The organism is Chitinimonas taiwanensis DSM 18899 (assembly GCF_900119825.1).
GTDB lineage: Bacteria > Pseudomonadota > Gammaproteobacteria > Burkholderiales > Chitinimonadaceae > Chitinimonas > Chitinimonas taiwanensis.
This window is the reverse complement of record NZ_FPKR01000004.1, coordinates 1-113,750: the sequence shown is the minus strand read 5'-3', so window position 1 is coordinate 113,750 and position 113,750 is coordinate 1. Positions and strand designations below refer to the sequence as shown.

The window sequence follows — 113,750 nt, the reverse complement described above, 5'->3', positions numbered from 1 at the left end:
GTGGGAAAGCCAACCCTTCTATGCCCGCCCGCATGCCGAGATCGTGGCCGGCTTCGCCTCAGTGTATGTGTCGCTGTACAAGGGCATAGGCGGCCTGGCTGGCGCCGTACTGGCGGGCGATGCCGACTTCATTGCCCAGGCGCGGCTCTGGCAGCGCCGCTTTGGCGGTACCCTGGTGCAGCAAAGCCCTTATATCGTGTCGGCCGCGTTGCGCTTCGATACGCGCCTCGCGCAAATGGATGCCTGCTATCGGCGCGCAATTACGCTGGCCGAGGGCCTGCAAGGTATGGCCGGCCTGCGCATCAACCCGGCCACGCCACAGACCAATATGTGCCATCTGTATTTTGATGCCCCCGCCGCTAGGGTGCTGGCCGCGCGCGACCAGATTGCTGGCAGCGACGGCCACTGGCTGCTGGGCGCGGTGCAGGATGCCGAGGTGCCGGGCTGGAGTTATAGCGAGCTGGTGGTGGGCGACCAGTTGCTGGCCCTGCCCAATGAGGTCGTGCTGCCACGCTTTGCGCGCCTGCTGGCGTTGGCCCAGCAAGGAGAAAACGTATGACGCATACCGCCCTGATTGCCGGCGCGAGCGGCCTCATCGGGCGCAGCCTGTGCCAACAGCTGCAGGCCGAGCCCGCCTTCAGCCAACTGACCGCGCTGGTGCGCCGCCCGGCCGGTTTGGCTGCGGGCAAATTGGCCGAGATGCAGATCGACTATGCGCAGCTCGCGCGCACCACGTTGCCCCAGGTCGATATCGTGTTCTGCTGTCTGGGCAGCACCATCAAGCAGGCGGGCTCGCAGGCGGCCTTTCGCCAGGTCGACTGCGACTATGTGCTGGCACTGGCGCAGGCGGCACGCGCGGCCGGTGCCCGCCATTTTCTGGTGGTCAGTGCGCTGGGCGCAGATGCCAACTCCCCTGTGTTCTACAACCGGGTCAAGGGCGAGATGGAAGCGGCGCTGCAGGCGCTCGACTACCCGCGCCTCACCATCGCACGGCCATCCCTGCTCTTGGGCGAGCGGGCCGAATTCCGCCTGGGCGAGCGCGTGGCTGCCAAGCTGGGTTGGCTGGCGCCAGCGCGCTGGCGGCCTATTGCCGCCGAGCAGGTGGCGCGTGCGCTGCTGCGTCTGGCGCTGGCGCCCGGCCAGGGCGTACAGGTGCTTGAATCGGCCCAGCTGCGCACATTGGCGGCAAGCTGAGCGCACGCGCGACCAGCTGGCTGCAGGCCGAGGCCGTTTCCGGCGTACAATCGCGCCCTGAAAAATCAGGACATTATCGTGAGCAAGATCCCGGACATCCGCCCCGACCAGTCGGTCGAGCTACTCAAAGCACTGCATATCCTCACCCGCGACGGCAAGCTCAACCAGGACAGCCGGCGCAAGCTCAAGCAGGTCTACCACCTGGTCCAGTTCATCCAGCCGCTGCTGGAGGAAGTGCTGGCCGCCAAGGGCGATGTGAGCCTGGCCGACCACGGCGCGGGCAAGTCCTACCTCGGTTTCATCCTCTACGACCTGGTACTGAAGGCCCACCAAGCCGGTCAGGTCTACGGCATCGAATGGCGTGAAGACCTAGTCAGCAAGTCGCGTGAACTGGCCGAGCGGCTCGGTTTCGCGCGTATGGCTTTCCTCAACCAGTCGGTGGCCGAATCGACCATCAATCAGGCCCTGCCCGCGCAGATCGATGTGGTAACCGCGCTGCATGCCTGCAATACCGCCACCGACGACGCGATCCGTTTCGGTCTGGAAAAGCAGGCGCAGTTCATGGTGCTAGTGCCCTGTTGCCAGGCCGAGGTGGCCACGGTGCTGCGCAAACACAAGAACGAATCCTTCGGCAAAACCCCGCTGTCGGAAATCTGGCGCCACCCTATACACACGCGCGAATTCGGCAGCCAGATCACCAATGTGCTGCGCTGCCTGCAGCTGGAAAGCCGCGGCTACCAGGTGACGGTAACCGAGCTGGTGGGCTGGGAGCATTCGATGAAGAACGAACTGATCGTGGCGCGCTACACCAATGCGCCACGCAAGAATGCACTAAGCCGCCTGGAAGCGATTCTGGACGAGCTGAACCTAGGCGAGATGCGTACGCGCTTCGTGTACTGAGCGCTGGTAGACGATAAAAAGCCGACCCTTGGGTCGGCTTTTTCATTGCACAGGCAAGACTTAGAAGGCGCCCAGGTAGTCGCGCTTGCCAATCTGCACGCCGTTGTGACGTAGGATGTCGTAGGCGGTGGTGATGTGGAAGAAGAAGTTGGGATAGACATAGGTCAGCAGATAGGGCTGGCCGAGGAAGCGGGTTTCCTTGTCACGCCGCTTGAGCACGATCTCGCGCGCCTCGCTGCCGTCGATCTGCTCGGCCGACACGCCCTGGATGAAGTCCACAGTCTTGGCGATGCGCGCCTGCAGCTCGGCGAAGCTAGTCTCGTCATCCGGGTAGCTGGGCACCGGCAGGCCGGCCAGATTGGCCGCGCAGGACTTGGCCGCATCGGCGGCAATCTGCACCTGGCGCACTAGCGGGAACATATCGGGCGCCAGGCGCGCATTGAGGAAAACGCTCGCATCGATCTTGCGCGCGTCGGCATCCGCCTCGGCCTTGCGCAGAATCTCGGCCAGATTGCCGAGCAGGCGCACGAAGACGGGGACGGAGGCTTGGTACATGGACAGGGACATGGTTTTTTCCTTGGCTTGGGTGGGCAGTGATCGCGCTGGAGGCTAGGCCCGCCATGCGGCGAAGGCCGGGCAGGCAGCAACTTGCTTATCGAGGTCGTCCGTGCGATGCGCAGCAGATGCGGGCGTTCAGGCCGACCACAAGGGCGGCTCGTCCATCTGGGCAATCTGCTCGCGTAACAGTAGCAGCTGCTGCTCCCAGTAATGTGGCGTGCCGAACCAGCTGAAGGCCTGCGGGAAAGCCGGGTCGTGCCAGCGCCGCGCCAGCCAGGCGCTGTAGTGGATCAGGCGCAGCGTGCGCAAGGCTTCGATCAGATGCAGCTCGCGGTGATTGAACTCACAGAAATCCTCGTAGCCGGCCAGGATATCGGCCAGCTGGCGCACCTGTTCGCTGCGCTCGCCCGACAGCAGCATCCACAAGTCCTGAATGGCCGGGCCCATGCGGCTATCGTCAAAGTCGACGAAATGCGGGCCGGCATCGGTCCACAGCATATTGCTGGCGTGGCAGTCGCCATGCAGGCGCAGCGTTTCGAGCTGGCCGGCGCGGATAAAGCAGGCGCGCACGCCATCCAATGCCTGCGCGCTCAGCGTGCGGTAGGCGTCGCGCAGATTGGCCGGGATGATCTCGCCGCCCAAGAGAAAGGCCACCGGCTCCTCGCCAAAGCTGGCGATATCGAGTGCCGGCCGCACACGATACGGCTGCGCCCGCCCCGCGGCGTGAATGCGACCAAGGAAGCGCCCCAGCCATTCGAGCACCTGCGGGTCGCCCAGCTCGGGCGTGCGCCCACCGCGGCGCGGGAACAGGGCAAAGGCGAAGCCGGCGTGATGGTGCAGGGTCTGCCCGCCAATCTCCAGCGCGCCGACCACCGGGATCTCCAGTGCGGTCAGCTCGGCCACGAAAGCGTGCTCCTCAAGAATCTGTGCATCGCTCCAGCGCTCGGGCCGGTAGAACTTGGCGATCAGCGGCGCGGCATCGTCAATGCCGACCTGGTAGACACGGTTTTCATAGCTATTGAGGGCAAGCAGGCTACCGCTGCTGCGCAGGCCCAGACTGTCCACGGCGTCGAGCAGGCAGTCGGGAGTCAGATTCGCATAGGGGGGTGTGGGATTCATGGCGCCATTGTACGGAGGCCAGCCGCTGCGACCGACCTTTTCGGCTGGAGGGAGACGGGATCGCGGCCAGATCAGGCTAACATCGCGTCATGCCATGTCTTCTACCCATCCCCTTCCCTGGCCGCAGCCTACTGCTGGCGGTACTGATCACCAGCCTGGTTGGCTGCGCCAGCAGTAGTCAGCCGCAGCCGGCCGCGCCGATTGACTACCCGAATGGCAGCCCCGCAGCCGAGCCTACGCCGGCGACACCGCCTGCCGGGCCGCTGGCGGAAGCGCCCCCCAGCCTGCCGCCGCCCGAAGCGATCAAGCCAGCACCCAGCACCAGCAGACCGGCCAGCCAGGACCCGCGTGCGGCACGCCAGCTGCTGAACCGCCTCCTGCCAGCCAAGATTCCCGAGCGGGCCGGCTGGGCGCAGGACATTTTCCATGCCTTCGAAGGCCTGCAGATTCCCTACACGGCCGAGTACTTCTGTGCGGCCATCGCGACCATCGAGCAGGAGTCGAGCTGGCAGGCCGACCCGGTGGTGCCGGGCCTGAATCGCATGGTCTGGCAGCAGATCGGCGAACGGGCGGATAAATACGGCATCCCGATATCGGTGGTGAAGGCGGCACTGGGCAAGACCTCGCCGAACGGGCGCAGCTACCGCGAGCGCATCGATGGCCTGCGTACCGAGAAGCAGATGAATCTGCTGTTCGAGGATATGTCGGCCGAGGCCAAGCGCCTGGGCCTGCCGCTGAATATGCAGAACCCGATACGCACGGGCGGGCCGATGCAGGTCAGCGTGGCCTTTGCCAGCGGGCATGCGGCGGTGTGGCCTTATCCGTACAGCTATCAGGGCAGCTTGCGCCACGAGGTGTTTACCCGGCGCGGCGGCACCTACTTCGGCATTGCCAATCTGCTCCACTACCGCGCGCCCTATCGGGACATGCACTTCCGCTTCGCCGACTACAACGCCGGTCGCTATTCCAGCCGCAATGCCGCCTTCCAGGCCGCCGTGGCCAGCCTGGTCAAGCCCAAACTCGATCTGGATGGCGATCTGCTGCGCTATGAAGCCGGCCGGGTCAGCCGCCAGGCCAGCAGCACGCGGCAGGCCCTGCAGGGGCTCGCCGCTAGGCTCAAGCTCAGCCGGGCCGAGATCGAGCGTGATCTCTTGCTGGAGAAGGAAGCGCGCTTCGAACAAAGCCCGCTGTATCAACGCGTGTTCGCGCTGGCCGATGGCGTGGCCGGCAAAAGCCTGCCGCGCGCGGTTTTCCCGCAAATCCGCCTACACAGCCCGAAGATCAGCCGCAAGCTGACCACCGAGTGGTTCGCCAAACGGGTGGACTGGCGCTATCGCAACTGCCTGAGCCGGGTCAGCAGCTAGCGCTCGTTCTGATCGCGCCAGCGCTGGATGTACTGGACCAGCAGCGCGTCCATGCGGCCAGTCTCGGTCAGCTTATGCATGGCGCGCGCCAGGCGGCCACGGACTTCGCCGGTATTGCACGGCGATTTATGTGAGATGGTCAGCAGTAGGTCCTCATTGCTGATCGCGGTTTGCGAGGGATGGATGCCCTTCAGTCCGAGCTTGGCCGCATAGGCCTGGCCGGGTGCCTCTTCGTAAATCACATAGTCGCCGCGCGCCAGCGTCAGCATGCGCAGCGCGCTTTCCACGCTGGGCACGGCATGGATGCTCAGATTGCGCTTGGCGTAGCGGTCGAAGGCCTCACCAAAGCTGTTGTTGATCACGGTAATGCCGCGCAGCGGACGCAGGTCCGACCATTTACGGTAGGTGAACTTACTGTTGTCGCGCGTCCAGATCACCGTGCGGGTATTGCGAATGGCCGGATACACATAGTCCATATACTCGAGACGCGGCAGGGTGAAGAAGGCACCGGCGATCAGATCGATGCGCCCGAGGCGCGCCTCCTCCTGCACGCGCCCCCAGGGGCCGACATAGTTGACCCGGATGGGAATGCCGATCTCCTGGGCCAACTCCTGCATCAGTTCGGCATTTGCGCCGATCAGCCGGCCTTCGTCATGCGGATCGCGCCACAGAAAAGGCGGATATTCCGAGTTGCCCGAGGCGACCAGCTCCTTGCAATAGGCAAGCACCGGCTGCTGGGCATGCACGCCGCCATGCCAGAGCCCGGCGAGGCAAGCGATAAGCAGCAGAGGCTGGCGCAGCAGCATGGCGGGTGGCTTTCCGTATCGAGCGGTTTCTGACAGTCTAGTCTGCCTGCACATCCGCCGCGCCCGCAAAGGCAGGCCCAGCGCCTGTTGCGCAACTTTGACAAGTGCGGCCAACATGGCCACTTTATGCCGATGTAATGCTCATTTCCAGGACCCTGACTATGCTCGAACCCCTGCTGATTGCCAAACATGGCGCCCAAGACCTGACCCTGCTGCCCGCCCTGGCCAACCGTCATGGCCTGATCACCGGCGCCACCGGCACCGGCAAGACCGTGACCCTGCAACGCATGGCCGAGGCCTTCTCGCGTATCGGCGTGCCGGTCTTCATGGCCGATGTGAAGGGCGATCTGTCCGGCATCGGCGCGGCTGGGGCGGAATCACCCAAGTTGAAGGCGCGCCTGGAGCAGCTCGGGCTGACACTGAACTATGCGGCCTGCCCGGTCGCCTTCTGGGATGTGTTCGGCCAGGCAGGCCACCCGGTGCGCGCCACCATCTCGGACATGGGCCCGCTGCTGCTGGGGCGGCTATTGAACCTGAACGAGGTGCAGGCCGGCGTGCTGCAGCTGGTGTTCAAGATTGCCGATGACAACAATCTGCTCCTGCTCGATCTGAAGGACCTGCGTGCCATGGTCCAGTACGTGGGCGACAACGCCAAGAGCTTCACCACCGAGTACGGCAATATCTCCGCCGCCAGCATAGGCGCGATCCAGCGAGGCCTCTTGGGCCTGGAAAGCCAGGGTGGTGACAAGTTCTTCGGCGAGCCCATGCTGGACATCAATGACCTGATGCAGACCGATGGCAACGGCCAGGGCGTGGTCAATGTGCTAGCCGCCGACAAGCTCTACAACACGCCCAAGCTGTACGCGACCTTCCTGCTCTGGCTGCTGGCCGAGCTGTTCGAACAGCTGCCCGAGGCGGGTGACCTCGACAAGCCCAAGCTGGTGTTCTTCTTCGACGAGGCGCATCTGCTGTTCAACGATGCGCCGGCCGCATTGGTGGAGAAGGTCGAGCAGGTGGTGCGGCTGATCCGCTCCAAGGGTGTGGGCGTCTACTTCGTGACCCAGAACCCGCTCGATATCCCGGAAACCATCCTCGGTCAGCTCGGCAACCGCGTTCAGCATGCGCTGCGCGCGTTTACCCCGCGCGACCAGAAGGCGGTGAAAGTGGCGGCGGAAACCCTGCGCGCCAACCCGGCCTTCAATGCCGAAAGCGCCATCATGGAACTGGCGGTGGGCGAGGCACTGATTTCCTTCCTAGACGCCAAGGGTAGCCCGAGCATGGTCGAGCGCGCCTTTGTCAGCCCGCCCGGCTGCCGGCTCGGGCCGGTCACCCAGGCCGAACGCAGTGTGCTGATCCAGCAATCGGTACTGTATGGCCACTATGAACAGGCCGAGGACCGCGAATCAGCCTATGAAAAACTGCGTGGCGGCGCAGCAGCGAGCCCGGCCGCTGGCGCGCCAGCCCCGGCAGGCAGCGCACCGACCGCGGCAGCGGAAGAAGGGGGCGGCTTCTTCGGTGGTGCGCTAGGGCAGATCCTGTTTGGTAGCACCGGGCCGCGCGGCGGCCAGCGCGATGGCGTGGTGCAGACGGCCGCCAAGAGCATGGCGCGCACGGTGGCCAATGAGGTGGGCCGGCAGATTCTGCGCGGCGTGCTCGGTTCCATCATGGGTGGGCGCAAGCGCTAAGGCCATCCGTGCGCCAGGCCGTCACAGCGGCCAGCTGCATCGACAACGGGACGCTTTGCGTCCCGTTTTTCATGCCATGCCATCAGCATGGGCGATTCAGGTCGGGTTCAGGCCCACTGCGCATAATGGCGTCCATCAACTGCTGCTGTGTGCGAGCACATGGCCCAACCAGGAGAAGAACATGAATAAGTCGATGCTGACCGGCGTGGTGATTGGTGGCGGCCTGGCGCTGTCGCTGGGTGCGGTGGCCAGCTACCAGGCCTTCAAGGGCCCCGAGTATGCCGAGGTGCTGCAGGTGGCCGCGGTCAAGGAAACCATCAAGACGCCGGAAAAGGTCTGCCGCGATGTGCAGGTCACCCATAAGCGCGAGGTCAAGGATGAGAACCGCATCGCCGGTACGGTGATCGGCGGCCTGATCGGCGGCGCATTGGGCAACCAGGTAGGTGGCGGCAATGGCAAGAAGCTGGCCACCGTGGCCGGCGTGGCTGGCGGTGCCTACGCCGGCAACCAGGTACAGAAGAATATGCAGGACAAGGACACCTATACCACCAGCGAGCAACGCTGCAAGACGGTGACCAAGTCACGCGAGGAAACCGTCGGCTACGACGTGCAGTACCGGCTGGATGGCAAGGTGGCCACCGTGCGCATGGACGCCCCGCCCAGCAGCGACCGCATCCCGGTCAAGGATGGTCAGCTGCAGCTGAGTGAAGTCACCGTGGCGCCGCGCCCGAGCAAGTAAGGCGCGCGTCCGATTACCCTATCTCCCTGTCTGGGGCACCTTCGGGTGCCCTTTTTTTATTCGCTCGGACTGGCGTGGCAGCGGGCAAATGCGCTACAACAGGGCAAACCCGTTCGGAGCCCGCAATGAATAAACGCCAATTCCTGACCGGCAGCGCGCTAAGCCTGGCCGCCGCCGCCCTGCCCAGCCATGCCGCCAAAGTCGGCAAAGCCCCCAAGGGCCCGGTACTGCTCACGCTGACCGGCGCACTGGGCAAGCAGAACCGCCCTGGCTTCGACCCGGCTTTCGACCAGATGCTGGGCAAGCACAAGGCCCAGTTCAGCAGTGCCTATGGTTTTGATTACGCGATGCTGGCCGCCCTGCCTGCCGTAACCATCCAGCCCACGCTCGAGTACGACGGCAAGCCGCATACGCTGCGCGGCCCGCGCCTGAGCGAGATCCTGAAGGCAGCCGGGGTCAGCGGCAGCCAGCTGCGCATCCTGATCCAGGCCATCGATGGCTATGCGGTGGCCGTGCCGCTCGAACAGGTACGCCAGTACGACTTCATCATTGCACTGGAACGTGATGGCACGCCGCTGCCGCTGGGCGGCCTCGGCCCGCTGTGGGCCGTGTACGACGCGGACCGGATTCCCGAGCTGGCCGGCAAGCCGCTCAAGGAACGCTTCGCGCTTTGCCCCTGGGGGGTGTACCACATCGGCGTGCAGGCCATCTAAGCACCGCCAGCAGCCGCAAAAAAGCCCGCGTAGGCGGGCTTTTCTCGTGGGGCCTTGCGGTGCGCTAGAGTGGGTCGCCGGCCAGCAAGGCCATCAGCTCGGCGGCCGGTGGCAGCCAGAAGGCGAAGCAAGCGCCCTCGCCCGGCTGGCTCTCGGCACGGATGCCGCCGTGATGACGCAAGGCAATGCGCTGGGCGATGGCGAGGCCGGTGCCGCTGCCGGTAAAGCCGCCCTGGCTGTCCAGGTTCTGGAACGGTGCAAACAGCCGGTCTATCGCCTGCGGGTCGAAACCGCAGCCATTGTCGCGCAACAGGATTTCACGCCGCTCGCCCACCTGCTGCGCCGCCAGGCTGATATGCGGCGATTCAACCTGCGCGATGAACTGCCAGGCATTGCGCAGCAGGCAATCGAGCAGGATACGCATCAGGCCAGGGTCGGCATGCACGATCAGGTGTGGAGCAGCCTCGAACACCAGGCCGGCACGCGGCTGGCGCGCCTGCAGATCAGCAACGATCTCTTCGGCCAACTCGGTCAGGTTCACCTTGCCGATGCCCAAGGGGCGCAGCGATATCTTGGACAGGCTAACCAGATCGTCGATCAGCCGCCCCATGCGCTCAGCCGCGCCCAGCGTGCGGTCCAGATAGTCGCCGCCGGCAGCATCCAGATGCGGCCGGTAGTCCTCGCGCAGAATCTGCCCAAAGCCGAGGATGGCACGCAATGGCGGGTTCAGGTCGTGCGAAACCGAATAAGTGAAGGCCTCCAGCTCGCGCATGGTGCGACGCAGATCATCGGTGCGTGCCGCCACGCGTGCCTCGAGCTCGGCGTTCAGGCGCTGGATTTCGGCCTCGCGCTGCAGACGCTCAAGCTCGGCACTGGCGCGGCCGGCAAATAGCTCGAGCAACTTGCGGGTTTCCTCGCAGGCTTCAGCTGGCTTGTTGTCCAATACCTCGAGCAGGCCGAGCACCGTGCCATCGGCGGCGCGCAGCGGCACGCCCAGATAGCACTCGGCACGCATATCGACCAGCAGCTGGTCGTCGGGGAACTGCGCCTGCACGGCCTGGGGGTAGATGCAGAAACCGCCCGACACCACATTTGCACACGGCGTGCCGGCCAGCGCATACACGAGCGGCTCGCCCATCTTGCCGTCCACACATAGCGCAATTGCCCGCGCATGCGTCGGTTGCTCACGCGGGTAAACCTCGGCCACGAAGGCGTAGCGCACGCCGAGCGCCTCGGCCAGGCTGCGCACCAGCGATTCAAAATAACCATGGCTGACCTGATCGGCCGTGCCCGCGCGCACTGCATCCACCGCGGCATTGAAGCGCTCGGTGGTCGTCACATCCTGATTGATGCCGGCCATGCGCACGGCCTGGCCGCTGGCATCGCGTTCGACAAAGGCGGTGCCCTTCAGATAACGCCAGCCACCCAGCGGCGCCTGCACGCGGAATACCGTGTCGTAAGGGCGTTCGCCGCTTAGCGCGGCCCCAACATCTGCCGCCACGCGCGGCAGGTCTTCCGCGTGCAGCAGCGCCAACCAGTCGCTGGCCTTGCCGCTGAAGCTGGCCGGATCGAGGCCGTACAGCTCATACATCGCCTCGTTCCACAGCAGGCGCCCGGCCGGGATATCCCAGACGAAGACGCCCAGACCGGCCGAATGGGTGGCACTGAGCAAGGCGTCGGCAATCTCGCCGGTATTGGGCAGGTCGGCGGTGGCGGTGATCTGCAACTGGGAAAAATCGAGGGCGGGCATATTCATGGGCAGCGGGTTCACAATCCAGTCTAGGGCATGCGCTGCGCCATTTCATTATGTGTAAATGACAGCGGCCAGCCAGGGGGCCGGTTGGTGCATCGCGCACGCCGGCCCTGGAACGATATCGGCCCGCCGGCCCTCAGCTTGAATATTAGTTTTTGGTGAAATTCACTTTGCCGTGCTTGGCAGCTGTGACAGGCGCATCGATGCCTGGTGCGTCTCGCCCGCGGCCAGAGTGATGGCGGCAGCGCCGATATTGCCGCGCTCCACGCACACATACTCGGGCCAATGCACGCCGATATCGGCCACTGCTTCGGCGGCCGGACCGGGGTTCCACACCACGGCGCTACGCATCGACTCCGCCTCGATCAGCACCTGATGCGCGCCATCCTGCAGCTGCAACGCTGCCGGCGCTAGCTCGAACACCGCATCAATCGGATCGGCCAGGCGCACCGCCCCCTGTTGCGGCATGGTCACATGGGCCAGCTCGCGGCGCAGGCAGCCGTCCAGCCCCTGCACCAGACTGCCGTGCAGGTCAGTCGCGGCAAAATAGCTGTGCAAGGCATAGCTGAACTGGATAGGCAGCGCATCGCGGTTCTCGACCCGGAAGGTGAAGTCCAGCGCCTGATCTAGCTGCACGGTCAGCTCGAGGCGGAAGGCGTGCGGCCACAGCGCGCGGGTCTCGGCGTTGTCTTCGAGCGCCAACCGCACCTGGCTGGCCGACTGCTCGAGCACTGTCCAGCGCTGGTTGCGCGCGAAGCCATGCGCAGGCAGGCCCTGCGGATGCTTGCCGAACCAGGGAAAACACAGCGGCACACCACCGCGCACCGCCTTGCCCGGGGTGAAATCGGCCAGGGGCGACAGCCACAGCAAGGGACGGCCATCCAGCTCGGCATCCAGCACCTGGGCGCCCTGCGGGCTGATGCGCGCACGGCCGTGCGCGGAGACAAGTTCGATCAAGGACATGGGCAATGCTCTCTAAGCCGGAAATGCTGCGACTGTAGCCGCAGCCATGGTGTACGCCTAGCGGCTATTGGTCAGCCATACGCCGCCGACCACCGCAGCACCGCCCAATAGGGCCGGCAGGCTGAGTGCCTCGCCCAGCAAGACAATGCTGGACAGCACAGCAAACACCGGCACCAGATTAGTGAATACGATGGTCTTGGCCGCGCCCACGGCCTTGATGCCATCGCTATACCAGACGAAGGCGGCGGCCGTGCCCAGACCGCCCAGGTAGAACACGCCCGCCCATTGGCTGGCATCCAGCGCCAGCGGCGAGTTCAGCTCGCCGCGCCAGGCGGCAGCCAGGCCAAGCAGTGCGCAGCCAATCATCGCGGCCCAGGCGGTGGCGGCCAGGCTGCTGAAGTGGTGCATGGCCGAGCGGCCGAACAGGGTGTAGATGACCCAGCTCACGCAGCAGCCGAGGATCAGCAACTCGCCCTGACCGATTCCCTCGCGCAGGATGCTGGCGTAATCGCCATGCGAGATCACCGTCACCGCGCCGAACAAGGAGCACAGCACGCCCAGCCAGCGGCGCCGGCCCAGTGCCTGGCCGAGCAGCAGGCTGCTGACCACCGCCACCATGATGGGATTGAGCGCCACCAAGAGGGCGGCGCGACTGGCTGGAATCTGCGCGAGGCCAAAGAAAAAGAACAGGTTGTAGGCAAACACGCCGGACAGGCCGAGCGCTGTAGCCCACAGCCACTGGCTACGCGTGGGCCAGCGCAGGCCCTCGGGCGAGCGCCATAGCAGCAGGAACAGGCACAGCGTGGCGGCCACGAAGCGCCAGAAGGCAATCGACATGGCCGGCAGCGCCTGCGCTAGCACGCGGCCGACGATAAAGGTGCCGCCCCAGATGGCCATGGTCAGCACCAGCTTCAGATAGAGCGGCGCAATGGGCTTGGAATCAGACATAGGCAGTTTTCAGTTTGGACGATACAGGGCGCTGGCGCGCTATCTGGCAGCGGTGATTCAGGATGGCAGCGCAGAGGCTGGAGAGGTGAGGCGCGCCAGTGCCGTCAAACACATCGGCACGACGGTATAAGCGGCAAAGCAGGCGCGATTATGACAGTGCCCCTGCCCTCTGCTATCTTCGCCGCACAGATATAAAAACCGCCCACCACCGAAAACGCCATGTCCGACGAACGCACTTATACGATTACCGAGCTGGCGCGCGAATTCGATCTGACCCCGCGCGCGATTCGTCACTACGAGCATGAAGGTCTGCTCGCCCCGGGCCGCCAGGGCCGCAACCGTGTGTTTACCCGCGCCGACCGCACCCGCCTCAAGCTGGTCTTGCGCGGCAAACGGCTGGGCTTTTCCCTGCAGGAAACCTTCGAGCTGTTCTCGCTCTACGACGCCGCACGTGACGAGCGCCCGCAGCTGGTCAAACTGCTGGAGTTCCTGCGCCCCAAGCGCGAAGCCCTGTTGCAGCAACGCGCCGACATCGATGCGATCCTGAAGGAAATGGATGGTCTGGAGCAGGAAGCCGAGGCCCTGTTGCGCGAGTAGCCGGGCTTTTTTTGCGCGCAGATTGACGTTAACGTCAACGTTACATAAAGTATCGAGCAATTGCTCGGCGCACAGCTATTGCACGATTCAACCGCCGCGACCGCTGCCAAGCGCTACAAATCAAAGCATTCCGGAGACACCATCATGCATATTCCCGCCCTTAATTTCGGCCTCGGCGAAGACATCGACATGCTGCGCACGGCCGTGCAGGACTTCGTGGCCGCCGAGCTGGCCCCGATTGCCGCCCAGGTGGACGAGGACAATCTGTTCCCCGCCGCCATGTGGCGCAAATTCGGTGATATGGGCCTGTTGGGCCTGACGGTCGAAGAGGAATACGGTGGCAGCAATATGGGCTATCTCGCCCACATCGTAGCCATGGAAGAGATTTCGCGCGGCTCGGCCTCGGTGGGCCTCAGCTACGGCGCGCACTCGAATCTGTGCGTGAACCAGATCCGCAAGAATGGTACCGAAGACCAGAAGCGCCGCTTCCTGCCCAAGCTGATCTCGGGCGAATACGTGGGTGCGCTGGCCATGAGCGAGCCGAATGCCGGCTCGGACGTAGTGAGCATGAAGCTGCGCGCCGAGAAACGCGGCGACAAATACATCCTCAACGGCAGCAAGATGTGGATCACCAATGGCGGCGATGCCGACGTGTTGGTCGTGTATGCGAAGACCGATGTGAACGCGGGCAGCAAGGGCATGACCGCCTTCATCATCGAGCCGAAACGTTCTAAGGGTTTCAGCGCCGGCAGCAAGCTCGACAAGCTCGGCATGCGTGGCTCGAACACCTTCCCGCTGTTCTTCGACGATGTGGAAGTGCCGGAAGAGAATGTGTTGGGCGCCGTGGGCAAGGGCGTGAATGTGCTGATGAGCGGGCTCGATTACGAGCGCGCCGTGCTGGCTGGCGGCCCGCTCGGCATCATGGCTGCGGCCATGGATGCGGTGGTGCCCTATGTGCATGAGCGCAAGCAGTTCGGCCAGGCGATCGGTGAGTTCCAGCTGATGCAGGGCAAGCTGGCCGATATGTATGCAACCTGGAGTGCCACGCGTGCCTATGTGTACACGGTAGGCCGTGCACTGGACCGTGGTGAGACCACGCGCAAGGACGCGGCCGGCGCCATCCTGTACGCGGCTGAAAAAGCGACCTGGATGGCTGGCGAGGCGATCCAGACCCTGGGCGGCAATGGCTATATTCGCGAATACCCGGTCGAACGCCTGTGGCGTGACGCCAAGCTGTACGAGATCGGCGCCGGCACCAGCGAAATCCGCCGCATGCTGATCGGCCGCGAGCTGTTCGGCGAAACCCGCTGAGCAAGCCAGGCTGGGTGCGTTCTACACTGAAATCCGCCGCGCACCCGGAGCACCACGATCATGCTGAACCGCCGCCAGTTCCTGCAATGCAGTGCCGCCCTGAGTCTGAGCAGCCTGGCCTGGGCGGTGCCGCCCTTGCGGCTGGCCTATTTCGAAACCTATAGCCCGCTCAGCTTCCGGGGCGAGGCCGGCATGCAGGGCATCTTGGTCGAGCTGTTCGACGAGCTGCTTGGCAAACGGCTGGGGCAGACGCTGGTGCACCAGGGCTACCCCTGGGTGCGTGCACAAAGCCTGGTCCAGCATGGCGAACAGGATGCGATGTGCACGGTGGCTACGCCAGAGCGGCTCAGCTATGCGCGTGCCGCGCAGGAAAGCGTGCTGGACATGCCAATCCGGGTGTTCGTGCGCGCTGACAGCCCGCGCCTGGCCGATCTGCAGGCCGTGCAGAACCTGGCCCAGCTGCGCGCACTCGACCCCGAGGTGCTGTCCTATGTGGGCAATGGCTGGGCGAAGGAAAAACTCGCTGGCATGCGCGTGGACTGGGGTGGCACCTTTGCCGACTCGCTACGCAAGCTGAAGGCCGGTCGCGGCGAAGTGATGGTGGAGAACGCCCTGACCATGCAGTACACGCTCAAGCAGCTCGACCCAGAACGACGGGTGCTGATGTTGAACAATGATCTCGAGCGCAGCCGCTTCCAGCTGCTGATCAGTCTGCGCTCCACGCATCTGGGCCTGCTACCGGCCTTCGATGAGGCACTGCGCCGCTACAAGCGCGAGCCCGGCTACGCCCAATTATTCGAGCGTTACGGCATACGGCTGTAACCCTAATCTGCACGAGGAAAACATGTCCGAATCCATCGTTATCGTTTCCGCCGCCCGTACCCCCATGGCCGGCCTGATGGGCGACTTCGCCAGCCTGAGCGCCAGCCAGCTGGGCGCGGTGGCAATCAAGGCCGCCATCGAGCGCGCCGGCATCCCGGCCGACGCGGTCGAGGAAGTGATCATGGGCAATGTGCTGCCGGCCGGCCAAGGCCAGGCCCCGGCACGCCAGGCTGCGCTGGGTGCTGGTCTGGCCCTGGGCGCCAATTGCACCACCATCAACAAGATGTGCGGCAGCGGCATGAAGGCCATCATGCTGGCCCACGATATGTTGCGCGCCGGCAATAACAGCGTGATGGTGGCAGGCGGCATGGAAAGCATGAGCAATGCGCCCTATCTGATGACCAAGGCGCGCGCCGGCTACCGGCTCGGCCATGGCGAGCTGAAGGACCATATGTTCCTCGACGGTCTGGAGGACGCTTACGACAAGGGCAAGCTGATGGGCGTATTCGCCGAAGCCTGCGCCGACAAGTACGCGTTCACGCGCGAAGCCCAGGATGAGTTCGCGCTGCGCTCGCTGTCGCGCGCCCAGGCGGCGATTGCCGACGGTAAGTTCAAGGCCGAGATCGCCGCAGTGACCGTGGCCGGCCGCAAGGGCGATGTGCTGATCGATACCGACGAGCAGCCGGGCAAGGCGCTGCCGGAGAAGATCCCCGGCCTCAAGCCGGCCTTCCGCAAGGACGGCACGGTAACCGCCGCCAATGCCAGCTCGATTTCCGATGGCGCCGCCGCACTGGTGCTGATGCGCGAGGCCGATGCCAAGGCGCGCGGCCTACAGCCGCTGGCGCGCATCGTCGGCCACGCCAGCCATGCGCAGGAGCCGGGCTGGTTCACCACCGCTCCGGTCGGCGCCATGCAGAAGCTGTTCGCCAAGACCGGCTGGAGCGCCGACTCGGTCGATCTGTATGAGATCAATGAAGCATTTGCCGTGGTGACCATGGCCGCCATGACGGAGCTCAAGCTGCCGGCCGAGAAGGTGAATGTGCATGGCGGCGCCACCGCGCTCGGCCACCCGATCGGCGCCAGCGGCGCGCGCATCGTCGCCACGCTGATCTATGCGCTGAAAACCCACGGCAAGACGCGTGGCGTGGCCAGCCTGTGCATAGGCGGCGGCGAAGCCACCGCGCTGGCCATCGAACTGATCTGAAACCCACAACGGTAGGCGCTAGCCGGGCGGGGCTTGCCCCCTCCACTACGCGGCACGGCTGGCGCCCGCCTCAGCACACGCAGCATGGACCTTATGGCGCTCTATTTCGAAGACCTCAAACCCGGCCGGGTATTCAAGGCCGGCCCGATCACGGTGGACCCAACGCAAGCCAGCGAGTTTGCGCGCCAATACGATCCGCAACCTTTCCACCTTAAGGAAGCCGCCGGTGCCGCCAGCGTGTTTGGCAGCCTGGTGATCAGCGGTTGGCAAACCGCCGCCTACAGCATGCGCATGCTGGCCGACAGCGAGCTGGCCGGCATCGCCAATGGCCTGGTTGGCCTGCAGATCGACAAGCTGATGTGGCACCAGCCCGTGCAGCCCGGTGATGTGCTCAGCACCGAATTCGATGTGATGAGCCGCAAGCAATCGCGCTCCAAGCCTGGCTTCGGCGTAGTACAGCTGGCCTGGCGTACCTTCAATCAGCGCGGCGAGCTGGTGATGAGCCTGGAGAACGCCATCTGGGTAGCTGTTCGCGGCGAGGGCCAAGGCCCGAGTCATGGATAGCCGCAGCGCTATTGCGACGACCTGACCGCGCCACGCACGGCTTACGCCCCATACCTGACAAGAGAACAGCCATGATCCTCAGCGAAGAACACCAGATGATCCGCGACAGCGTGCGCGAGTTTGCGCGCGAAAAGCTGTGGCCCACCGCCGGCCTGCGCGACGAGACCCATGCCTTCCCGCTCGATGAGCTGAGCCTGGCGGCCGAGCTTGGCCTGTTGGGCATGACCGTACCCACCGAGTGGGACGGTGCCGGGCTTGACTACCTGGCCTCGGCGATTGCCATCGAGGAGCTGGCGGCCGGCGATGGCGCGTTCTCCACCGTGATCTCGGTACATAACTCGGTAGGCTGCGGTCCCATCCTGGCCTTCGGCAGCGAGGCGCAGAAAGCCGCCTATCTGCGCAAGCTGGCCAGTGGTGAATGGCTGGCCAGCTTCTGCCTGACTGAGCCACAGGTCGGCTCGGAAGCGGCGGCCATCAAGACCCGCGCCACGCGCGATGGCGACTTTTTCGTGCTGAACGGCGCCAAGCAGTTCATTACCAATGGCAAGAATAGCCGGCTGGCCATCGTGATCGCCGTCACCGACCCAGCGGCCGGTAAAAAGGGACTGAGCGCCTTTATCGTGCCAACCGATACCCCGGGCTACCAGGTCAGCCGGGTGGAAAGAAAGCTCGGCCAGGCCGCCTCAGATACCTGCGCCATCGTGCTGGAAAACTGCCGCGTGCCGGCGGCCAATCTGCTGGGGCGCGAGGGCGAGGGCTATAAGGTCGCGCTGGCTTCGCTCGAATCGGGCCGCATCGGCATCGCGGCCCAGGCGCTGGGTATGGCGCGCTCGGCCTATGAGTGCGCGCTGCGCTACAGCAAGGAGCGGATCACCTTCGGCAAGCCGATCTTCGAACACCAGGCGGTGAACTTTCGTCTGGCCGATATGGCCACACAGCTGGAGGCCGCCCGTCAGCTGATCTGGCACGCGGCCGCGCTCAAGGATGCCGGCCTGCCTTGCCTGAAGGAGGCCAGCATGGCCAAGCTGTTCGCCAGCGAGATGGCCGAACGCGTGTGCTCCGATGCGATCCAGATTCATGGCGGCTATGGTTACTTGAACGACTTCCCGGTAGAACGCATCTACCGCGATGTCAGGGTCTGCCAGATTTACGAAGGCACCAGCGATATCCAGCGCCTGGTGATCGGCCGCGCCATCGGTGACGAGGTCTGAGGCCAGCTTCGCCGGCTAAGGTGCCAGGCCCCCTCATCGCCACCTAGCCAAGTTGAAGAGTGATCGATGCAAGAACAAATCCAACGCATACAGCCCGACCAAGCCGATGTACTGCGCACCTTGCGCCTGCAGGGCCTGGAGGACGCCCCCGAGGCGTTCGGGCGCCGCTATGAGGAAATTGCCGCCCGCCCGAACCGCTACTGGGCCGAGCATGTGCAGCACTATGCGACTAGCCAGGATTCCGCCACCTTTGTGCTCTACCGCAATAGCAAGCCGGTGGGCATGGCCGGCGCCTATCTGGAAGGCGGCCGGCGCGACCATGCTTATATCTGCAATATGTGGGTCGACCCGGCTTTCCGGCGCGGTGGTGCCGGCGCACGCCTGGTCGACACCGCCAACCGCTGGCTGGCCGAACAGGGCGTCGAGCGCATCAATGCCTGGGTGGTGGAAAGCAATGCCCCAGCCCTATCCTTCTATGAGAACCTGGGCTTCGTGCGCGAGGAACACAAGCGCCTGATGCCCGGCAACCCCGAGGTGGAAGAGGTGTTGATGGTATTCGACACCGCCCTGCTGTAACCCCTGACCTGAGCCGATGGATCCGATCATGTTTGCCAACACGCCCAAGCCCCCCTACTACGCCGTGATCTTCACTTCCCAGCGCACGCCCTATGAGGTCGGTTATGCCGATGCGGCCGTGCGCATGATGGAGCTGGCCGCCGAGCAGGCCGGCTTTCTCGGGGTCGAATCGGTGCGCGGCCAGGATGGTCTCGGCATTACCGTGTCCTACTGGGAAAGCGAGGCTGCCATTGCGGCCTGGCGCAACCATGCCGAACACACGTTAACTCGCGAACAGGGCCGCGCCGACTGGTATATGGCCTACGAGACCCGCGTGGCCAAGGTCGAGCGCGCCTATGGCTTCCGCGTGCCACAGCTGCAGTTCATTCCGGCCCAGGAAGCCGACCAGGACTATGTCTACGCGCAGACCCAGCTGAACCTGAAGCTGCCCCCCAGCTGGGACCGCGCCACGCTGGCACGCGAATGGCCACAGTTCCAGAACCACCTGCTCTACCACGCCGGCCAGCGCGTCGGCCTGTTGCGCTGGCGCGAGCGCGATGGCGCGCTGCATGTCTCGGATGTGCAGATCGAAGCCGCGCACCGACGCAAAGGCCTGGGCAAGCAAGCACTGCGACAATTCGAAAACATGGCGCGCGCCCAAGGCTATGCGCGCGTCTCGCTGCGCGTATTCCACGACAATATCGATGCGCGCCGGCTTTACCTGCGCGAAGGCTATGTCGAGACCGAACACAACGACAGCAACGCCATCCTGACCAAACAACTGTAAAGAGCACCGCATGCAAACCTTCCACCTCGACACCCTGCTGCAAGACGGCCAAACCCATAGCGCGCCCTATTACGAATTCCTGCGTAGCCGCGATATGAGCGTGGGCGTCTACCACCTGGCAGCCGGCCGTACCGATACCCAGGGCGTGCACGCCGAAGACGTGCTGTTCTATGTGGTGCGCGGCGCGGCCAGCATGCGCGTGGGCGACGACCAGATCGAAGTGAGCGCCGGCAGCATCGTGCATGTACCCAAGGGCGTGGCACCGCGCTTCAGTGCCGTGCACAGCGATATCGATGTGCTGGTGGTCTTCGCGCCAGCCGAGTCGGCCCCCACCATCGAGATTCGCCAGTCGGTCTAAGCGCCGCGCCAAATCCTGAATGGCTCGTAACACCGCCGCGCCGCCTGCTTACCGGCAGACGGCGCCCCGCCCCTCCAGCCGCGCCCTACCCGGCGCACCGTGTAGCCCGAGACGATGAATACGCTCCCCAACACCATCAATCCCAAGTCCGAGCAATTCCTGGCCAACCAGCGCGCCATGCAGGCGTTAGTGGATGATCTGCGCAGCAAGGCCGCTGCGGTTGAACAGGGCGGCGGCGAGGTGGCGCGCCAGCGCCATACCGCGCGCGGCAAGCTACTGCCGCGCGACCGGGTGGCCCAACTGCTCGATGTCGGCTCACCCTTTCTGGAGATCGGCCAGCTGGCCGCACATGGTCAGTACGATGACCAGGTGCCCAGCGCGGGCCTGATTGCCGGCATCGGCCGGGTGTCGGGCGTGGAATGCATGATCATCGCCAACGATGCCACGGTGAAGGGCGGCACCTACTATCCAACCACGGTGAAGAAGCATCTGCGCGCGCAGGAAATCGCGCTGCAGAACCGCCTGCCCTGCATCGCCCTGGTCGATTCGGGCGGCGCCAACCTACCCAATCAGGACGAGGTGTTTCCCGACCGCGACCACTTCGGGCGCATCTTCTACAACCAGGCCAATCTGAGCGCCCAGGGTGTGCCGCAGATCGCCGCAGTGATGGGCAGTTGCACGGCCGGCGGCGCCTATGTGCCCGCCATGTCCGACTACAGCATCATGGTGAAGAACCAGGCCACCATCTTCCTGGCCGGCCCGCCGCTGGTGAAGGCCGCCACCGGCGAGGTGGTAACGGCCGAGGAGCTCGGCGGCGCCGATGTGCATGCCAAGATCAGCGGCGTGGCCGACTACTACGCACACAATGATGCGCATGCGCTCGATCAGGTGCGCCGCATCGTGGCGAATATCAACTGGCAAAAGCCGCAGCAGCTGGCCGTCAAGCCGGTGGCCGCGCCGCTCTACCCGGCCGAGGAGCTGTACGGCATCGTCGGCGCCGACCTGAAAAAACCCTTCGATATCCGCCAGGTCATCGCGCGCATCGTAGACGGCTCGCAATTCGACGAATTCAAGGAAAGCTATGGCAGCACGCTGGTCACCGGCTTTGCGCATATTTATGGCTACCCGGTCGGCATCGTGGCCAATAACGGCGTGCTGTTCAGCGAAAGCGCCCAGAAAGGCGCCCACTTCATCGAGCTGTGCAGCCAGCGTGGCATTCCGCTGGTCTTCCTGCAGAACATCACCGGCTTCATGGTCGGCAAGAAGTACGAGGCCGAGGGCATTGCCAAGCACGGCGCCAAGATGGTGACCGCCGTGGCCACCAGCAAGGTGCCCAAGTTCACCCTGATCGTCGGCGGCAGCTTCGGCGCCGGTAACTACGGCATGTGCGGGCGCGCCTACAGCCCGAACTTCCTGTTCATGTGGCCGAATGCGCGCATCGGCGTGATGGGCGGCGAGCAGGCGGCCGGTGTGCTGGCCCAGGTGCGCGAGGAAGCACTGGCCAAGAAGGGCCAGGTGCTCAGCGAGCAGGAGCGCGAGGCGATCAAGCAGCCGCTGCGCGAACAGTTCGAGGCACAGAGCCACCCCTATTACGCCACCAGCCGGCTGTGGGACGACGGCATCATCGACCCGCGCGACAGCCGCCGCGTGCTGGGTCTGGCCATCTCGGCCAGCCTGAACAAACCGATTGAGGAAACACGCTTCGGCGTGTTCCGGATGTAAGCCATGCACAGCGAACCGCAGCGCCTGTATCGCCCCTTGGCTGCCGTACCACGCCTGCGCTGGCTACGCACTGCGCTGGTGTTCGGCATTGCCGGCTGGTCGGGCTTTTATGTGATGGCGGTGGAATTGCTGAGCGGTCGGCTGATGGCGCCCAGTTTTGGCAGCAGCATCTATGTGTGGGGTGGCATCATCACCGTGTTCATGCTGGCCCTGTCGCTCGGCTATCTGCTCGGTGGTCAGCTCAGCCTGCGCGCGCCCAGTCTGCGTAAGCTGGGCCTGATCCTGGCTGCTGCCGGCTTGAGCACGCTGCCGGTACTGCTGTTCGGCGATGCAATGCTCGACTTCCTGTTCGAGCGGGTCAGCGATCCGCGCTATGGCACGCTACTCGCATCCACCGCGCTGTTCTTCGTGCCCACCGTCATCTCGGGCATGGTGTCGCCGTATGCGATCCGCCTCCTGGTACGCCAGCTGTCGGCTAGCGGCAAATCGGCCGGTTCGCTCTACTTCGTGTCCACCTTCGGCAGTGCGGCCGGCACGCTGATGACTTCCTTTTACCTAGTGCTGTGGTTCGAAGTGAACCAGATCTATGCCGGGCTGATCGCCACCTCGCTGCTCCTAGGTGCGCTGGCCCTGCCCTTCGACGAGGTCGTCGATGCTTAGAACCGCCACCGCCTCGCTGCTGGCACTGCTCGGTCTGAGCGCTGAAGCGCGCGTGCTGCATACCGAGAAATCGCTGTACCGCAATATCACGGTGCTGGAGGAAAACGGCGAGCGCTGCATGCGCTTCGGCCGTGTCGCCAGCAGCCGGCAGACCTGCCTGCGCCTGACCCAGCCCGATCAGCTGGTGTTCGACTACACGCGCATGATGCTGGGTGCGCTGTATCTGCAGCCCCAGCCGCGCGACATCCTGGTGGTAGGCCTCGGTGGCGGCACGCTACCGATGACCTTGCGCAAGCTCTACCCGCAAGCGCGCATCGACACGGTGGAAATCGACCCGGCCGTTACCCGCATCGCCAGCCGCTTCTTCGGCTTCCAGCCCGATGCTGCCATGACGGTGGCCGAGGAAGACGGACGGGTCTTCGTCAAACGCCAGCTCAAGCAGGGGCGCAAATACGAGCTGGTGATGCTGGACGCCTTCGACCACGACTACATTCCCGAGCATCTGCTCACGCGTGAATTCCTGCTCGAGGTACGCGGCATCCTCGCGCCGCGTGGCGTGCTGGCCGCCAATACCTTCTCGTCCAGCAAGCTCTACCAGCACGAGTCGGCCACCTATGCGGCGGTGTTCGGCGATTTCTACAATCTGCAGACGCGCAGCCGGGTAATTCTGCTGCGCCAGGGCGGCCTGCCCGCGCGCGGCGAGCTGGAAGCCAATGCCGCGCGGCTGGAAAAAGCCCTGCCCTATTACGGCGTCAGCCAGGATTGGCTGCTGCCGCTGTTCAAGCTCAGCGCGCGCGATTGGCCGGCCAGCACCCGGGTGCTGACCGACCAGTACGCGCCATCCAATCTCCTGAATGCGATGTAGGCGATGAAAGTCTGGGTCGATGCCGACGCCTGTCCAGGCGTGATCAAGGAAATCCTGTTCCGCGCTGCCGAGCGCTGGCAGGTGCTGACCACCCTGGTCGCCAATCAGCTGATCCGCGTGCCGCCCTCGGCCCATATCCGCAGCCTGCAGGTGCCCAGCGGTTTCGATGTGGCGGATAAAGAGATTGTTTTGCGCGTCGAAGCAGGAGACCTGGTGATTACCGCCGACCTGCCGCTGGCCGCCGAGGTGGTGGCCAAGGGTGCACGGGCGCTGAATCCGCGCGGCGAGTTCTACAGCCCGGAAAACATCGCCGAGCGCCTGCAGCTGCGCGATTTCATGACCCAGTTGCGCGATAGCGGCGTGGACACCGGCGGGCCACCTGCCTTCAGCCAGGCCGACCGGCAGGCCTTCGCCCGCCAGCTGGACAAATTTCTGCAGGCGCAGCCGCGCGCCAGCAGCTAGTTCTTCAATCAGGCGCGCACAGAACGCGCAGGTATGCGGCCCACCCCATCAGCAGGAGACAGATCATGAGCAAATCGCTAGACATCAAGATCAGCAATACCGGCATCGCCACCCTGACCCTGAATCGCCCCGAGCGCCACAATGCCTTCGACGACGAGCTGATCGTGGAGATGACCGAGGTGCTTGAGCAACTGGCCGCCAACCCGCAAGCGCGCGTGCTGCTGCTGACCGGCGCGGGCAAGAGTTTCTCGGCCGGTGCCGACCTCGGTTGGATGAAGCGCATGGCCAGCTATGGCGAGGCTGAAAACCTGGCCGACGCGCAGAAGCTGGCCAAGCTCATGCATACGCTCGATACGCTGAATATGCCCACCGTGGCCGCCGTGCAAGGCCCTGCCTATGGCGGCGGCGTGGGCCTGGTGGCCTGCTGCGATATGGTGTTCGCCGCGCCCGAGGCGCAGTTTTCACTCACCGAGGTCAAGCTCGGCCTGATCCCGGCCGTCATCTCGCCCTATGTGATCCGCAAGATCGGCGCCGGCCAGGCACGCCGCTACTTCCTGTCAGGCGAGCGCTTCAGCTCGGCCATCGCGCAGAAGATCGGCCTCGTGCATGAGCTGGCCCCGCAGGACGAGGTGGCGGTACTGGCCACCAGCTGGGCCACCCAGCTCCTGAACAACGGCCCGCTCTCGATGGCCGCTGCCAAGCGCCTGGTGGCCGAGGTGGCCGATAAGCCGATCTGCAGCGAGCTGACCGGCTTGTGCGCACAACGCATCGCCGCCCAGCGCGTGAGCGCCGAAGGCCAGGAAGGGCTGACCGCCTTCCTGGAAAAGCGCCCGCCCAACTGGGTCAAGCATTAGTCGCTGACCGCGCCCCTCCTGCCGTGCGGCAGCCACAAGCCACCGCACGGCTCACCCTGTTTTTGCAGAACCCAACGCTGAAAACGACCTTCGTATGTTCAAGACTATCCTCATCGCCAAGCGCGGTGACCAGCTGCCGCCAGGCAGCGCAGCGGCGCAGCCGAATCGCCTGTTGGCGGCACGCCAAGGTGGCGATATCACCGCGGAGTGCGCACATGTTTAAGAAGATATTGATCGCCAACCGCGGTGAGATCGCCTGCCGTGTCATTGCCACCGCCCGCAAGCTGGGCATCAAGACCGTGGCCGTGTATTCGGATGCCGATGCCCAGGCGCGCCATGTGAAGCTGGCCGACGAGGCCTTCCGTCTCGGGCCGCCCGCGCCGCGCGAATCCTATCTGCGCAGCGAGGCGATCCTGGCCATTGCCCGCCAGACCGGCGCCGAGGCCATCCACCCCGGCTATGGCTTTCTGAGCGAGAACGAGGAGTTTGCCGAGGCCTGCGCCGCGGCCGGCGTGGTGTTCATCGGCCCACCAGCCAGCGCAATTGCCGCCATGGGCTCCAAATCGGCGGCCAAGACCCTGATGGAGGGCGCCGCCGTGCCCTTGGTGCCCGGCTATCACGGCGACAATCAGGATGCGGCCTTCCTGCAGCAGGAGGCCGACCGCATGGGCTACCCGGTGCTGATCAAGGCCAGCGCGGGTGGCGGCGGCAAGGGCATGAAGATCGTCGAGCACAGCGCCGACTTCGCCGCCCAGCTCGCCTCGGCCCAGCGCGAAGCGCGCGCCAGCTTTGGCGATGACAAGGTGCTGATCGAGAAATACCTGACCAAGCCGCGCCATATCGAGATCCAGGTCTTTGCCGACACCCAGGGCGAGGCGGTCTATCTGTTCGAGCGCGACTGCTCGGTGCAGCGCCGCCACCAGAAGGTGTTGGAAGAGGCACCCGCCCCCGGCATGACGGACGCGCTGCGTGCCGAGATGGGCAATGCGGCGGTCAATGCCGCCAAGGCCATCGGCTATGTGGGGGCTGGCACGGTGGAGTTCATCTTCGACACGCTGACGGGCGCGTTCTATTTCATGGAAATGAATACCCGCCTGCAGGTCGAGCATCCGGTCACCGAGATGATCACCGGCCAGGATCTGGTCGAATGGCAGCTGCGCGTAGCCTCGGGCGAGCCGCTGCCGCTTAGGCAGCACGAGTTGCGCATCCACGGTCACGCCTTCGAAGCGCGCGTGTATGCGGAAGACCCGGCACGCGACTTCCTGCCGCAGATCGGCCGGCTGGCCCATCTGAGCCAGCCCACCGCGTCCAACCATGTGCGTGTGGATACCGGCGTGGAAAGCGGCGACGAGATCTCACCCTTCTACGACCCGATGATCGCCAAGCTCATCGTCTGGGACGAGAGCCGTGAGCGCGCGCTGGACCGGCTCAACCATGCCCTGGCCGATTACGAAGTGGTCGGCCTGCCCACCAATCTGGCCTTTCTGAGCCAGCTGGCCAGCCACCCAGCCTTCGCCGCCTGTGAGCTGGACACCGGCTTTATCGCCCGTCACCACGCCCAGCTGATCCCGCCCACGCCGGCCGTGGACAGCGACACCCTGGCCTTGGCCGCCTTGGCCGAACTGGCCCAGGTGGAAGCCGCCAATCTGGCGCGCCGCCAGCACAGCAGCGATGCAGCCTCGCCCTGGTGGGAAGCCGATGGCTGGCGCCTGAACCAGGACAACCGCCATGCGCTGCACTTCCGCCACGGCGAACAGGAATACGCGGTGATCGCCCACTACCGCGATGCCGGCTATCTGCTGGAAATCGGCGCCGACAAGCTCGAAGCCAGCGGCCAGCTGCACGGCCAGCGTCTGCAAGCCAATCTGGACGGCCGCCGCCTGCAGGCCACCGTAGTACGCCAGGCCGGCAAGCTCACCGTGGTACGCGCAGGCAGCAATACCGAACTCGAACCCTTCAACCCGCTGCTGGTAGGCCTGCAAGCGGCCGAAAGCGGTGGCGGCCTAAGCGCCCCCATGCCCGGCACCGTGGTCGTCGTGCATGTGCAGGCCGGCGAGCAGGTGGAAAAAGGCACGCCGCTGATGATTCTGGAAGCGATGAAGATGGAGCACACCATCCTCGCCCCGCACGCAGGCGTGGTGCAGGCGGTGTTCTTCCAAAAAGGTGAGCAGGTCAAGGAAGGTGCAGCCCTACTGGAGATCGCAGCCGAATAGCTTGCAGCAGGGCAAAGCACTGGGCGCACACAGCAAAAGGCCGCGGGGCAGTCAGCGCCGCGGCCTTTTGTTTGTGTTGACCCGAATACTTAGGGCTTGCTCAGCAGCGGCTTGAGCAGCGCATCCAGCCTGGCCTGGTCAAGCCTGCCGGCGTGAGCGGCGACCTTATTGCCCTGTGCGTCGTAAACGAGGGTGAAGGGCAGCGCGCCGACGCGATTTCCTTCGGCGCGCATCAACTCCATGGCCGACTGCTCGCCAACCAGAATCGGGTAGGCGATGCCGAGTTCCTGCACGTATTTCTGCACATCGGCCGGGTTGTCGATGGCCAGGCCGACGAAGCGCACCTGTTTACCCAGGGCTTGCTGGGTGGCCATGAATTCGGGCATTTCCTCGCGGCAGGGCGCGCACCAGGTGGCCCAGAAGTTCAGCACCAGTGGCTTGCCACGCCACTGCGCGAGCGCCTGCGACTTGCCTTGCAGATCATTGAAGCTGGCCTGCCATAGCGCGGGCTGCGGGGCTTGCGCCTGCACGGGTGGTAGCGGCTCGACCATCTGGCTATAGCGCCACCAGGCGGCACCAGCGCCGGCGGCCAGGGCCAGCACGGCAACAGTCAGGTAGAGAACAGGTTTCTTCATGCGGGCTTGGTCACCGGTAGGGATTGAATGCGTTGAACGAAGGCACGCGCGTCTTCAAAGCCGATCAGGCGCTGGCCGACTTCCTGGCCCTGGGCACCGAAGAAGATCGTGCCGGGCGGGCCGAACAGGCCAAAGCGCTTGAGCAGGGCTTGATGGTCGGCAGTGTTATCGGTCACATCGGCTTTCAGCAGCAGCATGCCTTGCAACGCGGCCTGCACGACCGGGTCGGTGAAGGTGTAGCGCTCCATCTCGTGGCAGCTCACACACCAGTCGGCATAGAAATCGAGCAACACCGGCTTGCCGGCGGCAGCGGCGATGGCGGCATCCAACTCGGCCACGCTGTTAACCGGCTGGAAGGCCAGCTGGCGCTCGGCCGCCTGTGCAACACCACCGGCAAACGGCTTGAGCGGCTGCAGCGGATCGCGCGCGCCGGCCAGCAGGCCGGCCAACTGGGCCACGCCGATCAGCGCCAGCAGAACGCCCAGCGCCTTGGCCAAACGCTTGGCGGGCTTGGCATGCGGGGAAAGTGAATCGAAAGCCGACAGACCGACACCAGCGCCCAGCGCCAAGGCCGCCCAGCCGAACATATACGCCCACTCTGGCAGGACCGGACGGGCAATCCAGAGCGCCACCGCCAGCAGCACGGTGCCGAACACGTTCTTCACCGCCGTCATCCACGGCCCGGCCTTGGGCAGCACATGGCCACCGAGCACACCGACCAGCAACAGCGGCGTACCAACGCCCAGCGCCATCAGATAGAAGGCCAGTACGCCAAAGGCCAGATCGGCGCGCGCGCCGACCACACCGAGACCAGCAGCCAGCGGCGGGCCCATGCAGGCACCAACGATCAGCGAGGAAAGCGCGCCCATCAGGAAGACTGACACCAGCTTGCCGCCACCCAACCGATTGGAGGCCTCATTGACCTTGGTCTGCAAGGCACTGGGCAGCTGCAGGCTGAACAGGCCGAACATGGACAGCGCCAACAGCACGAAGACCAAGGCCATCGCGCCGATCACCCACAGATTCTGCAAGGCGGCCACCAGGAAGGAACCAGTCAGCGCGGCCACGCCGCCCACGACGGCATAGACGACGGCAATACCCTGTACATAGGCCATGGCCAGCACGAAACCACGCGCCTTGCCCACCTGCTGCCCCTGGCCGACGATCAGCGAGGAGATGATGGGAATCAGCGGATACATGCATACCGTGGCCGCCATGCCGAGGCCAACCAGGTAGAAGGTCAGCAGTAGCGCCCAGCCGCTCAGGCCGGCAAACGGCCCTTGGGCAGTCGCATTACTGGGCAGGGCCGGCGCATTTGCCACCGGGCTGGCGCCGCTGGCATCGCCCGCGAACAGGCTGGCAACCGCCGAGCTGCTGGCGCTCGGGCTAGCATTCAGCGGCAGCTCCACTGTCTGCGGTGGGTAGCACACACCGGCATCGGCACAGCCTTGCGACACCAGTTTGAGCTTGGCATTCGGCGCCCAGGGCTGGCTGCTGCTCAGCGGCACCGCCAGCTGAGTGCGATAGGTTTCCACCTCACCGAAATACTCGTCATGCTTCTTCTTGCCGGCCGGCAAGGTGGCTTGCACATCGCCATTCGGCAGCAGGCTGAATTTGAGTTGCTCGCGGTACAGGTAGTAGCCATCGGCAATCTCAAACCTCAGTTCGGCGGTTTTTTCGCCGGTTTTGCTGAGCGAGGGCTTGAAAGCCTGCTCGGGTGGCAGCAATTCATCCTGGTTGGCCGCAAAAACCGGCAGGGCCAGGAACCCTGCCAGCGCAAACGAGACGAAACGATTCATGCCGCGGCGCTCCCGGTTTCCGCCGCCACCCAGTCCAGATAGGCCGGTAACCCCGCCACCACGGGCAGGGCGATGATCTCGGGTACGGCATAGGGGTGCAGCCCCTGGATGGCGGCTTGCAGTGCCGCATACTGCGCGGCGGTAGTCTTGATCAGCATCGGGATCTCGTCAGCGGTTTCGATCTGGCCCTGCCACTGGTAGAGCGAGCGGGCCACAGGTAATAGATTGACACAGGCCGCCAGGCGTCGTTCCAGCAGCGTGCGCGCCAGGCTTTCGGCAAACGCCGTATCGGGCGCGTTGCACAGTACAAGCAATACGGAATCAGGTTCAAGCATGTTCATACGACTTCTGCCCTTTCTGGGCCTCTCCTTGCTGGCCTTGCCACTGCTCGAGTTGTTTGCCTCGATCTGGCTAGCCGGCCAGATCGGCTGGTGGCTGGCTTTCTGGCTGTTCGCCAGCGCATTTATCGGCATCGGCATCCTGAAAAGCTGGCGCTTTGCCACGGCCTGGGCACTGGTGGACAGCCTGCGCGCCGGCGAAGTGCCGATGGGGCGCCTGTTCTGGGTGGCGCGCAGCCTGTTGGCCGCGCTGCTATTCATCTTCCCCGGCCCGATCAGCGATGTCATCGGCCTGGTGCTGATCCTGCCCTGGCCGGGCGGCAAGACGGTACGCTTCGAGCAGCGCAGTGCCAGTGCGCCGCAGGATGGCGTGTACGAAGGTGAGTACAGCCGGGTGGAAGAGCCGGTCGCGCCTTTACCGCACGAGCCGCGCCGCGGCGCCTAGCTGCTGGCCAGCAGGATGTAGTGAAGCAGGCGCTGCTCGATGGGTGCCAGCACGAACATCAGCAGCATCTGCAGTAGTAGCAGCAGCACCAGCGGGCTCAGATCAAAGCCGCCCACCGGCGGCAGCAGACGGCGGATCGGCTTCAGGAAAGGCCGGCTCAACGCATCCAGGATCGGTGCCAAGGGATTGTAGGGATTGACCCAGCTGAGGATGGCCTGCACCAGCACCGCGCCGAACACCAGGTAAAGCGATAGACGCAGCAGTTCCAGCACGGCCAGCATAAAGAGGCCAAACGCGGTATCGGGCGCCAGCCAGTTGATCGGCAGCGGCAGCAGCAGCAAGAGCAGCAGATGCATCAATAGCGCGCAGAACCAAGCCAACAGCACGGTGGCGGTGTCGTAACCGCCCAGGCTGCCGACCATGCGACGCAGGGGCAGCACGGCAAAATTGGTCAGCTTGACGGTGAACTGCGCGAGGGGATGACCGAACGGTGCGCGGGCCAGCTGCAGGTAGAAGCGCAGCAGCACCATCAGGATAAAGAAGCTGGCGATATTGCGGACCAGGAAACTGAGTGCTTCAGAGAACATGGCGTATCCAGCGTAGTTGGCGAATGGCCGCCAGATTAAATTAGGAAGGCGGGGCAACCCGCAGTTTTCGCCCCGCGCCTAGGACCCAGCACACGGGGCTTAGGTTCAGCCTATTTCACTGCCGGCCCAGCTCATCGGCCAGCTCGGCCGCGCGGCTCTCCGCTGCCTGCGCGGCCAGCACCATGGCAGCCTGCACGCCCTGCTCGCCCAGCACGCGCAAGGCGGCCTCGGTGGTGCCGCCCTTGGACGTCACCTTTTCGCGCAGCGTGGCGGCCGAATCGCTGCTGGCCAGGGCCAGCTTGATGGCGCCGTCGAAGGTCGCATAGGCAAGCTGGCGCGCCGTGGCGGCGTCGAAACCGAGCTGGCTGGCCGCTTCGGTCAGCGATTCCATGAAATAGAACACATAGGCGGGGCCGGAGCCCGAGATGGCGGTGATCGCATCGAGCTTGGCCTCGTCCTCCACCCAGACCAGCGCACCGGTCGAGGACAGAATGCGCTCGGCGCTGACGCGATCGGCCGCCGTGGCATGCGGGCCGAGCCAGGCGCCGCTGATGCCGGCGCGCACCAGGGCCGGCGTGTTTGGCATCACGCGCACCAAGCGGGCGGCATGCCCAAGCCAGCGGTCGAGGTCGGCCATGCGGATACCTGCCGCGATGCTGATCACCAGGCGGCCGGCCAGCTCGGCGGCGCGCGCCTGCGCCACCGCGGGCAGCTGCTGCGGCTTGACTGCCAGCACCACCACCTCGGTGGGCGGCAGGGCGGCATCCTCAGCCAGTACCTGCACACCGAACTCAGCCTGCAGCTGCTGGCGCTTGTCGGCACTCGGCTCCACCACATACAGATCGCTACCGGCAAAGCCCTGTTGCAACAGGCCGCCCAGCATGGCGGTGGCCATATTGCCGCCGCCGATAAAGAGGATTTTCATGTTGTCTCGCTTGCTGCCGCGAAGCTGATCTCCGGGCGCCGTTTTTGTAGAAGATGAAGCAGGATATTGCAGTACAGCTTGTCCAGCTCGCGCTGGCCACTGAAGGGAATCGGCAGCTCGCCGCCGCGATGGCGCAGGCTGAGCACCGCGAGGCGACCCTGCTCCATCCGGTAGGCCAGCGCCTCGATATCGGCAATCGGCAGTTCAACCGGACGGGGTACACCCCAGCCCAGCATGGCCAGGCGCACACGTACCGCATCCACATCCACCTCGGTACGCCAGAACCAGCCACGGAAATGCCAGCAGAAGAACAGCGCCGCACTCAGGGCCAGCAAGGCCAGCACCAGGGTGGGCATGGTGCGTGCCATGGCGGCCTGCAATAGCAGCAGCATGATCAGCAGGCCGGACAGTCCGGCAGCAATCAGCCCCACCGTACGCCCGGACGCATCTTGCGGCTGGCGGGCCCAGGCAGAAGCCAGTTCCAGTCGATCCTGCTGCTCGCCTTCCTGCACGCGCACGCAGCGGGCAAGTTCAGCAAGACTGGCTTTGGCTTGGGGAGGATTCACAGCAGACTTTCAAATAGGGGAGTTGATTCAGTGTCGCGCGCCAAACAGGGCGGTACCGACGCGTACCAGCGTGGCGCCCTCGGCAATGGCGGTTTCCAGATCGGCCGACATGCCCATCGAGAGCGTATCCAGCACCAGGCCGCGCTGCGCGAGTTCAGCCTGCAGGCTACGCAGCTTGGCAAACTGGCTGGCCAGCTGGGCCTGGTCCTCGGTCGGTTCGGGAATGCACATCAGGCCGCGCAGGCGCAGCCTGGGCAGGGCGGCGACCGCCTCGGCCAGCGCGATCGCGTCTTCGGGTGCGCAGCCGGACTTGCTGGCCTCGCCCGAGACATTGACCTGCACACAGACCTGCAGCGGCGGCAGATTGGCCGGACGTTGTTCCGACAGACGCTCGGCAATCTTCAGGCGCTCAATGCTGTGCATCCAGTGCGCATGCTCAGCCACCAAGCGGGTCTTATTGCTTTGCAGGGGGCCGATGAAGTGCCATTCGATATCAGCCAGATCGCGCAGGGCGGCCACCTTCTCGACCAGCTCCTGCACATAGTTCTCGCCAAACGCGCGCTGGCCGCCGGCATAGCAGCGGCGTACCGCATCGGCGGGAAAGGTCTTGCTGACAGCCAGCAGCTGGCAGGCATCCGCCGCACGGCCAGCCGCCAGCGAGGCCGCCGCAATGCGGGCCAGGACGGCCTGTCTAGCTTTCTCGATTTCAGACATCCATAATGCTCACGGAATAACGCGGCAAACCCAATCTGGCTGCGGCTTTGAACAGGGAATTATAAATGGAAATCTCCGAACTCCTCGCCTTCTCGGTCAAGAACAAGGCCTCAGACTTGCACCTGTCGGCCGGTCTGCCGCCCATGATCCGGGTGCATGGCGATGTGCGCCGCATCAATCTGCCGCCCATGGAGCACAAAGACGTACACGATATGGTGTACGACATCATGAACGACGGCCAGCGCAAGACCTATGAAGAAACGCTGGAGTGCGACTTCTCGTTCGAGATTCCCAATCTGGCCCGTTTCCGGGTCAATGCCTTCGTGCAGAACCGTGGCGCCGGTGCAGTGTTCCGGACCATTCCGTCCAAGGTGCTGACCCTAGAAGAGCTGAATGCACCGAAGGTGTTCAAGGAAATCGCCGAGACCCCGCGCGGCATTGTGCTGGTGACCGGCCCGACCGGCTCGGGCAAGTCGACCACGCTGGCGGCGATGATCAACTACATCAACGAAAACGATTACGGCCATATCCTGACCGTCGAGGACCCGATCGAATTCGTGCACGAATCAAAGAAATGCCTGGTCAACCAGCGTGAAGTGGGCCCGCACACACTGAGCTTCGCCAACTCGCTACGCGCCGCGCTGCGGGAAGACCCAGACGTGATCCTGGTAGGCGAAATGCGTGACCTGGAAACCATTCGCCTCGCACTGTCCGCCGCGGAAACCGGTCACTTGGTATTCGGCACGCTGCACACCTCGTCCGCCGCCAAGACCATCGACCGTATCGTCGACGTGTTCCCGGCCGCCGAAAAGGAAATGGTGCGTTCGATGCTGTCCGAATCGCTGCGCGCGGTGATCTCACAAACCCTCTTGAAGACCAAGGACGGTGGTGGCCGCGTGGCCGCGCACGAGATCATGCTGGGTATCCCGGCCATCCGTAACCTGATCCGCGAAAACAAGATTGCCCAGATGTATTCGACCATTCAGACCGGTCAGCAGTACGGCATGCAAACGCTGGATCAGTGCCTAACCGATCTGGTCCGCCGCAATCTGATCACCAATCAGGAAGCGCGCGGCAAGGCGATGAACCCGGACAACTTCAAGTAAGCGTGTTCAGCGGGCGTGATAGCGCCAGGCGGCTTTGGCCCGGTAAACATCACCGCATTGAAATAGCGCCCGCAGCCAGCGGGCGATGAGCTGGAGGCCGCGGCACCGATGCCGCGGCAAGCTTCATCAGGAGCAAGACCATGGAAAAAGAACAAGCCACCAAGTTCATGCACGACTTGCTGCGCCTGATGCGCGCCAAGAATGCCTCGGACTTGTTTATCACCGCCGACTTCCCACCCGCCATGAAGATCGACGGCAAGCTCACGCCGGTATCGAGCCAGGCGCTGAGCACCCAGCACACCAAGGAACTGGCGCGTGCGGTGATGAATGACCGCCAGACCGAGGAATTCGAAGCAACCAAGGAGTGCAACTTCGCCATCAGTCCAGGTGGCATTGGTCGTTTCCGCTGCAATGCCTTCCAGCAGCAAGGCCGTATCGGCCTGGTGCTGCGTACCATCACTACCGAGATCCCCAAGTTCGACGAACTGGGCCTGCCGCCAGTGCTGAAGGATGTGGCGCTGGCCAAGCGTGGTCTGGTGATCTTCGTGGGCGGCACCGGCTCGGGTAAGTCGACCTCGCTGGCGGCGATGATTGGCTTTCGCAACGAGAACAGCTACGGCCACATCATCACCATTGAAGACCCGGTCGAGTATGTGCACGAGCACAAGAACTGCATCGTGACCCAGCGCGAAATCGGCGTGGATACCGATAGCTGGCATAACGCGCTGAAGAACACACTGCGCCAGGCGCCCGATGTGATCCTGATCGGGGAAATCCGCGACCGCGAAACCATGGATTACGCGGTGGCCTTCGCCGAAACCGGCCACCTGTGCATGGCCACCCTGCACGCCAACTCGGCCAACCAGGCACTCGACCGCATCATCAACTTCTTCCCCGAAGAGCGCCGCGCCCAGCTGCTGATGGACTTGTCGCTGAACCTGAAGGCATTCATCTCGCAGCGCTTGGTACCGATGCGCACCGGCAAGGGCCGCGCCGCCGCCGTGGAAGTGATGCTGAACAGCCCGCTGATCTCCGATCTGATCTTCAAGGGCGATGTACACGAGATCAAGGAAATCATGGCCAAGAGCCGTGAGCTGGGCATGCAGACCTTCGACCAGGCGCTGTTCGACCTGTATGAAGACGGCAAGATCAGCTACGAGGACGCGCTGCGCAATGCCGATTCGGTCAATGACCTGCGCCTGAAGATCAAGCTGCAGTCGAAGGAATCCAAGGGCCGCGATGCGCTGGCCGGGCTCGACCACCTCGACATCGTCTGAGGTGCGACACCATAAGAAACAGGCCACCGCGAGGTGGCCTGTTTCTTATTGGGGCTTGGGCAGGCCAACCAGTTTGATCGCGAGCTTGCTTGCCACAGGCGCCAGGACCAGCACCAGCGGAAAGGCAATCGGCCAAGCCACCAGGAAGCCGCGCAGCCAGCGCCAGGGAAAGCCGATATCCAGGCCGGTATTTACCAGGGTCAGCACCCCGGCCATCAGAAAAGCCATCATGGCCGACATCAGCAGGGCGAACACCAGCTGGAAGCGATCAAGTTTCATACGGAGCCTCGGGCGGTGGGGGATGCGCAATCTAGCAGACCGATGCCCGCGGCCCGGTGGCGCGCGGACAATATAAACGCCTCACAGGCCAAAGAAGCGCCGGATACGCTCGAGCAGCTCCGCCTCGCGCGGCGGGCTCGGGGTATCGGGCAGCACCTGCGCATGCAGATGGTTGTCGTGCAGGCGCTCGGCCAGGATGTGCGACAGCGCATCGGCCAGGGCCGGGCGCGCGGTCAGGATCGCCTCGAAGCCGGCCCGGTCGAGCCGATAACATTCGACATAGCTGGCCGCCACCACGGTGGCCGAACGCGGCGCGCCAGTCATCAGACCCATCTCGCCGAAAAAACCACCCGCCTTCAGACGGCTAAGCCGCTGTGCCTGGGGTGTGGCGTAATCGCGCCAGATATCTACCTCGCCAGTGGTCAGGATATACAGCCAGTGCGCCACCGCCCCCTGGCGGCTGATGATGTCGCCCTGCTCGAAGGGGGCGAAGCTCAGCTGCTCGGCCAGATGACGACGCTCCTCGGCAGTGAAATCGGCAAACAGGGCCACGCCCTCCAGCGCAGCCAGACGGCGCTGCACATCGCTGAACTGGCGCTGCGCGGCGGTCTTGTCATTGTCCTTGGTCATCAGCACATTGTGGCTGGGGCTGGCCAGTGCGATGCCATAACGCACCAGGGCGGTGATCACATGCGCGCGCACCTGGGAATCGGTCGGATCATCGGCGGCAAAATCACTGAGCCAGTAGCGCAGCGCATAGCGCGCCAAGCCGTCATGCGCCTCCATCAGCACCGCCTGCGGCGGCGGCTCACTCGCAACGCCATCGATATGCCCGTCGCGCACCGCATCCTGCAGGATGGCGATCACCTTGGCCGGTGGCAGCTCCCAGCCCAGATCGAACCAGACCCAGCGCCGCCACAACAGACCATGACCATTGAAGCGCTTGCCCAGCACGCGAAAGCTGTTCTTCATCAGCCAGGCATTCGGCACCACCACGGTTTCACCATTGCGCGTCTCCAGTAAGGTGGAGCGCCAGCCCACCTGCAGCACCTTGCCGGACACATCGGGCAGCACCACCCACTGGCCAAGTTCGAGCGAATCATCGAGCTGCAGCGCCACACCGGACAGGATATTGCCCAGCGTGTCCTGCATCGAAAAGGCGATCACCGCGGTGATCACGGCCGAGGTAGTAACCAGCTGGCTCAGGTCCAGACCCGCATAACGCAGGCGCACCAGGCCCCAGGCCAGATAGGCGAGGATGACCAGCACGTCTTCCAAGATACGCGGTGGCTCCACCCGCAGGCTGACCAGCAGCAAACGGAACAGAGCGAGGCCGAACAGGCGGATCACCACCAGGCCCAGCAGGATGGTGAAAAGCTCCTTGAGCACGCTCGCCCCCTGCGTCATGCCCAAGCTGGCTGCCAGGCTGGCTACGCCAAGCCCAGCAAGACCAAGTAGCAGGAAGAGCAAGGTGAGCAGCACGGTGCGCCGCTCGCTGGGGCGAAAGCGATACAGGGCCGCCAGCAGCATGGCGCACACGCCGAGCAGATAAGGCCATTCGTGGCGGGCAAGCTGTTCGAGTAAGGGCATAAGGCAATCGGTCTCCGCTTGCAGCATAAGCCATGCGCCAGGCCGGCAGCCAGCTTGGCATGGGCTAGGATAAGAGCACCGCCCATCCTCGATGCCGCTATGAGCACGCCGCAATTCTTCCTCGGTCGCCAAGCCATCGTCGGCCGCCAGCGTGAGCTGTTTGCCTACGAGCTGCTGTTCCGCACCAGCCAGCACAATGCTGCCGCCGTCACCGACGATGTGGCAGCCAGCGCGGCGGTCATGCAGCACGCTTTCACCGGTCTGGGTCTGCAGGCGGTGCTGGAGGACAAGCTCGGTTTCATCAATCTGTCCGAACCGTTATTGATGAGCGAGGTGATCGAGGTGCTGCCGCGCGAGCGCGTGGTGCTGGAAATCCTCGAGACGGTGGCGCTCACCCCGGCCGTCATCGAACGCTGCCGCGCGCTGAAGGCGACCGGTTACCGGCTGGCCCTCGACGACGTGATCGGTTTCACGCCGGCCCAGCAGGCCATCCTGCCGCTATTGGAAGTGGTGAAACTCGATGTGCTGGCCATGCCGCCCGAGCAGACCGCTGCGCTGGTGAAGGCACTCAAGCCCTGCGGGGTGAAGATCCTGGCCGAGAAGGTCGACTCACCGGCCCAGCACGACTTTTGTCATCAGCTCGGCTGCGATCTGTTCCAGGGCTATTACTTTGCCCGCCCGACCATCCTGAGCGGCAAGCCGGTGCAACCCTCAGCCATGCTACTGCTCAAGCTGCTCGGCCAGGTGGCGGCCGATGCCGAGATCGACGAGCTGGAGGACACGCTCAAGCATGCGCCCGATCTGACCGTGCAGCTGCTGCGCCTGGTGAACTCGGTCGCCTTTGGCCTGCCGCGCAAGATTGCCAGCGTGCGCACCGGCATCAATTTGCTCGGCCGCGCCCAGCTGCACCGCTGGTTGCAGATCATGGTGTTTGCCCAGCAATCGGGCGGGCGCATGGCCAGTGACCCGCTGGTGCAGACCGCGGCGGTGCGCGGCCACCTGATGGAACTGCTGGCGGAAGCACTGCGCCCCGGCCAGCTGCAACTGGCCGATCAGGCTTTCATGGTGGGCATGCTCAGCCTGGTCGACGCGCTGTTCGGACACCCCATGCCTACCGTGCTGCAGGCGCTGAACCTGGAAGCGCCGCTGCAACAGGCGCTGCTCGAGCGTAGCGGCTGGCTGGGGCGGTTGCTCAGCGTGGTGGAAGCGCTGGAAACCGGCAGTGCGGCCGATATCGATGCCCACCTGGCCGCGCTGGGCGGGCTGAGCGCCGATGCCCTCAACCATATGCAGGTGCAGGCGCTGCACTGGGCCAGTCAGCTTGGGCGCGAGTCCGCAGGCGATGCGGAGATCACATAAAAAAACGGCGCCCAAGGCGCCGTTTCTTCTGTTCCGCACCCAGGCGCTTACTTGCCGCCCACGGTTTCCAGTACGGTCCACTTGCCATCCACCACCTTGTAGATAGTGATGCCACCATCCTTGAGGTCACCCTTCTCATCGAAGGCGATGGCCGAGGAGGTCACGCCGGCATAGCTTTCCTTGGCCAGCACCGGCAGATACACCTTGGGATCGACCGAGTTGGCCTTCTTCATGGCATTGATCAGCTGACGGGTGGAGTCATAACCGTAAGGGGTGTAGATCTCCATCTCCTGGTATTTGGCCTTGTAGCGGGTTTCGAAGTCCTTGCCACCCGGCATCTGTTCCATCGGCACACCGGCCAGCGAGGCAATGCTGCCCTCGGCATCCTTGCCGGCCAGCTGCACGAAGTTGTCGGTACGGGTCATCTCACCCGATACCAGCGGGGCCTTCAGCCCAAGGCGCTTGAGCTGGATGGCCATCGGGCCGGACTGCGCATCGGCGCCGCCGTAGAAGATGATGTCCGGGTTGCTGCCCTTGATGGCGGTCAGGATGCTGGCGAAGTCGGTCGCCTTGTCATTGGTGAACTCGCGCTTGACGATCTCGCCACCGGCGGCCTTGGCGGCCTTCTCGAACTCATCGGCCAGGCCTTGGCCGTAGGCGGTGCGGTCATCAATGATGGCGATCTTCTTGGCGCCGAGCTTTTCCACCGCGTACTTGCCCACCACGCCACCTTGCTGGGTGTCATTGGTCAGCGAGCGGAAAGTGGTCTTGAAGCCTTGCTGGGTGTAGGCCGGCGCGGTAGCCATGGCGATCTGCGGGATGCCGGCATCCGAATACACCTTGGAGGCCGGGATCGAGGTGCCCGAGTTGAAGTGGCCGATCACACCGGCCACGCCGCTGTCGACCAGCTTCTGTGCAACCTGGGCGCCGGCCTTGGGGTCAGCCTGGTCATCTTCGGCCAGCAGCTCGAACTTCACCTTCTTGCCGCCGATTTCCGGATTGAGGGCGTTCTCGTCTTCAATCGCCATCAGTACGCCATTCTGGTAGCCCTTACCATAGTGGGCCTGCGGGCCGGTCAGCGGCGCAGCGAAGCCAAGCTTCACCACCTGCAGCTCGGCACCTGCCGGGGCGGCGGCTTCAGCGGCCGGGGCGTCTTCCTTCTTGCCGCAGGCGGCCAGAACCAGGGCGGCAGCTGCCGTCAGGGCAAATACATGGGTCTTTTTCACGGTCATCCTCATCTTTTGGGTGGGTACCGGTTGCCGCGCCCACGCCAACGGGTAAGTCGCGCAGCCAACCGGCAGGGCGGCCCTGTACACGGCCGCACTCGGCGAGATTGTAGTCGCGCGCTCCGCGGCTCAGACTGGGGAATTCCCTTAACTGCGCTGACCGCTCATCGCCCCACCATGCAGCTATTCGGTATTGATTTCACCAGCCGGCCCAGCCCACGCAAGCCGATAACGGTCGCGCTGGGCTGGCGCCACGGCGACACGATCGTGCTTGAACAGGTGCTGCGCCTGGACAGCTTTGCAGCATTCGAGCAACAGCTGCGGCAGCCCGGCCCCTGGCTGGCCGCCTGCGATTTTCCCTTCGGTCTGCCGCGCGAGCTGGTCGAGAGCCTTGGCTGGCCGCAAGCTTGGCCGGCGCTTATCCAGCGGCTGCACAGCCAGACGCGCGCGCAACTGGTCGCGCAGTTCAAGGCCTTTTGCGCGCCGCGCCCGGCGGGCAACAAATTCGCCCACCGCCGCTGCGACCTGATCGCGCGCTCCAGCCCCTCGATGAAATGGGTGAATCCGCCCGTGGCCTTTATGTTGCTGGAAGGGGCGCCGCGCCTGCTCGCCGCCGGCATCAGTCTGCCCGGCCTGAGCACAGGTGACCCCCAGCGCGTCGCGCTGGAAGGCTACCCCGCCCTGCTGGCACGCAGCGTGGTGGGCAACGCCAGCTATAAGAGCGATGAAAAAGCCAAGCAGACCGCCGAGCGCGAGGCCCGCCGTGCACAGATCGTCGCGGCCCTGCAGGCCGGCGCGCATCCGCTAGGCCTGCGTCTGGTACTGGACGAGGCCTGGGCGAGCCGACTGATTGCGGAAGGCAGCGCCGACCAGCTCGATGCCGTGCTCTGCTTGATGCAGGCCGGCTGGGCCGCTACACAAGCCAATTACGGCCTGCCCGCACAGATCGATCCGCTCGAGGGTTGGATCGTCAGCACGCCGTGGGCGGACTAAGACCGCGCCAATAAAAAAGCCGCATCACACGATGCGGCTTGGTCTGGGACTAAAGGTCTGCTCAGGCCAGCTTGGCCTGCGGCGTGGCAGCCAGCGCCAGCTTGGCCCGGTACACCTCGCCGATCAGGAGAATGGCTGGGCCCTGCAACTGCCAGCTGGCGGCCTGCGGCAACTCGGCCAGTGTCAGCGGCCACTCGCGCTTGCTGGGCAGTGAGGCATTTTCCACGATCAGCAAGGGCGTGTCGGCACGCATGCCGCCGGCCAGCAGAGCCGCCGCCACTTCGGCCGCCTGCTTGACGCCCATATACAGCACGCTGGTATCGGCAGCCAGCACAGGGCGTACCCAGTCACTCGGGTCTTCGCCATGGCCCACCCGCGCAGTGGCAAACAGCACATTGCGCGCCAGGCCGCGGCTGGTCAGCGATACACCAGCATCGGCGCTGGCCGCCAGCGCTGCGGTGATGCCGGGCACGATTTCATAGGCGATGCCGGCCACATCCAGCGCGCGCAGTTCTTCCTGGGCACGACCGAACAGCAGCGGGTCGCCGCCCTTCAGGCGTACCACACGGCTGTGCTTGCGCGCCGCATCCACCAGCATCTTGTTGATAAAGGCCTGCTGGGTGGAGGCGAGATCGCAGCGCTTGCCCACATCGATCAGCTCGGCCTGCGGGCAGTAGGTCAGCATCTCGGGCTGCACCAAGGCGTCGTACAGCACGCAGTCAGCCTCTTGCAGCAGGCGCATGCCGCGCACGGTGATCAGATCCGCCGCACCGGGGCCGGCGCCGATCAGCCAGACCTTGGCCGACATGCTCAGGCGCTCCGCCGCCGGAACAAGGGCAGCGGCTGGTCGACCGCGCCCTGATAGGCATCGCTGAAGTCGTTCAGACCCTTGGCGGCCTCATGCACATCCTTGTCGGCGCGCACTTCAAAGGCGTCGAAGCCGCAGCGCTTCAGGTAGTACATGGTGTCCTTGAACACATCACCGACCGCGCGCAGCTCGCCTTCAAAGCCGTAACGTTCACGCAACAGGCGGCCAATGCTGAAGCCACGCCCATCGGTAAAGGCCGGGAAGTCGACCGCGATCATGCTCAGGCGGGCGGCATCGGCGCCCAGCGCCTCCGGTTCGTCATCCGGGGCAAACCAGATACCGACATCGGCGCGATCCAGCAATTCATCACGCCGCTCCAGCCATTCCTTCAGCGGCAACAGGGTATGGGCAGGAATCGCGTCATCGCAGCCCTCGGCCACGCGCAGCCAGTGATTGGCGATCACTTCATACTGACCGCTGCTGCGGTCCAATTTCACGATATGCGGCGTCTTAACCATGTGCGCGCTCCTTTTGATAGATACGCGCCTTAAAGGGCTCGATGCCCACACGGTCGAATACGTCCAGAAAGCGCTCGTCACCCTGGCGGTGTTCCACGAACACGTCGATGATCTGCTTGACCACGCCCGGCACATCGTCCTGGGCGAAGCTTGGGCCGATCACCTTACCGAGGCTTGCATCATGGCCCTGGCGGCCGCCCAGCGAGACCTGGTACCACTCGGAACCGCTCTTATCCACGCCGAGGATGCCGATATGGCCGACATGGTGGTGGCCGCAGCTATTCATGCAGCCGGAGATATTGAGGTCGATCTCACCGAGGTCGAACAAATAATCCTGATCGTCGAATACGCGCTGGATGCCTTCGGCAATCGGAATCGACTTGGCATTCGCCAGATCGCAGAAATCGCCGCCTGGGCAGGCGATGATGTCGGTCAACAGGCCGATATTCGGGGTGGCGAAGCCAAGCGCCTTGGCCGCTTCCCAGACCTTGAAGAGATCAGACTGCTTCACATCGGCCAGGATCAGGTTCTGCTCGTGGCTGACGCGGACTTCGCCAAATGAATAACGGTCGGCCAGATCGGCCACACCATCGAGCTGCTTGTCGGTCGCATCGCCCGGCGCAATGCCGGTGGCCTTCAGCGACAGGGTGACCGCCGCATAGCCGGGCTGCTTGTGCTTGAACACATTGCGCTCCACCCAGCGCGCAAACGCCTTGTTCTCAGTCCGCAGACGCAGGAATTCCGCATCTTCAGCCGGCAGGGCCTCGTAGGCTGGCATGGTGAAGAAGCCAGCCATACGTTCGATTTCAGCACCGGTCAGCGTCATCGGGCCATCCTTCAAATGCGCCCATTCCGCTTCGACCTTGGCGGCAAACGCCGCCGGGGTCATGGCCTTGACCAAGATCTTGATGCGCGCCTTGTACTTATTGTCGCGCCGGCCATAGCGGTTGTAGACGCGCAGGATGGCATCCAGATAGCTGAGCAGGTGCACAGTGGGCAGGAATTCACGGATCACCGCACCGACGATGGGCGTACGACCCAGACCACCGCCGACGATGACCTTGAAGCCGACTTCGCCCGCCGCATTGCGCACCACATGCAGGCCGATATCGTGCACCCAGGTGGCGGCGCGGTCTTCCACCGAGCCGCACACGGCGATCTTGAATTTGCGCGGCAAGTGGGCGAATTCGGGGTGGAAGGTCGACCACTGGCGGATGATTTCGCACCAGGGGCGCGGATCGATGATCTCGTCGTGCGCCACGCCGGCGAACTGGTCGGTGGTGGTATTGCGCACGCAGTTGCCGCTGGTCTGCACCGCGTGCATCTGCACCTTGGCCAAGTCAGCCAGGATGTCGGGCACCGATTCCAGCGTGGGCCAGTTGTACTGGATGTTCTGACGCGTGGTGAAATGGCCATAGCCGCGGTCGTACTTGCGGGCGATCTCGGCCAGCGCGCGTACCTGGTCGCTGCGTAGATGGCCGTAGGGAATGGCCACGCGCAGCATGGGTGCGTAACGCTGGATATACAGACCGTTCTGCAGGCGCAGCGGGCGGAACTCCTCGCCACTCAGCTCGCCAGACAGGAAACGCTGGGTCTGGTCGCGGAACTGCGCCACGCGCTGGTCAACGATCTGTTGATCGTAATCGTCGTAGATATACATATTGGGGCCAATCGGGAAGCTGGCTAGTCGAGGCTGGCAGAATAGCAGCCGGCTTATATGCGAATAACGAATCTTTACGTCTATTAATATCGTCACTACCGCATAAGTCAGCTGGCTGGGCTGTGCCGATTCTGCACAATTTACGCCCGCACCGGGCCACGCGGCGCCGCGCGGGCAAGCTGCACCCGCCCCTGCGGTTTATAATCGCGCCCACGCCAGCCCCTATCGACCTGCCCCGTGGCCCAGAAAGCCCCAGCAGCGCAGCCTGCCAGGCCGACAGAGACTAAGACTTTTAACTGCAAGGCCCAGCGATCCTGCCGCCTTGCTGCTGCCAGAGAAGAGACATGGCCAAACTCGACGCCAACACCCCGCAAGCAATCCAACTGCGCGACTACACGCCGCCCGCCTTCCTGATCGACAAGGTCGACCTGACTTTCGAGCTGGACGAGACGCAGACCCGGGTGATTTCGCGCCTGGTCCTGCATCGCAACCCCGCCCACCCCGATGCGCGTGCCGCGCTGTGCCTGGATGGCCGTGAGCTGGAGCTGGAATCGGTCAAGCTGGATGGCGAGGTGCTGGATGGCAGCCGCTACGCGCTGGATGCCGAGTCGCTGACCATTGCCGCCATGCCGGATAACGCGATCCTGGAAATCGTCACCCTGATCCACCCGGAAACCAATACCAGCCTGAACGGCCTGTATCGCTCCGGCGCGAATTTTTACAGCCAGTGCGAGGCCGAGGGCTTCCGCAAGATCACCTACTACCTCGATCGCCCCGATGTGATGGCGCGCTTCACCACCACCGTGGTGGCCGACAAGCAGAAGTGGCCGGTACTGCTGTCCAATGGCAATAAGGTCGGCGAAGGCCAGCTCGACAAGAGCCGCCACTGGGTGAAATGGGTCGACCCCTTCAAGAAGCCGGCCTATCTGTTTGCGCTGGTAGCCGGCAAGCTGAGCAAGCTGGCCGACAAGTACACGACCGGCTCAGGCCGCGAAGTGGCGCTGGAAATCTTTGTCGAACCAGCCGACCTCGACAAATGCGACCACGCCATGGAATCGGTGAAGAAATCCATGCGCTGGGACGAGCAGCGCTATGGCCTCGAGTACGACCTCGACACCTATATGATCGTCGCGGTGGGCGACTTCAATATGGGCGCGATGGAGAACAAGGGCCTCAATATCTTCAACACCAAGTACGTGCTGGCCCGCCCCGATACCGCCACCGATGTGGATTTCGACGGCATCGAAGCCGTGATCGCGCATGAGTACTTCCATAACTGGACCGGTAACCGCGTGACCTGCCGCGACTGGTTCCAGCTCTCGCTCAAGGAAGGCCTGACCGTGTTCCGCGATCAGGAATTCTCAGCCGATATGGGCAGCGCATCGGTACAGCGCATCGAGGCGGTACGCACGCTGCGTACCCACCAATTCGCCGAGGATGCCGGCCCGATGGCCCACCCGGTGCGCCCCGAGTCCTATATCGAGATCAATAACTTCTACACGGTGACGATCTACGAAAAGGGTGCTGAAGTGGTACGCATGTACCAGACCCTGCTCGGCCGCGAGGGCTTCCGCCGCGGCATGGACCTGTACTTCAAGCGCCACGATGGCCAAGCCGTGACCTGCGATGATTTCCGCGCCGCCATGGCCGACGCGAACGGATATGACTTCAGCCAGTTTGCGCGCTGGTATTCGCAAGCCGGCACGCCGGTGCTAAGCGTGCGCGCACGCTACGACGCCAGCGCCCAGACCTACACGCTCGAGGTGGCGCAAAGCTGCCCGGCCACGCCGGGCCAGAGCGAGAAGCTGCCCTTTCATATCCCCCTGGCCCTGGGCCTGGTCGGCCCCGATGGCGCCGACCTGCCACTGCAACTGGCGGGCGAAAACGAGGCACAAGGCACGCAGCGCGTGCTGTCGGTCAAGGAAGCCAGCCAGACCTTCACCTTCGTCAATGTGCCGGTGGAGCCGGTCCCCTCGCTGCTGCGCAATTTCTCGGCCCCGGTGAAGCTCGACTTCCCCTACAGCCGCGCCCAGCTCGTGCACCTGCTCGCTCACGACAGCGATGCATTCTGCCGCTGGGAAGCCAGCCAGACCCTGATGCTGGAAGACCTGCAGGACCTGATCGATGCCGCCCGCCAAGGCCAGCCGCTGGCCCTGAAGGACGACTTCGTAGCCGCCATGCGCCAGGTGCTGGCCAACGAGGCGCTCGATCCGGCCCTGGTGGCCTTGATGCTGACCCTGCCGGCCGAGACCTATCTGGCCGACCAGCAGGCGGAGATCGACCCCGACGCGATCCGCGCCGGACGTGATGCGATGCGCCTGGGCCTGGCACGCGCGCTACGCAGCGAGCTGAAGGCTAGCTATCTGCGCCTGCAGGACGACAGCGCCTACCGCTTCGAAGCCGAGGCCGTGGCACGCCGCTCGCTGAAGAATGTCTGCCTGGGCTATCTGACCGAGCTGGACGAGCCCGCCCTGCTGGAACTGGCCGAGCAGCAATATGCCAAGGCCAATAATATGACCGACGCCCAGGCTGCGCTGGCTGGCCTCGTCAACTGGGCCGAGGGCGATGCGGTGCTGGATGCCTTCGCCAAGAAATGGGCGCACGAGGCCCTGGTCATGGACAAGTGGTTCACCCTGCAGGCCCTGAGCCGCCGCCTGGGCAATGTGCAGCAGATCAAGGCGCTGATGCAGCACCCAGCCTTCGCAATCACCAATCCGAACAAGGTGCGTTCGCTGATTGGCGCCTTCGTGCACAACAATCTGGCCGGCTTTCATGCCGCCGATGGCTCGGGCTATTCGTTTATCGCCGACACCATCCTGACCATCGACAAGCTGAACCCGCAGGTGGCCGCACGCCTGGCTGGCAGCTTCAACCGCTGGAAGAAGATGGAAGCAGGCCGCCGCGCCGCCATGCAGGCCCAGCTGGAACGCCTGGCAGCCCAGGTCGGTCTGTCGCGCGATGTGTACGAAATCGTGTCCAAAAATCTTCAATAAGTTGCCGCCCAGCAGACCACGCCCTGCCATGCCGCTTGCCGGCTATGCCAGGCGTGGTCTAATGTTTGGGGGATTCGAATAGATAGGACGGTGCAGCATGCACGCCCCCATATTGCTGGTGGAAGATAATCCGGATGACGAGGCGCTGACGCTGCGCGCCTTCAATAAGAATGGCATCCAGAACCCCATCGTCGTGACGCGCGACGGCCAGGAAGCCATCGACTACCTGTTTGGCCGCGACAGCCATGCCGGCCGCGATACCAGCCAGCAACCGGTCCTGATCCTGCTCGATATCAAGCTGCCCAAGCTCAATGGCATCGAGGTGCTGCGCCAAATTCGCGCGCACGAGCAAACCAAGTTGATCCCAGTGGTGGTGCTGACCACCTCGAAGGAAGAGGACGATCTGCTCCGGAGCTACACGCTCGGCGCGAACAGCTATATCCGCAAGCCGGTCGACTTCATGCAATTCATGGAAGTCGTCAAGCAGGTGGGCATTTACTGGCTGATGCTCAACGAACCGGTTCAGTCCTAAAGCCAAGGCGCGCCCGACATCATGCTCGATACGCCGCCACTGAATAAATCCCTGCGTGTACTGGTCGTCGACGATTCGGAAGACGATGCGCTGCTGAATGTACTGGCCCTGCGTCGGCAAGGCTTTGAAGTTTATTACCGGCGCGTGGAAACCGCTGACGCGATGCGCACCGCGCTCGAGCATGAGCGCTGGGACGTGGTGCTGTCGGATTACTCGATGCCGCAGTTCTCCGCCCAGCAGGCGCTGAGCGTATTCCGCGAGCGCCTGCACCTGGTGCCCTTCATCGTGGTGACCGGCACGATAGGTGAAGAATCGGCAGTGGCGATGATGAAGGCCGGGGTCAATGATTTCGTCCTGAAGACCCATCTGAAGCGGCTGGCCAGCGTGGTCGAACGCGAACTGCGCGAAATCGGCAACCGACGCGCCAAATTCGAGGCCGAGCAGGCGCTGCGCGAAAGCCAGGAACGTTACGAGCTGGCCATTCGCGGTGCCAACGATGGCTTGTGGGACTGGAATATCCGCGAACACAGCCTGTATTTTTCCGCGCGCTGGAAAGCCCTGCTCGGTTATACCGAGGCCGACGAGCTCGAACCCAGCCCGCAGACCTGGCGCATGCTGATGCACCCGGACGAGGTGGATAGCATACGTCGCCAGCTAGTGCGTCATCTGAAGGGCGAGACCCCGCATTTCGAGGCCGAGCAGCGCATGCGCCACCGCGATGGCTCCTGGCGCTGGATGCTGACGCGCGGCATGGCCCTGATCGACCCGGCTACCGGCCTTGCGCATCGCATGGCCGGCTCGCTGACCGATATCACCGAACGCAAGCGCGCCGAAGAGCAGATGCTGTACGACGCGCTGCATGACAATCTGACCGGCCTCGCCAACCGGGCCATGTTCACCGACTTCCTCGGCTTCGCACTGGGTCATGCGGGGCGCGCACCCGACTATCTCTGTGCGGTGCTATGCCTGAATCTGGAGCGCTTCCGCTATATCAACGACAGCTTTGGCCATGCCACCGGCGATCGCATCCTGCGCATCACGGCCGAGCGGCTGAGCCAGGTGCAGCGCCCGGGCGATGTGGTGGCGCGCTTTGGCGGCGACGAGTTCGCCATCCTGCTCGATGCGATCAGCGACCCGAATGAGGCCATCCACTTCACCGAGCAGATGCTGGCCGAGCTGGCCAAGCCGGTGGATATCGAAGGCCACGAGGTCTATCCGGGCGCACGGGTAGGCATTGCCCTGTCGTCTGGCGGCTATGCGCACCCGGAAGAAATGATCCGTGACGCCGACACCGCCATGCACCGCGCCAAACAACATGACCGCGGCAAGTTCGAGGTCTTCGATCGTGCCATGCAGGGCAGCATGCTGCGCGCGCTGAAACTCGAGCAGGAAATGCGCCACGCGCTGGCGGCACATGAATTCCTGCCCTATTTCCAACCCATCGTCGACTTGCAGAGCGGGCAGATCGCGGCCTTCGAGGCCTTGGTACGTTGGCAGCGTGCCGAGGGCAAGCTGGTCAGTCCGGCCGAGTTCATCCCGCTGGCCGAGGAAATCGGCCTGATTAACGATATCGGCCGCCAGATGCTGGAGAGCGCCGCTCAGCAGATCGCAAGCTGGCAGACCCTCTTTCCCGATCTCCTGCTGCGGGTCAGCGTCAATCTGTCCGGCAAGCAGTTCAACCAGGCCAATCTGGTCGAGCAGATCGATCAAGCCATCGCCCAGGCCGGCATCACCCCGGATCGGCTCGAACTGGAGATCACCGAAAGCATCCTGATGGACAATACCGAAGCCATCATCGAGATGCTGGAAGCGATCCGCAGCCGCGGTATCCAGATCCTGATGGATGACTTTGGCACCGGCTATTCCTCGCTGTCCTATCTGCACCGCTTCCCGTCCAATGTGCTGAAGATAGACGGCTCCTTCGTGCGCCAGATCACCGAGGACCACTTCAGCCGTGAGATCGTGCGCGCCATTGTGCTTTTGGCACGCAATCTGGGTATGAGCGTGATCGCCGAAGGCGTGGAGACCGCCGAGCAGCTGGCGGCTCTGCGCGAGATGGCCTGCGACTATGCGCAGGGCTATTTCTTCGCCAAACCCCTGCCCGCTGCGGCCGCCACCGAGCTGATTGGCGCGCAACGGCGCTGGTGAATCCCAAGCGGCAGACGTAAAAAAGCCACACAAACCCGCGTGGCCTTTTTATCGAGACAGCGTGCAGGCTCAGTCTGCGAAGATCACCCGATCGCGCCCCTCATGCTTGGCGCGATACATGGCCTCATCAGCGCGTATCAGCATCGCATGACCATTCTCGTCTATCTTCAGCTCAGCCACGCCCGCCGAGAAGCGGATATCCACATGCTGGCTCTGGTGGAAGAACGGCGTCTTCACATTGACTTGGCGCAGGCGGTCGATCAGGAAGCGCGCGCCATTCAGGTCGGTCTCGGGCAGGAGCAACAAGAATTCCTCGCCACCATAGCGGACCAGCACATCGCTCTCACGCAGCACGGCCTTGGTTACGCTGGCAAAGTGCACGAGCACCTTGTCGCCGACCAGGTGACCAAAACGGTCGTTGACCTGCTTGAAGTCATCCAGGTCGATGATGGCCACCGAGAGAGCAAGCTGACCACGTCTGGCCCGCTTCACCTCACGCGCCAGCATATGTTCAAGGCCCTGACGATTCAGCGCGCCGGTCAGCGGATCCTGTTCGAGCGTCTTGCGGTTGATGGCAAGGTCGGACTGGATCTTGTCGACGGCCGACTTCAACTCCTGCAGATCGCGGTGCGAGTTACTGACGGTCTGGCAAACCGAATCGGTCGATTCGATCAGGGTGCTCAATACTTCCTTAACCGCGGTCGGGTCAGAGCGGGAACGCAAGGCATCCAGCGACTGGCTCATCACCTCGCCGCCGCGCACCAGGTCTTCCAACAGCGTTTCCGAGGTATCGCTCATGCCATCCAGTACATCGGATACACGGAACAGCACCTGATACGCACTCTTCAGTTCGGCATCGCTCTTGTCCGTCGGTGACTTGATGGCGGCAATAGCGTTGTAGAATTTGGTGTAATTCTCAGGCGTTGGCGGCAAGCCAAGCTCGGCAAGGCGCTTCAAGGCCACGCGGGCGATATCGGCCGGCGTCAGCGTTGGCGAGTGCGGAGACGTCATCGGGCGCTCGTTCATTGTCATTAACCTCTGATTTTACCAGAGCTTCACTAGCCTTAGCCCGCCAGACAGCGGATGAAACCGGAATCCAAGCACCCCATGCATATTCATATCCTAGGCATTTGCGGCACCTTCATGGGCGGCATTGCCCAGCTGGCGCGCAGCGCAGGTCATACGGTAACCGGCTGCGATGCCAATGTATACCCGCCGATGAGTACACAGCTGGAAGCGGCCGGCATACAGCTCATTGAAGGCTACGCGCCGGAACAGATCAATCTCGGTGCCGATATTTATGTCATCGGCAATGTGGTGACGCGTGGCAACCCACTGATGGAAGCCATTCTGAATGCCGGTCTGCCGTACATCTCCGGCCCACAATGGCTGGCCGAGCATGTGCTGCGCGACCGCCAAGCACCCAAATGGGTGCTGGCGGTGGCAGGCACCCATGGCAAGACCACCACCACCTCGATGCTGGCCTGGATACTCGAGTACGCCGGCCTCGCACCGGGCTTTCTGGTAGGCGGTGTGCCGGAAAACTTTGGTGTCTCGGCCCGTGCGCCGGGCGAACCGCGTCAGGAGCCAGGTGGACGTTCACCCTTCTTCGTCATTGAAGCAGACGAATATGACACCGCCTTTTTTGATAAGCGCTCCAAATTCGTCCACTACCAGCCACGCACGGCCATTCTGAACAATCTGGAATTTGACCACGCAGACATCTTCGCCGATCTGCCCGCCATCGAAACCCAGTTTCATCACCTGGTACGTACCGTACCCGGCCAGGGGCGCCTAGTGGTCAATGGCGGCGAGGACAGCTTGCAGCGTGTACTGGCGCGTGGCTGCTGGTCGGATGTCGAGTACTTCGCTGCCCCGGCCGACGAGGCCAAGGGCTGGCAAGCCGGTACGCGTTACGACGACGGCTTCGAGGTGCTGCTGGATGGGCGTGCGCAGGGCCGGCTGCGCTGGGATCTGATGGGCGAGCACAATACCCAGAACGCCCTGGCCGCGCTGGCCGCCGCCCGCCATGTCGGCGTCACCCCCGAAGTTGGCATTGCCGCACTGGCCGAGTTCCGCAATGTGAAACGACGCATGGAGGTGCGCGGTGTAGCCGATGGCGTGACGGTATACGACGACTTCGCCCACCATCCAACCGCGATTGCCACCACGGTAGCGGGCTTACGCAGCAAGGTGGGGGCCGCACGCATCCTGGCCGTGCTGGAGCCACGCTCCAACACCATGAAACTGGGCGTGATGAAGGCCGCGCTGGCCGATAGCCTGCGCGAGGCCGACAAAGTGTTCTGCTATGCAGCCAAGTTGGGTTGGAGCCCGGCCGAGGCGCTGACGCCGCTTGGCGCACTGGCACAGACGCTGGACGATATGGACCTGCTGATCGAAGCCATCCTGGCCGAAGCACGCCCAGGCGACCAGATCCTGGTGATGAGTAATGGCGGTTTTGGCGGCATCCATCAGCGCCTGCTCGATCGCCTGCAAGCGCGCAGCGCACACTGAGGCCGCCATGCTGCACAACGAAGCCCTGGTCCAGAAACTGATCGCCTCGGTCCGCCTGTTCGAGGGCTTCACAGCCGACGAGGCACGCGACTTCATGGCGCATTGCCGGGTCGAAAGCCATCCGCCTGGTCAGCGCCTGGTCATGGAAGGTCAGCCAGGTCGCGCGCTGTATGTGTTGCTATCGGGCAGCGTAGTGGTCAAGCGCTTCTCGGGTGTGTGCGAACACGAGTTGGCGCGACTTGGGCCAGGGGAAACCTTTGGCGAGCTGGCCCTGCTCGATCACGGCGAACGCTCGGCCAGTGTGGAGTGCGCCGAGACGGTGCGCGTACTCGTCTATGACCGCGATGGCATGCTGTGGACCCACGCCCAGGCGGCCAAGCTGTATCGCAATCTGGCCATCATGCTGGCCAGCCGCTTGCGCGATGCAGACCGCAAGCTGGCTGACCTAGCTGAGCAGCAGGCCGGCAATATCGCACTGGCGCGGGTGGCTGACCAGCAATAGATCCGCAGCAGCGCTGTCCGCCAGGTACCGGTGGCTTAGAAATGCCCGCTGAACTGATAGCGCCCCGCCGGATGGTAGAGGCGCACCATGCTGGCCACCTGCCCAGCCGAGAAGGTACGCCGGTGCAGCACCAGGCAAGGTTCATCGCGCTCCATGGCCAGCTTGGCACGTGCGGTGCGATCGGGCCGGCTGGCCTCGATCCGGTACTCGACGCGCGCCAGCGGTGCGGCCCGCATCAGGTATTCATTCGGTGTGCTGCGCGTGTAGTCCTGCCCCAGATAATCCGGCGCCAAGGTCGGGTTGACCCAGCGATCTTCGAGCTGAATCGGCACGCCATTCTCGTAATGCAGGATCAGCGAGTGGAATAGCTTGCTGCCCAGCGCCACGGCCATTTCCGCCGCCAGCGCCGCATCCGCTTTCACCGCCTGCAGCTTGAGCACCTCGGCGCTGTGGATATGCCCGCGCGCGCGGATCTCGTCCGCGATGCTCTTGATTTCAATCAGCGTGCTCTGGTACTTGGTGGCGGCCACGAAGGTGCCCGCGCCCTGGCTGCGCGTGAGCACGCCCTCGGCAGCCAGTTCGCGGATCGCCCGGTTCACCGTCATGCGCGCCACACCAAAGCGCCTGACCAGCTCGTTTTCGGATGGAATCTGGTCACCCTCGCGCCACTCTCCGGCGTGAATGGCGGCCAGGACGTAATCCTTGATCTGCTGGTAGGCGGGTGTGCTCATCGCTGTGATTCGAAGCTCAGGGGAGAGAGCGCCGCAAAGGCGCCTTGTTTGACCAGATCCGCCATGATGGCGATATCCGGGGCGAAGTAGTGGTCGATATCGTAATGCTGCACATGCTGACGGATCAGCTGCATGGCCGGCAAGAGCTGGGGCGAAGTCTGGTGCGGGGCGCGCAGATCCACGCCCTGCGCCGCGGCCAGCAGCTCGATTGCCAGGATGTAGCCGACATTCTCGGCGATTTCGCCCAGCTTGCGCGCGGCAAAGGTGGCCATGGACACATGGTCTTCCTGATTGGCCGAGGTCGGCAGGCTATCCACCGAGGCCGGATGGGCAAGCGTCTTGTTCTCGCTGGCCAGCGCCGCGGCAGTCACATGAGCAATCATGAAGCCGGAATTCACCCCGCCATCACGCACCAGGAAGGGCGGCAGGCCGGACAGCGTGGCGTCGATCAGCAAGGCGATGCGCCGCTCGGCCAGGGCGCCGATCTCGGACAGGGCAATCGCCAGATTATCGGCGGCGAAGGCAACCGGTTCGGCGTGGAAGTTGCCACCCGAGATCACCTCGCCAGTATCCGGGAAGACCAGCGGGTTGTCGGATACCGCGTCGGCCTCGGTCAGCAGCACGCTGGCCGCATGGTGGATCTGGTCGAGCACCGCGCCCATGACCTGGGGCTGGCAGCGCAGGCTGTACGGGTCCTGCACCTTATCGCAGTTCTGGTGGCTCTGATTGATGCCGGAACCGGCCAGCAGGGTGCGGTAGGCGGCAGCCGCCGCGATCTGGCCGGCATGGCCGCGCAGCTGGTGAATACGTGCGTCGAAAGGGGAGACCGAGCCGGCGGCCGCATCCACGCTCAACGCACCAGCCACCAGGGCAGTGCGGTACAGGTTTTCGATGCTGAACAGATTGACGATGGCAATTGCGGTGGATGCCTGGGTGCCATTCAGGAGCGCCAGGCCTTCCTTGGCGGCCAGGGTCAGCGGTTGCAGGCCGACACGGGCCAAGCCCTCAGCGGCAGGCAGACGTTGCGCACCAACCATCACCTCGCCCACACCCAGCAGTACGGCCGCCATATGGGCCAGCGGGGCCAGATCGCCCGAAGCGCCGACCGAGCCCTTGGCGGGGATGATGGGCAGCACATCGGCATTCAGCAGCTTGAGCAGGGCTGCGATCACCTCGAGGCGGATGCCGGAGAAACCGCGCCCCATACTGGAAATCTTCAGCGTCATCAGCACGCGCACGATGGGCGCCGACAGCGGCTCGCCCACGCCCACCGCATGCGAGAGCACCAGATTCTTCTGCAGCAGCTCGAGCTGATCGGCCGGAATATGGGTGGAGGCCAGGCGGCCGAAACCGGTGTTGATGCCATAGGCCGGCGCTCCCTTGGCCACGATGGCGGCCACGGCGCGCGCACCGGCCTCGATGCCCGTCACCGCGGCCGGGTCCAGGGTGATCTGTACGCCACCGGCCATGATCTGGCGCAGCTGGGCCAGGGAGAGTTTGCCGGGGGTCAGGGTAAGAGTCTGCATGGCCATTCCATCATCGATTGCGGGATGGCGCAAAGACTACACCGGTCGATTTGTATAGACAAGCTTAGTCCCCAAACCCAGCGAAGGCGGCCACCGGGAAAACGCCAGCCGGCGCCTTAACGCCCCTTGGCTGGTGCGGCCTTGCTATTAAGGGCTGGCGCTGCCGCCTTACCTGGCGCAGTCGGTGCGCTGGCCGGTGCCGTGGGCTTGACCAGTTTCTCGCGCAGCGCGCTGGTGTCCACACGGTAGGTGGGCGAGGCGAGTGAGCCGGCCAGTTGGATGGGGATCACCACGCCGCGCAGGGCGTCCAGCTCGGGAATGCCGCTGCCACCGCCCACCTCGGCCTGCAAGAGGTAATCGACCTGGCCACGGCCAAGGTCGAAGCGCCCACTGCCGCCCAGCTTGAAGAAAGGTGCGCGTACCTGCAGGTCACGGTTCTCCGCCACGCCGTCTTTCAGCACAAAGCGCGCGGATAGATCGGAGAAGCGCGTACGGCGCGCGGTATCGGCCGGGATGATGTCGCCGGTCAGCTTAGCCAGATTGCTGCGCAGGCCGCGCAGCATATCGCCCACGTCCATACCGGCGATGGTGCCGCGGGTCAGCATCAGGTCCACCCGGCCCGATAGCCCGCTGCGCAGGCTGTGCAGGCTGCGTGCCGAGGTATTCACATCCAGATTCACATTGCCACGCCCAGACAGGCGTTCAAGCCCCACGGTGTCGGACAGCAGCGCGGCGATCTCCATGCCCGACAAGGTCTGGGTCAGGCGCAGGCGCGGGGCGCGGCTGGTATCGAGCTGCAGCCGCCCCTTGAGCTGGCCACCGTAGATATCGGCTGCCAGCGGCTCCAGTACCAGCTGCTTCTTGGCGGCCTCGACATGGGCTTGCAGATTGAACAGACGCACCTTGCCGATATTGAGCTCGCCCAGGCGCACGTCGCCACGTGCATTCAGCTGCGCAAGCCAGCGCCAGTCAAGGGCTTGCTCGGCATCCAGCAAGGGCGCGCCCTCGGCGGCAGGCAGATAGGGGGTCAGGTCGAGCTTGGCCAGATCAAAGCCAAACGCATACTTGGGGCTGACGAAGTCCTCTAGGGAAATCTGCGCCGCTACCGGCGCCGCATCCAGCAGGCCGCGGCTATCCCAGTCGAAACGCTCGCGCGCCAGATCAAGCGCCGCCCGGCCACCGAGTTCGAGCTTGATCGCCCCGCGCGGCAGCGCCTTGTTGCGGTAGGCACCGGTCAGATTGAAGCCCTCCAATGCCACCTTGCGCCAGCCTTCGATGCGCAGCGGACTCTCGAAATCCAGCTGAGCATTCTGTTGCTCGTCCAAGAGCTGCAGGCGCAGGCGCGCGGCGTTGGCGACTAGGCTGCCGGCGGCATCGGCCGCCAGCTGCTCGACGCGCAACTGGCCGGCCACCTCCTGACCACTGCTCTTGATGCCGAAATCGGCTTCCAGACGGCCGGTGGATAGCCCGGCCTCATCCAGGCGCAGCGCCGGGGTCTTGAAGGCAGCCTGCCAGCGCCGCTCGCCATGCTGCATACTGGCCTGCGCCGCCGCGTTGCTCAACACGCCACGCCAGGGCGCCACAGCGGCATTCAGATCACCGCTGAGCACGAAGCGGCCATCGTGCCACTCCTGGGTTTCTACGTTGATGGCCAGCTTGAAGCCTTTCAGGCTGGCCGCCAGCTGGTCGCGCTGTACACGCAGCTGGCTGTCGATACGCAGGCTGCCGCCCCATTCGGGCGCCGCCAGCTTGCCCTGCACGGTAATCGCACCATCCTCGCCTTCCGGATTCAGCGCATGCAGATCGAGCTGGCTGTAACGGGTAATGCGCCCATCCTGACTACGCCAATCGAGCGCGGCATCGACCAGGTCCAACCGGCTCAGCTGCCAGCTGATGCGCTTGTCCTTTGGGCGCCGGGTGAGCAAGTCATCAAAATTTAGCCGACCATCATCCAGCGGGAAAGCCACCATGCGCAGCCCACTGACCCGTGCATCGGCAAGCTCGGCACGGCGCTTGAGCAAGCTGCCCCAGCCGAGCGAAAAGCGCGCGCTGTCGAAACGGGCAAACAGCGCATGCCCATCCGGCTCGCTCATCGCCACGTTTTCCAGGGTCACATTCGGGCGCGGCAATAGGGCTAGGCGTACCGCGCCGATCTCGACGCGCCGGCCTAGCGAGGCGCTGGCATCGGCCGCCATCTGCTCGCGCAAGGGGGCGAGGTCGATCAGCGGCAGAGCGGCCACCAGGGCCAGCATGCCCGCCAGGGTATACAGAGTGCGGCGCAGGCCGCGCGGAAGTTGGTGCAAAGGCATGGGCGCGATTATCCCTGTCTGGGCCGGGATTGGGGAACGGATGTGCGTGCGGCGGGCGGTCCAGCACCATCGGCAGCCTGCGGGAGGAGAGCGGGTTTTACGCCCATCAGTTCTAGCAAGCGCTTGAATATAATCATCAAAAGCGTGGCGGCGCTGCTAAGATCCCGACTCTTATAAAGAGGAGTCCGTCATGAGCAGCCCCTTTCAGCCGCACCGCACCGAGATCAAGGTACGCGGCTACCATCTGGACCTGTACGGTCATGTGAACAATGCGCGCTATCTGGAGTTCCTCGAAGAGGCGCGCTGGGGCTTCACTGAAGAATACGGTTCGATCGAGGCATTCAGTCAGGCTGGTCTCGCCTTCGTGATCGTGAACATCAATATCAATTACCGACGCGCCGCCCTGATGGGTGAGCAGCTGGTGATTGAAACCGCCATGCAGAAGATTGGCAGCCGCTCGGCCGTCATCCACCAACTGGTTAAGCTCAAGGATAGCGATACCGTGGTGGCCGAAGCGGACGTGACCTTCGTCATCTACAGCCAGCAGGCGGGTGGCGCGGTGGCCATGGAAGGCGAGGTACGCGCTCTGTTCGAGGCGCTGCCGGCCTGGCCCGCCAAGGCCTGATACCCGCGCCATGGGCGTAAAAAAGGCGTGCTCACGGCACGCCTTTTTCTTGCCGGTGCAGCTTAGACCGTCTGCTGTTGCAGCTTTTCGACCAGGCCTTGCAGATTGACCAGCGAGAACAGGTGGGCATAGATCAGCGCCATGCGGCCATCCTTGACCCAGGCCGCAGTCACATCAGCCGGCAGCGCGCGCAGCTTTTCCTCATCCACCACCCACATGCCGTCCATGCTGACCTTCTCGCCATTTGGCAGATCGGCACTGGCCGACACCTGACGCAGCAGGCCTTGCTTGGACAGCTCGTTGATGAAGGCGGTGGTGCGGTTGGCATCGTCACGCGACTGGAACATCAGCTGAGCGAATTCCTGCATGGGCTGCGTGGCTTGGCCGTTCTCGAACGCATTCGCATCGCCCTCGCGACGCACTTCGGCCAGGGCGCCCTGCTCCACACACAGCACGGCATCGTTGTTTTCCACTTCCACGGTCACGAAGGGGAAACGGCGCACGAAGAAGGGGATGTATTGGGCGGACCACTTGCCATCGGCACCCACAAACAGGTTCTGCTCGGGCTTCATGCCCAGCATCACGGTCGCGGCAAACACGTTTTCGCCAGTCTGGGCGAACACGATGGCGTATTCACGCATGGCATTGGAAAACTCGCCGCCCACCACGGGTACGGCATGGGCCGTCTTGGCGAAGCTGAAGTTCTCAGCCAGGCTCAGCTTGAGGTCGGCATGTTTTTTGGCATCGACCGGAGCAACATCTTTGTAGAACATGGTTTTCCCTCAAAGGCGGATCACGCCTAGTGTTATTCCGGCGGCGTGCCGGGCGCTGGCGATTTCGCCAATAGCAGAACGGCGCCGATAATAACCGCCCCGCCCATCCACTGCGAGGCCGACAAGCGCTCGCCCAGCAACAGGGCGGCCAGGAGCACAGTCACCACCGGCTCAAAGGTAGACAGCATCGCGGCTTCATATGCCCCAAGACGAGCCAGGCCGGCAAAGAAGGCCAGTGCAGCCAAAACGCTACACAGCAGGCCAATCGCCGCCACCGCCAGCCAACCCAGCCCGGTCTGCGGCAGGGCGGGCGCCTGAAACAGCGCGCTCAGCGCAAAAGTCAGCGCACCGCCCGCCATCACCACCGCGGAACTGGCCAGCGCCCCGGCCTGCGGGGTCAGACGCGTGCCTACCGCGATATAAATCGAATAGATGAGCGCCGCCCCCAGACCGAACGCAATACCAATGGGCGAGCCGGACAAGGCATCGCCCACCGTCAGCGCCAAGCCCAGGCAGGCCAGCAGCAGCGCCCCCACCTTGCGCCGGGTCAGCGGCTCCTTCAGCCAGATGGCGGCGATCAGGGTGACGATGACCGGAAAGGTATACAGCAGCAGCGCCGTCAGCGAGGCGCTCGCGTACTTGAGCGCGGAAAAATAGCTGAAAGCCTGCCCGGCATAGCCCACCGCACCCATCGCCAGTAGCCCCAGCAGGAGCCGCCCGCGCGGCCAGGCCTCGCCGCGCAGCAACATGATGGTAGCCAGGCAAGCGGCGGCAATCAGGAAACGTAGCAGCAGCACCGCCTGGGTATCGGCGCCCGAGGCATAGGCGAGACGGCCAAACAAAGGCATGACCCCGAAGGCGGCGGCGGAGAGCAGGATCAGCAGGGCACCAGTCAGGCGGCGCGAGGAGGTGGTAGACATAGCGGGCTTTGCAGATGGTAAAACGCCCCGGACTAGCCGGGGCGCTAAGGGGTGCCGAAGGGTATCAAGCCAGCTTGAGCAACTGGGCCTTCATCTTCTCCACCGTGGCGCCGAAGTCGGCCAGGCGCTTGCGCTCCTGTTCGACCACCGCGGCCGGGGCCTTGTCGGCGAAGGCCGGGTTGGCCAGCTTGGCGGTGGCCTTGGCGATCTCGCCTTCCAGACGCGCCACCTCCTTGCTCAGACGGGCGGTCTCGGCGGCCTTGTCGATTTCGACCTTGAGCATCAGGCGCGTGGTACCGACGACCTGCACCGGCGCATCGTCCTCGGGCAGCTGGGCCACAACCTGCACTTCGGACACGCGGCCCAGCAATTGCAAATATGGGCCGAACTCGGCCAATTCCTCGGCCTTGCCTTCCAGGAACAGTGGCACCTTCTGAGCAGGGCCAAGGTTCATTTCCGAACGCAGGGTGCGGATCGCCATGGTCAGCTCGCGGAACACGCCCATGCGCGCCTCGGCCTCGGGCTTGACCTTGTCCATCTGGGCCAGTGGCCATTGCGCCAGGCTGATGCTCTCGGTCTTCTTGGCATTGGCCAGCGGAGCCACGGTCTGCCACAGCTCTTCGGTAATGAAGGGGATGATGGGGTGGGCCAGACGCAGCGCCACTTCCAGCACGCGCACCAGGGTACGGCGCGTGGCGCGCTGCTGGGCCTCATTACCGTTCTGGATCTGCACCTTGGCCAGTTCCAGATACCAGTCGCAGTACTCGTTCCAGACGAATTCATAAATCGCCTGGGCGGCGAGGTCGAAGCGGTAGGTGTCGAGCCCTTCCTTGACCGCGGCCTCGGTCTTTTGCAGCGCACCAATGATCCACTGATCAATGAACGAGTACTCGAGCGGCAGGCCTTCATCCTGACCGCAGTCCTTGCCGTCCACATTCATCAGCACAAAGCGGGTGGCATTCCACAGCTTGTTGCAGAAGTTGCGGTAGCCCTCGGCGCGCTTGAAGTCGAAGTTCACATTGCGGCCCAGCGTGGCATAGCTGGCCATGGTGAAGCGCAGCGCATCGGTGCCGTAGGCGGGCATGCCCTCCGGGAACAGCTTTTCGGTCACCTTGGCAATCTGCGGTGCTTTTTCCGGACGGCGCAGGCCGGTGGTGCGCTTGGCAATCAGCTCGGGCAGGGCGATGCCGTCGATCAGGTCGACCGGGTCGAGCACATTGCCTTCCGACTTCGACATCTTCTTGCCCTCGTGGTCGCGCACGATGCCGTGGATGTAGACATCCTTGAACGGTACGCGGCCCATGAAGTGGGTACTCATCATGATCATCCGGGCAACCCAGAAGAAGATGATCTCGTAGCCGGTTACCAGGGTGGTCGAGGGCAGGAAGGCATTCAGGCTCGGGTTGGCGGCGTCTTTTTCCGCATCACCGGTCCAGCCCAGCGTGCTGAAGGGCACCAGGGCCGACGAGAACCAGGTATCGAGCACGTCGTCATCGCGGCGCAGCGTCTTGCCACCGGCCTGGGCTTGCGCCTCGGCCTCGTTGCGGCCCACATAGACATTGCCGGCCTCGTCATACCAGGCCGGGATCTGATGGCCCCACCACAGCTGACGGCTGATGCACCAGTCCTGGATATTGTGCATCCACTGGTTGTAGGTATTGACCCAGTTCTCTGGAATGAAACGCACCTGGCCGCTTTCCACCGCCTCGATCGACTTCTGCGCGATGGTCTTGCCAGTCGCGTCACCGTGGCCGACCCGATCCATGGCCATGAACCATTGGTCGGTCAGCATCGGCTCCAACACCGAGCCGGTGCGGTCGCCGCGCGGCGTCATCAAGGTGTGCTTCTTCACCTCGACCAGGAAACCCTGCGCATCGAGGTCGGCCACGATGGCTTTACGCGCATCCTTGACGCTGAGATTGGCGTAAGCGGCCGGAATCGGCAGGCTGCCCTGCACGCTGCCGTCTAGGCCAAACACCTGCGCCTCGGCCAGGATCGTGGCCTTCAAGCTCATCACATTGATCAGCACCGTGTTGTGGCGCTTGCCGACCTGGTAGTCGTTGAAGTCATGCGCCGGCGTTACCTTGACCACGCCGGTGCCGAAATCCTTGTCCACATAGCTGTCGGCAATGATGGGAATCTCGCGCCCAGCCAACGGCAAGATCACCGTCTTGCCGATCAGGCCGCTATAGCGCTCGTCTTCCGGATGCACCATCAGCGCCACGTCGCCGAGCATGGTCTCGGGCCGCGTGGTGGCCACGGTCAGATGGCCGCTGCCATCGCTGAGCGGGTAACGGATATGCCAGAGGCTGCCCTCTTCCTCGACGTTCTCCACTTCCAGATCGGAGATCGAGGTGCCCAGCACCGGGTCCCAGTTCACCAGGCGCTTGCCGCGGTAGATCAGGCCCTGCTCGAACAGTTTGACGAAGACCTCGGTCACCACGGTGGAGCGGGTCTCGTCCATGGTGAAGTATTCCTGCGACCAATCCACCGAGCAGCCCATGCGGCGCATCTGCTGGGTGATGGTGCCGCCCGACTTGCCCTTCCATTCCCACACCTTGCCGAGGAAAGCCTCGCGCCCCAGGTCATGGCGGCTGGTCTTCTGCTCGGCCAGCTGGCGTTCGACAACGATCTGGGTGGCGATGCCGGCATGGTCGGTACCCGGCACCCACAGGGTGTTATGGCCCTGCATGCGGTAGTAGCGGCTCAGACCATCCATGATGGTCTGATTGAAAGCATGGCCCATATGCAGCGTGCCGGTGATATTCGGCGGCGGCAGCTGGATGCTGAAGCTGGGCGCGGCGGCGTCCATGCTGGGCTTGAAATAGCCAGCCTGTTCCCAGGTCTGGTACCAGCGGCGCTCGATGTCACCGGGTTCGAAGCTCTTGGCGAGTTCCATGATGTTCTGTCAGTGCAAAGGTTCGGAAAGCGCCGATTATACGGGCAAACCGCCGCCTGCCGGCCGCGCCGGCAACGTGCACGGACAGGGCTCAGGCAAAGCTCAGGCAGTAGATGGGTGGCAGCTCGGCACTCAGGCGCTGCCAGCGTTCGCCGCCCGCCTCGCCCAGCCAGAGCGAACCGGTGGTGGACGCCATGGCCAGCCGCTGCCCCGCCGCATCCACCACCAGGCCGTGACGGTAGACCAGATGGAAGGCCGGCGCGGCCGGCAGGCCAAGCTGCAGCTTGTCGAAAGTGCGCCCGCCATCGCGCGTACGCAGCACATAGAAGTCGCCATCGCGCGGAATGCGGCGCTGGTCGACTTCCGCCGGCGCGAACCAGGCGCTCAAGGGGTCGTGCGGATGGGCTGCCACCGCAAAGCCAAAGCTCGACAGCGGCGCAGGCGGTGCCAGCTCCTGCCAGCTGGCCAGATCGTCGCAGCTACGGAACTGGCCATTGTGATGCTGGCACCAGAACACCTCGGGCTTGGACTGGCATTGCGCAAGCCGGTGCGGGTCCTGCACCGCCTCGGTGTTCTTCTCTTCCTCCGGCATATAAGCGGCCCACAGGCCCTGGCAATGCAGGGCCCAGCTCGCTCCGCCATCGCGCGTGCGCCATACCCCACCACAGGAAATGCCCAGCACCAGCTGCGCGGGGTCGCGCGGGTCGATCAGGATGGAATGAATGCCCGCGTCGTCAAAGCCGCCGCCAAACCACTGCGCGCGCTCAGGGCGCTGCCACAGCGCCTCGACCAGCTGCCAGCTGCGTCCGGCATCGCCAGAGCGAAACAGCCCGGCCGGAATGCAACCCGCCCACAGCACGCCATCGCGCCCGACGGCCAGGGTCCAGATCTGATCGAGTATCGGCCGCTTCTCCCCATCGGCTGGCAGGGCCGGCACCGCCACTTCCTGCCAGCAGGCGCCCGCATCCTCACTCAGATGCAGCTTGGGCCCGAAATGCCCATCGCGCAGTGCCACCCACCAACGCGCACCATCGGCCAGCAGCGCGCTGACCTGGGCGCCGGAGAAATGGTGCTGCGCCAACTGCCACTGACCCGCGCGCTCGCCATAGACAAGCAGCCCCTTGCGGCTGCCCAACAAGATCGTGTTCTGCATCTCATCCTCCCGACAGGGCCTGCATGAAGTCGATTTTTGTCGTCGCCGCCACAGGCTGGTCCATGCCATCTCGGCGCAGTTCGCCGTCGATGAATAGCGCCACATGCTTGCGTAGCCCGCCATGCTCATCGAGCAGATAGCTGCGCAGCAGCGGGTAGTCACGCAGCACCTGCTCGAGCGCCGCCCGCGGCGTGTCGCCCGGCACCGTCAGCGGGCCACTGGGCAGCAGGTGTTGCAGATGGCGGGTGAAGGTCAGGGTCGGCATGCGCCTTTATAAGCCATTCGCGCGCGCAAAGTAGCCAGCGCGCGCCGGCCGGCAGATCGGCGATAATGCCGGCCTTCCCCTCGCCCGCGAGACTTGGCTATGCCCCCTACCCTTCACCTCCGCCTGGCCCTGGCCGGCCTGTGCGCACTGGGCGCGCAGGCCCAGGAGCAGGTCCGCTGCGCAGTCGATTACGGCGGCGAAGTCCGCAATCTGAGCGCCGGCCCGAGCGCCGATCCCTACCAGGTTGGCAGCACGGCCATCGGCTCCTACTTCCTGTTCCGCATCGTGTTCGAGACCGTGCCGCGCGAAACCGCCGCCATCAAGCTCTATACCTATGCCGACCGCGACGAGGGCCCGACCTTGATCCACCAGGCCAGCTACCCCTACCCGCTGCGCAGCCAGTCCGGCCGATACGGCTTCACCGGCCTGCAGACCGTGTATGAACCGATGCGCGATGGCGAACTGCAGTACTGGTGCCACCTGGAGGGCAAATAAATGAAGCTGCTGCGTTGCTATACCCTGGGCCTCGCCGCCGCACTGCTCAGCCAACTGGCGCTGGCCGATACCGTCAAACTGGCCTTCGTGGGCGACCTGATGCTGGATGACGGCCCAGGCAAGACGATTGCCGCTGACGGCGACCCGCTGGCGCCCTTCGATGCGCTGCTGCGCGCGGCCGACTACCGGATCGGCAATCTGGAAGTGCCGATCGCCACCGTGGGCAAGCCCATGGACAACAAGATCTACACCTTCCGCGCCCACCCGCGCGTGCTGGACAAGCTCAAGGGCCGCTTTGATGCACTGGCCCTGGCCAATAACCATTCGGGCGACTATGGGCGCGAAGCGTTTCTGCAGACCATCGCCCACGTCAACGCCGCCGGCATCGCCAGCTTTGGCGGCGGGCGTAATCTGCGCGAAGCCCATGCGCCGCTATGGATCAAGCAGAAAGGCCTGCGCATCGCCGTGCTCAGCTACAACGAGTTCAAGCCGCGCAGCTTCGAAGCAGGTGCCAGCCACGCCGGCATTGCTTGGAGCGAAGACAGTCACGTGCTGCGTGATATCCGCGCCGCACGCGCGGCCGGTGCCGATGTGGTGATCCCCTTCATGCACTGGGGCTGGGAAGGGGAACCCGAGCCCAGCGCACGCCAGCAGCAACTGGCGCGACTGATGATAGACGCCGGCGCGGATGCGGTGGTGGGCGGCCACCCGCACCTCACCCAGGGCGCGGCCAGCTACCGCGGCAAGCCCATCATCTGGAGCCTGGGCAATTTCGTCTTCGATGGTTTCGGTGAAGGCCCCGGCCGCATTGGCTGGCTGCTGCGCATGGAGATCGACAAACAGGGCGTAGCCCGCTGGGATACCGTGGTCGCGCACATGGACGAGGCCGGCACACCGCACCCGCAGCCAGGCGCGCGCAGCCCTTGCGGGCAGCGTGGGCAGGCCAGTATCCAGCAGTGCCAGGCGCTGCCTTGATCGTATCCGACTGAATCACAGGGGGCGGCGGGCGTGACAAAGTCCGCCAGGTGGCAATACCATTGTCATCAAGCCGCAAGCAGACAGGCGTATCAGACCATGTCGCTGCCGGTGGCCCGCGTCGCCATGCCGTCGCGTGCGACGTTCCCATGTGTATTCAGGAGGAAATCCATGTCTTACCGCAACACCCTGCTGGGCGGCCTGCTGCTGGCTGCCAGTACCCTGGCCCAGGCCAATGATCCGCTCTACTACGAAGATGCCAGCGCGCGCTGGGATGTCAGCCAGTTTCTGCTTGCCGCCACCGTCGGCAACACCCAGCCCGCCGCCGGCCATGCCAAGGTCGATTTCGAAGCCGGCAAGGCCGGCGAGCAATGGCTGAATGGCTGGTTGAAAGTCGAACAAAACTGGGTGCGCATCAGCCTGGGCAACCACGCACGCCAAGGCTGGGGCTTTGCCCCGCAACCGGCCGAGGTGAGCTGGCCCGCCGGCACGGAAGATCAGCCCGATCTGCGCGACAGCCTGTTCGGCCGCCGCTACCTGCAGCAAGGTTTTGGCAGCGCACGCTACCTGACCCTGTACAGCCCCAAACCACTGGTCGGCCTGGGCCTGACCACCTATGAGCGCAACAGCCAGGACTGCGGCAGCAGCCTGCCGGTCGCACTCTACCGTGGTCATTTCCTCAGCCACGCGCAAGCGGTGGAAAATGGCATGAACGCATCCGAAGCGGAACCGGGCTGCGCCAACCAAAGCGGCAAGGTCGACATCGCCCTGGCCATCGGCAAGCAAGACCCCAGCACCCGCCGCTTCAGCCCCTTCCACTACGCGGTGATCGATCTGGGTGCACAACAGCGCAAGCTGGCCATTGATAATCTGGTGTTCTACTTCGCACCTCAGCCTTAAGCACATTACCTAGCGGCCAGCACAACTAGCTGGCCGCTGGTAGCTTTCTACTGGGGCCGGCGCCTATCCTGCTAGCGCTGAATATACGATGCCAGCGGCAGCCGCAGCAGCGTGGCCGGCAAGGTCTACCAATACGACAGTCGCGGTCGTCTGGTGGAAGTGGCCGGTGCGCAGTTCACCGTGAATATGCTGGGTGAGCGGGTCGCCAAGACCTATCAGGGCACCACCACGCTATTCCACTATGACCAGTGGGGACGCCTGATCGCCGAAACCGACGCAAACGGTGCGGTGAAGCGCGAGTACCTGTATCTGGGTAATCTGCCGGTGGCACTGGTCGATCTGGGCAGCGATATCCGCTATATCCACACCGACCATCTGGGCACACCCCGCCTGGTGAGCGATGCACTCAAGCACCCGGTCTGGGCCTGGCAGGGCGAGCCATTTGGCGCCACACCGGCCAATGAAGATCCCGAGGACAGCGGCGCCGCCTACACCTTCAACCTGCGCTTTCCAGGGCAGTACTTCGACAAGGAAACTGGCCACCACTACAACTACTTCCGCGACTACGATCCGCAGAACGGCCGCTATGTGCAGTCTGATCCGATTGGCTTGGCCGGGGGAATTAATACATACACATATGTTGAGGGCAATCCACTCAGTTACATAGACCCATTTGGTTTAGCAGGCACTAGTGGTGGGGTTTGGGCACAAGGGTCAGTACCTCGTGCTGTCCGATCTCACAATGAGTGGGTAGCGGGTGACCGACAAATGCGCCAAGAGTTTGGGCGCGTTCTGGGTGACCCTGATGCGGGGATTCCAATAATTCCTAACACCTCAGGTAACGGACAGTGTCGAATGACTTGTCCAAGTGATAATTCAGCTTCTGGAACCTGTACGAAAGGTGCGGCAACAAGTTATGGAACAAGCTTCCCTACAGTAAATCCTGTAACGGGTGAGAATTGCTGGATGGTATGTAGTGGAGGAGCAGAAGCCAGAGCCCCGGACGCCTATAGCCCCAATGGAACAGGGGGGGGGGATCATTCAGGTCAACGCAATGCATCAAATGGTGACTGGCGAAGAATTTTTGACTTATTACGTAAAAGGTTCTGACGATGTCGTTAGGTTTTTGGAACAAAGTTAAAGCATTCTCCGGCTTTATCTTTCTAATTGGTTTATGTATTTTGTTTGGTCTCCCTTCTGTTTATGGGATGAAAGATATTTCTACCCTTATTTGCGTAATAGCCGGTGGCGCTTATGCACTAAGCAGATTTATGGTGCATAAGATTGGGTATCGTGAAGATATTCAAGCGGTAAGGAATGAAGTGCAAGCCAAGGAAAGCCTACCTGATGATCTTCATACAGACTCTGCATATCATGATGATTAATTAGTCTTAGCGCTCACTCCACTTACAAACTATTGCCGGTTCGGAATCATCCGACCCGGCTTTGTTTATTCACGAGCAACCAAACTAGCCAATAACTTCAAACGGCCGTACCCCGCACTTGTAGGGCGCCATGAAGCCAAAGGCTGAATCGCGCCGCATGTCTTGGTCCGGGCGCCGTGGTATGAACCCAGTGGGGTCGCCTGATCGCCGAAACCGACGCAAACGGTGCGGTGAAGCGCGAGTACCTGCATCTGGGTAATCTGCCGGTGGCACTGGTCGATCTGGGCAGCGATATCCGCTATATCCACACCGACCATCTCGGCACACCCCGCCTGGTGAGCGATGCGCTCAAGCACCCGGTCTGGGCTTGGCAGGGCGAGCCATTTGGCGCCACCCAGGCCAATGAAGACCCCGAAGACAGCGGCGCCGCCTACACCTTCAACCTGCGCTTCCCAGGGCAGTACTTCGACAAGGAAACTGGCCACCACTACAACTACTTCCGCGACTATGATCCAGCAGTGGGGCGGTATGTGCAGTCCGATCCGATTGGCTTGGCGGGGGGGGATTAATACCTATGCGTATGTGGGTGGCAACCCGTTAAGTTACTCTGACCCCCTTGGCTTGGCCCCTAATAATGCGTGCGTGACTGCCTGGACGGTTGGTGGCGCAGCATGTGGTGGTGCGGCTGGATATGGCGCAGGCGGTGTAGCTGGTGGAGTTGGTGCCGGTGCAGCTTGTACCTTCGTTGCACCTGGCGTGGGAACTGTTGGCTGCGGTGCAGCTGGTGCTTCCAGCGGTAGCACGGCAGGTGGTGCATTGGGTGCAGCGGCTGGCAGCTACTTGGGTAACAAGCTAGGCAATCTGGTATGTAGCAGCGATACGCCCCGTGAAGAGTGCAAGAAGTCTTGTGTTTCTCAATATGAGCGTGACGCGGTGGAGTGCGGTGTTGCAAAGGCGTTCTGGGGCAATAAGGGTTATCAAGCATGCATGACCCGCGCTGGCGAATTCCTTGGTCAGTGTATGAGACAGTGCGATGGAAAGTAGACAACGATGAATGTGCCGCGATTAGAGATTCATTTGAATCAAGAGCTTGAGCTTTGCATTGCCAAGGTTGAGAGGCCAGGGGATGAGTCGAGATTAATTATTGACATGCCGTTAGATGAGCTGAAGGCGCTTGATCCAGAGAGTGCAGCGCACCGGATTGGTGGCACTGTTCTGAACATCTTGGGGCGTTGGCACAAACAAGCATTTAGGGATTGGCAGGTCCCCTCGGACGGTGAACACTCTCAAGGCAATGACAGTTACAACGCCGCATTAGGGTTGATTACTCAGGCGCTCGCTGCCAAAACCACAGCCCATAACGCGTCTATCGAATGGTTGTTACAGCAGGCATCGGCAGATAACGCAGATGCCCGTAAATATCTTGAAGATGCATGGCCGTTACTCCGGGAGAGGCTAGGCAACACATAGCCGGACAGGCCGGGGCACTGACTCGGCCTTTTTACAACCTTCCTACACGGCCGTACCCCGCACTTGTAGGGCGCCATGAAGCCAAAGGCTGAATCGCGCCACATGTCTGGGTCCGGGCGCCGTGGTATGAACCCAGTGGGGTCGCCTGATCGCCGAAACCGACGCAAACGGTGCGGTGAAGCGCGAGTACCTGTATCTGGGTAATCTGCCGGTGGCACTGGTCGATCTGGGCAGCGATATCCGCTATATCCACACCGACCATCTGGGCACACCCCGCCTGGTGAGCGATGCACTCAAGCACCCGGTTTGGGCCTGGCAGGGCGAGCCATTTGGCGCCACACCGGCCAATGAAGACCCCGAAGACAGCGGCGCCGCCTACACCTTCAACCTGCGCTTCCCAGGGCAGTACTTCGACAAGGAAACTGGCCACCACTACAACTACTTCCGCGACTATGATCCGGCGGTGGGGCGGTATATGCAGTCCGATCCGATTGGCTTGGCAGGGGGGGGATTAACACCTACGCATATGTCGGCGGGAATCCGCTAAGTTATACGGACCCCGATGGTCGCATCCCGCTTCCCGTCATAACGGGTCTGATTGGCGCAGGCGCTATTGGTAACATTATCGGCCAGATGGCAGTCAGCAAGTGCAAGCCATTCAGTTGGACTGATCTAGCAGTTGCCACTGGTGGGGGATTTTTTGCTGGGGCAGCGGCGCCATTTGTGCCGGGTGGCGCACTCGGCGCTACTGCATGGGGCGGCTTGTCCAATGTCGGTCAGTACGCAGCGGGTTCCGCGATCAAAGGTGAGGGAATGACCTGGTCCGGTGCTGCTATCAACTTTGGTACCGGGGTTGTCGGTGGCGCCCTGGGCGGTGCAGTAGGTCGCGCTTCGCCGTGGCCATACAGTGGAACTAAGGCCTCGGGTGAAATGGTCGACGCAAGCAACAATGCTGCAAACGTCAGGCTTAACACCGGCGTAAGTAGTTTGCTCCGCAACCTTGGTGGTGCCGCAGGTAACGCACCAGTGACAGACATATGCGAGTGCATGGCTAAATGAACGCCCCCCCTCCCAATCACGATGATTCCGCTCACCTGTACGTAAGCCCATGGATCAGAATCACCATGTATACGGTGTGCTTGCTGCCGATTGCAGTGACGATCTGGGCTCTGTTGAGGCAAGCCCAGTTGCCGGACGGAAGCCTGTTCGTTGCTTTAGTGATTTGCACCGCTGTAACGGTTTCCTTTGTGTGGCTCTTCACTCGCCTTTACTCCCTTTGCTCTATCGACATGAACAGCAAAGGCGTTGGGCAGTCCTTCGTGTCGCTTCGCGGTGGGCTTGTAAAGCGTAGGCACCTTCGCTGGAAGCAGGTCCAACGCGTTTCGTTCGCACGCCACTCCTACTACTTCGTTGGTGAGGACGGTTTGAAGATTGAGCTCAACACCACACTGTTTGGGGACGCCAATGCAACGATCCGTGCTGTGCGACAGATGCTTCCCCAAAGACTTCTCTCGCAACTTGACTAAGTCGGCAGTTGACGCAAGTCGATCGAGCGAACCTGCTCCCCACCTGCTGCGCGGGTAGCTGTTGAAGTGAGAAGGGCCGCTTGCCGCGGCCCTTCGTTCATCTGGCGATCTGACGGTACGCCGAAACTGACCCGACGGGGGCCGTGAAGCGCGAATACCTGTATCTGGGTAATCTGCTGGTGGCACTGGTCGATCTGGGCAGCGATATCCGCTATATCCACACCGACCATCTGGGCACACCCCGCCTGGTGAGCGATGCACTCAAGCACCCGGTCTGGGCCTGGCAGGGCGAGCCATTTGGCGCCACCCCGGCCAATGAAGACCCCGAAGACAGCGGCGCCGCCTACACCTTCAACCTGCGCTTCCCAGGGCAGTACTTCGACAAGGAAACAGGTCACCACTACAACTACTTCCGCGACTATGATCCGACAATGGGGCGGTATGTGCAGTCCGACCCGATTGGGTTGGCGGGAGGGATTAATACATTTCATACCAAACGGACTTTGAAGGTTATGCAAGAGGTACTAGGTGGGAATCTAAGTAGCTGTGGATGTGGGCAATGAAGCGCTGTCTATGGGTATTGATAGTGGCTCTATTGATGACCTATGTCACAGAAGTGCTTGGTTTTGGGATTGTGCATTCATCAGCATCGCTTGTGCTAGTTGCTCTGGTTGCGCCGGGGTTCTATGCAGAATTTTTTAATTTAGTACCAAGTGATGTAGGCTCATTTCTCCTATCCACATTGGTTAATGCAACTTACTACTACCTAGCGCTTATTTTTTTCCTAAAAATAAGCACCCACAAGTAAGTGGTCAATTGCATCCTGGTGGTACGCTGAAGTAGGCAAACCAAAGCCGGTGTAGGAGCAATCCACACCGGCCTCCTTCTATCTGTGGCTCCAGATCTATTTTACGAATCTAGTGACCTATCCACGCCAGTCAAGAGCTTCCGCACGCTGGCCATTCAACTCGCCCAAGACACATCAGCTGATTGCGGGCCGCCTTCCGGAGCAGGCACCACACCCGCTCTACAAGCCGCCCCCATCCACGCAAGCGGGCTATCATGCAGCCTTTCCGGCAGCCCTCCTCTTTTCCCGCCATGGCCTATCAGACCGAACCTGCTTTTCGTCACGACCAGCCGCGCCGTGTTGGTATCTTGCTGATCAACCTGGGCACGCCCGAGGCACCGACGGCGGCGGCCTTGCGGCCGTATCTGAAGCAGTTCCTGTCCGACCCGCGCGTGGTGGAGATTCCGCGCGCGATATGGTGGCTGATTCTGAATGGCATCATCCTGAATACCCGGCCGAAAAAGTCGGCGGCCAAGTACGCGACCGTGTGGACGCGCGATGGCTCGCCGCTGGCCATCTACACGCGCCAGCAGGCCAAGCTGCTGCAGGGCTATCTGGGCGATCAGGGCCAGCCCGTGATGGTGGAATGGGCGATGCGCTACGGCCAGCCCAATGTGGCCGACAAGCTGATGGCACTGAAGGCGGCCGGTTGTGACCGCGTGCTGGTCATGCCGCTCTACCCGCAGTACGCGGCCAGCAGCAGTGGCAGCGCCATGGATGCGGTGGCCGATGCAATCAAGTCACTGCGCAATCCACCAGAGATCCGCTTTATCAAGCATTTCCATGATGCGCCGGCCTATATCGAGACCCTGGCTCAGCGGGTGGAGCGCCATTGGGCCAATCAGGGGCGCGGCGATCACCTGCTGATGAGTTTCCACGGCGTGCCGCGTTTCTCGCTCGACAAGGGTGACCCCTATCACTGCGAATGCCACAAGACAGGCCGCCTGCTGGCCGAGCGTCTGGGCCTGCAGCCCGGTCAGTACTCGGTCGGCTTCCAGTCCCGCTTTGGCAAAGCAGAATGGCTGAAACCCTATACCAGCGACCTCCTGCATGCGCTGGGCAAGAAGCAGACCGCGCGGCTGGATGTGATCTGCCCAGGCTTTGTGGCCGACTGCCTGGAAACGCTGGAGGAAATTGCCATGGAGGGCAAGGCCGACTTCCTGGCCGCGGGTGGCAAGGATTATCGCTATATCCCGGCCCTGAATGCCGAGCCGGACTGGATTCGTGCGCTAGCGCAGATTGTGGCCCCCCATCTGAGCGGCTGGACGCTGACGCCAGAGGACAGCGCCAGTGGCCGTGCCCGCCTGGCACGCGCCGAAGTGCTGGGCGCCAAGCAGTAGTACCCCATTCCCTGCTTGCCCAAGGCCGCCCAAAAGGCGGCCATTTTTATGGGCGCTGCGGTAATCCCATACCACCCCGCCCGCCCGCGCAGCGCGAACAATGGACCTCGCACCGGCCATCGCCGGCATGCACCACGAGGAGACCCATGATGAGCAAGCAGCTATTACTGTTGGCCGGTGATTTCGTTGAGGACTACGAGATCATGGTGCCCTTCCAGGCCCTGCAGGCCTTCGGCTATACCGTGCACGCGGTCTGTCCGGGCAAGCAGAAGGGCCAGACCGTGGCCACGGCGATCCATGATTTCGAAGGCGATCAGACGTATTCGGAAAAGCGCGGCCACAACTTTGCCCTGAATGCGAGCTTCGATCAGGTTCGCGCCGAGGACTATGCCGGCCTGATCATTCCCGGCGGCCGGGCACCCGAGTATCTGCGCCTGGATGCGCAGGTGATCGCCATCGTGCAGCACTTCTTCCAGGCCGATAAGCCGGTGGCCGCCATTTGCCACGGTGCGCAGCTGCTGGCCGCCGCCAAGGTGCTGGAAGGCCGCACCTGCTCGGCCTACCCGGCCTGCCGGCCCGAGGTGGAACTGGCCCATGGCCGCTATGCGGAGATTGCCATCGATGCCGCCTACACCGATGGCAAGCTGGTTACCGCGCCCGCCTGGCCGGCCCACCCGGCCTGGATTGCCCAGTTCGTAGCCGTGCTGGGTGCGCGCGTCTCGCTTTAGACGGATGGGCTTCTAAGATAAAGGCGGGCCATGTGCCCGCCTTTTGCCATTGCTGGGAGCCCGCCATGTGCCAGATCTTCATCCACGCCGACCCGCAGCTCTACCAGTGCCGGGCGCGCTCCTTGCGCCTGCACGGCCTGTCCACCTCGCTGCGGCTGGAAAATGTGTTCTGGCAGGCACTGGAGGAGATCGGCCGGCGTGACGGATTGAGCGTGGGCCAGCTGATCACCCGCCTGTATGACGAGCTGCTGGCGGAAGGCGGGGATGTCAGCAATTTCACCTCCTTCCTGCGCGTCAGCTGCATGCGCTACCTCGCCCTGCAGCTGCAGGGCGCGATTCCCAGCGATACGCGCATCCCGATTCGCAGCCTGAATGCGGCCCAGGTGCTGCAGCAGGAGCGCAGCCAAACCTGGGCGGCCGCCTAGGTAGTCGGCTCAGCAAGGCAGTGAAGTGACATTGAGCAGTGCTGACCAGAAACGGCGAGCGCAGATAGCGCGCGGCTAGCGCAGCCCCTCGCGACCAGATCGGGGGATTTGCTTAGCCGTTCTTACTACCGAGGCCGGCAAGCAGATTGGCCAGCTTGGCCTTGCCCTCTTCCTTGCTGACCACCACATTCTTCTTGCCGGCCAGCCGACCACTGATGCGGATTTCCTCTGGCGGCAGTTCGAGCAGAAAGCGCGAAGGCTCGGTGATCTGCCATTCACCCGCGCGCTTGCGTTTTCCGCAGTAGCTGATGGTCAGGCTGCGCTGGGCGCGGGTAATACCCACATACATGAGGCGGCGCTCTTCCTCGACCATGCCACCATCAATCGACTGCTGGTGCGGCAGAATGCCCTCCTCGCAGCCGATCAGGAACACATGCGGGTATTCGAGGCCCTTGGACGCATGCAGCGTGGTCAGGCGCACCGCATCGGGTGCCTCCTCCTCACGCCCCTCCAACAAGGTGATCAGCGCGATCTTCTGAGTCATATCGATCAGGCTGTCGCCGTTTTCCTCAGCGCGCTTGTCGAACCAGGCCACCAGTTCGAGCACATTCTTCCACTTGGCCTCGGCCGGGCGCGGCTCGTCGCTGTCGTATAGCCAGGTTTCGTAATCGATGGCGAGCAGCAGTTCCTTCAGCAAGGCGCCGGCCGGCTCGCGTGTGGCGCGACCCTGGATGCGATTGATAAAGGCACAGAAGGTCTGCAGCGCTTCGTACTGGGCAGGTTGGACCAGGGTCTCGAAGCTGGGCAGATGCACGGCCTCGAACAGGCTGATCTTGCGCTCGGCCGCGAGGCCACCGAGCTTTTCCAACGTGACATTGCCCACGCCACGCTTGGGCGTGGTGACAGCACGGATAAAGGCCGGATCGTCGTTCTCGTTGGCGATCAGGCGCAGATAGCCGAGCACATCCTTGATCTCGGCCTTATCGAAGAAGCTCTGCCCGCCCGATATCTGGTAGGGAATCTTGTGGTTACGCAGCTGGCTTTCGATGATGCGCGCCTGGTGGTTGCCACGGTAAAGAATCGCGTAATCACTGAACTTGGTGCGCATCTCGAACTTGTGCGCAAGGATGCGCATCGCCACCGTCTCGGCCTCGTGCTCCTCGTCCTTCATCTCCACCACCGCAATCGGGTCGCCAATGCCCAGCTCACTCCATAGCTGCTTCTCGAACAGCTTGGGGTTATTGCTGATCACCGCATTGGCGGCCTTCAGGATGCGCGAGGTGGAGCGATAGTTCTGTTCGAGCTTGATCACCTCAAGGCGCGGAAAGTCCTCTTTCAGCAGCGCCAGATTCTCCACATTCGCGCCGCGCCAGGCGTAGATGCTCTGATCATCGTCACCCACGGCGGTGAACTTGCCGTGAAAGCCAGTCAGCTGCTTAACGAGCTTGTACTGGCAGACATTGGTGTCCTGGTATTCATCAATCAGTAGATAGCGCAGGCGCAGCTGCCACTTGGTCAGGATGTCCTTATCACGCTCGAACAGCTCGACCGGCAGGCGGATCAGGTCATCGAAATCCACCGCCTGGTAGGCAAACAGCGTGTCCTGATAGGCGCGATAGGCGCGCGCGATACGCAGCTCGCCATCGCTTTGCGCATTCAACATTGCCGCATCCGGGCTCATGAAGTCATTCTTCAGGCGCGAGATGGTGCCGACCGTACCGCGCACCTCGTCCTTATCGGTGCTGCCAATGATGTCGGAGATGATCTTCATCGCATCGGCCGCATCCAGAATCGAGAAGCGCGGCTTGTAACCAAGCGCGGCATGCTCGGTGCGGATGATCTGCAGGCCCAGCGAGTGGAAGGTCGAGACGATCAGCCCCTTAAGGCGCGCCGGGTCCATGATGCCGTGCACGCGCTCCTGCATTTCGCGCGCGGCCTTATTGGTAAAGGTGATGGCGGCGATATGACGCGCGTCGTAGCCGGCCTGGTCGACCATATAGGCAATCTTCTGCGTGATCACCCGCGTCTTGCCGGATCCTGCGCCGGCCAGCACCAGCAAAGGGCCGTCCAGATGACGTACAGCGGCTTGTTGCGGGGCATTCAGGGTGTGCAGCATGGTCAGCAATTCTTCAGGACAGCTCGCGACTTTAGCACGATAGCCCAGGGCTTTCCCGCCGCCCGCCGCGCTAAACGCTTGGCGGCAAACCAAAATTCCTCGCGCACAGTATTTGACAGCCCGGATTCAAGTCGCTAACATGCGCCCTCTTTGCGTTTCCACGCGTGTTGTGCCCGACTGATTTCTATCACTGCACAGCAAGCTTTTCGAACACCTTTATTAGAATCAGTGGGAGTCCAACATGGCTCGTGTATGCAAGATCACCGGCAAGCGCCCGATGGTCGGGAACAATGTTTCCCACGCCAACAACAAAACCAAGCGTCGTTTCCTGCCCAACCTGCAATCCCGCAAGTTCTGGGTTGAAAGCGAAAACCGTTGGGTGCGTCTGCGCATCTCCAACGCCGCCCTGCGCACCATCGACAAGGTCGGCATCGACGTCGTGCTGGCCGATCTGCGCGCCCGTGGCGAAGCCTAATCCGGGAGCAATGAATCATGCGTGAAAAGATCAAGCTGGAATCGACCGCAGGTACTGGTCACTTCTACACCACCACCAAGAACAAGCGCACCATGCCGGAAAAGATGGAGATCAAGAAGTTTGATCCCGTTGCTCGTAAGCATGTTGCCTACAAAGAAACCAAGCTCAAGTAAGCTGGTTTTTCTTGGCAGGCTGTAGTCGCAAACCCCCGTCGCAAGCGGGGGTTTTGTCATTTCAAGTCCGGAGTGAAGCCCCATGCCCGCACAGCGCGCACTGATACTTTTTGCCCACGGCGCCCGCGACCCGCAATGGGCCGAGCCTTTCCAGCGCTTGGCCGCTCTGCTGCAGGATAGACAGACCGAAAGTCGCGTCAGCCTGGCCTTTCTGGAGCTAATGACGCCGAGCCTGGCCGACTGCGTAGCCGAACAGGTGGCAGCGGGCATCACGCATATCACCATCGTGCCGGCCTTCATGGCGCGCGGCTCGCATCTGCGCCGCGACCTGCCCCTGCTGATTGAGGAACTGGCGGCACGCCATCCGCAGATCGAGCTTCAGGTCACCGCCGCACTGGGCGAGGCCGAGCCAGTGCTGGCCGCCATGGCGGACTGGATTGCCAGCCAGTAGCGCCTAGATCCCCGCCTCGGGCCAGACTTCGCGCAGCGCCTGCACCATCACCCCCACCAGCGGCTCGCTTTCCATCTCGGCCGGGTAAATAAACGATAGCGAGACATTCATCGCGGTATCGCCCCATACCCACAGTCGCCCCTCGCGTTCGGCTGTCAGTGCGTGCTCGCGACGCAGCATGCACAGCCCAAGCCCGGCTTCCACGCAGGCTTGCATGCTTTGCTCCTGATCGATATCGCCCACCTTCTTCGGCGCGATATTGCGCTCGCGCCATACCTCGGCATGCAGCTTGGACAGGCTGGAGAACTGGCTGGCCCCCACCCAGGGATAGCGCCCCAGTTCGCGCCAATCCGCCCCGTCCAGCGCCTCGCGCAAGCCATTCGGCACCGCCACCACATAGGGCAGATCCATCAGCGGCAGGGTATGTACGGTCTGGTAGGGATTACGGCCGATAAAGAAGCCCGCATCGAGCTCCTTCTTGCGCACCTCATTCAGCACACCACCCGACACCCCCTGCACGGTACTCATCTGCACCAGCGGATAGGCCGACCGAAGTACCGATAGCCAAGGCCCGAGCCGCAAGGTATCCGGCGACAGGATGGTGCCCACGCGCAACTTGCCGGCCAGCTGTCCGCGCAAGCTCTTGGCGCGGTTCAGCATGTCCCGACTGCCCGCCAGTATCTTCTCAGCCTCGGGCAAGAGCAGCTTGCCCGCCTCGGTCAGCAAGACCCCGCTTGAGCTACGCTCGAACAGGCTGACGCCGGTCTCTTCCTCCAGCGCCTTGATCTGCGCCGTCACCGCCGGCTGGCTCAGATGCAGGATTTCGGCCGCCTGGGTCAGATGGCCCTGCTGGGCGACCGTGATAAAGGTTCTCAGCTGATAAATTTCCATTTATCCCCTCCCGTATTTTTGTCTCGGCGGCATTGTGCCGCGCCGCGCCACAGCGCGCCCATCAGAGAAATCTATCAAGGCCATCGAGCAAGGCCAAGAAGTAGGCGCTAAACCGCTGCCAGCCTCAGTTTGCGCGCTTAGCTGCAGTTGCGGCTGATAGTACGCATCGAAAATTGCGATTGGATGCACGAAAAACAGCGGCATAGATTGCCACTCAGCCCAGTCCGGAAACCCGGCAGGTCTATCTGACGGCCCATAGAGGCCGCAACCTTAGGGGCGCAAGCCCGCACAAGATGGAGACAACGTAATGAGCAATATTGCCAATACCGCGGCCGGGGCGCCGGCCGCATCGCGGCCGATGACCCGCGAAGAGCGCAAGGTGATCTTCGCCTCCTCGCTCGGCACCGTATTCGAATGGTACGACTTCTATCTGTATGGCTCGCTGGCCGCCATCATCGCCTCGCACTTCTTTGCCGGCGTGAATGACACCACCGCCTTCATCTTCGCACTGATGGCCTTTGCCGCCGGTTTCGCGGTACGCCCGTTTGGCGCCATCGTGTTCGGTCGCCTCGGCGATATGATCGGCCGCAAGTACACCTTCCTGGTCACCATCCTGATCATGGGTCTGTCCACCGCCATTGTCGGGGTACTGCCCAGCTACGCCTCGATCGGCATTGCCGCACCGATCATCCTGATTATCCTGCGCTTGCTGCAAGGCTTGGCGCTCGGTGGTGAGTATGGCGGCGCCGCCACCTATGTGGCCGAGCACGCACCGCACGGCAAGCGCGGCCTGTATACCGCCTTCATCCAGACCACCGCCACCCTGGGCCTTTTCCTGTCCCTGCTGGTGATCTGGATCTGCCGCCAGTCCTTCGGCATGGATGCCTTCAAGGAATGGGCATGGCGCGTTCCCTTCCTGGTCTCGCTGATCATGCTGGCCATCTCGGTCTATATCCGCATGCAGCTGAATGAATCGCCGGCTTTCAAGAAGATGAAGGAAGAAGGCAAGCAGTCCAAGGCACCGCTGACCGAGTCCTTCCTGCGCTGGCCGAATCTGAAGGTCGTGCTGCTGTCGCTGTTCGGCGGTACCGCCGGCCAAGCCGTGGTCTGGTACACCGGCCAGTTCTATGCGCTGTTCTTCCTGACCAAGACGCTGGGTGTAGAGCCGGACAAGGCCGATATCCTGATCGCCGTCTCGCTGGCCATCGCCACGCCGTTCTTCATCTTCTTCGGCGCACTGTCGGACAAGATCGGTCGCAAGAAGATCATCATGGCAGGCTGCCTGATCGCTGCCATCAGCTACTTCCCGATCTTCAAGGCCCTGACGCACTACGCCAACCCGGCCCTGGAAAACGCCGTGGCCACTTCGCCGGTCAAGGTGATTGCCGACCCAGCCAAGTGCGCCTTCCAGTTCGACCCGATTGGCAAGGCCAGCTTCAAGCAGTCTTGCGACATCATCAAGTCGGCCCTGGCCAAGAAAGGCATTCCTTACAGCAATGAAGCTGCTCCGGCCGGTACCGTCGCCAGCGTCAGCATCGGTAGCGTGACGCTGACCAGCTTCGAGGGCGAGGCACTGGGCAAGGATGAGTTCAAGGCCAAGTCGGATGAGTTCACCAAGGGCTTGAACGAGGCACTGAAGACTGCTGGCTATCCAGCCAAGTCCGACCCAGCCCAGATGAACACGCCCATGGTGATCCTGCTGCTGACCATCCTGGTGATCTTCGTGACCATGGTGTACGGCCCGATTGCCGCCTGGCTGGTCGAGCTGTTCCCGACTAAGATCCGCTACACCTCGATGTCGCTGCCCTATCACATCGGCAATGGCTGGTTCGGTGGCTTCCTACCTACCGTAGCCTTCGCCATGGTGGCTGCCACCGGCGATATTTACTACGGCCTGTGGTACCCGATCGCCTTCGCCCTGATGACCTTCGTAATCGGCACCTTGTTCGCACCGGAAACCAAGGATCGCGATATCTACGCCAATGACTGAGCATTAACAGGTCGGCCAGGCTGACATACCGGGACGTTGCCATGCCTGGCCCGTCCTGCACAAAACGGGAACCACACGGTTCCCGTTTGCACGAAATACCTTCATCAGTAGTCCTGATGATTCGCATTGATTAAAGCAATACCGAAAACAAAGGAGCCACCATGTCCACGCTCGATTCCATCCTCAAGGAAACGCGCCTGTTCCCACCCAGCGACGAATTCCGCCATCGCGCCGCCGTCTCGGGTATGGATGCCTACAACGGCTTGTGCGAGCAGGCTGACGATCACTACCTGTCCTTCTGGGGTGATATCGCGCGTGAGCTGATCACCTGGAAGAAACCCTTCTCGCGCGTGCTGGACGACAGCAATGCACCTTTCTTCAAGTGGTTCGACGATGGTGTGCTGAATGTCAGCTACAACTGCCTGGATCGCCACCTCGCGCAGAATGCCAACAAGATCGCCATCATCTTCGAGGCCGACGACGGCACCGTCACCCGCGTTACCTATGCCGAGCTGCACCGACGCGTCTGCCAGTTCGCCAATGGCCTGAAGTCGCTCGGCATCCGTAAGGGCGAGCGCGTGGTCGTGTATATGCCGATGAGCATCGAGGCCGTGGTCGCCATGCAGGCCTGCGCGCGCATCGGCGCGATTCACTCGGTGGTATTTGGTGGCTTCTCAGCCAAGTCGGTGCAGGAACGTATCGTCGATGCCGGAGCGGTTGCCATCATCACCGCCAATGAGGGCATGCGCGGTGGTAAGCCGGTGGCCTTGAAGAGCGTGGTCGACGAGGCGCTTGGCCTGGGTGGCTGCGACTCCATCCGCCATACCGTGGTTTATCAGCGCACCAATAACGGTGCCAACCAGTGGCAGGAGGGGCGCGATATCTGGTGGCACAAGCTGACCGAGGGTCAGGCCGAGAGCTGCGAGCCAGAATGGATGGGCGCAGAAGACCCGCTATTCATCCTGTACACCTCAGGCTCGACCGGCAAGCCGAAGGGCATCCAGCACTCGAGCGCCGGCTATCTGCTGGGCGCGATGAATTCCTTCCGCTGGGTATTCGATATCAAGCCCAACGATGTGTTCTGGTGCACGGCCGATGTGGGCTGGATTACCGGCCATAGCTATGTCTGCTACGGCCCGCTGGGCATGGGCGCCACCCAGATCATCTTCGAGGGCGTACCCACCTACCCGGATGCGCACCGCTTCTGGCAGATGATAGAGCGGCACAAGGTCAGCATCTTCTACACCGCCCCGACCGCCATCCGCTCGTTGATCAAGCTGGGTGCCGACTTCCCGCAGCAGCACGATCTGTCCAGCCTGCGCCTCTTGGGTACCGTAGGCGAACCGATCAACCCCGAGGCCTGGATCTGGTATCACGAGGTGGTCGGCCAGAGCCGCTGCCCAATTGTGGATACCTGGTGGCAGACCGAGACCGGCTCAGCCATGATCGCCCCACTACCGGGCGCCGTGGCCACCAAACCGGGCTCCTGCACGCTGCCGCTGCCCGGCATCATTGCCGACATCGTCGACGAATCGGGTGCACCAGTCGAACCGGGCAAGGGCGGCATGCTGGTGATCAAGAAACCCTTCCCCAGCTTGGTACGCACCATCTGGGGCGACCCGGAGCGTTTCAAGAAGGCCTACTTCCCCGAGGAATTCAACGGCCAGTACTACCTGGCCGGCGACTCAGCCAACCGCGATGAGCACGGCTATTTCTGGATCATGGGGCGCATCGACGATGTGCTGAATGTATCCGGCCATCGCCTGGGCACCATGGAGATCGAATCAGCCCTGGTGGCCAACCCGCTGGTGGCGGAAGCTGCCGTGGTCGGCAAGCCGCACGAGATCAAGGGCGAGGCCGTGGTTGCCTTCGTGGTGCTTAAGGGCGCACGCCCGGTCGGTGAAGAGGCCAGGAAAATGGCCGAGCAGCTTAAGACCTGGGTCGCGCATGAGATCGGCAAGATCGCTCAGCCCGATGACATCCGCTTCGGCGACAATCTGCCCAAGACCCGTTCGGGCAAGATCATGCGCCGCCTGCTGCGCGCGATTGCACGTGGCGAGGAAATCACCCAGGACACCTCGACCCTGGAAAACCCGGCCATCCTTCAGCAACTGCAAGAACCCGCAGCCTGAGCTTGGTCGCACGCAGGGAAAGGCGCCTACTAGGCGCCTTTTTCTTTACCACGCACCTGATTGCCGCCCCGCCGAGCGAGTCGGCCAGCAGCAAAAGAAAAACCCGGCCTAAGCCGGGCTCTTCTTTGCACAAGCGTGCGATCAAGCTTCGCTGTCGGCGGGGGCAGCAGCAGGCGCCGCTTCATCCGCCAGCGCGGCCTTGATCGACAGACGCACGCGGCCCTTCTCGTCCTGCTCGAGGGCCTTCACGCGCACGATCTGGCCTTCCTTCAGGTAGTCAGCCACATTGTTCACGCGCTCGTTGGCGATCTGGCTCACATGCACGAGGCCATCACGACCCGGCATGATCTGCACGATGGCACCGACGTTCTTGTCGAGGATCTTGATGACCGGGCCTTCGTAGATCTTGCCGATCTCGATTTCCGCAGTGATCTCGGCAATACGGCGCTTGGCTTCGTCCGCACCTTCGCTCGATACCGAAGCAATGGTGATGGTGCCGTCGTCCTGGATATCGATCTGGGTGCCGGTCTCTTCGGTCAGCGCACGGATCACCGCGCCGCCCTTGCCGATCACGTCACGGATCTTCTCCGGGTTGATCTTCATGGTGTAAAGACGCGGCGCGTGTTGCGACACTTCTTCACGGGCATGGTCGAGCGAACCCTTCATGATCTTCAGGATATGCAGGCGGCCTTCCTGAGCTTGGTCCAGGGCCACGCGCATGATTTCCTTGGTGATGCCCTGGATCTTGATATCCATCTGCAGGGCGGTCACACCGTTCTCGGTACCAGCCACCTTGAAGTCCATATCGCCGAGGTGATCTTCATCACCCAAGATATCGGACAGCACGGCAAAGCGGTTGCCTTCCAGAATCAGGCCCATGGCGATACCGGCCACGTGCGACTTCAGCGGCACGCCCGCATCCATCAGCGCCAGCGAACCACCGCAGACCGAGGCCATCGAGGACGAGCCGTTCGATTCGGTGATTTCCGACACCACGCGCATCGAGTAGCTGAAGTCTTCCTTCTTCGGCAGCACAGCAACCAGCGCACGCTTAGCCAGACGACCATGGCCGATTTCGCGGCGCTTGGGCGTACCGACACGGCCGGTTTCACCGGTCGAGTAGGGTGGGAAGTTGTAATGCAGCATGAAGCGGTCGGTGTACTCACCCATCAGGGCGTCGATCTTCTGCTCATCCAGCTTGGTGCCCAGCGTGGCCACCACCAGACCCTGGGTCTCACCACGGGTGAACAGGGCCGAGCCGTGGGTGCGCGGCAGCACGCCGGTACGCACTTCGATCGGGCGCACAGTGCGGGTATCGCGGCCGTCGATACGCGGGTAACCGTCCAGAATCTGGTTACGCACGATCTTGGCTTCCAGACCATGGAAGATGTCCTTGATCTGGTTGGCGCGGGTGGTGTCAGTTTCTTCGGTGATCAGCGCTGCCTTGACCTTGGCCCAGGTGTCGTTGATCTGTGCCACGCGCAGCTGCTTTTGCGGAATACGGAAGGCCAGTTTCAGGCCCTCGTTGGCCAGCTCGCTCACCTGAGCGATCAGCGCCTCGTCGGCAGCCGGCGCTTCCCAGTCCCAGACTTCGGGGTTCACGGCATCGGCCAGCTCATTGATGGCCTTGATGGCGGCTTGCATCTGCTCATGGCCGAACACCACGGCGCCCAGCATCACGGCTTCAGACAGTTCCTGCGCTTCCGATTCCACCATCAGCACGGCACGCTCGGTACCGGCCACCACGAGGTCCAGTTGCGAGCTTTCCAGCTCGGTCTTGCTCGGGTTCAGGATGTATTCGCCATTGGCGTAACCGATACGCGCGGCGCCGATTGGGCCTTGGAAAGGCAGACCGGAAATGGCCAGCGCAGCCGAGGCGCCGATCACAGCCGGGATATCCGGATCGATTTCCGGATCGACCGACATCACGGTCGCCACGATCTGGATTTCGTTGTAGAAGGCATCCGGGAACAGCGGACGGATCGGACGATCGATCAGGCGCGAAGTGAGGATTTCCTTCTCGCTCGGGCGACCTTCACGCTTGAAGAAGCCACCGGGGATCTTGCCGGCGGCATAGGTACGCTCTTGGTAATCAACGGTCAGCGGGAAGAAGTCCTGACCGGGTTTGACATTCTTGGCACCCACCACGGTGACCAGCACCACAGTGTCGTCCATCGACACCATCACGGCACCAGAGGCCTGACGGGCGATTTCACCGGTTTCAAGGGTAACGGTGTGCTTGCCATAGGCAAACGATTTGGAGATGCGATTGAACACGCTTGTCTTCCTTTTCAACGGGCCATGCTCAGCTGAATGACCCTTTTCCGCCGACGCACTGAGCGCGGTTCGCAAACCGACGTCGGGGTTCCAGCCAACTTGCTAGCCATCGGGCGTGGCCGGAACCACTTCACGCCCAACAGAATTCGATACCGCTAAAAGCAAAAAGCCGCTGCAGTTAGCAGCGGCTTTTCTTGAAACGCTTACTTACGCAGACCCAGCTTGGCGATCAGTTCGCGGTAGCCATCCAGGTTGGTGCGCTTGTAGTAGGCCAGCAGCTTGCGGCGCTGGTTCACCATCTTCAACAGACCACGGCGGCTGTGGTTGTCTTTGGCGTTGGCCTTGAAGTGATCAGTCAGACCGTTGATGCGAGCGGTCAACAGAGCCACTTGCACTTCGGTGGAACCGGTGTCGCCAGCGGCACGTTGGTATTGCTTGACGATATCGGCTTTTTGTTCGACGGACATAACCATTGTTACTTACTCCAGATACAGAAGCACCTTGTGGTGCAGACGAGCCAGGCGAGTCGGACTGTGCCAACCCCTCCAGACTCCCAATCAACCCGCGTCAGCTATGAACCACAGTAGACAGCAGGCGGCGCGGATACAGCACTTGATCCAGCAGTTCTGCCAGACCGAGAAAGCTCACCTGCCCAGAACCCGTATCACCATAAACGCGCAAGCCCGCGATTGTGCCATCTTCGGACGGAAAACGCACGGACAATCCGTGGGTTAGCTTATCCGTCGCTGCCGCATCCAGCGTCACCGCCGGCAGGTCAGCCAGCAAACTGTCGGCGGGTAACAGCCGCGCATCACGCTCGGCAAGTGTCATTGCTTCGAACTCGGCTACCGTAATCGTCTCTTCCAGGCGAAAGCCGGCGGTCTCAGTGCGGCGCAAGCCGCTCAGATGCGCACCGCAGCCGAGGCGGGCGCCGATATCTTCGGACAAGGTGCGGATATACGTGCCCTTGCTGCAACGCACATCCAGCACCAGCTCGTCTTCGCTGAACGACAGCACCTCAATCGCATAAATGGTGATGCGCCGTGCCGGTCGCTCGATATGAATGCCAGCGCGCGCATATTCATACAGCGGACGGCCCTCATGCTTGAGTGCCGAATACATGGGCGGGACCTGCTCATACTCGCCGGTGAAGTGGGCAATCGCCTCATCCACGGCGGTACGGTCGGGACGCAACGAGCTGGTCTGCAGCACCTCACCCTCCAGGTCACCCGTGGTGGTGGTCGCGCCCAGCTTGAGCGTTGCCACATAGCGCTTGTCAGCATCCAGCATGCGCTGGGCAAACTTGGTGGCATCGCCGAAGCATAGCGGCAACAGGCCAGTGGCCAGCGGATCGAGCACACCTGTGTGCCCGCCCTTCTCGGCCTGCAGCAGCCATTTGCACTTCTGCAAGGCCTGGTTGCTCGAGGCGCCATAAGGCTTGTCGAGCAAGAGCACGCCGTGTACCGGACGCTTAATCCTTTTTGTCTGCGTCTGCTTCATCGTCGGCCGGCTTGGTGGTCTGCATCGCCTCGTCGATCAACTTGTCGAGCGACATGCCGTATTCGACCGAGGTGTCGTACACGAAATGCAGCTCAGGCATCTTGAACAGCTTGATGCGCTTGGACACTTCGCTGCGCAGCCAGCCGGCCGAGCGGTTGAGCGTATACAGTGACTCGGTCGGATCGCCACTGAGCAGGGTGAAGAACACCTTGGCATGGCTCATATCGCGGGTCACTTCCACGTCGGTCAGGGTGACCATGCCGATGCGCGGGTCTTTCAATTCGAGCCGGATCAGCTCAGCCAGTTCGCGCTGCATCTGCTGAGCAACGCGGTCGGAGCGGGTAAAGTCTTTAGCCATAATCGTGTGAGGTGCCTGGTGCGCGGGGTGAGGTGTAACCCCGACACAGATTGCATTACTGGAAAGGAAAACAGGCGCAAAACCCAGGAGGGTCTTGCGCCTGCCGATGCATTGGAGTGGGCGCACACCTCACGCCGCACCCCTCACACCTCACAGGGTACGTGCCACTTCGATGATCTCGAAGACTTCCAGCATGTCGCCTTCTTGAATGTCGTTGTAGTTCTTAAGCTGCAGACCACATTCGTAGCCAGCCTTGACTTCCTTGACGTCATCCTTGAAGCGCTTGAGGCTGTCCAGCTCGCCCTGGTGAATAACCACGTGGTTGCGCAAGAGGCGCACGCCAGCACCGCGCTTGACGACACCGTCGTGCACGAAACAGCCAGCAATCGAGCCGACCTTGGACACCACGAAGACCTGACGGATCTCGACCGAGCCGATGATCTGTTCTTTCTTCTCTGGCGCCAGCATGCCCGACAGCGCAGCGCGCACCTCATCCACGGCGTCGTAGATGATGTTGTAGTAGCGGATGTCCACGCCTTCGTTCTCGGCCAATTTGCGGGCCATCGCATCGGCGCGCACATTGAAACCGATGATGACGGCCTTGGAAGCCAGCGCCAGGTTGACGTCGGATTCGGTGATACCACCCACGCCCGAGTGCAGGATGTTGACGCGCACTTCGCTGGTGGACAGCTTCTGCAGGCTTTGCGACAGCGCCTCGAAGGAACCCTGTACATCGGCCTTGATGATGATGGGCAGGTTCTGCACCTCGCCCTCGGTCATCGATGCCATCAGGTTTTCCAGCTTGGCGGCTTGCTGCTTGGCCAGCTTCACATCGCGGAACTTGCCGGCGCGGAACAGGGCGATTTCACGCGCCTTGCGCTCATCAGCCAGCACCATCGCATCTTCACCGGCATTCGGCACTTCGGACAGACCGAGAATCTCGACCGGAATCGACGGACCGGCTTCGTTGATGCTCTTGCCGTTCTCATCCAGCATCGCGCGGATCTTGCCGAATACGGCGCCAGCCAGCACGGTGTCGCCCTTCTTCAGCGTACCGCTCTGCACCAGCATGGTGGCGACAGGGCCACGACCCTTGTCCAGACGCGCTTCGATGATCAGACCCTTGGCCGGTGCATCTACGGCAGCGGTCAGTTCCAGCACTTCGGCCTGCAGCAGAATCGCGTCGAGTAGACCGTCGATATTGGTGCCCATCTTGGCCGATACTTCAACGAACTGGGTCGTACCGCCCCACTCTTCCGGCACCACTTCGTGCGCGACCAGCTCCTGGCGCAGACGCTCGATATTGGCACCCGGCTTGTCGATCTTGTTCACGGCCACCACCAGCGGCACATTGGCTGCCTTGGCGTGGTGAATCGCTTCAATCGTCTGCGGCATCACGCCGTCATCGGCCGCTACCACCAGCACCACGATATCGGTTGCACTGGCACCACGGGCACGCATGGCGGTAAACGCCTCGTGACCCGGGGTATCCAGGAAGGTGATCATGCCCTTCTCGGTTTCCACATGGTAAGCACCGATGTGCTGGGTAATGCCGCCAGCTTCGCCTGCCGCCACCTTGGCGCGACGGATATAGTCGAGCAAGGAGGTCTTACCGTGGTCGACGTGACCCATCACGGTCACTACCGGGGCGCGCGGCAGCAGCACATGCTCCTGCTTGTCATCGCCTTCGAGGTAGGCATCCGGATCATCGAGCTTGGCAGCCTTGGCCACATGGCCCATTTCTTCGACCACGATCATGGCCGTTTCCTGATCCAGCACCTGGTTGATGGACACCATCATGCCCATCTTCATCAGCGCCTTGATCACCTCGTTGGCCTTCACGGCCATCTTGTGCGCCAAGTCGGCAACCGAGATGGTTTCCGGCACATCCACTTCGCGGCTGATCGGCTCGGTCGGGGCCTGGAAGCCGTGGGCGTTGTCATCATTCCCACCCTTATTGCGGCCACCCTTCTTGCCCGACTTCCAACCATTGCCGGTGCCGGTATCGCCACCACGGGTCTTCAGACCGCCACGGCGTTTGGCGCCATCACCCCAACCATCCTTGGCCGGTGCAGCCGCGCCCTTCTTGTCAGCGCCAACAGCCGGCTTGGCATCCTTCTTGGCCTCGCCAGCCTTGCTCGGTGCGCGATGCAAGGTATGGTCGGTGGCAGCAGGCTTGGGTGCTGCAGCCGCAGCGGCCGCCGCAGCAGCCTGGGCTGCCTGCTGCTCCAGTGCGGCCTTGCGGGCCGCTTCGCGATCCTGCTTGGCCTTGATATCGGCAGCTTGGCGCTCGAACAGCGCACGCTGACGTGCAGCCTGCTGGGCGCGAGAATCGAGCTCAGCCTGACCCAATACATCAGCACGCGACAGCGCCGGCGCGGGCACAGCTTCAGGCGCGGCCTCAACGGCCACTTCAACCACCACTTCGACAGGCGCCTCCACCACTTCTGGCTGGACGACTTCCACAACCGGCTCTGGCGCAGCCTCAACCACCACCGGCGCTTCCACGACCGGCGGCTCGACCTCGACCTGCGGTGCTTGCGCTGGCGCTTCCGGCTCCGGCGCTGCCTGCGCCAGCAGCTCAGCCTCACGGGCAGCCACATCCGGCGTCAGCAACACGCGCTTCTTCTTCACTTCCACCTGGATGGTGCGGTTCTTACCGGTGGCATCCGACTTCTTAATTTCGGTGGTCTGCTTACGCGCCAAGGTCACCTTGGGCTTGTCCATGGCCTGACCATGCACACTGCGCAGATAGACGAGCAGCTTGGTCTTGTCCTGCTCGGTCAGCGGATCGTGTACACCCGCCTTTTCCACGCCGGCGGCGCGTAATTGGTCCAACAGATGCTGCGGCGGCATCTTCAAATCGGCCGCAAATTGGCTCACGTTCATTTCTGTCATTCTGGGTCCCGTCTCCTTGCCGTGTCCGGCATGCTTCTGCTCGAACGCCTGGTTATTCAAACCAGTGGGCGCGGGCGATCATGATCAATTGCTTGGCCGCTTCAGCGTCGATGCCGGTCATCTCGACCAATTCATCCACCGCCAATTCAGCCAGGTCGTCGCGGGTGGCCACGCCATTGGCGGCCAGCGTGCGGGCAATCTCCGGCGTCATGCCTTCGAGATGCTGCAGCTCTTCCACGTCGTGCTCGACCTGCTCCTCCTTGGCGATGGCCTGGGTCAGCAGGGCATCACGTGAACGGCTACGCAGCTCATTGACCAAATTCTCGTCAAAGCCATCGATGCCGAGCATTTCTTCCAGCGGCACATAGGCCACTTCTTCCAGCGAGGTAAAGCCTTCCTGAACCAGGATCTCCGCCACTTCCTCATCCACATCCAGCGCAGCCATGAACAGAGAGCGCACCTTGGCGTACTCGACTTCATGCTTCTGCTCGGCCTGCTCGAGGGTCATGATGTTGATGTTCCAGCCGGTCAGCTCACTAGCCAGACGCACGTTCTGACCACCGCGACCGATGGCCATGGCGAGGTTCTCCTCGTCGACTGCCACGTCCATGCTGTGACTGTCTTCATCCACCATGATCTTTTGCACTTCAGCCGGCGCCAGGGCGCCGAGCACGAACTGAGCCGGATCAGCCGACCAGAGCACGATATCCACACGCTCACCGGCCAGCTCGCCGGTAACGGCCTGCACGCGCGAACCGCGCATACCGATACAGGTACCTTGCGGATCAACACGCGGATCGTTCGACTTGACGGCGATCTTGGCGCGAGCACCTGGATCACGGGCAGCGCCCTTGATCTCGATCACGCCCTCTTCGATTTCCGGCACTTCCAGCTCGAACAACTTGGCGATGAACTCCGGCGCGGTACGGCTCAGAATCAGCTGCGCACCACGGCCATCACGGTCGATCTTGACCAGATAGGCGCGCACACGGTCGCCCACACGCAGGTTTTCCTTCGGAATCATCTGCTCGCGCGGCAGCTTGGCTTCCAGCTTGCCCACTTCAACAATCGCATTGCCACGTTCGATGCGCTTGATGGTGCCGGTGACCAGGTGTTCCTTACGCTCCAGGAAGTCATTCAGGATCTGCTCGCGCTCGGCGTCGCGGATCTTCTGCAGAATGACCTGCTTGGCGGTCTGGGCGCCGATACGGCCGAACTCGATCGGCTCGAGCGGCTCTTCATAGAAATCACCAACCGACAGGGGCAGGCCCTTTTCCTTTACATCGGTAATGGCGAACTGACGCGCCGGCTCTTCATGGTCGTTATCCTCAACCACTTCCCAGCGCCGGAAGCTCTCGTAGTTACCGCTATCACGGTCAATCGCCACGCGAACTTCCACTTCATCGGCGTAGCGCTTCTTGGTGGCCGAGGCCAATGCCATTTCCAGCGCTGTGAACACAATCTCTTGTGCCACATTCTTCTCACGCGCCAAGGCATCGACCAGCAACAGGATTTCACGACTCATTACTCGAATACCTCCAACCGATATTGCTCAGGGTTTGACACCCAATCTCTCGAAATCTGCCAACGAAGCCGCGCGGTCAAAAGACCGGCACCAGCTTCGCCTTATCGATCTGCGTCAGTGGCACAGCCACTGTCTGTTCGGCGCTCAGGGCCACCAATACCGCCCCGTCCGCAATGCCTTTCAACTCACCCTGCACCGATTTCTTGCCATCCAGCGGCAGGCGCAGCTTGATCTTGACCTGCTGTCCAGCGAAGCGGACGAAGTCCACTTCCTTCTTCAGCGGCCGATCCAGACCTGGCGAGGAAATCTCCAGGCGGTCGTAATCCACGTTCTCAACCAGGAAGACGCGACTGAGGTGATTGCTCACCGCCACGCAGTCATCCAGCGTGATGCCGCCTTCCTTGTCGATGAAGACACGCATCAGGCCATTGCGGGCCAGCTCGAAATCGACCAGCTCGTAGCCGAGACCGGCCAAGGTAGTGTCGAGAAAATGTTGCAAATCCATGATGCGTCGCGCCAATAAAAAATGGGCCCTTGAAGCCCACTCTGTTAAACCTAGAATTGAAATCTCCGCTATTTTAGCCACTTAGCAGCGGAAACGGAACCCCAATATAGGGAAATGGGCATCAAGCACTCGCTTGATTGGTGCTTGGCGAGGCGAGATTGATTCCGGTACAGTGCCAGTCGGTAGCGCGCAGGGGCGCACGTGCCGCCGCCTTGCGGCGGAAAGAATAGAAAACACGGAGACAGCAATGGAAAAAGTCTGGTTGAACCAGTACCAAGCAGGCGTACCGGCCGAGATCGATGTCAACGAATTCAAATCGGCCGGGGAAGTTTTCGAGAAGAGCGCCAGCAAGTTCCGTGATCGGCCGGCCTTCAGCAATTCCATCAAGTTTGCCCAACGCACCATGAGCTATGGCGAGATCGATGCAGCCTCGCGCGATCTGGGCGCCTATCTGCAGCACGAGCTCAAGCTCGGCAAGGGCGAACGCGTCGCGGTGATGATGCCCAATCTGCTGCAATACCCGGTGTGCGTATTCGGCATCTTGCGCGCCGGCCTCACCGTGGTGAACGTCAACCCGCTCTATACGCCGCGCGAACTCGAACATCAGCTAAAAGACTCCGGCGCCACTACCATCATCATCGTGGCCAATTTTGCTCACGTACTGGCAGAAGTGATCTCGCGTACACCGGTCAAGAATGTGATCGTGACCGAGATGGGCGATATGCTCGGCTTCAAGGGCTCGATCATCAGCTTCCTGCTCAAGCATGTGAAGAAGATGGTGCCGGCCTACTCGCTGCCCCAGGCGGTCGCCTTCAACGGCGCGCTGGCCATCGGCAAGCGGCACGAACTGAAGAAGGTGGAAGTCGGCCATGATGATATCGCCTTTCTGCAGTACACGGGCGGCACGACCGGCGTATCCAAGGGCGCCATGCTGACTCACCGTAATATCATCGCCAATATGCAGCAGGCACATGCCTGGCTGAAGCCGATGGTGAAGGAAGGCGAGGAAATCATCGTCTGCGCCCTGCCGCTTTACCATATCTTCTCGCTGACCGCGAATTGCATGGTCTTCTCCAAGATCGGCGGCCAAAACGTGCTGATCACCAATCCGCGCGACATTCCCGCCTTCGTGGAAGAACTGGCCAAGTTCCCGATCACCTGCATGACTGGCGTGAATACGCTCTTCAATGCACTGACCAATAATGCCGACTTCAAGAAGCTCAACTTCAAGACCTGGAAGCTAGCCCTGGGTGGCGGCATGGCGGTGCAGAAGGCCGTGGCTGAGCACTGGAAGGAAATGACTGGTGTGCCGCTGATTGAAGCCTACGGCCTGACCGAGACTTCGCCCGCTGCCTGCATCAACCCGATGAACCTGAAGTCCTACAACGGCGCCATCGGCCTGCCGGTTCCTTCCACCGATATCCAGATCCGCGATGCGGATGGCAAGGAAGTGGGCTTCGAAACCGCCGGCGAGCTGTGGATCAAGGGCCCGCAGGTGATGAAGGGCTATTGGAATCGCCCAGAGGAGACCGCCAAGGTGATCGATGCCGACGGCTGGCTGGCGACTGGCGATATGGCCATCGTGCATCCGGATGGCTTTGTGAAGCTGGTCGACCGCAAGAAGGACATGGTGCTGGTGTCGGGCTTCAATGTATATCCGAACGAAGTCGAAGACGTGGTGGCCATGCACCCGGGCGTGCTGGAAGTCGCATGTATCGGCGTGCCGGACGACAAGTCGGGCGAGGTGGTGAAGATCTTCGTGGTGAAGAAGGATGCCAACCTGACCAGCGAGGCGGTCATCGAGCACTGCAAGAAGAATATGACCGGCTACAAGGTGCCGCGCTACGTCGAGTTCCGCAGCGAACTGCCGAAGACCAATGTCGGCAAGATTCTGCGGCGCGCACTGCGCGACGAGGAGCTGGCCAAGGCCAAGTAAGCCGCCTTTGCCATACCAGCCACAAGGAAACCCGCCCACCGTGGCGGGTTTCGTATTTCTGCCGTGCTAAACTCGTCACGATTCCATGCTCCGGGCATATAGCTAAGCCATGAACCTGCTCCCTTTCTTCAAAATGATGGCGGAACGCCAAGCCAGCGACCTGTTCCTGACCGTGGGTAGCCCCATCCAAGTCAAGATTCAGGGCGTGCTTTACCCTGTGAACAAGCAGGTGCTGGATGCACAGCAGGTCAAGGCACTGGCCTATGAGTTGATGAGCGAAGATCAGCGCCATACCTTCGAAGCCGAGTGGGAAATGAACTTCGGCTATCTGCTGGAAGGCGTGGGCAACTTCCGGGTCAATATCTTCCGCCAGCGCGGTACCACCGGCATGGTGGTGCGCTATATCAAGGCCATCTCGCCCAGCATTGACGATCTGCGCCTGCCCGAAGCCCTGAAGTCGCTGATCATGGAGAAGCGTGGTTTAATCTTCGTGGTCGGTTCGACCGGTTCGGGCAAGACCTCGACCATCACCGCCATGCTCGAGCACCGCAACCACACCTCGCCCGGCCATATCCTGACCATCGAAGACCCGATCGAGTACATCTACCCGCATCGCAAGAGCATCGTAAACCAGCGCGAAGTCGGCATCGATACGCATAGTTTTTCCGATGCCCTGAAGAACGCCATGCGCGAGGCCCCCGACGTGCTGATGATTGGTGAGATCCGCGACAAGATGACCATGCAGCACGCGCTCACCTATGCGCAGGCCGGCCATCTGATCGTGTCGACCCTGCACGCGAACAATAGCTACCACTCGATGAACCGCATCATCAACTTCTTCCCGCACGAGGCGCGCGAGAGCCTGCTGATGGATTTGTCGGTGGCACTGAAGGCGGTGATCTCGCAACGTCTGGTCAAGAATCAGCAAGGCCAGCTGGTGCCGGCCGTCGAGGTGATGGTCAATAGCAGCCGGATCGCCGAACTGATCAAGAACGGCGAGATCGACCAGATGAAGGAGGCCATGGAGCAGAGCCTCTACCAGGGTTCACAAACCTTCGAGCAGGCACTTTACAAGCTCTACAAGGCCGGCGAGATCACTTATGAGGAAGCGCTGGCCAATGCCGACTCAGCCACCAATCTGGCCTGGCTGGTTAATAACGCGCAATCGCAAGAAGAGCAGGAAGCGGATCGTCACCAACGCCGCCAAGCTCAGGCCGCCGCGCCGGAGCCCGAAGTTAGCTTCGATATCGACCTGCACTAATCACCCCAAGCAAGTACAAACAGATGAAGCTCTACGGCATTCCCAACTGCGATACGGTCAAGAAGGCGCGTACCTGGCTGAACGAACACGGCAAGGCGCACGAATTCCACGACTTCAAGAAACAAGGCCTGAGCGCCGCGCTGCTGCAAAGCTGGGTAGACCAGCTGGGCTGGCAGGTGCTGGTCAACAAGCAGGGCACAACCTGGCGCAAGCTCAGCCCCGAGCAGCAGGCTGCGGTGGTCGATGCACCGAGCGCGATTGCGCTGATGCTCAGCCAGCCCTCGCTGATCAAGCGGCCGGTGCTCGCGCATGGTGAACAGCTGCTGGTCGGCTTCAAGCCCGAGCAATACCAAGGCCTAGCCTGAAGCGCCACGCCTAATCGTCATGTCTAAAGATGACCCAACCCTGACACTGACCCGGCAGCTGATCGGTCTGCATTCGATCACCCCGGCCGACGCCGGCTGCCAAGACATCCTGATCGCACGCTTGGCGGCGCTCGGCTTCACGATTGAGCGCATGCGACATGGCGAGGTGGAGAACTTCTGGGCACGGCGCGGCCAGCAAGCGCCGCTGCTGTGCTTTGCCGGCCACACCGATGTGGTGCCGACCGGCCCACACGAGCAATGGCATAGCGCCCCCTTTGAGCCTGCGGAACGTGACGGCCTGCTGTTTGGACGCGGCGCGGCCGATATGAAGGCCTCGCTGGCCAGCTTCGTGGTAGCGGTCGAGCAGTTCCTCGCCCAGCATCCCGAACCGCGCGGCTCGATTGCCTTCCTGATCACCTCAGACGAGGAAGGTCCGGCCGTGGACGGCACGGTGCGCGTGGTGGAGACCCTGGCCGAGCGCGGCGAGTGTATCGACTACTGCATCGTCGGCGAGCCGACCTCCGCGCAGCAGTTTGGCGACACCATCAAGAATGGCCGGCGCGGCTCGCTGTCGGGTCTGCTGCGCGTCTACGGCGTGCAAGGGCATATCGCCTATCCGCAGCTGGCACGTAACCCGGTGCACCAGGCTGCGCCGGCCCTGGCCGAGTTGGCCGCCACCGTATGGGATGAGGGCAATGCCCACTTCCCACCCACCAGCTGGCAGATCTCGAACATCCATGCCGGCACCGGCGCGGGCAATGTGATCCCGGGCGAGCTGCAGCTGCAGTTCAATTTCCGCTATGGCACGGCCAGCACGGCCGAAAGCCTGAAGGCGCGCCTGGAGGCCATCCTGAGCCGCCACGGGCTCGACTACGAGGTGCACTGGACACTGTCCGGCCGTCCCTTCCTGACCGAGCCGGGTAAGCTGTCGCAGGCCTTGCAGCAGGCGATACGGGAGCACACCGGTCTGGATGCCGCACTCTCCACCACGGGTGGCACCTCAGACGGGCGCTTTATCGCCGCCATCTGCCCTCAGGTGGTGGAATTCGGTCCGCTCAATGCCACCATCCATAAGCTCAATGAGTGCGTGGCGGTGGCCGATCTACCCAAGCTCACCAATGTCTACCGCCGTAGCCTAGAGCTGCTGCTGACCTAGTCCCACCGCACACAAAACAAAGCCCCGCCGTAGCGGGGCTTGTCGTTTCAGTGCCAGTAAGGCAATCAAGCCGGCGTAGGCTCGGTCTCCTGGATATCGAGCTGGATCTGGCCCTGCTCGTCCACGCTGATGCTGACCTCGCCACCACCCGCCAGACGGCCGAACAAGAGCTCGTCGGCCAGCGCCTTGCGTATGGTGTCCTGAATCAGGCGTGCCATCGGCCGTGCCCCCATCAGCGGATCGAAGCCATGCTTGGCCAGATAGGCCTTCAGCGCCTCGCTGAAGTGGGCCTCGACCTTCTTCTCGTGCAACTGGCTCTCCAGCTGCATGAGGAACTTGTCCACCACCTGCAGGATGATTTCCTGGTTCAGCGGGGCAAAGCTGATGGTCGCATCGAGACGGTTGCGGAACTCGGGCGTGAACATGCGCTTAATCTCGGCCAACTCGTCGCCCACCGCCTTATTCGAGGTGAAGCCGATGCTGGTCTTGTTCAGCGCCTCGGCACCCGCATTGGTGGTCATGATGATGATCACATTGCGGAAGTCCGCCTTGCGGCCGTTGTTATCGGTCAAGGTGCCGTGGTCCATCACCTGCAGCAGCACATTGAAGATATCCGGGTGCGCCTTCTCGATCTCGTCCAGCAGCAGCACCGCATACGGATGCTTGGTGATCGCCTCGGTCAATAGACCACCTTGGTCAAAGCCCACATAGCCGGGTGGCGCGCCGATCAGCCGGCTGACCGCGTGCCGCTCCATATACTCGGACATATCAAAGCGGATCAGCTCGATGCCCATGGTATAGGCAAGCTGGCGCGCAACCTCGGTCTTGCCCACCCCGGTCGGGCCGGAGAACAGGAAGGAGCCAATCGGCTTTTGCGGATTGCCCAGGCCTGCACGTGCCATCTTGATGGCCGAGGCCAGCGAGTCTATCGCCTTGTCCTGGCCGAACACCACATTCTTCAGATCGCGATCCAGCGTCTTCAGCGTATTGCGGTCATCGGTCGACACGCTCTTGGGCGGAATGCGTGCGATCTTGGCCACGATCTCCTCGACCTCGCCCTTGCCGATGGTCTTCTTCTGACGCGACTTGGGCAGGATCTTCTGTGCCGCACCGGCTTCGTCGATCACATCGATGGCCTTGTCGGGCAGATGGCGGTCATTGATGTACTTGGCCGATAGCTCGGCCGCGGTAGCCAGAGCCGCCGCCGTGTACTTGACGCCGTGGTGCTCCTCGAAGCGGCTCTTCAGACCCTTGAGGATCTCAACCGTCTGCTCGACCGTCGGCTCCGCCACATCAATCTTCTGGAAGCGACGCGACAGCGCATTGTCTTTTTCAAAGATGCCGCGGAATTCGGTATAGGTGGTTGCTCCGATGCACTTGAGCGTGCCATTGCTCAGCGAGGGCTTGAGCAGATTGGATGCATCCAGCGTGCCGCCGGAAGCCGCACCGGCGCCCACCACGGTGTGGATCTCATCGATGAACAGGATGCCATTGCGCTCTTCGGCCAGCTGCTTGATGACGGCCTTCAGGCGCTGCTCGAAATCACCGCGGTACTTGGTGCCGGCCAGCAAGGCGCCCATATCGAGCGCATACACGGTCGCATCGACGAGGATGTCGGGCACGTCGCCATCGACGATGCGCTTGGCCAGGCCCTCGGCAATCGCCGTCTTGCCCACACCAGCCTCGCCAACCAGCAGCGGATTGTTCTTGCGCCGGCGGCACAGTACCTGGATGACCCGCTCGATCTCGGCATCACGACCAATCAGCGGGTCGATACGGCCTTGTGCAGCGGCCTGGTTCAGGTTCAGGGTGAAGCTCTCCAGCGCACCATGGCCCTGTTGCTCGGCTTCGCTCTCGTGCTCGCTATCGCCCTTGGGTGCGGCCTGGCCGCCCCCGCTCTGCGGCGCCACCTTGCTGATGCCGTGCGAGATGAAATTGACCACATCGAGGCGGGTAATGCCCTGTTGGTGCAGAAAGTACACCGCGTGCGAATCCTTTTCGCCAAAGATGGCCACCAGCACATTGGCGCCGGTTACCTCCTTCTTGCCGGAGGACTGCACATGCAGGATGGCGCGCTGGATCACGCGCTGAAAGCCGATGGTAGGCTGGGTCTCGACTTCGCTGCTACCCGCCACCAGAGGGGTGTGCTCGGCCACGAAGTCGGTCAGCTCGCGACGCAGCTGCTCGATCTTGGCACCGCAGGCGCGCAGCACCTCCGCGGCGCTCTGGTTGTCCAGCATGGCCAGCAACAGGTGCTCGACCGTAATGTATTCATGGCGCTTCTGGCGTGCCTCCATGAAAGCCGTGTGCAGGCTGACTTCCAGTTCCTGGGCGATCATCAGTTTTCCTCCATGACACATTGCAGCGGATGCTGGTGCTGACGCGAAAAATCCATTACCTGGGACACCTTGGTGGCGGCCACGTCCTTGACGTAGAGGCCGCACACCCCTTTGCCCTCGGTATGTACTTTGAGCATCACGCGATTGGCCCGTTCATGGTCCATCCCGAAAAATTCCTGCAGCACGATCACGACAAACTCCATCGGGGTGAAATCATCATTGAGCAGCAGGACTTTATACAGCGGCGGCGGTTGCAGCTTGAGCGGAGACTTGGCGAGCTCAACGCCGTCATTGTGTTGGGTGGACATGGTCGGGCAGATAAGAAGATCAGTTGCTACCGTAACTTAATTTTGGCCTGACTGGGCCGCTTTTCAAGTGATGTATTTCGCCGACAGGCTGACTGGCGCTTGTATTGGGCGCTTGACGCCCCCATGCCACGGGCGTAAAAGGCGAAACGTTTGGATTCAAGTTGGTAGCTAGTACCGGCTGTCGGCTGTACGCGGTTGTCGTAGTACAAGAAGTGCCAGTCTCGCGAGCCTTGAACCATAACAACACCCAAGCGGCTCGCCGCTTAACTATCTTCGCAACCGCAATTAAGGAATTAGCACCATGGCAACTGGTACCGTCAAATGGTTTAACGACGCCAAGGGTTTCGGTTTCATCACCCCCGATGATGGTGGTGAAGACCTGTTCGCCCACTTCTCGGCGATCAATATGAACGGCTTCAAGACCCTGAAGGAAGGCCAAAAGGTTTCCTTCGACGTGACCCAAGGTCCGAAGGGCAAGCAAGCTTCGAACATTCAGAACGCCTAAGCGTCGAGAAAGTTCAAGAAAACCCCGCTTCGGCGGGGTTTTTTATTGCCTGCGTCCGATGACAGACGGCAAGCGGCAAAAACAAACCCCGCCGCAGCGGGGTTTGTCGGGTGTCGCTCGCGCAGGGCTTACATGCGGGCGATCATGGCATCGCCGAACTGCGAGCAGCTGACTTCGGTCGCGCCGTCCATCAGGCGGGCAAAGTCGTAGGTCACTTGCTTGTCGGAAATCGCCTTTTCCATCGAGCTGATGATCAGATCGGCGGCTTCGGTCCAGCCCATATGGCGCAGCATCATTTCGGCCGACAGAATCAGCGAACCGGGGTTCACCTTGTCCTGGCCTGCGTACTTCGGTGCGGTACCGTGGGTAGCTTCGAACATGGCCACCGAGTCGCTCAGGTTGGCACCCGGGGCGATACCGATACCACCGACCTGGGCGGCCAGTGCGTCGGAGATGTAATCACCGTTCAGGTTCAGCGTGGCAACCACATCGTACTCAGCCGGGCGCAGCAGGATCTGCTGCAGGAAGGCATCAGCGATCACATCCTTGATCACGATGCCGTTCGGCAGCTTGAGCCACGGACCACCGTCAATCTCGACGCCGCCGAACTCGTTCTTGGCCAAGGCATAAGCCCAGTCACGGAAGCCACCTTCGGTGAACTTCATGATGTTGCCCTTGTGCACGATGGTCACGCTCTTGCGGCCATTGTCGATCGCGTATTGGATCGCCTTGCGCACCAGGCGCTCGGTGCCCTGCTTGGAAACCGGCTTGATGCCGATGCCGGAGGTCTCGGGGAAGCGGATCTTCTTCACGCCCATTTCGGACTGCAGGAAGTTGATCACCTTCTTGGCGCCTTCCGATTCCGACGCCCATTCGATACCGGCGTAGATGTCTTCGGTGTTCTCACGGAAGATCACCATATCGGTCAGGTCCGGGCGCTTCAGCGGCGACGGCACGCCGGTGAAGTAGCGTACCGGGCGCAGACAGGTGTACAGATCCAGTTCCTGGCGCAGGGCCACGTTCAGGGAGCGGATGCCGCCGCCAACCGGCGTGGTCATCGGGCCCTTGATGGACACCACATATTCCTTCAGCGCGGCCATGGTCTCTTCCGGCAGCCACACGTCGGAGCCATACACCTTGGTCGACTTCTCGCCGGCGTAGATTTCCATCCAGTGGATCTGCTTGGCGCCACCGTAGGCCTTGGCCACGGCGGCGTCGACCACCTTCTTCATCACCGGGGTGATGTCGATGCCGATGCCGTCACCTTCGATGAAGGGAATGATGGGGTTGTTGGGGATGGCTTGACCGGGAACGATCTTCTGGCCGCCAGCGGGAACCGTGATGTGCGATTGAGTGCTCATGCCTGCTCCGAGAGAGTTTGCTTGGGGGTGAGAATGATGGCCGCTTGTGGCGGCCAGACTTTGATTCGCTTTTTTGGCACAACATCGCAGGGATAGAACGGGCGAGGTCGTGAGACTTGCTATTATCGGGCAAAACACCCCCTCCCTGCCAGTTGCCGCGCATGCCCGAGCTGATCCTGTTCAATAAACCCTACGGCGTGATCACCCAGTTTTCCGATCACGCTCTGCATCAAACCCTGTCCGATTACATTGCGGCGCCGGGTTTCTACCCGGCCGGCCGGCTGGATACCGACTCGGAAGGACTCTTGCTGCTGACTAACGACGGCAAGCTGCAAGCCCATATCGCCGATCCGCGCCACAAGCTGGCCAAGACCTATTGGGTGCAGGTGGAGGGCGAGCCGGACGAGGCCGCGCTGGATCAGCTGCGCCGCGGTGTGCAGCTCAGTGATTTCACTACCCTGCCGGCCGAGGTCGAGCGGATTGCCGCGCCCGAGCTGTGGCCGCGCCAGCCGCCGATTCGCGTGCGCAAGCACATTCCCGATAGCTGGCTGGCGCTGACCATACGTGAGGGCAAGAATCGCCAGGTGCGGCGCATGACCGCCAAGGTCGGCCTGCCCACCTTGCGCCTGGTGCGCGTGCGCATCGGCGACTGGACCCTGGATGGCATCGCGCCCGGCGAATGGCAGCAGCGCAGCGTGGCCCAGCCCAGCATGGGTCGCCAGGCACGTACACCGAATCAACCCTTCAAGTTCAAGAGACCCTGATGCTGATTCCCGCCGGCCAACATCCGAAGGCGATTGCCATCGCCCGTGCGCTGATCGAAGGTTTCGACAAGCACTACAGCATCTTCCAGGACATGAGCCGGGCGGCGAAAAACCGCTTCGAAGCCGGTGACTGGCATGCGGTACAGGCGGCATCCAAGGAGCGTATCCGCTACTACGATGAGCGCGTGGATGAGTGCGTGGCGCGCCTGCACGACGAGTTCCATGCCGACTGGCTGGATGACGATATCTGGCAGCAGGCCAAGCTGCTGTTCGTGGGCATGCTGGTCAATCACAAGCAGCCGGAGCTCGCTGAGACCTTTTTCAACTCGGTGTGCTGCAAAATCCTGCATCGCAACTACTTCCACAACGACTTCATCTTCGTACGCCCGGCCATCAGCACCGAGTACATCGAATCCGACCCGCCCACCTATCGCAGCTACTACCCGCGCAGCGGCGGCTTCCGGCAGACCTTGCGCAAGATCCTGGATGACTTTGCCTGGCAGCGCCGCTTTGCCGATGTGGAGCGCGATATCGACTATGTGCTGGCCGCAGTGCTCAAGCATCTGGGCGGCAGCTGGCCCGAGGTGGAGGTGAATTTCCAGATCCAGGTGCTGTCGAGCGCCTTCTACCGCAACAAGGCTGCCTACATCATCGGCAAGGCGGTCAATGGCAGCGTTGAGTACCCCTTTGCGGTGCCGGTGCTGCACGATGAGCAGGGCCGACTCTACCTCGACACCATCCTGCTGCAGCCGGCGCGTATTGCCATCCTGTTCTCGCTCAACCGCGCCTACTTCATGGTCGATATGGCCTCGCCCTCAGGCTATGTGACCTTCCTACGGTCCATGCTGCCCTTCAAGCCCAAGGCCGAGCTGTACACGATGCTAGGCCTGGCCAAGCAGGGCAAGACGGTGTTCTACCGCGACCTGATGTCCCATCTGCGCCATTCTCGCGACGACTTCATCATCGCCCCCGGCATACGCGGCCTGGTGATGCTGGTATTCACCCTGCCCTCCTTCCCCTATGTATTCAAGCTGATCAAGGACGAGATCGCGCCGACCAAGGATGTGACCCAGGAGATCGTGCGCGCCAAATACCAGCTGGTGAAGCAGCACGACCGGGTCGGGCGCATGGCCGATACGCTGGAGTTCTCCAATGTCGCGCTGCCCAAGGCGCGCTTCACCGAGGAATTGCTGACCGAGCTGCGCACGCTGGCCCCCAGCCTGCTGGAGGAAAACGAGTCCGAGGTGGTGATACGCCATCTGTATATCGAACGGCGCATGGAGCCGCTCAATCTATTCCTGAACCGCGCCAGCACCGCCCAGCTCGAGGCGGCCGTCACCGACTATGGCAATGCGATCCGCGAGCTGGCAACCGCGAATATCTTTCCCGGCGATATGCTGTTCAAGAACTTCGGCATTACCCGCTATGGCCGGGTCGTGTTCTACGACTACGACGAGATCGAGTACATGACTGACTGCCATTTCCGCGATATTCCGGAAGCCCCCTCGCCTGAGATGGAAATGGCCAGTGAGCCCTGGTACCCGGTGGCGCGCAATGATGTGTTTCCAGAGGAGTTCGCGCGCTTCCTGCTTGGTCCTAACGAGATCCGCCGCGTCTTCCTGCAGCACCACCGCGACCTGCTTACCGCGCGCTTTTGGCAGGCCAAGCAGGAACGCATCCGTGGCGGGCATGTAGAGGACTTCTTCCCCTACCCGATCGAACTACGCTTCTCCGAACAGGCCAAGACCGCCAGCAGCTGATGCCCAAGTAAAAAGCCCGCCGAAGCGGGCTCTTTCATGGCTTGCGCAAGGGCTTGGCCGGGACGGGCAGCACCACGCCGCCAGCCGGCGCAGTCGCGCCGCCCTGCGCCCAATACAGGCCGGCAAAGATCACCGCCAGGCCCGCCACATGGTAGAAGGCCAGCTGCTCGCCGAGGAAGAGGCTGGCGCCCACCGCACCAAAGGCCGGAATCAGATGCAGGAAGCCGGCCGCGCGGCTGGGGCCAAGCACCGCCACCGCACGCATATAGGCGAGCAGAGCGATCACCGAGGGGAAGATGCCCAGATAGGCAATGCTGAGCAGATTAGCCTGGCTGAATTGCGGCAACCCTTGGGCCAACAGCTCGAACAGCCAGAACGGCAGCAGCATCAACAGGCCGAGCGCCACCGTCACGGTCAGCACCGGCAGCTTGTCCAGCCCCTCGGGTAGGCCACGCAGCAGCAGCGTGTAGACGGCCCAGCAAGCGAGGCCAAGCACCACCAACGCGTCGCCGCTGTTCAGGTCCAGACTCAACAAGCGGCCGAGCTCACCATGGCAAACGATGGCCAACACACCGAGCAAGGATGCACCCATGCCGGCCCATTCACGGCCCGCCAGCGGCTTGCGCCATACCACCCAGCTCAGCAGCATCACCATCAGCGGAATCAGCGCATTGAACAGCACGGCATTGGTGGCATGCGTATGGTGCAGGCCCACATAGATCAGGGTATTCGAGGCGGCGATGCCGAAGCCGGCCAGCAGCAGCAGGCGTTGACGTACGCGCCACAGCAGGGCGTGCTGGGTGCGCAAGCCATGCCAGGCCAGCGGCAGCAGCACCAGCAGGGCCATCAACCAGCGGCCGAAGGCCAGGGTGACCGGGGCGATATCGGCGTGCATGGCACGCGCCAGGATGAAGTTGCCGGCCCAGCACAGGGCGGCGAAGACGAGCAGCAGATAGGGCAGTGCCGCAGCAGGCGGCAACAGACGGCGAAACATGGCGCGACCTCGGGTAGAGGATGAAAGCAATCCCGTGCTTGTGGCACAGAACAAATCAAGCGGAAGAAGACGCCGGGTGAGGCGCCTGCCAATCCACCATGCTGCGCGGGGCCGGTCTGGCCCAGCACGCAAGGTCGCGAATTCTAAAGAAAAATCAGCGCACGCACAGAGATATTTGTGCACCGCAACAGTGCAGACGCATCGAGATGGCTAGAGCCAGCGGCGGCGCCAGAAGAACCAGCCCATGCCAACGCCGATGGCCCCCATCAGCGCCCAGACCAGGTAATAGCCATAGCGCCAATGCAGTTCGGGCATATGGTCGAAGTTCATTCCATACACACCGACGATAAAGGTGAGCGGCATGAAGATGGTGGCAATCACGGTCAGCATGCGCATCTCGCGATTGAGCCGATTGCCCTGGTTGGACATATAGAAATCGGTCAGGCCGCCGACCAAGTCGCGCAGCATTTCCTGCGCCTCGATCAGATGCACGGCATGGTCATACACATCGCGCAGATAGATCTGCGTCTCGGCACCAAAGTAATCGGCATCGTCGCGCTGCAGGCTATTGAGCACCTCGCGCATCGGCCAGAGCGCGCGGCGCAGATAGAGCATTTCGCGGCGCAGCGCGTGAATGCGCTTGAGCACACCGATATGCGCGCCCTCGCTCACCTCGTCCTCTAGCGCCTCCACCTGCTCGCCCAGTGCCTCCAGCACGCCGAAATAGCGGTCGACGATCTTGTCCAGCAGCGCATACACCAGATAGTCGGCACCCAGCTTGCGTACTTGGCCAGCTCCTTTGCGCAGATGCTCGCGAATCTGGCTAAAGGTGCCGCTGGCCTGTTCCTGGAAAGTCAGCACCCAGCCGCGCCCCAACACAATGGCGATCTGCTCATTCACCACGCAGCCCTGTGCCGCATCGAAGCGGCCGAGCTTGGCGACGATGAACAGATAGTGCTCGTAAGCCTCAACCTTAGTGCGCTGGGTGGTGTTGAGAATGTCCTCCAGCGTGAGCGGATGCAGGCCGAAGCGTCGCCCGACTTCCTGGAGCAGATCGATATTGCCCAGGCCATGCACATTCAGCCACAGGGTCGGATAGGTCGGATTGAAGCCCTTGCCCTGTTCGAGCGAGCTGAAACAGGTCTCGCGCAGATCCTGTTCACCCGGCCCGTATTCGATCAGCGTGGCCAGGGTCTGGCTCGCGTGCTCGCCCACATAATGGAGCGAGCCGGGCGGCAGGCCGGCCTTGTCGGCCATTTGCCTAAGTAGGCGGCGTTTCTTGCCCATGCCCGTTCAGGCCCAGTGCTGGAAGTTGGGCGACAGGGCCAGCAGGTGGCCGGCCTCGCGCCACTCCTCGGCCTCCTGCAGGAGGGCGGTATGGGTAAGCGGATTGGCCTTCAGCCACTCGCTCGGCGCATTCAGGCTGAAGCCATTACGGGTCACCGCCAGACTGATGGGCGGCGCCTCGCGGTCGGTGCGGCTACGGCAGCACAGCACCGCCAGGCGCAGCGACAGCACGCGCGCCCAGCGATCCTTGGCTAGGGTGCCAAGCTTCTTCAGCCCGCCCTTATGACCGAGCACCAGCAAGGCCACCCGCGCCTGCTCGGGGCTGGAAAAACCCGGCATATCGGCATGCTGGAGGATATAGGCCGAGTGCTTGTGGTAGCTGGAGTGGGAGATCGACAGGCCGATCTCGTGCAGGCGCGCGGCCCAGAGCAGAATCGGCAGATCGAGCTCGGCGTCGAGATCCATGCTGGCTGCCAGCTGGCGATAGAACAGTTCGGCCAGCTTGGCGACACGCTCCTGCTGCGCCAAATCGACATGGTAGCGACGCTTGAACTGACTGACCGTCACCTCGCGCAGATCGCGCTGATGCTGGCGCCCGATCAGGTCGTACAGCACGCCGTCGCGTAGGGCGCCCAGGGTGATGGCCATCTTCTCCACGCCCAGTTCGGCGAACACCGCCGCCATGATGGCGAAGCCGCCCGGCAGCACCGGGCGCCGGTCCACGCGCAGGCCATTGAGCTGCACCGCATCGATATGCCCGGCTTTCAGCATCAGCTCGCGGAGCTTTTCCAGCCCCGCCAGGGTCAAACCGCCATTGCTCAGGCCGTTCAGCTCCATGATGTCGCCCAGGGAGCGGGCCGTGCCCGAGGTGCCAATGGCCTGCTGCCAGTGCTCGCGGTTGAAATCATGCACGATGGCCTGCAGCTCGCTGCGCGCCGCCAGCTCGGCATCACGGAAGGCCTGGCGAGTCAGCTTGCCGTTCGGGAAGAACTTGATGCTATAGCTGACGCAGCCCATCAACAGGCTTTCCGTCTTCAACGGCTTGAACTGCTGGCCAACGATGAATTCGGTACTGCCGCCGCCAATATCCACCACCAGGCGCTTCTCACGCCCGGCCGGCAGCGAATGTGCGGCACCGATATAGATGAGCCGTGCTTCCTCGCGCCCGGCAATCACTTCGATGGGAAAGCCCAGCGCCGCTTCGGCCAGGGGCAGAAATTCGGCCGCATTCTTGGCTACCCGCAAAGTATTGGTGGCCACCACACGCACATGTTCGGGCGCCATGCCGCGCAGGCGCTCGCCGAACTTGGCCAGCGCCGACAACGCGCGCGCCTGGCCGGTGGCATCGATATTGCCACGCGCATCGAGCGCAGCAGCAAAGCGCACCGTGTCCTTCAGGGCATCGAGCGGATAGACCTGATCGTCCACCACACGGGCAACCTGCAGGCGAAAGCTATTGGAACCGAGGTCAACGGCGGCAATGATGTGCGGAGGGGTCATGTTGCTTAGCCGGCGAGTGACAATGGCCGGATTGTCGGAAGCGGGGGGAGAAAAGACAAGCCCCCCGCCTGGGCGAGGGGCCGGTTTACGACACAATCAGGCTTAGCGTGCCTGCTTTTCGATTTCCTCGACCGGGCTGTGACGCACGTCAATGCCCTTGACCAGGTAAACCAGATATTCGGCGATATTCTTGGCATGGTCGCCCACGCGCTCGATCGCCTTGGCGATTTCGATGATCTCCAGCGCCAGACTGATGGTGCGCGGGTCTTCCATCATATAAGTAATCAGCTGACGCTGAATCGCCTTGAATTCCTCATCCAGCTTGATGTCCTCGCGCGCCACGGTGCCGGCCACGCTCGGATCGAGACGGGCAAAGCCATCCAGCGCGGTGCGCAGCATGCTCAAGGCGATATTCGACTGGTAGGTCAGATCGGACATGCGCGGCACATTGACCCGGCCGCCGCCGTAAATCTGTTTGGCGCGGCGGGAAATCTTGCAGGCCTTGTCGCCAATGCGCTCCAGATCGTTGACCACCTTGTTCACGGTCAGCACCATGCGCAGATCGCTGGCAGCGGGCTGGCGACGGGCAATGATGTGCATCACATCGTCATCGATCTCCACATGCATGGCGTTGACCTGGTTCTCGGTCTCGATGACTTTGTCGATCAGCTCGAGATCGCCACCTTCCAGCGCCTGCATAGCGTGACCAAACTGCTCCTCCACCAGACCAGCCATGGCCAGGATCTTGGCGCGTGCTGTTTCCAGCTCGGCATCGAATTGTTTGGAGATATGTTCCGACATGGCCTGATTCCCTCATATGAACGTCGGCCGTCAATGCGGCCATGCTGCAACTTTGGCATGCCGCAAGCGGCACGCCAAAAGAATTTTCCGTGACAGTGGTGTTGGCTGAGCGAAGCCTAGCCCTCGCCAGGCTTAACGGAAGGTCTGCACACCGCTCGCAGTGCCCAGCAGCAGCACATCGGCACGGCGCTGCGCGAACAGGCCATTGGTCACCACACCGACAATCTGGTTGATCTCGCCTTCCAGCTTGCCCGGTTCAGTGATCTGCAGGCCGTGTACATCCAGAATCACGTTACCGTTATCGGTGACCACGCCCTCGCGGTAGGCGGGCCGACCACCCAGCAAGACCAGCTGGCGTGCCACATGGCTACGCGCCATTGGAATCACCTCGACCGGCAGCGGGAACTTGCCCAGCACATCGACCAGTTTGGTTTCGTCGGCGATGCAGATGAATTGTTCCGCGACCGCGGCAACGATCTTCTCGCGCGTCAACGCCGCCCCACCGCCCTTGACGGCGTGCAGATAGTGATTGATCTCATCGGCACCATCGACATAGATGGGCAGACGGTCGATGGCGTTCAGGTCGAACACCGGAATGCCATGCGACTTCAGCCGGGCGGCCGACGCTTCCGAGCTGGCGACAGCGCCCTCGATGCGGCCCTTGATCTCGGCCAGCGCATCGATGAAATGGTTGGCGGTCGAGCCGGTCCCCACGCCGACCACGCAGTTATCGGGCACAAAGGCGACGGCGGCGCGCGCGGCAGCGCGCTTCATTTCATCGAGTGTCATCAGTCTTACTCCGGCAAGGGAAACGAAAGCGCGATTATACCGGCGCCGTGGCATTGAGCTGGCGGACAAACTTCTCGATACCAGCCAGCAACATCTCAATCGCAATCGCGGTCAGAATCAGGCCCATCAAGCGCTCGAAGGCCATGGTCACCTGCTCACCGAGGAAGTCGGCAATCCGCTCGGCAAAGCCGAGTACCACCGCCGAAACCAGCATGGCCACGGTCAGCGCGCCAATCCACTCCCACATGCGATCGGGCTCGCGCGATACCAATAGCAGTACGGTAGCGATGGCCGATGGGCCGGCGATAAAGGGGATCGCCAAAGGGACCAGGAAGGGTTCACCCTTGACCTGATGGGCGAACGCGCCCTCGGGGTGTGGGAAGATCATCTTCAGCGCGATCAGGAACAGGATCACCCCGCCGGCGATGCCCAGCGAGGTCTCGGTCAGATGCATGACCTCGAGTACCTTGCTGCCAAAGAACAGGAAGAACAAGAGGATGGCGAAGGCGAGAAACACTTCGCGAATGATGATGCGGCGACGGCGCTGCGCATCGACCTGCTTGAGCAAGCCAATAAAGAGCGGGATATTGCCCAGCGGATCGGTCACTAGGATCAAGAGCACCGTGGCCGAGATAAACGATGAGGTTTCCATGACGGAAGCTCCCTGCAAAGAGTCATTACATACTAGCCAGCCGCCCAAGTGACGGCAGAAAAAACCGGCCCCCGCTGCAGCGCGCAGCGGGGGCCGCGGGGGAGGCCAAGATTTAAAGTGCGGCGACGATCTTGATTTCGACCTTGTATTCGGGCGCAGCCAGGCGCGATTCCACCGTGGCACGCGCCGGCGTGTGGCCTTGCGGAACCCAGGCCGACCAGGCGCGGTTCATTGCATCGTAGTCAGCCATATCGGCCAGCCAGATCTGCGCGGTCAGGATTTTTGTCTTATCGCTGCCCACCTCACCCAGCAGGCGGTCGATCATGCCGAGAATCTCTTCGGTCTGTGCCTGCGCATCGGCATGCAGCTGGGCATCGGCCACCTGGCCGGCCAGGTACACCGTGTTGTTGTGGACGACGATCTCGGACAGGCGAGGGCCGACGTGATAGCGCTGAATGGACATGGATTTTCCTGAAAATCAAAAGCAAAGGGGCGGCACACAGGCCGCCCCGGCGGATCAAGTCCGAATTATGCCAGCGCTACGCCACGCAGTCGCAGCGAGAACTCACGCAAGGCTTCGATACCGCTCGCTTCCGCACGTGCACACCAGTCCTGCAATTGCTTGAGCAGCTGCTCCTTGGAGGCCGAGGAACGCTCCCATAGCTGGGTCAGCTCCTGGCGCATACGGTAGACGGTATCCAGGGTCTTCGACTCAGCCAGCAGCGCATCAAGCTTGGCCTGCTCGTGCTCGGGCGTGTCCTTGCGATCCTGCTTGAGCCAGCGCTTCATCGCGCGTTGCAGATTCATCTCGACGTGCGGCAGATGTGGTGCGCGCTCGCGCAGCTTGTCCATCTCGCTGCTGACCGTGGCCTTGAACTGACGAGCATAGGCCGAGGCAATCTCATAGCGATTCGCGATGATGGCTTGCAAGGTATCCAGATCAGCCAACGCTTTCGGGCTGACTTCGCGCACCGCCGGCGCCACGCGCCGTACCTTGGCCAGTCCAGCCATTTCCAGCAGGCGGATATACATCCAGCCAATGTCGAATTCGAACCACTTATTGGACAGCTTGGCCGAGGTACCAAACGTGTGGTGATTGTTATGCAGCTCCTCGCCGCCAATTAGAATGCCCCAGGGCACGATATTGGTGGATGCATCCTCGTTCTCGAAGTTGCGATAGCCCCAATAGTGACCAATGCCATTGATGATGCCGGCGGCGGTCAGCGGAATCCAGATCATCTGGATCGCCCAGATCCAGATGCCGTTGGCGCCAAACAGCAGCAAGTCGATGATGGCCATGGTGGTCGGCCCCCACACACTGTGCTTGCTGTACAGATTGCGCTCCAGCCAGTCGTCAGGCGTGCCATGACCGAACTTCTCCATGGTCTCGCGATTCTTCGATTCGGCACGGTACAACTCGGCACCTTCGAAGAAGACTTTCTTGATGCCCAATACCTGGGGGCTATGCGGGTCTTCGGCAGTTTCACACTTGGCGTGGTGCTTGCGATGAATTGAAGCCCACTCCTTGGTGATCATGCCGGTCGTCAGCCACAGCCAGAAACGGAAGAAATGGCTGGGAATAGGGTGTAGATCCAGTGCCCGATGGGCCTGATGGCGATGCAGGAAGATGGTGACCGAGGCGATGGTGATATGGGTCAGCACCAGCGTCACTACGATATAACCCCACCAGGGCAGATCAATCAGGCCGTTGAGCCAGGAAAGCATAGAGATTCCTTGAAGACAGAGATACGACGCAAAGATTCTACGCCGAATCAATCACCTAGCGCGCGCTCGAACTTTGCGCTGGCTCAAATGGCGGCGTAGCAGCCCCACTGGGGAGCAGATACAGATCGCGGCGCGGATAGGGGATTTCTATGCCCTGCGCGCTGAACACCTTCCACAGCTTGATATTGATCTGCGAACGCAAGGCCGCCACCCCCTGGTCGGCATCGCCAATCCAGAAGCCCAACTCCAGATCGATCCCACTCTCACCAAAGCCCTTCACGAAAACCTGCGCAGGTGGGTCGAGCAGGATGCGCGGCTCATCGGTGGTCGTGGAGATCATCAAGGCAATGGCCTGCTCGAGATCCGTGCCATAGGCCACCTGAATCGGCACGGCCACGCGCAGCTTCTGGTCGGAGTGGGACAGGTTGAGTACCGTCCCGGTGATCAGCGACTCATTGGGAATGATGGCCTCGGCACCATCCGCCAGCTTCAGCAGCACATAGCGCGAGGTGATCGCAATCACCGTACCCTGGCGGTTGTCGATATTGACGATATCGCCGATGCGTATCGAGCCATCGAGCAGAATGATGAAGCCCGATACATAGTTGCTGGCGATCTTCTGCAGACCGAAACCCAGCCCCACGCCCAAGGCGCCACCAAATACCGACAACACGGTCAGGTCAATGCCCACCAAGGGCAGCGCAATCATCACACCTACGATGATCAGCAGCGTACGGATCACCTTGGTGATCACCACCCGCAAGCTCATATTCAAGGACTGCGCCGCCATGACACGGCGTTCGAACACCCGTCCAACCCATAGTGCGATCAACATGGTCAGCACGATGGACAGCAGGCCTTGGATGACCATCAATAGCGACACATGCTGCTTGCCCAGATTGAAGCCTATGCTGTCGAGACCTGCCTGCAGTTGCGGCAACACGCCGGTGATATGCAGGGCAAAGCCTATCCACAAGGCCCCCGCCACCCAGGGAATCACTCGCCGTATCCAGGCAGACTGCACAAACACTTCCTGCAGCAGATACACAGCCGCACGGACCATCAGGATAGTAAACAGCAGACTGGCCGATAGCCTGAGCAGGGCGCGGCCATGCCCGACCGGCCAGAACAGCACGGCCAGCTCCAAGCCCATCCAGAACAAGAGCGGGAACATCAGGGTGGCCAGCCCCTGCGAGCCGAAGCGCCAGCGCTGGGCTACTGAGCCCTGCAGGCGTGTGCGCAAGCTACGACTGAGCAGCCAGGCGACGGTCGCGCAGGCCAGCAAAACCAGTAACTGCACGCCGAACTGCGGGCCGATCAAACCGGCGCGCTGCAGGTCTTCCAGAAATTCGAATAGCGGGGTGGGATTGGATGCGGAGGCCATCTTGTCCTCAACCCAGGCTACGAATCTTGTTCAAGGTGGCGGTCGTCGAGGTATCGAAACGGAAAGGAATCGAGTGCACCTGACCGCCCCAGGCCAGCACCTCACGACTACCGACAATCTTGTCCGGCGCCCAGTCGCCGCCCTTTACCAGGATGTCAGGCTGCGCAGCCATGATCAAATCGTAAGGCGTATCGCTATCGAACCAGGTCACCAGATCCACGCAGGATAAGGCAGCCAACACGGCAGCACGATGCTGGGTCGGATTGATCGGACGGTCATCGCCCTTACCCAGCCGCCTTACCGAAGCATCGGTATTGACCGCCACCACCATGGCCGCCCCCAGGGCGCGCGCCTGGGCCAGGTAAGTGACATGGCCACGGTGGAGGATGTCGAAACAGCCATTGGTAAACACCAAGGGCCGGGCCAGCAGGGCAACGCGCTCCTTCAGCTGTTCGGGTGGGCAGAGCTTGGCTTCAAAGTCAGGCGGGAGATAAGTTGTCATGCGGCATGCTTGCATTACAAACTGGCTTGGCCTGCCTCCTGGAAGTCCGGTGCCGCCAGCTTGCGCTGCAATTCCTTACGATAGAGATTGAGTTGTGTCGCCGTCTCGAAACTGCGATCAAACAAACTGGATAGGTTGCGCAAGATACCACCGACCACCCGCGCTTCCCAGTCACGGTCAAAACAGATCTGTCTATCCAGCCAGCGTTCCAGCCAGCTCGGGTCGGGCAAGCGGCTTTGTATCGTATCGTTGGGAAACAGCGATTGATTCACATGCAGGTTGGTTGGATGCAAAGGCTTACCCGACTTGCCGCTCGCCGCCATCAACACACCGATCTTGGCAAAGGCGAGGCGCGCCTCATCACCGACACGCCCAATAGCCTGGCGCATGTACTTCAGATACGCCCCACCATGGCGCGCCTCATCCTGAGAAAGCGTCTTGTAGATCTGCTTGATCACCGGTTCGGTATGCCAATCTGAGGCACGCCGATACCACTGCGTGAGCCTGAGCTCGCCACAGAAATGCAGCATCAGCGTTTCCAGCGGGGGAGCAGGGTCAAAATTGAAGCGCACGGCATGCAGCTCCGCCTCGGTCGGTACCAGATCGGGCCGAAAGCGACGTAGATACTCGATCAGCACCAGTGCATGCTTTTGCTCTTCATAGAACCAGATCGACATAAAGGCCGAAAAATCGCTGTCGTGCTGGTTATCACGCAGGAACATCTCGGTGGCCGGCAAGGCCGACCACTCGGTAATCGCATTGAGCTTGATAGTCTGCGCCTGCTCATCGCTGAGCTTGGACATGTCAAACTCAGCCCAGGGAATATCTTCCTGCATATTCCAACGCGCTTTTTCCAGCGAAGCAAACAACTCGGGATACAGCATCACCTACTCCTCGACTTACCATCATTCGGTAAAGCATACAGGAGCGGCCGCGTCAGATTCATGACGAGGGCTTTGTCCAAGTCGGTCTACTAGATTGCACCCCAAACGCCCCGCCCGCGAGAGCGGGCTGTTTGCTTTGCCTGGGCACGAACTCGCACGATTTGCGCCCCCAAAGCTGCGCGCCAAAGCAAAAGCCCCAGTCTCTGTTGAGACCGGGGCTTTTCGGTAGGGAGCCTGGCAGTGACCTACTTTCACACGGGAGATCCGCACTATCATCGGCGCGGTGTCGTTTCACTGTCCTGTTCGAGATGGGAAGGAGTGGGTCCAACACGCTATGGCCGCCAAGCATAACTGGCGTGCATCCTGACTTCGTCAAGACACAACATTTTCAGTTCGCTGCTCTTACAAGCAACAAACCATGGAAGAAGTAATCAATGCGATTGAGTTGATTCG

General features: G+C 62.4%; 110 protein-coding genes and 1 rRNA gene (1 of these 111 running past the window's edge). 59 read left to right on the top strand and 52 right to left on the bottom strand.

Features of this window, described 5'->3' with window-relative positions:
• The 3 genes from BT173_RS06020 to BT173_RS06010 form a co-directional block, all read left to right on the top strand.
• On the top strand, positions 1–559 hold the 3' portion of the coding sequence (locus BT173_RS06020; RefSeq protein ID WP_072427911.1) for a threonine aldolase family protein. The gene continues 548 nt to the left of window position 1, outside the view; the window shows 559 of its 1,107 coding nt (coding positions 549–1,107); its start codon lies beyond the left edge, outside the window; it ends in the stop codon at positions 557–559.
• On the top strand, positions 556–1,194 hold the full coding sequence (locus BT173_RS06015) for an NAD(P)H-binding protein (RefSeq protein WP_072427733.1): 639 nt from the start codon (positions 556–558) through the stop codon (positions 1,192–1,194). Before BT173_RS06020 ends, BT173_RS06015 begins: the two co-directional genes overlap by 4 nt.
• A gap of 78 nt (positions 1,195–1,272) precedes the next feature.
• Positions 1,273–2,094 (top strand): class I SAM-dependent methyltransferase, encoded by an 822-nt coding sequence (locus BT173_RS06010; protein WP_072427732.1) that lies wholly within the window; start codon positions 1,273–1,275, stop codon positions 2,092–2,094.
• A gap of 60 nt (positions 2,095–2,154) precedes the next feature.
• Here the strand turns inward: BT173_RS06010 and BT173_RS06005 are convergent, their stop codons facing one another.
• Positions 2,155–2,661 (bottom strand): DUF1993 domain-containing protein, encoded by a 507-nt coding sequence (locus tag BT173_RS06005; protein WP_072427731.1) that lies wholly within the window; start codon positions 2,659–2,661, stop codon positions 2,155–2,157.
• A gap of 126 nt (positions 2,662–2,787) precedes the next feature.
• Positions 2,788–3,771, bottom strand: a complete 984-nt coding sequence (locus tag BT173_RS06000) for a serine/threonine protein kinase (RefSeq protein WP_072427730.1) — start codon at positions 3,769–3,771, stop codon at positions 2,788–2,790.
• A gap of 89 nt (positions 3,772–3,860) precedes the next feature.
• Here BT173_RS06000 and BT173_RS05995 point away from each other — a divergent pair, with 89 nt between their 5' ends.
• Positions 3,861–5,135, top strand: a complete 1,275-nt coding sequence (locus BT173_RS05995; RefSeq protein ID WP_072427729.1) for a DUF1615 domain-containing protein — start codon at positions 3,861–3,863, stop codon at positions 5,133–5,135.
• Here the strand turns inward: BT173_RS05995 and BT173_RS05990 are convergent.
• Positions 5,132–5,941, bottom strand: coding sequence for a substrate-binding periplasmic protein (locus BT173_RS05990; RefSeq protein WP_072427728.1), 810 nt, complete (start codon positions 5,939–5,941; stop codon positions 5,132–5,134). The two genes, BT173_RS05995 and BT173_RS05990, sit on opposite strands and share 4 nt — an antisense overlap.
• 161 nt (positions 5,942–6,102) lie before the next feature.
• Here BT173_RS05990 and BT173_RS05985 point away from each other — a divergent pair, with 161 nt between their 5' ends.
• The 3 genes from BT173_RS05985 (at position 6,103) to BT173_RS05975 (ending at position 9,078) form a co-directional block, all read left to right on the top strand.
• The gene (locus BT173_RS05985; RefSeq protein ID WP_072427727.1) at positions 6,103–7,626 is read left to right on the top strand and encodes a helicase HerA-like domain-containing protein; all 1,524 of its coding nucleotides are present in this window, start codon (positions 6,103–6,105) and stop codon (positions 7,624–7,626) included.
• A gap of 181 nt (positions 7,627–7,807) precedes the next feature.
• The gene (locus BT173_RS05980) at positions 7,808–8,365 is read left to right on the top strand and encodes a glycine zipper 2TM domain-containing protein (RefSeq protein WP_072427726.1); all 558 of its coding nucleotides are present in this window, start codon (positions 7,808–7,810) and stop codon (positions 8,363–8,365) included.
• 125 nt (positions 8,366–8,490) lie between these two features.
• Positions 8,491–9,078, top strand: a complete 588-nt coding sequence (locus tag BT173_RS05975; protein WP_072427725.1) for a putative pterin-binding protein — start codon at positions 8,491–8,493, stop codon at positions 9,076–9,078.
• Between the two features lie 64 nt (positions 9,079–9,142).
• Here the strand turns inward: BT173_RS05975 and BT173_RS05970 are convergent, their stop codons facing one another.
• From BT173_RS05970 to BT173_RS05960, 3 genes are all read right to left on the bottom strand, one after another.
• Positions 9,143–10,834, bottom strand: a complete 1,692-nt coding sequence (locus BT173_RS05970) for a PAS domain-containing sensor histidine kinase (protein WP_072427724.1) — start codon at positions 10,832–10,834, stop codon at positions 9,143–9,145.
• A gap of 162 nt (positions 10,835–10,996) precedes the next feature.
• Entirely contained in the window at positions 10,997–11,794 is a 798-nt protein-coding gene (locus tag BT173_RS05965; protein ID WP_072427723.1) for a D-hexose-6-phosphate mutarotase, read from the bottom strand.
• 57 nt (positions 11,795–11,851) lie between these two features.
• Positions 11,852–12,742: a DMT family transporter gene (locus BT173_RS05960; RefSeq protein WP_072427722.1), complete on the bottom strand. Its 891-nt coding sequence runs from the start codon at positions 12,740–12,742 to the stop codon at positions 11,852–11,854.
• A gap of 219 nt (positions 12,743–12,961) precedes the next feature.
• On the opposite strand from BT173_RS05960, the gene BT173_RS05955 reads away from it, so the two are divergent.
• The 16 genes from BT173_RS05955 (at position 12,962) to BT173_RS05880 (ending at position 26,927) form a co-directional block, all read left to right on the top strand.
• Positions 12,962–13,339 (top strand): MerR family transcriptional regulator, encoded by a 378-nt coding sequence (locus BT173_RS05955; RefSeq protein WP_072427721.1) that lies wholly within the window; start codon positions 12,962–12,964, stop codon positions 13,337–13,339.
• Positions 13,340–13,483: 144 nt separating this feature from the next.
• Positions 13,484–14,650 (top strand): isovaleryl-CoA dehydrogenase, encoded by a 1,167-nt coding sequence (locus tag BT173_RS05950; protein ID WP_072427720.1) that lies wholly within the window; start codon positions 13,484–13,486, stop codon positions 14,648–14,650.
• A 60-nt stretch (positions 14,651–14,710) separates the two neighbouring features.
• Positions 14,711–15,472: a substrate-binding periplasmic protein gene (locus BT173_RS05945; protein WP_072427719.1), complete on the top strand. Its 762-nt coding sequence runs from the start codon at positions 14,711–14,713 to the stop codon at positions 15,470–15,472.
• Between the two features lie 22 nt (positions 15,473–15,494).
• Positions 15,495–16,676, top strand: a complete 1,182-nt coding sequence (locus tag BT173_RS05940) for an acetyl-CoA C-acyltransferase (protein WP_072427718.1) — start codon at positions 15,495–15,497, stop codon at positions 16,674–16,676.
• A 93-nt stretch (positions 16,677–16,769) separates the two neighbouring features.
• Complete coding sequence (locus BT173_RS05935; RefSeq protein ID WP_139256061.1) at positions 16,770–17,240, top strand: MaoC family dehydratase; 471 nt, start codon at positions 16,770–16,772, stop codon at positions 17,238–17,240.
• Between the two features lie 71 nt (positions 17,241–17,311).
• Positions 17,312–18,451 carry an acyl-CoA dehydrogenase family protein gene (locus BT173_RS05930; protein ID WP_072427716.1) on the top strand — a complete coding sequence of 380 codons (1,140 nt, stop codon included), beginning with the start codon at positions 17,312–17,314 and terminating at the stop codon, positions 18,449–18,451.
• 66 nt (positions 18,452–18,517) lie between these two features.
• Positions 18,518–19,027, top strand: a complete 510-nt coding sequence (locus BT173_RS05925) for a GNAT family N-acetyltransferase (protein ID WP_072427715.1) — start codon at positions 18,518–18,520, stop codon at positions 19,025–19,027.
• A gap of 28 nt (positions 19,028–19,055) precedes the next feature.
• A complete protein-coding gene (locus BT173_RS19980) occupies positions 19,056–19,793 on the top strand; it encodes a GNAT family N-acetyltransferase (protein WP_084658242.1) in 738 nt (245 codons plus the stop codon).
• A 10-nt stretch (positions 19,794–19,803) separates the two neighbouring features.
• Positions 19,804–20,151 carry a cupin domain-containing protein gene (locus tag BT173_RS05910; RefSeq protein ID WP_072427714.1) on the top strand — a complete coding sequence of 116 codons (348 nt, stop codon included), beginning with the start codon at positions 19,804–19,806 and terminating at the stop codon, positions 20,149–20,151.
• Positions 20,152–20,265: 114 nt separating this feature from the next.
• Positions 20,266–21,873: a carboxyl transferase domain-containing protein gene (locus BT173_RS05905; RefSeq protein ID WP_072427713.1), complete on the top strand. Its 1,608-nt coding sequence runs from the start codon at positions 20,266–20,268 to the stop codon at positions 21,871–21,873.
• Positions 21,874–21,876: 3 nt separating this feature from the next.
• The gene (locus tag BT173_RS05900; protein ID WP_175545562.1) at positions 21,877–22,533 is read left to right on the top strand and encodes a fused MFS/spermidine synthase; all 657 of its coding nucleotides are present in this window, start codon (positions 21,877–21,879) and stop codon (positions 22,531–22,533) included.
• Complete coding sequence (locus tag BT173_RS05895) at positions 22,526–23,398, top strand: spermidine synthase (protein WP_072427712.1); 873 nt, start codon at positions 22,526–22,528, stop codon at positions 23,396–23,398. The genes BT173_RS05900 and BT173_RS05895 overlap by 8 nt, the downstream gene beginning before the upstream one ends.
• Positions 23,399–23,401: 3 nt before the next feature.
• On the top strand, positions 23,402–23,860 hold the full coding sequence (locus BT173_RS05890; RefSeq protein ID WP_072427711.1) for a YaiI/YqxD family protein: 459 nt from the start codon (positions 23,402–23,404) through the stop codon (positions 23,858–23,860).
• Between the two features lie 65 nt (positions 23,861–23,925).
• Positions 23,926–24,714 (top strand): enoyl-CoA hydratase/isomerase family protein, encoded by a 789-nt coding sequence (locus BT173_RS05885; protein ID WP_072427710.1) that lies wholly within the window; start codon positions 23,926–23,928, stop codon positions 24,712–24,714.
• A gap of 94 nt (positions 24,715–24,808) precedes the next feature.
• Complete coding sequence (locus BT173_RS19930; protein ID WP_281247346.1) at positions 24,809–24,937, top strand: hypothetical protein; 129 nt, start codon at positions 24,809–24,811, stop codon at positions 24,935–24,937.
• Positions 24,930–26,927, top strand: a complete 1,998-nt coding sequence (locus BT173_RS05880; RefSeq protein WP_072427709.1) for an acetyl/propionyl/methylcrotonyl-CoA carboxylase subunit alpha — start codon at positions 24,930–24,932, stop codon at positions 26,925–26,927. The genes BT173_RS19930 and BT173_RS05880 overlap by 8 nt, the downstream gene beginning before the upstream one ends.
• A gap of 89 nt (positions 26,928–27,016) precedes the next feature.
• Here the strand turns inward: BT173_RS05880 and BT173_RS05875 are convergent, their stop codons facing one another.
• From BT173_RS05875 to cutA, 3 genes are read right to left on the bottom strand one after another with little or no spacing between them, the layout of a single operon-like run.
• Positions 27,017–27,562: a TlpA family protein disulfide reductase gene (locus BT173_RS05875; protein ID WP_072427708.1), complete on the bottom strand. Its 546-nt coding sequence runs from the start codon at positions 27,560–27,562 to the stop codon at positions 27,017–27,019.
• Positions 27,559–29,361: a protein-disulfide reductase DsbD gene (gene dsbD / locus BT173_RS05870; RefSeq protein ID WP_072427707.1), complete on the bottom strand. Its 1,803-nt coding sequence runs from the start codon at positions 29,359–29,361 to the stop codon at positions 27,559–27,561. Before dsbD ends, BT173_RS05875 begins: the two co-directional genes overlap by 4 nt.
• Positions 29,358–29,702: a divalent-cation tolerance protein CutA gene (gene cutA, locus BT173_RS05865; RefSeq protein WP_373279660.1), complete on the bottom strand. Its 345-nt coding sequence runs from the start codon at positions 29,700–29,702 to the stop codon at positions 29,358–29,360. Before cutA ends, dsbD begins: the two co-directional genes overlap by 4 nt.
• Here cutA and BT173_RS05860 point away from each other — a divergent pair.
• Positions 29,695–30,144 carry an FxsA family protein gene (locus BT173_RS05860; RefSeq protein ID WP_072427705.1) on the top strand — a complete coding sequence of 150 codons (450 nt, stop codon included), beginning with the start codon at positions 29,695–29,697 and terminating at the stop codon, positions 30,142–30,144. The two genes, cutA and BT173_RS05860, sit on opposite strands and share 8 nt — an antisense overlap.
• Here BT173_RS05860 and BT173_RS05855 read toward each other — a convergent pair.
• From BT173_RS05855 to BT173_RS05840, 4 genes are all read right to left on the bottom strand, one after another.
• Positions 30,141–30,731, bottom strand: coding sequence for a YggT family protein (locus tag BT173_RS05855; protein ID WP_072427704.1), 591 nt, complete (start codon positions 30,729–30,731; stop codon positions 30,141–30,143). The two genes, BT173_RS05860 and BT173_RS05855, sit on opposite strands and share 4 nt — an antisense overlap.
• 115 nt (positions 30,732–30,846) lie before the next feature.
• Positions 30,847–31,656 carry a pyrroline-5-carboxylate reductase gene (gene proC / locus BT173_RS05850; protein ID WP_072427703.1) on the bottom strand — a complete coding sequence of 270 codons (810 nt, stop codon included), beginning with the start codon at positions 31,654–31,656 and terminating at the stop codon, positions 30,847–30,849.
• Positions 31,653–32,222: a hypothetical protein gene (locus BT173_RS05845; protein WP_072427702.1), complete on the bottom strand. Its 570-nt coding sequence runs from the start codon at positions 32,220–32,222 to the stop codon at positions 31,653–31,655. Before BT173_RS05845 ends, proC begins: the two co-directional genes overlap by 4 nt.
• A gap of 27 nt (positions 32,223–32,249) precedes the next feature.
• Entirely contained in the window at positions 32,250–32,936 is a 687-nt protein-coding gene (locus BT173_RS05840; RefSeq protein ID WP_072427701.1) for a YggS family pyridoxal phosphate-dependent enzyme, read from the bottom strand.
• Positions 32,937–33,001: 65 nt separating this feature from the next.
• On the opposite strand from BT173_RS05840, the gene BT173_RS05835 reads away from it, so the two are divergent.
• Entirely contained in the window at positions 33,002–34,042 is a 1,041-nt protein-coding gene (locus tag BT173_RS05835; protein ID WP_072427700.1) for a type IV pilus twitching motility protein PilT, read from the top strand.
• 140 nt (positions 34,043–34,182) lie between these two features.
• On the top strand, positions 34,183–35,319 hold the full coding sequence (locus BT173_RS05830; RefSeq protein WP_072427699.1) for a PilT/PilU family type 4a pilus ATPase: 1,137 nt from the start codon (positions 34,183–34,185) through the stop codon (positions 35,317–35,319).
• A gap of 45 nt (positions 35,320–35,364) precedes the next feature.
• Here the strand turns inward: BT173_RS05830 and BT173_RS05825 are convergent, their stop codons facing one another.
• Both BT173_RS05825 and BT173_RS05820 read right to left on the bottom strand, forming a co-directional pair.
• Positions 35,365–35,598, bottom strand: a complete 234-nt coding sequence (locus BT173_RS05825; protein WP_072427698.1) for a DUF2798 domain-containing protein — start codon at positions 35,596–35,598, stop codon at positions 35,365–35,367.
• Between the two features lie 81 nt (positions 35,599–35,679).
• Complete coding sequence (locus tag BT173_RS05820; protein WP_072427909.1) at positions 35,680–37,188, bottom strand: mechanosensitive ion channel family protein; 1,509 nt, start codon at positions 37,186–37,188, stop codon at positions 35,680–35,682.
• 99 nt (positions 37,189–37,287) lie between these two features.
• Here BT173_RS05820 and BT173_RS05815 point away from each other — a divergent pair, with 99 nt between their 5' ends.
• Entirely contained in the window at positions 37,288–38,547 is a 1,260-nt protein-coding gene (locus tag BT173_RS05815; protein WP_072427697.1) for an EAL and HDOD domain-containing protein, read from the top strand.
• 47 nt (positions 38,548–38,594) lie between these two features.
• On the opposite strand, the gene BT173_RS05810 is transcribed toward BT173_RS05815, so the two are convergent.
• A complete protein-coding gene (locus BT173_RS05810) occupies positions 38,595–39,779 on the bottom strand; it encodes a branched-chain amino acid ABC transporter substrate-binding protein (RefSeq protein ID WP_072427696.1) in 1,185 nt (394 codons plus the stop codon).
• A 171-nt stretch (positions 39,780–39,950) separates the two neighbouring features.
• On the opposite strand from BT173_RS05810, the gene BT173_RS05805 reads away from it, so the two are divergent.
• Positions 39,951–40,766, top strand: a complete 816-nt coding sequence (locus BT173_RS05805; protein WP_072427695.1) for a DUF429 domain-containing protein — start codon at positions 39,951–39,953, stop codon at positions 40,764–40,766.
• 61 nt (positions 40,767–40,827) lie between these two features.
• Here BT173_RS05805 and cobA read toward each other — a convergent pair whose 3' ends face one another.
• The 3 genes from cobA to BT173_RS05790 are packed head-to-tail and all read right to left on the bottom strand — an operon-like array spanning position 40,828 to position 43,752.
• Positions 40,828–41,574 carry a uroporphyrinogen-III C-methyltransferase gene (gene cobA, locus BT173_RS05800; protein WP_072427694.1) on the bottom strand — a complete coding sequence of 249 codons (747 nt, stop codon included), beginning with the start codon at positions 41,572–41,574 and terminating at the stop codon, positions 40,828–40,830.
• Between the two features lie 2 nt (positions 41,575–41,576).
• On the bottom strand, positions 41,577–42,092 hold the full coding sequence (locus tag BT173_RS05795) for a DUF934 domain-containing protein (protein ID WP_072427693.1): 516 nt from the start codon (positions 42,090–42,092) through the stop codon (positions 41,577–41,579).
• Positions 42,085–43,752, bottom strand: coding sequence for a nitrite/sulfite reductase (locus BT173_RS05790; RefSeq protein WP_072427692.1), 1,668 nt, complete (start codon positions 43,750–43,752; stop codon positions 42,085–42,087). The genes BT173_RS05795 and BT173_RS05790 overlap by 8 nt, the downstream gene beginning before the upstream one ends.
• 344 nt (positions 43,753–44,096) lie before the next feature.
• On the opposite strand from BT173_RS05790, the gene pepN reads away from it, so the two are divergent.
• The 3 genes from pepN to BT173_RS05775 all read left to right on the top strand — a co-directional run bounded on the left by pepN (position 44,097) and on the right by BT173_RS05775 (position 49,425).
• On the top strand, positions 44,097–46,745 hold the full coding sequence (pepN, locus tag BT173_RS05785) for an aminopeptidase N (RefSeq protein ID WP_072427691.1): 2,649 nt from the start codon (positions 44,097–44,099) through the stop codon (positions 46,743–46,745).
• 97 nt (positions 46,746–46,842) lie between these two features.
• The gene (locus BT173_RS05780; RefSeq protein WP_072427690.1) at positions 46,843–47,277 is read left to right on the top strand and encodes a response regulator; all 435 of its coding nucleotides are present in this window, start codon (positions 46,843–46,845) and stop codon (positions 47,275–47,277) included.
• Positions 47,278–47,298: 21 nt separating this feature from the next.
• Positions 47,299–49,425, top strand: coding sequence for a putative bifunctional diguanylate cyclase/phosphodiesterase (locus BT173_RS05775; RefSeq protein WP_072427689.1), 2,127 nt, complete (start codon positions 47,299–47,301; stop codon positions 49,423–49,425).
• Positions 49,426–49,494: 69 nt separating this feature from the next.
• Here BT173_RS05775 and BT173_RS05770 read toward each other — a convergent pair whose 3' ends face one another.
• Positions 49,495–50,436, bottom strand: coding sequence for a GGDEF domain-containing protein (locus tag BT173_RS05770; RefSeq protein WP_139256059.1), 942 nt, complete (start codon positions 50,434–50,436; stop codon positions 49,495–49,497).
• Positions 50,437–50,532: 96 nt separating this feature from the next.
• On the opposite strand from BT173_RS05770, the gene mpl reads away from it, so the two are divergent.
• Together mpl and BT173_RS05760 are read left to right on the top strand one after the other, a co-directional pair.
• Complete coding sequence (gene mpl, locus BT173_RS05765; protein WP_072427687.1) at positions 50,533–51,939, top strand: UDP-N-acetylmuramate:L-alanyl-gamma-D-glutamyl-meso-diaminopimelate ligase; 1,407 nt, start codon at positions 50,533–50,535, stop codon at positions 51,937–51,939.
• Between the two features lie 7 nt (positions 51,940–51,946).
• Entirely contained in the window at positions 51,947–52,441 is a 495-nt protein-coding gene (locus BT173_RS05760; protein WP_072427686.1) for a Crp/Fnr family transcriptional regulator, read from the top strand.
• A gap of 35 nt (positions 52,442–52,476) precedes the next feature.
• Here BT173_RS05760 and hutC read toward each other — a convergent pair whose 3' ends face one another.
• The 3 genes from hutC to BT173_RS05745 form a co-directional block, all read right to left on the bottom strand.
• Positions 52,477–53,172, bottom strand: coding sequence for a histidine utilization transcriptional repressor HutC (gene hutC / locus BT173_RS05755; RefSeq protein ID WP_072427685.1), 696 nt, complete (start codon positions 53,170–53,172; stop codon positions 52,477–52,479).
• Entirely contained in the window at positions 53,169–54,698 is a 1,530-nt protein-coding gene (gene hutH, locus BT173_RS05750; protein WP_072427684.1) for a histidine ammonia-lyase, read from the bottom strand. Before hutH ends, hutC begins: the two co-directional genes overlap by 4 nt.
• Positions 54,699–54,814: 116 nt before the next feature.
• Positions 54,815–57,007 carry an AsmA family protein gene (locus BT173_RS05745; protein ID WP_072427683.1) on the bottom strand — a complete coding sequence of 731 codons (2,193 nt, stop codon included), beginning with the start codon at positions 57,005–57,007 and terminating at the stop codon, positions 54,815–54,817.
• Positions 57,008–57,197: 190 nt separating this feature from the next.
• On the opposite strand from BT173_RS05745, the gene BT173_RS05740 reads away from it, so the two are divergent.
• Positions 57,198–57,632 (top strand): acyl-CoA thioesterase, encoded by a 435-nt coding sequence (locus BT173_RS05740; RefSeq protein ID WP_072427682.1) that lies wholly within the window; start codon positions 57,198–57,200, stop codon positions 57,630–57,632.
• 62 nt (positions 57,633–57,694) lie between these two features.
• Here the strand turns inward: BT173_RS05740 and BT173_RS05735 are convergent, their stop codons facing one another.
• From BT173_RS05735 to BT173_RS05715, 5 genes are all read right to left on the bottom strand, one after another.
• Positions 57,695–58,405: a SapC family protein gene (locus tag BT173_RS05735; protein WP_072427681.1), complete on the bottom strand. Its 711-nt coding sequence runs from the start codon at positions 58,403–58,405 to the stop codon at positions 57,695–57,697.
• A gap of 32 nt (positions 58,406–58,437) precedes the next feature.
• Entirely contained in the window at positions 58,438–59,325 is an 888-nt protein-coding gene (locus BT173_RS05730; RefSeq protein WP_072427680.1) for a DMT family transporter, read from the bottom strand.
• A gap of 64 nt (positions 59,326–59,389) precedes the next feature.
• Positions 59,390–62,224: a valine--tRNA ligase gene (locus tag BT173_RS05725; RefSeq protein ID WP_072427679.1), complete on the bottom strand. Its 2,835-nt coding sequence runs from the start codon at positions 62,222–62,224 to the stop codon at positions 59,390–59,392.
• Between the two features lie 91 nt (positions 62,225–62,315).
• Positions 62,316–63,377, bottom strand: a complete 1,062-nt coding sequence (locus BT173_RS05720) for a WD40/YVTN/BNR-like repeat-containing protein (protein ID WP_072427678.1) — start codon at positions 63,375–63,377, stop codon at positions 62,316–62,318.
• A 1-nt stretch (position 63,378) separates the two neighbouring features.
• Positions 63,379–63,642 carry a MoaD/ThiS family protein gene (locus tag BT173_RS05715; RefSeq protein ID WP_072427677.1) on the bottom strand — a complete coding sequence of 88 codons (264 nt, stop codon included), beginning with the start codon at positions 63,640–63,642 and terminating at the stop codon, positions 63,379–63,381.
• A 99-nt stretch (positions 63,643–63,741) separates the two neighbouring features.
• Here BT173_RS05715 and BT173_RS05710 point away from each other — a divergent pair, with 99 nt between their 5' ends.
• From BT173_RS05710 to BT173_RS05655, 13 genes are all read left to right on the top strand, one after another.
• Positions 63,742–64,137: a hypothetical protein gene (locus BT173_RS05710; RefSeq protein ID WP_072427676.1), complete on the top strand. Its 396-nt coding sequence runs from the start codon at positions 63,742–63,744 to the stop codon at positions 64,135–64,137.
• The gene (locus BT173_RS05705; RefSeq protein WP_072427675.1) at positions 64,138–65,112 is read left to right on the top strand and encodes a CapA family protein; all 975 of its coding nucleotides are present in this window, start codon (positions 64,138–64,140) and stop codon (positions 65,110–65,112) included. It abuts the gene before it with no gap.
• 171 nt (positions 65,113–65,283) lie between these two features.
• Entirely contained in the window at positions 65,284–66,012 is a 729-nt protein-coding gene (locus BT173_RS05700) for a hypothetical protein (protein WP_072427674.1), read from the top strand.
• 111 nt (positions 66,013–66,123) lie between these two features.
• A complete protein-coding gene (locus tag BT173_RS05695) occupies positions 66,124–67,122 on the top strand; it encodes an RHS repeat-associated core domain-containing protein (protein ID WP_072427673.1) in 999 nt (332 codons plus the stop codon).
• 2 nt (positions 67,123–67,124) lie between these two features.
• The gene (locus BT173_RS19235) at positions 67,125–67,397 is read left to right on the top strand and encodes a hypothetical protein (protein WP_139256058.1); all 273 of its coding nucleotides are present in this window, start codon (positions 67,125–67,127) and stop codon (positions 67,395–67,397) included.
• A 230-nt stretch (positions 67,398–67,627) separates the two neighbouring features.
• Positions 67,628–67,966 carry an RHS repeat domain-containing protein gene (locus BT173_RS05690; protein ID WP_072427672.1) on the top strand — a complete coding sequence of 113 codons (339 nt, stop codon included), beginning with the start codon at positions 67,628–67,630 and terminating at the stop codon, positions 67,964–67,966.
• A gap of 481 nt (positions 67,967–68,447) precedes the next feature.
• A complete protein-coding gene (locus BT173_RS05685) occupies positions 68,448–68,867 on the top strand; it encodes a hypothetical protein (protein WP_072427671.1) in 420 nt (139 codons plus the stop codon).
• Between the two features lie 175 nt (positions 68,868–69,042).
• A complete protein-coding gene (locus tag BT173_RS05680; RefSeq protein ID WP_072427670.1) occupies positions 69,043–69,414 on the top strand; it encodes an RHS repeat domain-containing protein in 372 nt (123 codons plus the stop codon).
• Between the two features lie 508 nt (positions 69,415–69,922).
• Entirely contained in the window at positions 69,923–70,393 is a 471-nt protein-coding gene (locus BT173_RS05675) for a hypothetical protein (RefSeq protein ID WP_139256057.1), read from the top strand.
• A gap of 143 nt (positions 70,394–70,536) precedes the next feature.
• Positions 70,537–70,956, top strand: coding sequence for an RHS repeat domain-containing protein (locus BT173_RS05670; RefSeq protein WP_072427668.1), 420 nt, complete (start codon positions 70,537–70,539; stop codon positions 70,954–70,956).
• A 499-nt stretch (positions 70,957–71,455) separates the two neighbouring features.
• Positions 71,456–72,580 (top strand): ferrochelatase, encoded by a 1,125-nt coding sequence (gene hemH, locus BT173_RS05665; RefSeq protein ID WP_245794136.1) that lies wholly within the window; start codon positions 71,456–71,458, stop codon positions 72,578–72,580.
• Positions 72,581–72,729: 149 nt separating this feature from the next.
• Positions 72,730–73,308, top strand: coding sequence for a DJ-1/PfpI family protein (locus tag BT173_RS05660; RefSeq protein WP_084658233.1), 579 nt, complete (start codon positions 72,730–72,732; stop codon positions 73,306–73,308).
• Between the two features lie 65 nt (positions 73,309–73,373).
• Positions 73,374–73,733: a ribbon-helix-helix domain-containing protein gene (locus BT173_RS05655; protein WP_072427665.1), complete on the top strand. Its 360-nt coding sequence runs from the start codon at positions 73,374–73,376 to the stop codon at positions 73,731–73,733.
• A gap of 112 nt (positions 73,734–73,845) precedes the next feature.
• On the opposite strand, the gene BT173_RS05650 is transcribed toward BT173_RS05655, so the two are convergent.
• Positions 73,846–75,849: a UvrD-helicase domain-containing protein gene (locus BT173_RS05650; protein ID WP_072427664.1), complete on the bottom strand. Its 2,004-nt coding sequence runs from the start codon at positions 75,847–75,849 to the stop codon at positions 73,846–73,848.
• A gap of 241 nt (positions 75,850–76,090) precedes the next feature.
• On the opposite strand from BT173_RS05650, the gene rpmB reads away from it, so the two are divergent.
• From rpmB to BT173_RS05635, 3 genes are all read left to right on the top strand, one after another.
• Entirely contained in the window at positions 76,091–76,324 is a 234-nt protein-coding gene (gene rpmB, locus BT173_RS05645; protein ID WP_072427663.1) for a 50S ribosomal protein L28, read from the top strand.
• 17 nt (positions 76,325–76,341) lie between these two features.
• Positions 76,342–76,497: a 50S ribosomal protein L33 gene (gene rpmG / locus BT173_RS05640; protein ID WP_072427662.1), complete on the top strand. Its 156-nt coding sequence runs from the start codon at positions 76,342–76,344 to the stop codon at positions 76,495–76,497.
• A gap of 82 nt (positions 76,498–76,579) precedes the next feature.
• Positions 76,580–76,948, top strand: coding sequence for a sirohydrochlorin chelatase (locus BT173_RS05635; RefSeq protein ID WP_072427661.1), 369 nt, complete (start codon positions 76,580–76,582; stop codon positions 76,946–76,948).
• A 3-nt stretch (positions 76,949–76,951) separates the two neighbouring features.
• Here BT173_RS05635 and BT173_RS05630 read toward each other — a convergent pair whose 3' ends face one another.
• Positions 76,952–77,839 carry a LysR family transcriptional regulator gene (locus BT173_RS05630; protein ID WP_072427660.1) on the bottom strand — a complete coding sequence of 296 codons (888 nt, stop codon included), beginning with the start codon at positions 77,837–77,839 and terminating at the stop codon, positions 76,952–76,954.
• 307 nt (positions 77,840–78,146) lie between these two features.
• Between BT173_RS05630 and BT173_RS05625 the strand changes: the two genes are divergently transcribed.
• The gene (locus tag BT173_RS05625; RefSeq protein ID WP_072427659.1) at positions 78,147–79,829 is read left to right on the top strand and encodes an MFS transporter; all 1,683 of its coding nucleotides are present in this window, start codon (positions 78,147–78,149) and stop codon (positions 79,827–79,829) included.
• Between the two features lie 161 nt (positions 79,830–79,990).
• The gene (gene acs, locus BT173_RS05620) at positions 79,991–81,961 is read left to right on the top strand and encodes an acetate--CoA ligase (protein WP_072427658.1); all 1,971 of its coding nucleotides are present in this window, start codon (positions 79,991–79,993) and stop codon (positions 81,959–81,961) included.
• A 141-nt stretch (positions 81,962–82,102) separates the two neighbouring features.
• On the opposite strand, the gene pnp is transcribed toward acs, so the two are convergent.
• From pnp to rimP, 7 genes are all read right to left on the bottom strand, one after another.
• Entirely contained in the window at positions 82,103–84,238 is a 2,136-nt protein-coding gene (gene pnp / locus BT173_RS05615; RefSeq protein WP_072427657.1) for a polyribonucleotide nucleotidyltransferase, read from the bottom strand.
• A gap of 203 nt (positions 84,239–84,441) precedes the next feature.
• Positions 84,442–84,711, bottom strand: a complete 270-nt coding sequence (rpsO, locus tag BT173_RS05610) for a 30S ribosomal protein S15 (RefSeq protein WP_072427656.1) — start codon at positions 84,709–84,711, stop codon at positions 84,442–84,444.
• A 94-nt stretch (positions 84,712–84,805) separates the two neighbouring features.
• Complete coding sequence (truB, locus tag BT173_RS05605) at positions 84,806–85,738, bottom strand: tRNA pseudouridine(55) synthase TruB (protein ID WP_072427655.1); 933 nt, start codon at positions 85,736–85,738, stop codon at positions 84,806–84,808.
• On the bottom strand, positions 85,710–86,096 hold the full coding sequence (rbfA, locus tag BT173_RS05600) for a 30S ribosome-binding factor RbfA (RefSeq protein ID WP_072427654.1): 387 nt from the start codon (positions 86,094–86,096) through the stop codon (positions 85,710–85,712). The genes truB and rbfA overlap by 29 nt, the downstream gene beginning before the upstream one ends.
• Positions 86,097–86,246: 150 nt before the next feature.
• Entirely contained in the window at positions 86,247–88,994 is a 2,748-nt protein-coding gene (infB, locus tag BT173_RS05595; RefSeq protein ID WP_072427653.1) for a translation initiation factor IF-2, read from the bottom strand.
• A gap of 52 nt (positions 88,995–89,046) precedes the next feature.
• Positions 89,047–90,519 carry a transcription termination factor NusA gene (gene nusA / locus BT173_RS05590; protein ID WP_072427652.1) on the bottom strand — a complete coding sequence of 491 codons (1,473 nt, stop codon included), beginning with the start codon at positions 90,517–90,519 and terminating at the stop codon, positions 89,047–89,049.
• Positions 90,520–90,595: 76 nt separating this feature from the next.
• Positions 90,596–91,024 carry a ribosome maturation factor RimP gene (gene rimP / locus BT173_RS05585; protein WP_072427651.1) on the bottom strand — a complete coding sequence of 143 codons (429 nt, stop codon included), beginning with the start codon at positions 91,022–91,024 and terminating at the stop codon, positions 90,596–90,598.
• Positions 91,025–91,271: 247 nt separating this feature from the next.
• Between rimP and BT173_RS05580 the strand changes: the two genes are divergently transcribed.
• The 4 genes from BT173_RS05580 (at position 91,272) to dapE (ending at position 95,742) form a co-directional block, all read left to right on the top strand.
• On the top strand, positions 91,272–92,960 hold the full coding sequence (locus BT173_RS05580; RefSeq protein WP_072427650.1) for an AMP-binding protein: 1,689 nt from the start codon (positions 91,272–91,274) through the stop codon (positions 92,958–92,960).
• 109 nt (positions 92,961–93,069) lie between these two features.
• Complete coding sequence (locus BT173_RS05575) at positions 93,070–94,221, top strand: PilT/PilU family type 4a pilus ATPase (RefSeq protein ID WP_072427649.1); 1,152 nt, start codon at positions 93,070–93,072, stop codon at positions 94,219–94,221.
• A gap of 23 nt (positions 94,222–94,244) precedes the next feature.
• Positions 94,245–94,586 (top strand): ArsC family reductase, encoded by a 342-nt coding sequence (locus BT173_RS05570; RefSeq protein WP_072427648.1) that lies wholly within the window; start codon positions 94,245–94,247, stop codon positions 94,584–94,586.
• Between the two features lie 19 nt (positions 94,587–94,605).
• A complete protein-coding gene (dapE, locus tag BT173_RS05565) occupies positions 94,606–95,742 on the top strand; it encodes a succinyl-diaminopimelate desuccinylase (protein ID WP_072427647.1) in 1,137 nt (378 codons plus the stop codon).
• Positions 95,743–95,807: 65 nt separating this feature from the next.
• On the opposite strand, the gene clpA is transcribed toward dapE, so the two are convergent.
• Together clpA and clpS are read right to left on the bottom strand one after the other, a co-directional pair.
• The gene (clpA, locus tag BT173_RS05560) at positions 95,808–98,081 is read right to left on the bottom strand and encodes an ATP-dependent Clp protease ATP-binding subunit ClpA (protein ID WP_072427646.1); all 2,274 of its coding nucleotides are present in this window, start codon (positions 98,079–98,081) and stop codon (positions 95,808–95,810) included.
• Positions 98,081–98,389, bottom strand: coding sequence for an ATP-dependent Clp protease adapter ClpS (gene clpS / locus BT173_RS05555; protein ID WP_072427645.1), 309 nt, complete (start codon positions 98,387–98,389; stop codon positions 98,081–98,083). The genes clpA and clpS overlap by 1 nt, the downstream gene beginning before the upstream one ends.
• Positions 98,390–98,690: 301 nt before the next feature.
• Between clpS and BT173_RS05550 the strand changes: the two genes are divergently transcribed.
• Positions 98,691–98,894, top strand: a complete 204-nt coding sequence (locus tag BT173_RS05550; RefSeq protein ID WP_072427644.1) for a cold-shock protein — start codon at positions 98,691–98,693, stop codon at positions 98,892–98,894.
• A 128-nt stretch (positions 98,895–99,022) separates the two neighbouring features.
• Here the strand turns inward: BT173_RS05550 and icd are convergent, their stop codons facing one another.
• A complete protein-coding gene (gene icd, locus BT173_RS05545; protein WP_072427643.1) occupies positions 99,023–100,255 on the bottom strand; it encodes an NADP-dependent isocitrate dehydrogenase in 1,233 nt (410 codons plus the stop codon).
• 161 nt (positions 100,256–100,416) lie between these two features.
• Between icd and BT173_RS05540 the strand changes: the two genes are divergently transcribed.
• Both BT173_RS05540 and aceK read left to right on the top strand, forming a co-directional pair.
• The gene (locus BT173_RS05540) at positions 100,417–101,019 is read left to right on the top strand and encodes a pseudouridine synthase (RefSeq protein WP_084658231.1); all 603 of its coding nucleotides are present in this window, start codon (positions 100,417–100,419) and stop codon (positions 101,017–101,019) included.
• Positions 101,019–102,779, top strand: coding sequence for a bifunctional isocitrate dehydrogenase kinase/phosphatase (gene aceK, locus BT173_RS05535; protein WP_072427642.1), 1,761 nt, complete (start codon positions 101,019–101,021; stop codon positions 102,777–102,779). The genes BT173_RS05540 and aceK overlap by 1 nt, the downstream gene beginning before the upstream one ends.
• A gap of 34 nt (positions 102,780–102,813) precedes the next feature.
• Here the strand turns inward: aceK and BT173_RS05530 are convergent, their stop codons facing one another.
• The 12 genes from BT173_RS05530 to rrf form a co-directional block, all read right to left on the bottom strand.
• Positions 102,814–103,773 carry a DMT family transporter gene (locus tag BT173_RS05530; RefSeq protein WP_072427641.1) on the bottom strand — a complete coding sequence of 320 codons (960 nt, stop codon included), beginning with the start codon at positions 103,771–103,773 and terminating at the stop codon, positions 102,814–102,816.
• Between the two features lie 210 nt (positions 103,774–103,983).
• Positions 103,984–105,060 carry a magnesium/cobalt transporter CorA gene (corA, locus tag BT173_RS05525; RefSeq protein WP_084658229.1) on the bottom strand — a complete coding sequence of 359 codons (1,077 nt, stop codon included), beginning with the start codon at positions 105,058–105,060 and terminating at the stop codon, positions 103,984–103,986.
• Positions 105,061–105,066: 6 nt separating this feature from the next.
• On the bottom strand, positions 105,067–106,560 hold the full coding sequence (gene ppx / locus BT173_RS05520) for an exopolyphosphatase (RefSeq protein WP_175545561.1): 1,494 nt from the start codon (positions 106,558–106,560) through the stop codon (positions 105,067–105,069).
• A 102-nt stretch (positions 106,561–106,662) separates the two neighbouring features.
• Positions 106,663–107,361, bottom strand: a complete 699-nt coding sequence (phoU, locus tag BT173_RS05515) for a phosphate signaling complex protein PhoU (RefSeq protein WP_072427639.1) — start codon at positions 107,359–107,361, stop codon at positions 106,663–106,665.
• 132 nt (positions 107,362–107,493) lie between these two features.
• Positions 107,494–108,150 (bottom strand): ribose-5-phosphate isomerase RpiA, encoded by a 657-nt coding sequence (gene rpiA / locus BT173_RS05510; protein ID WP_072427638.1) that lies wholly within the window; start codon positions 108,148–108,150, stop codon positions 107,494–107,496.
• Between the two features lie 34 nt (positions 108,151–108,184).
• A complete protein-coding gene (locus tag BT173_RS05505) occupies positions 108,185–108,802 on the bottom strand; it encodes a MarC family protein (RefSeq protein WP_072427637.1) in 618 nt (205 codons plus the stop codon).
• Between the two features lie 112 nt (positions 108,803–108,914).
• Complete coding sequence (locus BT173_RS05500; RefSeq protein WP_072427636.1) at positions 108,915–109,265, bottom strand: RidA family protein; 351 nt, start codon at positions 109,263–109,265, stop codon at positions 108,915–108,917.
• 65 nt (positions 109,266–109,330) lie between these two features.
• Positions 109,331–110,527 (bottom strand): DesA family fatty acid desaturase, encoded by a 1,197-nt coding sequence (locus BT173_RS05495; protein ID WP_072427635.1) that lies wholly within the window; start codon positions 110,525–110,527, stop codon positions 109,331–109,333.
• A gap of 55 nt (positions 110,528–110,582) precedes the next feature.
• Positions 110,583–111,911 (bottom strand): mechanosensitive ion channel family protein, encoded by a 1,329-nt coding sequence (locus BT173_RS05490; RefSeq protein ID WP_072427634.1) that lies wholly within the window; start codon positions 111,909–111,911, stop codon positions 110,583–110,585.
• Between the two features lie 7 nt (positions 111,912–111,918).
• A complete protein-coding gene (gene rfaE2 / locus BT173_RS05485; protein ID WP_072427633.1) occupies positions 111,919–112,413 on the bottom strand; it encodes a D-glycero-beta-D-manno-heptose 1-phosphate adenylyltransferase in 495 nt (164 codons plus the stop codon).
• A 14-nt stretch (positions 112,414–112,427) separates the two neighbouring features.
• Positions 112,428–113,297, bottom strand: a complete 870-nt coding sequence (locus BT173_RS05480) for a ferritin family protein (RefSeq protein WP_072427632.1) — start codon at positions 113,295–113,297, stop codon at positions 112,428–112,430.
• A gap of 232 nt (positions 113,298–113,529) precedes the next feature.
• Positions 113,530–113,643 (bottom strand): 5S ribosomal RNA (gene rrf, locus BT173_RS05475).
• Positions 113,644–113,750: the final 107 nt, after the last annotated feature.

Bases quoted from the DNA above. Each gene is read 5' to 3' on its own strand.
- BT173_RS06015 (WP_072427733.1), top strand. From the start codon at position 556: ATGACGCATACCGCCCTGATTGCCGGCGCGAGCGGCCTCATCGGGCGC.
- BT173_RS06005 (WP_072427731.1), bottom strand. From the start codon at position 2,661: ATGTCCCTGTCCATGTACCAAGCCTCCGTCCCCGTCTTCGTGCGCCTG.
- BT173_RS06000 (WP_072427730.1), bottom strand. From the start codon at position 3,771: ATGAATCCCACACCCCCCTATGCGAATCTGACTCCCGACTGCCTGCTC.
- BT173_RS05995 (WP_072427729.1), top strand. From the start codon at position 3,861: ATGCCATGTCTTCTACCCATCCCCTTCCCTGGCCGCAGCCTACTGCTG.
- BT173_RS05990 (WP_072427728.1), bottom strand. From the start codon at position 5,941: ATGCTGCTGCGCCAGCCTCTGCTGCTTATCGCTTGCCTCGCCGGGCTC.
- BT173_RS05985 (WP_072427727.1), top strand. From the start codon at position 6,103: ATGCTCGAACCCCTGCTGATTGCCAAACATGGCGCCCAAGACCTGACC.
- BT173_RS05980 (WP_072427726.1), top strand. From the start codon at position 7,808: ATGAATAAGTCGATGCTGACCGGCGTGGTGATTGGTGGCGGCCTGGCG.
- BT173_RS05975 (WP_072427725.1), top strand. From the start codon at position 8,491: ATGAATAAACGCCAATTCCTGACCGGCAGCGCGCTAAGCCTGGCCGCC.
- BT173_RS05970 (WP_072427724.1), bottom strand. From the start codon at position 10,834: ATGAATATGCCCGCCCTCGATTTTTCCCAGTTGCAGATCACCGCCACC.
- BT173_RS05965 (WP_072427723.1), bottom strand. From the start codon at position 11,794: ATGTCCTTGATCGAACTTGTCTCCGCGCACGGCCGTGCGCGCATCAGC.
- BT173_RS05960 (WP_072427722.1), bottom strand. From the start codon at position 12,742: ATGTCTGATTCCAAGCCCATTGCGCCGCTCTATCTGAAGCTGGTGCTG.
- BT173_RS05955 (WP_072427721.1), top strand. From the start codon at position 12,962: ATGTCCGACGAACGCACTTATACGATTACCGAGCTGGCGCGCGAATTC.
- BT173_RS05950 (WP_072427720.1), top strand. From the start codon at position 13,484: ATGCATATTCCCGCCCTTAATTTCGGCCTCGGCGAAGACATCGACATG.
- BT173_RS05945 (WP_072427719.1), top strand. From the start codon at position 14,711: ATGCTGAACCGCCGCCAGTTCCTGCAATGCAGTGCCGCCCTGAGTCTG.
- BT173_RS05940 (WP_072427718.1), top strand. From the start codon at position 15,495: ATGTCCGAATCCATCGTTATCGTTTCCGCCGCCCGTACCCCCATGGCC.
- BT173_RS05935 (WP_139256061.1), top strand. From the start codon at position 16,770: ATGGCGCTCTATTTCGAAGACCTCAAACCCGGCCGGGTATTCAAGGCC.
- BT173_RS05930 (WP_072427716.1), top strand. From the start codon at position 17,312: ATGATCCTCAGCGAAGAACACCAGATGATCCGCGACAGCGTGCGCGAG.
- BT173_RS05925 (WP_072427715.1), top strand. From the start codon at position 18,518: ATGCAAGAACAAATCCAACGCATACAGCCCGACCAAGCCGATGTACTG.
- BT173_RS19980 (WP_084658242.1), top strand. From the start codon at position 19,056: ATGTTTGCCAACACGCCCAAGCCCCCCTACTACGCCGTGATCTTCACT.
- BT173_RS05910 (WP_072427714.1), top strand. From the start codon at position 19,804: ATGCAAACCTTCCACCTCGACACCCTGCTGCAAGACGGCCAAACCCAT.
- BT173_RS05905 (WP_072427713.1), top strand. From the start codon at position 20,266: ATGAATACGCTCCCCAACACCATCAATCCCAAGTCCGAGCAATTCCTG.
- BT173_RS05900 (WP_175545562.1), top strand. From the start codon at position 21,877: ATGCACAGCGAACCGCAGCGCCTGTATCGCCCCTTGGCTGCCGTACCA.
- BT173_RS05895 (WP_072427712.1), top strand. From the start codon at position 22,526: ATGCTTAGAACCGCCACCGCCTCGCTGCTGGCACTGCTCGGTCTGAGC.
- BT173_RS05890 (WP_072427711.1), top strand. From the start codon at position 23,402: ATGAAAGTCTGGGTCGATGCCGACGCCTGTCCAGGCGTGATCAAGGAA.
- BT173_RS05885 (WP_072427710.1), top strand. From the start codon at position 23,926: ATGAGCAAATCGCTAGACATCAAGATCAGCAATACCGGCATCGCCACC.
- BT173_RS19930 (WP_281247346.1), top strand. From the start codon at position 24,809: ATGTTCAAGACTATCCTCATCGCCAAGCGCGGTGACCAGCTGCCGCCA.
- BT173_RS05880 (WP_072427709.1), top strand. From the start codon at position 24,930: ATGTTTAAGAAGATATTGATCGCCAACCGCGGTGAGATCGCCTGCCGT.
- BT173_RS05875 (WP_072427708.1), bottom strand. From the start codon at position 27,562: ATGAAGAAACCTGTTCTCTACCTGACTGTTGCCGTGCTGGCCCTGGCC.
- dsbD (WP_072427707.1), bottom strand. From the start codon at position 29,361: ATGAATCGTTTCGTCTCGTTTGCGCTGGCAGGGTTCCTGGCCCTGCCG.
- BT173_RS05860 (WP_072427705.1), top strand. From the start codon at position 29,695: ATGTTCATACGACTTCTGCCCTTTCTGGGCCTCTCCTTGCTGGCCTTG.
- cutA (WP_373279660.1), bottom strand. From the start codon at position 29,702: ATGAACATGCTTGAACCTGATTCCGTATTGCTTGTACTGTGCAACGCG.
- BT173_RS05855 (WP_072427704.1), bottom strand. From the start codon at position 30,731: ATGTTCTCTGAAGCACTCAGTTTCCTGGTCCGCAATATCGCCAGCTTC.
- proC (WP_072427703.1), bottom strand. From the start codon at position 31,656: ATGAAAATCCTCTTTATCGGCGGCGGCAATATGGCCACCGCCATGCTG.
- BT173_RS05840 (WP_072427701.1), bottom strand. From the start codon at position 32,936: ATGTCTGAAATCGAGAAAGCTAGACAGGCCGTCCTGGCCCGCATTGCG.
- BT173_RS05835 (WP_072427700.1), top strand. From the start codon at position 33,002: ATGGAAATCTCCGAACTCCTCGCCTTCTCGGTCAAGAACAAGGCCTCA.
- BT173_RS05830 (WP_072427699.1), top strand. From the start codon at position 34,183: ATGGAAAAAGAACAAGCCACCAAGTTCATGCACGACTTGCTGCGCCTG.
- BT173_RS05825 (WP_072427698.1), bottom strand. From the start codon at position 35,598: ATGAAACTTGATCGCTTCCAGCTGGTGTTCGCCCTGCTGATGTCGGCC.
- BT173_RS05820 (WP_072427909.1), bottom strand. From the start codon at position 37,188: ATGCCCTTACTCGAACAGCTTGCCCGCCACGAATGGCCTTATCTGCTC.
- BT173_RS05815 (WP_072427697.1), top strand. From the start codon at position 37,288: ATGAGCACGCCGCAATTCTTCCTCGGTCGCCAAGCCATCGTCGGCCGC.
- BT173_RS05810 (WP_072427696.1), bottom strand. From the start codon at position 39,779: ATGACCGTGAAAAAGACCCATGTATTTGCCCTGACGGCAGCTGCCGCC.
- BT173_RS05805 (WP_072427695.1), top strand. From the start codon at position 39,951: ATGCAGCTATTCGGTATTGATTTCACCAGCCGGCCCAGCCCACGCAAG.
- cobA (WP_072427694.1), bottom strand. From the start codon at position 41,574: ATGTCGGCCAAGGTCTGGCTGATCGGCGCCGGCCCCGGTGCGGCGGAT.
- BT173_RS05795 (WP_072427693.1), bottom strand. From the start codon at position 42,092: ATGGTTAAGACGCCGCATATCGTGAAATTGGACCGCAGCAGCGGTCAG.
- BT173_RS05790 (WP_072427692.1), bottom strand. From the start codon at position 43,752: ATGTATATCTACGACGATTACGATCAACAGATCGTTGACCAGCGCGTG.
- pepN (WP_072427691.1), top strand. From the start codon at position 44,097: ATGGCCAAACTCGACGCCAACACCCCGCAAGCAATCCAACTGCGCGAC.
- BT173_RS05780 (WP_072427690.1), top strand. From the start codon at position 46,843: ATGCACGCCCCCATATTGCTGGTGGAAGATAATCCGGATGACGAGGCG.
- BT173_RS05775 (WP_072427689.1), top strand. From the start codon at position 47,299: ATGCTCGATACGCCGCCACTGAATAAATCCCTGCGTGTACTGGTCGTC.
- BT173_RS05770 (WP_139256059.1), bottom strand. From the start codon at position 50,436: ATGACGTCTCCGCACTCGCCAACGCTGACGCCGGCCGATATCGCCCGC.
- mpl (WP_072427687.1), top strand. From the start codon at position 50,533: ATGCATATTCATATCCTAGGCATTTGCGGCACCTTCATGGGCGGCATT.
- BT173_RS05760 (WP_072427686.1), top strand. From the start codon at position 51,947: ATGCTGCACAACGAAGCCCTGGTCCAGAAACTGATCGCCTCGGTCCGC.
- hutC (WP_072427685.1), bottom strand. From the start codon at position 53,172: ATGAGCACACCCGCCTACCAGCAGATCAAGGATTACGTCCTGGCCGCC.
- hutH (WP_072427684.1), bottom strand. From the start codon at position 54,698: ATGCAGACTCTTACCCTGACCCCCGGCAAACTCTCCCTGGCCCAGCTG.
- BT173_RS05745 (WP_072427683.1), bottom strand. From the start codon at position 57,007: ATGCCTTTGCACCAACTTCCGCGCGGCCTGCGCCGCACTCTGTATACC.
- BT173_RS05740 (WP_072427682.1), top strand. From the start codon at position 57,198: ATGAGCAGCCCCTTTCAGCCGCACCGCACCGAGATCAAGGTACGCGGC.
- BT173_RS05735 (WP_072427681.1), bottom strand. From the start codon at position 58,405: ATGTTCTACAAAGATGTTGCTCCGGTCGATGCCAAAAAACATGCCGAC.
- BT173_RS05730 (WP_072427680.1), bottom strand. From the start codon at position 59,325: ATGTCTACCACCTCCTCGCGCCGCCTGACTGGTGCCCTGCTGATCCTG.
- BT173_RS05725 (WP_072427679.1), bottom strand. From the start codon at position 62,224: ATGGAACTCGCCAAGAGCTTCGAACCCGGTGACATCGAGCGCCGCTGG.
- BT173_RS05720 (WP_072427678.1), bottom strand. From the start codon at position 63,377: ATGCAGAACACGATCTTGTTGGGCAGCCGCAAGGGGCTGCTTGTCTAT.
- BT173_RS05715 (WP_072427677.1), bottom strand. From the start codon at position 63,642: ATGCCGACCCTGACCTTCACCCGCCATCTGCAACACCTGCTGCCCAGT.
- BT173_RS05710 (WP_072427676.1), top strand. From the start codon at position 63,742: ATGCCCCCTACCCTTCACCTCCGCCTGGCCCTGGCCGGCCTGTGCGCA.
- BT173_RS05705 (WP_072427675.1), top strand. From the start codon at position 64,138: ATGAAGCTGCTGCGTTGCTATACCCTGGGCCTCGCCGCCGCACTGCTC.
- BT173_RS05700 (WP_072427674.1), top strand. From the start codon at position 65,284: ATGTCTTACCGCAACACCCTGCTGGGCGGCCTGCTGCTGGCTGCCAGT.
- BT173_RS19235 (WP_139256058.1), top strand. From the start codon at position 67,125: ATGTCGTTAGGTTTTTGGAACAAAGTTAAAGCATTCTCCGGCTTTATC.
- BT173_RS05685 (WP_072427671.1), top strand. From the start codon at position 68,448: ATGAATGTGCCGCGATTAGAGATTCATTTGAATCAAGAGCTTGAGCTT.
- BT173_RS05675 (WP_139256057.1), top strand. From the start codon at position 69,923: ATGAACGCCCCCCCTCCCAATCACGATGATTCCGCTCACCTGTACGTA.
- hemH (WP_245794136.1), top strand. From the start codon at position 71,456: ATGCAGCCTTTCCGGCAGCCCTCCTCTTTTCCCGCCATGGCCTATCAG.
- BT173_RS05660 (WP_084658233.1), top strand. From the start codon at position 72,730: ATGAGCAAGCAGCTATTACTGTTGGCCGGTGATTTCGTTGAGGACTAC.
- BT173_RS05655 (WP_072427665.1), top strand. From the start codon at position 73,374: ATGTGCCAGATCTTCATCCACGCCGACCCGCAGCTCTACCAGTGCCGG.
- BT173_RS05650 (WP_072427664.1), bottom strand. From the start codon at position 75,849: ATGCTGCACACCCTGAATGCCCCGCAACAAGCCGCTGTACGTCATCTG.
- rpmB (WP_072427663.1), top strand. From the start codon at position 76,091: ATGGCTCGTGTATGCAAGATCACCGGCAAGCGCCCGATGGTCGGGAAC.
- rpmG (WP_072427662.1), top strand. From the start codon at position 76,342: ATGCGTGAAAAGATCAAGCTGGAATCGACCGCAGGTACTGGTCACTTC.
- BT173_RS05635 (WP_072427661.1), top strand. From the start codon at position 76,580: ATGCCCGCACAGCGCGCACTGATACTTTTTGCCCACGGCGCCCGCGAC.
- BT173_RS05630 (WP_072427660.1), bottom strand. From the start codon at position 77,839: ATGGAAATTTATCAGCTGAGAACCTTTATCACGGTCGCCCAGCAGGGC.
- BT173_RS05625 (WP_072427659.1), top strand. From the start codon at position 78,147: ATGAGCAATATTGCCAATACCGCGGCCGGGGCGCCGGCCGCATCGCGG.
- acs (WP_072427658.1), top strand. From the start codon at position 79,991: ATGTCCACGCTCGATTCCATCCTCAAGGAAACGCGCCTGTTCCCACCC.
- rpsO (WP_072427656.1), bottom strand. From the start codon at position 84,711: ATGGTTATGTCCGTCGAACAAAAAGCCGATATCGTCAAGCAATACCAA.
- truB (WP_072427655.1), bottom strand. From the start codon at position 85,738: ATGAAGCAGACGCAGACAAAAAGGATTAAGCGTCCGGTACACGGCGTG.
- rbfA (WP_072427654.1), bottom strand. From the start codon at position 86,096: ATGGCTAAAGACTTTACCCGCTCCGACCGCGTTGCTCAGCAGATGCAG.
- infB (WP_072427653.1), bottom strand. From the start codon at position 88,994: ATGACAGAAATGAACGTGAGCCAATTTGCGGCCGATTTGAAGATGCCG.
- nusA (WP_072427652.1), bottom strand. From the start codon at position 90,519: ATGAGTCGTGAAATCCTGTTGCTGGTCGATGCCTTGGCGCGTGAGAAG.
- rimP (WP_072427651.1), bottom strand. From the start codon at position 91,024: ATGGATTTGCAACATTTTCTCGACACTACCTTGGCCGGTCTCGGCTAC.
- BT173_RS05580 (WP_072427650.1), top strand. From the start codon at position 91,272: ATGGAAAAAGTCTGGTTGAACCAGTACCAAGCAGGCGTACCGGCCGAG.
- BT173_RS05575 (WP_072427649.1), top strand. From the start codon at position 93,070: ATGAACCTGCTCCCTTTCTTCAAAATGATGGCGGAACGCCAAGCCAGC.
- BT173_RS05570 (WP_072427648.1), top strand. From the start codon at position 94,245: ATGAAGCTCTACGGCATTCCCAACTGCGATACGGTCAAGAAGGCGCGT.
- dapE (WP_072427647.1), top strand. From the start codon at position 94,606: ATGTCTAAAGATGACCCAACCCTGACACTGACCCGGCAGCTGATCGGT.
- clpA (WP_072427646.1), bottom strand. From the start codon at position 98,081: ATGATCGCCCAGGAACTGGAAGTCAGCCTGCACACGGCTTTCATGGAG.
- clpS (WP_072427645.1), bottom strand. From the start codon at position 98,389: ATGTCCACCCAACACAATGACGGCGTTGAGCTCGCCAAGTCTCCGCTC.
- BT173_RS05550 (WP_072427644.1), top strand. From the start codon at position 98,691: ATGGCAACTGGTACCGTCAAATGGTTTAACGACGCCAAGGGTTTCGGT.
- icd (WP_072427643.1), bottom strand. From the start codon at position 100,255: ATGAGCACTCAATCGCACATCACGGTTCCCGCTGGCGGCCAGAAGATC.
- BT173_RS05540 (WP_084658231.1), top strand. From the start codon at position 100,417: ATGCCCGAGCTGATCCTGTTCAATAAACCCTACGGCGTGATCACCCAG.
- aceK (WP_072427642.1), top strand. From the start codon at position 101,019: ATGCTGATTCCCGCCGGCCAACATCCGAAGGCGATTGCCATCGCCCGT.
- BT173_RS05530 (WP_072427641.1), bottom strand. From the start codon at position 103,773: ATGTTTCGCCGTCTGTTGCCGCCTGCTGCGGCACTGCCCTATCTGCTG.
- corA (WP_084658229.1), bottom strand. From the start codon at position 105,060: ATGGGCAAGAAACGCCGCCTACTTAGGCAAATGGCCGACAAGGCCGGC.
- ppx (WP_175545561.1), bottom strand. From the start codon at position 106,560: ATGACCCCTCCGCACATCATTGCCGCCGTTGACCTCGGTTCCAATAGC.
- phoU (WP_072427639.1), bottom strand. From the start codon at position 107,361: ATGTCGGAACATATCTCCAAACAATTCGATGCCGAGCTGGAAACAGCA.
- rpiA (WP_072427638.1), bottom strand. From the start codon at position 108,150: ATGACACTCGATGAAATGAAGCGCGCTGCCGCGCGCGCCGCCGTCGCC.
- BT173_RS05505 (WP_072427637.1), bottom strand. From the start codon at position 108,802: ATGGAAACCTCATCGTTTATCTCGGCCACGGTGCTCTTGATCCTAGTG.
- BT173_RS05500 (WP_072427636.1), bottom strand. From the start codon at position 109,265: ATGTCCATTCAGCGCTATCACGTCGGCCCTCGCCTGTCCGAGATCGTC.
- BT173_RS05495 (WP_072427635.1), bottom strand. From the start codon at position 110,527: ATGCTTTCCTGGCTCAACGGCCTGATTGATCTGCCCTGGTGGGGTTAT.
- BT173_RS05490 (WP_072427634.1), bottom strand. From the start codon at position 111,911: ATGGCCTCCGCATCCAATCCCACCCCGCTATTCGAATTTCTGGAAGAC.
- rfaE2 (WP_072427633.1), bottom strand. From the start codon at position 112,413: ATGACAACTTATCTCCCGCCTGACTTTGAAGCCAAGCTCTGCCCACCC.
- BT173_RS05480 (WP_072427632.1), bottom strand. From the start codon at position 113,297: ATGCTGTATCCCGAGTTGTTTGCTTCGCTGGAAAAAGCGCGTTGGAAT.